96 protein-coding genes and 2 pseudogenes (1 of these 98 cut by a window edge) are annotated in these 98,071 nt (G+C 65.9%); 38 read left to right on the top strand and 60 right to left on the bottom strand.

Features of this window, described 5'->3' with window-relative positions:
* Positions 1-190: 190 nt before the first annotated feature.
* Positions 191-871, top strand: a complete 681-nt coding sequence (locus tag LAQ73_RS15775) for a carbonic anhydrase (RefSeq protein WP_224269210.1) — start codon at positions 191-193, stop codon at positions 869-871.
* Positions 872-1,058: 187 nt separating this feature from the next.
* The gene (locus tag LAQ73_RS15770) at positions 1,059-1,220 is read left to right on the top strand and encodes a hypothetical protein (RefSeq protein ID WP_224269209.1); all 162 of its coding nucleotides are present in this window, start codon (positions 1,059-1,061) and stop codon (positions 1,218-1,220) included.
* Between the two features lie 100 nt (positions 1,221-1,320).
* Here the strand turns inward: LAQ73_RS15770 and LAQ73_RS15765 are convergent, their stop codons facing one another.
* Positions 1,321-2,361 carry an SDR family oxidoreductase gene (locus tag LAQ73_RS15765; protein WP_224269208.1) on the bottom strand — a complete coding sequence of 347 codons (1,041 nt, stop codon included), beginning with the start codon at positions 2,359-2,361 and terminating at the stop codon, positions 1,321-1,323.
* 217 nt (positions 2,362-2,578) lie between these two features.
* Here LAQ73_RS15765 and LAQ73_RS15760 point away from each other — a divergent pair.
* From LAQ73_RS15760 to LAQ73_RS17665, 4 genes and pseudogenes are all read left to right on the top strand, one after another.
* A pseudogene (locus tag LAQ73_RS15760) lies at positions 2,579-2,772 on the top strand (CopG family ribbon-helix-helix protein); the annotation flags it as partial.
* Positions 2,773-2,864: 92 nt separating this feature from the next.
* Positions 2,865-3,866 (top strand): arsenic resistance protein, encoded by a 1,002-nt coding sequence (locus tag LAQ73_RS15755; protein WP_224269207.1) that lies wholly within the window; start codon positions 2,865-2,867, stop codon positions 3,864-3,866.
* Between the two features lie 183 nt (positions 3,867-4,049).
* Complete coding sequence (locus LAQ73_RS15750; RefSeq protein ID WP_224269206.1) at positions 4,050-5,087, top strand: AI-2E family transporter; 1,038 nt, start codon at positions 4,050-4,052, stop codon at positions 5,085-5,087.
* Between the two features lie 48 nt (positions 5,088-5,135).
* Entirely contained in the window at positions 5,136-5,264 is a 129-nt protein-coding gene (locus LAQ73_RS17665) for a hypothetical protein (RefSeq protein ID WP_255634906.1), read from the top strand.
* Between the two features lie 175 nt (positions 5,265-5,439).
* Here LAQ73_RS17665 and LAQ73_RS15745 read toward each other — a convergent pair whose 3' ends face one another.
* Both LAQ73_RS15745 and LAQ73_RS15740 read right to left on the bottom strand, forming a co-directional pair.
* On the bottom strand, positions 5,440-5,979 hold the full coding sequence (locus LAQ73_RS15745; protein WP_224269205.1) for a GNAT family N-acetyltransferase: 540 nt from the start codon (positions 5,977-5,979) through the stop codon (positions 5,440-5,442).
* Positions 5,980-6,136: 157 nt separating this feature from the next.
* A complete protein-coding gene (locus tag LAQ73_RS15740; protein WP_224269204.1) occupies positions 6,137-6,412 on the bottom strand; it encodes a HalOD1 output domain-containing protein in 276 nt (91 codons plus the stop codon).
* A 399-nt stretch (positions 6,413-6,811) separates the two neighbouring features.
* On the opposite strand from LAQ73_RS15740, the gene LAQ73_RS15735 reads away from it, so the two are divergent.
* Positions 6,812-8,770 (top strand): ATP-binding protein, encoded by a 1,959-nt coding sequence (locus tag LAQ73_RS15735; RefSeq protein WP_224269203.1) that lies wholly within the window; start codon positions 6,812-6,814, stop codon positions 8,768-8,770.
* Positions 8,771-8,999: 229 nt separating this feature from the next.
* Here the strand turns inward: LAQ73_RS15735 and LAQ73_RS15730 are convergent, their stop codons facing one another.
* From LAQ73_RS15730 to LAQ73_RS15715, 4 genes are all read right to left on the bottom strand, one after another.
* Positions 9,000-10,331: a hemolysin family protein gene (locus LAQ73_RS15730; protein WP_224269202.1), complete on the bottom strand. Its 1,332-nt coding sequence runs from the start codon at positions 10,329-10,331 to the stop codon at positions 9,000-9,002.
* 525 nt (positions 10,332-10,856) lie between these two features.
* A complete protein-coding gene (locus LAQ73_RS15725; protein WP_224269201.1) occupies positions 10,857-11,399 on the bottom strand; it encodes a hypothetical protein in 543 nt (180 codons plus the stop codon).
* 86 nt (positions 11,400-11,485) lie between these two features.
* Entirely contained in the window at positions 11,486-11,803 is a 318-nt protein-coding gene (locus tag LAQ73_RS15720; protein WP_224269200.1) for a chorismate mutase, read from the bottom strand.
* A complete protein-coding gene (locus LAQ73_RS15715; protein ID WP_224269199.1) occupies positions 11,796-12,704 on the bottom strand; it encodes a shikimate kinase in 909 nt (302 codons plus the stop codon). Before LAQ73_RS15715 ends, LAQ73_RS15720 begins: the two co-directional genes overlap by 8 nt.
* A 123-nt stretch (positions 12,705-12,827) precedes the next feature.
* On the opposite strand from LAQ73_RS15715, the gene LAQ73_RS15710 reads away from it, so the two are divergent.
* On the top strand, positions 12,828-13,259 hold the full coding sequence (locus LAQ73_RS15710) for a DUF5796 family protein (RefSeq protein ID WP_224269198.1): 432 nt from the start codon (positions 12,828-12,830) through the stop codon (positions 13,257-13,259).
* Between the two features lie 57 nt (positions 13,260-13,316).
* On the opposite strand, the gene LAQ73_RS17660 is transcribed toward LAQ73_RS15710, so the two are convergent.
* A complete protein-coding gene (locus tag LAQ73_RS17660; protein WP_255634905.1) occupies positions 13,317-13,451 on the bottom strand; it encodes a DUF7128 family protein in 135 nt (44 codons plus the stop codon).
* A 141-nt stretch (positions 13,452-13,592) separates the two neighbouring features.
* On the opposite strand from LAQ73_RS17660, the gene LAQ73_RS15705 reads away from it, so the two are divergent.
* Positions 13,593-15,821, top strand: coding sequence for an AAA family ATPase (locus LAQ73_RS15705; RefSeq protein ID WP_224269197.1), 2,229 nt, complete (start codon positions 13,593-13,595; stop codon positions 15,819-15,821).
* Positions 15,822-15,861: 40 nt separating this feature from the next.
* Here LAQ73_RS15705 and LAQ73_RS15700 read toward each other — a convergent pair whose 3' ends face one another.
* Complete coding sequence (locus LAQ73_RS15700; protein ID WP_224269196.1) at positions 15,862-16,995, bottom strand: acyltransferase; 1,134 nt, start codon at positions 16,993-16,995, stop codon at positions 15,862-15,864.
* Positions 16,996-17,061: 66 nt separating this feature from the next.
* Complete coding sequence (locus LAQ73_RS15695) at positions 17,062-17,868, bottom strand: class I SAM-dependent methyltransferase (RefSeq protein WP_224269195.1); 807 nt, start codon at positions 17,866-17,868, stop codon at positions 17,062-17,064.
* 122 nt (positions 17,869-17,990) lie between these two features.
* Between LAQ73_RS15695 and LAQ73_RS15690 the strand changes: the two genes are divergently transcribed.
* Entirely contained in the window at positions 17,991-18,374 is a 384-nt protein-coding gene (locus LAQ73_RS15690; protein WP_224269194.1) for a DUF7522 family protein, read from the top strand.
* Positions 18,375-18,432: 58 nt separating this feature from the next.
* Here the strand turns inward: LAQ73_RS15690 and LAQ73_RS15685 are convergent, their stop codons facing one another.
* The 4 genes from LAQ73_RS15685 to LAQ73_RS15670 all read right to left on the bottom strand — a co-directional run bounded on the left by LAQ73_RS15685 (position 18,433) and on the right by LAQ73_RS15670 (position 25,337).
* Positions 18,433-21,300: a DEAD/DEAH box helicase gene (locus tag LAQ73_RS15685; RefSeq protein WP_224269193.1), complete on the bottom strand. Its 2,868-nt coding sequence runs from the start codon at positions 21,298-21,300 to the stop codon at positions 18,433-18,435.
* A 106-nt stretch (positions 21,301-21,406) separates the two neighbouring features.
* Positions 21,407-22,189 (bottom strand): metallophosphoesterase, encoded by a 783-nt coding sequence (locus tag LAQ73_RS15680; protein ID WP_224269192.1) that lies wholly within the window; start codon positions 22,187-22,189, stop codon positions 21,407-21,409.
* Complete coding sequence (locus LAQ73_RS15675; RefSeq protein ID WP_224269191.1) at positions 22,189-24,033, bottom strand: hypothetical protein; 1,845 nt, start codon at positions 24,031-24,033, stop codon at positions 22,189-22,191. The genes LAQ73_RS15680 and LAQ73_RS15675 overlap by 1 nt, the downstream gene beginning before the upstream one ends.
* Complete coding sequence (locus tag LAQ73_RS15670) at positions 24,030-25,337, bottom strand: Single-stranded DNA binding protein (RefSeq protein ID WP_224269190.1); 1,308 nt, start codon at positions 25,335-25,337, stop codon at positions 24,030-24,032. The genes LAQ73_RS15675 and LAQ73_RS15670 overlap by 4 nt, the downstream gene beginning before the upstream one ends.
* A gap of 153 nt (positions 25,338-25,490) precedes the next feature.
* Between LAQ73_RS15670 and LAQ73_RS15665 the strand changes: the two genes are divergently transcribed.
* A complete protein-coding gene (locus LAQ73_RS15665; RefSeq protein ID WP_224269189.1) occupies positions 25,491-25,865 on the top strand; it encodes a DUF7510 family protein in 375 nt (124 codons plus the stop codon).
* A 26-nt stretch (positions 25,866-25,891) separates the two neighbouring features.
* Here LAQ73_RS15665 and LAQ73_RS15660 read toward each other — a convergent pair whose 3' ends face one another.
* A complete protein-coding gene (locus LAQ73_RS15660; protein ID WP_224270779.1) occupies positions 25,892-26,917 on the bottom strand; it encodes a glycosyltransferase family 4 protein in 1,026 nt (341 codons plus the stop codon).
* Positions 26,918-27,064: 147 nt separating this feature from the next.
* Between LAQ73_RS15660 and LAQ73_RS15655 the strand changes: the two genes are divergently transcribed.
* Positions 27,065-27,727 (top strand): 2,5-diamino-6-(ribosylamino)-4(3H)-pyrimidinone 5'-phosphate reductase, encoded by a 663-nt coding sequence (locus LAQ73_RS15655; RefSeq protein WP_224270778.1) that lies wholly within the window; start codon positions 27,065-27,067, stop codon positions 27,725-27,727.
* 66 nt (positions 27,728-27,793) lie between these two features.
* Positions 27,794-28,132 (top strand): thioredoxin, encoded by a 339-nt coding sequence (gene trxA / locus LAQ73_RS15650; protein WP_224269188.1) that lies wholly within the window; start codon positions 27,794-27,796, stop codon positions 28,130-28,132.
* Between the two features lie 19 nt (positions 28,133-28,151).
* Here the strand turns inward: trxA and LAQ73_RS15645 are convergent, their stop codons facing one another.
* A complete protein-coding gene (locus tag LAQ73_RS15645) occupies positions 28,152-28,949 on the bottom strand; it encodes an inositol monophosphatase family protein (RefSeq protein WP_224269187.1) in 798 nt (265 codons plus the stop codon).
* A 267-nt stretch (positions 28,950-29,216) separates the two neighbouring features.
* Entirely contained in the window at positions 29,217-29,522 is a 306-nt protein-coding gene (locus tag LAQ73_RS15640) for a NifU family protein (RefSeq protein WP_224269186.1), read from the bottom strand.
* Between the two features lie 277 nt (positions 29,523-29,799).
* Here LAQ73_RS15640 and LAQ73_RS15635 point away from each other — a divergent pair, with 277 nt between their 5' ends.
* A complete protein-coding gene (locus tag LAQ73_RS15635; RefSeq protein WP_224269185.1) occupies positions 29,800-30,039 on the top strand; it encodes a hypothetical protein in 240 nt (79 codons plus the stop codon).
* A 255-nt stretch (positions 30,040-30,294) separates the two neighbouring features.
* Complete coding sequence (locus LAQ73_RS15630) at positions 30,295-31,020, top strand: ribosome assembly factor SBDS (RefSeq protein ID WP_224269184.1); 726 nt, start codon at positions 30,295-30,297, stop codon at positions 31,018-31,020.
* A gap of 331 nt (positions 31,021-31,351) precedes the next feature.
* Here the strand turns inward: LAQ73_RS15630 and LAQ73_RS15625 are convergent, their stop codons facing one another.
* On the bottom strand, positions 31,352-31,666 hold the full coding sequence (locus tag LAQ73_RS15625; RefSeq protein WP_224269183.1) for an FUN14 domain-containing protein: 315 nt from the start codon (positions 31,664-31,666) through the stop codon (positions 31,352-31,354).
* Positions 31,667-31,843: 177 nt separating this feature from the next.
* On the opposite strand from LAQ73_RS15625, the gene hflX reads away from it, so the two are divergent.
* Both hflX and LAQ73_RS15615 read left to right on the top strand, forming a co-directional pair.
* The gene (gene hflX, locus LAQ73_RS15620; protein WP_317988514.1) at positions 31,844-33,130 is read left to right on the top strand and encodes a GTPase HflX; all 1,287 of its coding nucleotides are present in this window, start codon (positions 31,844-31,846) and stop codon (positions 33,128-33,130) included.
* A 91-nt stretch (positions 33,131-33,221) separates the two neighbouring features.
* Positions 33,222-34,547: a 5'-deoxyadenosine deaminase gene (locus tag LAQ73_RS15615; protein ID WP_224269182.1), complete on the top strand. Its 1,326-nt coding sequence runs from the start codon at positions 33,222-33,224 to the stop codon at positions 34,545-34,547.
* A 179-nt stretch (positions 34,548-34,726) separates the two neighbouring features.
* On the opposite strand, the gene moaC is transcribed toward LAQ73_RS15615, so the two are convergent.
* Together moaC and LAQ73_RS15605 are read right to left on the bottom strand one after the other, a co-directional pair.
* Complete coding sequence (gene moaC, locus LAQ73_RS15610) at positions 34,727-35,362, bottom strand: cyclic pyranopterin monophosphate synthase MoaC (RefSeq protein WP_317988513.1); 636 nt, start codon at positions 35,360-35,362, stop codon at positions 34,727-34,729.
* Complete coding sequence (locus LAQ73_RS15605) at positions 35,359-36,807, bottom strand: NAD(P)H-hydrate dehydratase (RefSeq protein ID WP_224269181.1); 1,449 nt, start codon at positions 36,805-36,807, stop codon at positions 35,359-35,361. The genes moaC and LAQ73_RS15605 overlap by 4 nt, the downstream gene beginning before the upstream one ends.
* Positions 36,808-37,109: 302 nt before the next feature.
* Here LAQ73_RS15605 and LAQ73_RS15600 point away from each other — a divergent pair, with 302 nt between their 5' ends.
* From LAQ73_RS15600 to LAQ73_RS15590, 3 genes are all read left to right on the top strand, one after another.
* The gene (locus tag LAQ73_RS15600) at positions 37,110-37,715 is read left to right on the top strand and encodes an ArsR/SmtB family transcription factor (protein ID WP_224269180.1); all 606 of its coding nucleotides are present in this window, start codon (positions 37,110-37,112) and stop codon (positions 37,713-37,715) included.
* A gap of 47 nt (positions 37,716-37,762) precedes the next feature.
* Complete coding sequence (locus tag LAQ73_RS15595; protein WP_224269179.1) at positions 37,763-39,169, top strand: S8 family serine peptidase; 1,407 nt, start codon at positions 37,763-37,765, stop codon at positions 39,167-39,169.
* Positions 39,170-39,323: 154 nt separating this feature from the next.
* Positions 39,324-41,705: an ATP-dependent DNA helicase gene (locus LAQ73_RS15590; protein ID WP_224269178.1), complete on the top strand. Its 2,382-nt coding sequence runs from the start codon at positions 39,324-39,326 to the stop codon at positions 41,703-41,705.
* Between the two features lie 29 nt (positions 41,706-41,734).
* Here LAQ73_RS15590 and LAQ73_RS15585 read toward each other — a convergent pair whose 3' ends face one another.
* From LAQ73_RS15585 to LAQ73_RS15575, 3 genes are all read right to left on the bottom strand, one after another.
* Entirely contained in the window at positions 41,735-41,920 is a 186-nt protein-coding gene (locus LAQ73_RS15585; protein WP_224269177.1) for a DUF7576 family protein, read from the bottom strand.
* Between the two features lie 93 nt (positions 41,921-42,013).
* Entirely contained in the window at positions 42,014-43,381 is a 1,368-nt protein-coding gene (locus LAQ73_RS15580) for a CRTAC1 family protein (RefSeq protein WP_224269176.1), read from the bottom strand.
* 126 nt (positions 43,382-43,507) lie between these two features.
* Complete coding sequence (locus tag LAQ73_RS15575; RefSeq protein ID WP_224269175.1) at positions 43,508-43,954, bottom strand: luciferase domain-containing protein; 447 nt, start codon at positions 43,952-43,954, stop codon at positions 43,508-43,510.
* A gap of 276 nt (positions 43,955-44,230) precedes the next feature.
* Between LAQ73_RS15575 and LAQ73_RS15570 the strand changes: the two genes are divergently transcribed.
* Positions 44,231-44,449, top strand: coding sequence for a DUF7511 domain-containing protein (locus LAQ73_RS15570; protein ID WP_224269174.1), 219 nt, complete (start codon positions 44,231-44,233; stop codon positions 44,447-44,449).
* Here the strand turns inward: LAQ73_RS15570 and LAQ73_RS15565 are convergent.
* The 3 genes from LAQ73_RS15565 to LAQ73_RS15555 form a co-directional block, all read right to left on the bottom strand.
* Positions 44,446-46,251, bottom strand: a complete 1,806-nt coding sequence (locus LAQ73_RS15565; protein ID WP_224269173.1) for a DNA mismatch repair protein — start codon at positions 46,249-46,251, stop codon at positions 44,446-44,448. The genes LAQ73_RS15570 and LAQ73_RS15565 overlap by 4 nt on opposite strands.
* Before the next feature lie 58 nt (positions 46,252-46,309).
* Positions 46,310-46,549: a UPF0058 family protein gene (locus tag LAQ73_RS15560; protein WP_224269172.1), complete on the bottom strand. Its 240-nt coding sequence runs from the start codon at positions 46,547-46,549 to the stop codon at positions 46,310-46,312.
* Between the two features lie 159 nt (positions 46,550-46,708).
* Positions 46,709-47,512: an N-acyl homoserine lactonase family protein gene (locus tag LAQ73_RS15555; RefSeq protein ID WP_224269171.1), complete on the bottom strand. Its 804-nt coding sequence runs from the start codon at positions 47,510-47,512 to the stop codon at positions 46,709-46,711.
* Between the two features lie 85 nt (positions 47,513-47,597).
* Between LAQ73_RS15555 and LAQ73_RS15550 the strand changes: the two genes are divergently transcribed.
* Together LAQ73_RS15550 and LAQ73_RS15545 are read left to right on the top strand one after the other, a co-directional pair.
* Complete coding sequence (locus LAQ73_RS15550; protein ID WP_224269170.1) at positions 47,598-47,936, top strand: hypothetical protein; 339 nt, start codon at positions 47,598-47,600, stop codon at positions 47,934-47,936.
* A 63-nt stretch (positions 47,937-47,999) separates the two neighbouring features.
* Entirely contained in the window at positions 48,000-49,298 is a 1,299-nt protein-coding gene (locus LAQ73_RS15545; protein WP_224269169.1) for an MFS transporter, read from the top strand.
* Positions 49,299-49,305: 7 nt separating this feature from the next.
* Here the strand turns inward: LAQ73_RS15545 and LAQ73_RS15540 are convergent, their stop codons facing one another.
* The 4 genes from LAQ73_RS15540 to mce form a co-directional block, all read right to left on the bottom strand.
* Positions 49,306-50,499 carry a winged helix DNA-binding domain-containing protein gene (locus tag LAQ73_RS15540; protein ID WP_224269168.1) on the bottom strand — a complete coding sequence of 398 codons (1,194 nt, stop codon included), beginning with the start codon at positions 50,497-50,499 and terminating at the stop codon, positions 49,306-49,308.
* A 266-nt stretch (positions 50,500-50,765) separates the two neighbouring features.
* On the bottom strand, positions 50,766-51,914 hold the full coding sequence (locus tag LAQ73_RS15535; protein WP_224269167.1) for an acyl-CoA dehydrogenase family protein: 1,149 nt from the start codon (positions 51,912-51,914) through the stop codon (positions 50,766-50,768).
* Between the two features lie 191 nt (positions 51,915-52,105).
* On the bottom strand, positions 52,106-54,061 hold the full coding sequence (gene menE / locus LAQ73_RS15530) for an o-succinylbenzoate--CoA ligase (protein WP_224269166.1): 1,956 nt from the start codon (positions 54,059-54,061) through the stop codon (positions 52,106-52,108).
* A gap of 126 nt (positions 54,062-54,187) precedes the next feature.
* Complete coding sequence (mce, locus tag LAQ73_RS15525; RefSeq protein WP_224269165.1) at positions 54,188-54,571, bottom strand: methylmalonyl-CoA epimerase; 384 nt, start codon at positions 54,569-54,571, stop codon at positions 54,188-54,190.
* 53 nt (positions 54,572-54,624) lie between these two features.
* Between mce and LAQ73_RS15520 the strand changes: the two genes are divergently transcribed.
* Positions 54,625-54,939 (top strand): YbjQ family protein, encoded by a 315-nt coding sequence (locus LAQ73_RS15520; RefSeq protein ID WP_224269164.1) that lies wholly within the window; start codon positions 54,625-54,627, stop codon positions 54,937-54,939.
* 32 nt (positions 54,940-54,971) lie between these two features.
* Here LAQ73_RS15520 and LAQ73_RS15515 read toward each other — a convergent pair whose 3' ends face one another.
* Positions 54,972-55,802, bottom strand: a complete 831-nt coding sequence (locus tag LAQ73_RS15515) for an SDR family oxidoreductase (RefSeq protein WP_224269163.1) — start codon at positions 55,800-55,802, stop codon at positions 54,972-54,974.
* A gap of 173 nt (positions 55,803-55,975) precedes the next feature.
* Between LAQ73_RS15515 and LAQ73_RS15510 the strand changes: the two genes are divergently transcribed.
* A complete protein-coding gene (locus LAQ73_RS15510; RefSeq protein WP_224269162.1) occupies positions 55,976-56,482 on the top strand; it encodes an MOSC domain-containing protein in 507 nt (168 codons plus the stop codon).
* Positions 56,483-56,781: 299 nt separating this feature from the next.
* On the opposite strand, the gene LAQ73_RS15505 is transcribed toward LAQ73_RS15510, so the two are convergent.
* The 4 genes from LAQ73_RS15505 to LAQ73_RS15490 form a co-directional block, all read right to left on the bottom strand.
* On the bottom strand, positions 56,782-58,020 hold the full coding sequence (locus tag LAQ73_RS15505; protein WP_224269161.1) for a mandelate racemase/muconate lactonizing enzyme family protein: 1,239 nt from the start codon (positions 58,018-58,020) through the stop codon (positions 56,782-56,784).
* A 310-nt stretch (positions 58,021-58,330) separates the two neighbouring features.
* Positions 58,331-58,909: a DUF7344 domain-containing protein gene (locus LAQ73_RS15500; protein ID WP_224269160.1), complete on the bottom strand. Its 579-nt coding sequence runs from the start codon at positions 58,907-58,909 to the stop codon at positions 58,331-58,333.
* 234 nt (positions 58,910-59,143) lie between these two features.
* Positions 59,144-59,476, bottom strand: coding sequence for a DUF5658 family protein (locus LAQ73_RS15495; RefSeq protein WP_224269159.1), 333 nt, complete (start codon positions 59,474-59,476; stop codon positions 59,144-59,146).
* Positions 59,477-59,691: 215 nt separating this feature from the next.
* Positions 59,692-60,954 carry an HAD family hydrolase gene (locus tag LAQ73_RS15490; RefSeq protein WP_224269158.1) on the bottom strand — a complete coding sequence of 421 codons (1,263 nt, stop codon included), beginning with the start codon at positions 60,952-60,954 and terminating at the stop codon, positions 59,692-59,694.
* Positions 60,955-61,176: 222 nt separating this feature from the next.
* Between LAQ73_RS15490 and LAQ73_RS15485 the strand changes: the two genes are divergently transcribed.
* The gene (locus LAQ73_RS15485) at positions 61,177-63,018 is read left to right on the top strand and encodes an MSCRAMM family adhesin SdrC (RefSeq protein WP_224269157.1); all 1,842 of its coding nucleotides are present in this window, start codon (positions 61,177-61,179) and stop codon (positions 63,016-63,018) included.
* A gap of 70 nt (positions 63,019-63,088) precedes the next feature.
* Positions 63,089-63,535, top strand: a complete 447-nt coding sequence (locus LAQ73_RS15480; protein WP_224269156.1) for a DUF5799 family protein — start codon at positions 63,089-63,091, stop codon at positions 63,533-63,535.
* Positions 63,536-63,574: 39 nt separating this feature from the next.
* Here the strand turns inward: LAQ73_RS15480 and LAQ73_RS15475 are convergent, their stop codons facing one another.
* From LAQ73_RS15475 to LAQ73_RS15400, 16 genes are all read right to left on the bottom strand, one after another.
* On the bottom strand, positions 63,575-63,724 hold the full coding sequence (locus LAQ73_RS15475) for a DUF7557 family protein (RefSeq protein WP_224269155.1): 150 nt from the start codon (positions 63,722-63,724) through the stop codon (positions 63,575-63,577).
* Between the two features lie 112 nt (positions 63,725-63,836).
* Entirely contained in the window at positions 63,837-64,376 is a 540-nt protein-coding gene (locus LAQ73_RS15470; RefSeq protein ID WP_224269154.1) for a PTS fructose transporter subunit IIB, read from the bottom strand.
* Complete coding sequence (gene ptsP, locus LAQ73_RS15465) at positions 64,373-66,094, bottom strand: phosphoenolpyruvate--protein phosphotransferase (protein ID WP_224269153.1); 1,722 nt, start codon at positions 66,092-66,094, stop codon at positions 64,373-64,375. Before ptsP ends, LAQ73_RS15470 begins: the two co-directional genes overlap by 4 nt.
* On the bottom strand, positions 66,091-66,405 hold the full coding sequence (ptsH1, locus tag LAQ73_RS15460) for a phosphocarrier protein HPr (protein ID WP_224269152.1): 315 nt from the start codon (positions 66,403-66,405) through the stop codon (positions 66,091-66,093). The genes ptsP and ptsH1 overlap by 4 nt, the downstream gene beginning before the upstream one ends.
* Positions 66,405-66,869: a PTS sugar transporter subunit IIA gene (locus tag LAQ73_RS15455; protein ID WP_224269151.1), complete on the bottom strand. Its 465-nt coding sequence runs from the start codon at positions 66,867-66,869 to the stop codon at positions 66,405-66,407. Before LAQ73_RS15455 ends, ptsH1 begins: the two co-directional genes overlap by 1 nt.
* 38 nt (positions 66,870-66,907) lie before the next feature.
* A complete protein-coding gene (locus LAQ73_RS15450; RefSeq protein WP_224269150.1) occupies positions 66,908-68,080 on the bottom strand; it encodes a PTS fructose transporter subunit IIC in 1,173 nt (390 codons plus the stop codon).
* 117 nt (positions 68,081-68,197) lie between these two features.
* Entirely contained in the window at positions 68,198-69,115 is a 918-nt protein-coding gene (gene pfkB / locus LAQ73_RS15445; protein ID WP_224269149.1) for a 1-phosphofructokinase, read from the bottom strand.
* A complete protein-coding gene (gene glpR / locus LAQ73_RS15440; RefSeq protein WP_224269148.1) occupies positions 69,112-69,876 on the bottom strand; it encodes an HTH-type transcriptional regulator GlpR in 765 nt (254 codons plus the stop codon). The genes pfkB and glpR overlap by 4 nt, the downstream gene beginning before the upstream one ends.
* A gap of 164 nt (positions 69,877-70,040) precedes the next feature.
* Positions 70,041-71,021: a 3-isopropylmalate dehydrogenase gene (leuB, locus tag LAQ73_RS15435; RefSeq protein WP_224269147.1), complete on the bottom strand. Its 981-nt coding sequence runs from the start codon at positions 71,019-71,021 to the stop codon at positions 70,041-70,043.
* Between the two features lie 30 nt (positions 71,022-71,051).
* A complete protein-coding gene (gene leuD, locus LAQ73_RS15430) occupies positions 71,052-71,684 on the bottom strand; it encodes a 3-isopropylmalate dehydratase small subunit (RefSeq protein ID WP_224269146.1) in 633 nt (210 codons plus the stop codon).
* A complete protein-coding gene (leuC, locus tag LAQ73_RS15425; protein ID WP_224269145.1) occupies positions 71,681-73,102 on the bottom strand; it encodes a 3-isopropylmalate dehydratase large subunit in 1,422 nt (473 codons plus the stop codon). Before leuC ends, leuD begins: the two co-directional genes overlap by 4 nt.
* Positions 73,095-73,382: a DUF7989 family protein gene (locus tag LAQ73_RS15420; protein WP_224269144.1), complete on the bottom strand. Its 288-nt coding sequence runs from the start codon at positions 73,380-73,382 to the stop codon at positions 73,095-73,097. The genes leuC and LAQ73_RS15420 overlap by 8 nt, the downstream gene beginning before the upstream one ends.
* Complete coding sequence (gene ilvC, locus LAQ73_RS15415; RefSeq protein ID WP_224269143.1) at positions 73,375-74,439, bottom strand: ketol-acid reductoisomerase; 1,065 nt, start codon at positions 74,437-74,439, stop codon at positions 73,375-73,377. The genes LAQ73_RS15420 and ilvC overlap by 8 nt, the downstream gene beginning before the upstream one ends.
* Before the next feature lie 10 nt (positions 74,440-74,449).
* Entirely contained in the window at positions 74,450-75,157 is a 708-nt protein-coding gene (ilvN, locus tag LAQ73_RS15410) for an acetolactate synthase small subunit (RefSeq protein ID WP_224269142.1), read from the bottom strand.
* Entirely contained in the window at positions 75,154-76,914 is a 1,761-nt protein-coding gene (ilvB, locus tag LAQ73_RS15405) for a biosynthetic-type acetolactate synthase large subunit (protein WP_224269141.1), read from the bottom strand. Before ilvB ends, ilvN begins: the two co-directional genes overlap by 4 nt.
* Positions 76,915-77,380: 466 nt before the next feature.
* Positions 77,381-78,634, bottom strand: a complete 1,254-nt coding sequence (locus LAQ73_RS15400) for a LeuA family protein (protein ID WP_224269140.1) — start codon at positions 78,632-78,634, stop codon at positions 77,381-77,383.
* A 400-nt stretch (positions 78,635-79,034) separates the two neighbouring features.
* Here LAQ73_RS15400 and LAQ73_RS15395 point away from each other — a divergent pair, with 400 nt between their 5' ends.
* Positions 79,035-79,325 carry a DUF5779 family protein gene (locus LAQ73_RS15395; protein ID WP_224269139.1) on the top strand — a complete coding sequence of 97 codons (291 nt, stop codon included), beginning with the start codon at positions 79,035-79,037 and terminating at the stop codon, positions 79,323-79,325.
* A gap of 30 nt (positions 79,326-79,355) precedes the next feature.
* Here the strand turns inward: LAQ73_RS15395 and LAQ73_RS15390 are convergent, their stop codons facing one another.
* The 4 genes from LAQ73_RS15390 to LAQ73_RS15375 form a co-directional block, all read right to left on the bottom strand.
* Positions 79,356-79,838: a cupin domain-containing protein gene (locus LAQ73_RS15390; RefSeq protein ID WP_224269138.1), complete on the bottom strand. Its 483-nt coding sequence runs from the start codon at positions 79,836-79,838 to the stop codon at positions 79,356-79,358.
* A 53-nt stretch (positions 79,839-79,891) separates the two neighbouring features.
* Complete coding sequence (locus LAQ73_RS15385) at positions 79,892-80,686, bottom strand: VOC family protein (RefSeq protein ID WP_224269137.1); 795 nt, start codon at positions 80,684-80,686, stop codon at positions 79,892-79,894.
* A 124-nt stretch (positions 80,687-80,810) separates the two neighbouring features.
* On the bottom strand, positions 80,811-81,425 hold the full coding sequence (locus tag LAQ73_RS15380; protein WP_224269136.1) for a TetR/AcrR family transcriptional regulator: 615 nt from the start codon (positions 81,423-81,425) through the stop codon (positions 80,811-80,813).
* A gap of 65 nt (positions 81,426-81,490) precedes the next feature.
* Positions 81,491-81,955, bottom strand: coding sequence for a zinc ribbon domain-containing protein (locus LAQ73_RS15375; protein WP_224269135.1), 465 nt, complete (start codon positions 81,953-81,955; stop codon positions 81,491-81,493).
* A gap of 168 nt (positions 81,956-82,123) precedes the next feature.
* Between LAQ73_RS15375 and LAQ73_RS15370 the strand changes: the two genes are divergently transcribed.
* Complete coding sequence (locus LAQ73_RS15370) at positions 82,124-82,807, top strand: hypothetical protein (protein WP_224269134.1); 684 nt, start codon at positions 82,124-82,126, stop codon at positions 82,805-82,807.
* Between the two features lie 58 nt (positions 82,808-82,865).
* A pseudogene (locus LAQ73_RS15365) lies at positions 82,866-83,291 on the top strand (JAB/MPN domain protein-containing protein); the annotation flags it as partial.
* Between the two features lie 54 nt (positions 83,292-83,345).
* On the opposite strand, the gene LAQ73_RS15360 reads toward LAQ73_RS15365, so the two are convergent.
* Positions 83,346-83,555 (bottom strand): ribbon-helix-helix domain-containing protein, encoded by a 210-nt coding sequence (locus LAQ73_RS15360; protein WP_224269133.1) that lies wholly within the window; start codon positions 83,553-83,555, stop codon positions 83,346-83,348.
* An 80-nt stretch (positions 83,556-83,635) separates the two neighbouring features.
* Between LAQ73_RS15360 and LAQ73_RS15355 the strand changes: the two genes are divergently transcribed.
* Positions 83,636-83,962, top strand: a complete 327-nt coding sequence (locus LAQ73_RS15355) for a hypothetical protein (protein WP_224269132.1) — start codon at positions 83,636-83,638, stop codon at positions 83,960-83,962.
* A gap of 40 nt (positions 83,963-84,002) precedes the next feature.
* On the opposite strand, the gene aglJ is transcribed toward LAQ73_RS15355, so the two are convergent.
* Positions 84,003-84,959, bottom strand: a complete 957-nt coding sequence (gene aglJ, locus LAQ73_RS15350) for an S-layer glycoprotein N-glycosyltransferase AglJ (protein ID WP_224269131.1) — start codon at positions 84,957-84,959, stop codon at positions 84,003-84,005.
* Between the two features lie 108 nt (positions 84,960-85,067).
* Between aglJ and LAQ73_RS15345 the strand changes: the two genes are divergently transcribed.
* Genes LAQ73_RS15345 through LAQ73_RS15330 form a run of 4 tightly spaced genes read left to right on the top strand, consistent with a single transcriptional unit; the run spans position 85,068 to position 89,607 of the window.
* The gene (locus LAQ73_RS15345) at positions 85,068-86,210 is read left to right on the top strand and encodes a glycosyltransferase (RefSeq protein WP_224269130.1); all 1,143 of its coding nucleotides are present in this window, start codon (positions 85,068-85,070) and stop codon (positions 86,208-86,210) included.
* A gap of 15 nt (positions 86,211-86,225) precedes the next feature.
* Complete coding sequence (locus tag LAQ73_RS15340; RefSeq protein ID WP_224269129.1) at positions 86,226-87,302, top strand: glycosyltransferase family 4 protein; 1,077 nt, start codon at positions 86,226-86,228, stop codon at positions 87,300-87,302.
* Positions 87,299-88,693 carry a sulfatase gene (locus tag LAQ73_RS15335; protein WP_224269128.1) on the top strand — a complete coding sequence of 465 codons (1,395 nt, stop codon included), beginning with the start codon at positions 87,299-87,301 and terminating at the stop codon, positions 88,691-88,693. Before LAQ73_RS15340 ends, LAQ73_RS15335 begins: the two co-directional genes overlap by 4 nt.
* A complete protein-coding gene (locus LAQ73_RS15330) occupies positions 88,690-89,607 on the top strand; it encodes a hypothetical protein (protein ID WP_224269127.1) in 918 nt (305 codons plus the stop codon). Before LAQ73_RS15335 ends, LAQ73_RS15330 begins: the two co-directional genes overlap by 4 nt.
* Before the next feature lie 36 nt (positions 89,608-89,643).
* Here the strand turns inward: LAQ73_RS15330 and LAQ73_RS15325 are convergent, their stop codons facing one another.
* The 3 genes from LAQ73_RS15325 to LAQ73_RS15315 all read right to left on the bottom strand — a co-directional run bounded on the left by LAQ73_RS15325 (position 89,644) and on the right by LAQ73_RS15315 (position 93,715).
* Entirely contained in the window at positions 89,644-91,002 is a 1,359-nt protein-coding gene (locus LAQ73_RS15325; protein WP_224269126.1) for a sulfatase, read from the bottom strand.
* A 109-nt stretch (positions 91,003-91,111) separates the two neighbouring features.
* Positions 91,112-92,656, bottom strand: a complete 1,545-nt coding sequence (locus tag LAQ73_RS15320) for an alkaline phosphatase family protein (RefSeq protein ID WP_224269125.1) — start codon at positions 92,654-92,656, stop codon at positions 91,112-91,114.
* Between the two features lie 24 nt (positions 92,657-92,680).
* Complete coding sequence (locus LAQ73_RS15315) at positions 92,681-93,715, bottom strand: glycosyltransferase family 4 protein (protein WP_224269124.1); 1,035 nt, start codon at positions 93,713-93,715, stop codon at positions 92,681-92,683.
* Between the two features lie 173 nt (positions 93,716-93,888).
* On the opposite strand from LAQ73_RS15315, the gene LAQ73_RS15310 reads away from it, so the two are divergent.
* The 3 genes from LAQ73_RS15310 to LAQ73_RS15300 all read left to right on the top strand — a co-directional run.
* Positions 93,889-95,370, top strand: a complete 1,482-nt coding sequence (locus LAQ73_RS15310) for a sulfatase (RefSeq protein WP_224269123.1) — start codon at positions 93,889-93,891, stop codon at positions 95,368-95,370.
* A gap of 79 nt (positions 95,371-95,449) precedes the next feature.
* Positions 95,450-97,069, top strand: a complete 1,620-nt coding sequence (locus tag LAQ73_RS15305) for an alkaline phosphatase family protein (protein WP_224269122.1) — start codon at positions 95,450-95,452, stop codon at positions 97,067-97,069.
* Between the two features lie 95 nt (positions 97,070-97,164).
* Positions 97,165-98,071, top strand: partial view of an alkaline phosphatase family protein gene (locus LAQ73_RS15300; protein WP_224269121.1) — the 5' portion only. It continues 641 nt past the right edge of the window; 907 of the gene's 1,548 nt are visible here — the first part of the coding sequence; the start codon lies at positions 97,165-97,167; its stop codon lies off the right edge, out of view.

Genomic DNA, 98,071 nt, shown 5'->3' with positions numbered 1-98,071 from the left:
TCCCGCTGCCGGCGCTGGCGCGGTCATACCCTCTGTACGCTGTACGAGGGCCTGAGGGTACCGTACGACGAAACCGAGTATCCGAACCCGCCCACACTCTCAGGGTGGTCTCTGCCGCCCGCCGAATCGCGTTACACCGCGTCTTGCCAGAACGGGGGATTATATCAGATCGGACCGCGTTACCACGGCCATGAATCGGATGTTCGTCGAGTTGCTGGAGAACAACTCGAAGCACGCCGAAGAGTTCGAGAGCCGATTCGACGACGTGCAGGACGCCCAGCACCCGGGTGCGGTCACCGTCTGCTGTTCGGACTCGCGCGTCCTGCAGGACCACGCCTGGGGCAACGACGAACCGGGGCACATCTTCACCTGTAGCAACATCGGCAACCGCGTCGCACAGCGAACCGACGCCGGTGAAGTCGTGTCCGGGGACGTGCTGTACCCGGTCGAACACACCGGAACGGAGACCGTCGTCGTGATGGGCCACACGGGTTGTGGGGCGGTCACGGCGACGTACGACGAACTAACGGAGGGTCTCTCGGAGCCCGCCGGTATCGAGCACTGTCTCGAACTGTTGAAACCGCACCTCGAATCGGGCGTCGAGCGCCTCCCCTCGGACGTCGGCCGCGCGGCGGCGATAAACCGACTCGTCGAGTACAACGTCGACAGACAGGTCGAACTCCTCGTCGAGAGCGACGACGTTCCCGAGCGCGTCGGCGTCGTCGGCGTCGTCTACGACTTCCAGGACGTGTACTCGGGTCGCCGCGGGGAGGTCCACGTCGTCAACGTCGACGGCGAGACGAACGTCGAGAGACTGCGCGAGGAGTACCCGGAAATCGCTCCGCGAATCGACCGGCTCTGGGAGTACTGACGAGCGGCGGGACCGTTATCTCCCGGACCGTGGACTCCCCCGACGTGGACGCACTGGCACACGTCGCGCTGCGCGTAGAGCGACTGCGAGAAGCCGAGGCCTACTACCGAACGCTGTTCGACCTCTCGGTGGTCTTTTGCGAAACCGAGGTGGACGGCGAGTGGCGAGCGTTACCCCCTGACGCGAATTGGGAGGACGCCTCGGAGGCAGATCCCTCTCGTACGTCGGCGCGAACGCGTCGAAAGCCGAGTTAGAAGCGCTGCGGAGCCGCCTCGACGAGTTCGACTGCGCGCTCCGCAGGTCGTCCGAGCGGTCGGTCGTCTTCGACGACGCGTACGGCGTGACGTGAAAGGTGAGCGGGGGACGACGCGACGAGCACCGGCGAACGAACCGAGCGCTGGATTACGCTCTGAGTGGGTCGGCGCTCCCCCGGGAACGACCGTCTCTCGTCAGGCGTCGGGTCCGTCTCGGATCCGATTCGCCTTCGAGCGCGCGTAGAACACGATCGCTACAGCCCCGATACCGGCGAGCAGCGATGCCGCCACTCCCCGGCGCTGGGACAACCGGGTGTAGAGGCTCGTCTCGGAGACGTGCCTCTCTTGTTCGCCCCGTTCGTCGAGACTTCCCGCCGGTCCGTCGAGTATGCTCTCGTCTCGCGGTCGCGGCGGTCGGTCCTTCCGCTGGAGTTTGTAGAACACCGTCTCCATGAGCGTGTCCATAAAACTCGGCGCGTAGTAGCCGAGCATCGACATGCCCTTGCCCCCGAAGCCGACGAACACGTCGCGTTGGGGCCGTTCCGCGGCGCTCAGAATCGCGCGGGCGACCGTCTCCGGCGCGTAGAGCGGCGGCGGCAACGCCGCCTCGTCGTCCATGTAGTTCTTCGCGTGTTCGGGGTAGGGCGTGTCTATCGCGCTCGGTTTGACGAGCGTCACGGAGACGGGCGCACCTTCCTCCTCTAACTCCATTCTGAGCGCGTCGGTGAAGCCTTTGACGGCGTGCTTCGACGCCGAGTAGCTCCCCTGAAGCACGAGCGCGCGGTCAGAGACGACGCTGCCGATGTTGATTATCCCGCCTTCGCGGTCGTGCTCCTTCAGGTGCTTTGCGGCTTCGAGCGAACCGTACAGCAACCCCCAGACGTTGGTCTCGAACAGTCGACGCATATCCTCGACGGGAACCTCCTGGAGTTTGCCGAAGATGAAGGCACCCGCGACGTTGACCCACGTGTCGAACCCGCCGTACGTCTCCTCGGCCACGTCGACGGCTTTGCGGACCTCGTCTCGGTCGGTCACGTCGGCGACGACGTACACCGCGTCGCCGCCGTCCCGCTCTATCTCCTCGGTCAGTTCCCGCAGCGCGTCCTCGCTTCGCGCGACGAGAACGAGCCGAGCCCCGCGCTCGGCGGCCATCCGCGCTGTCGACAGACCGATGCCCGACGTCGCCCCGGTAATGACGATAACCTGATCCTCGACCCGTTTGCGTTCTCGACTCATTGAATCGCCCCTCCCGTTGCGACAGGTGAGTTCGTCTCGACTGCGAAAATCGAACGACGCTGGACTACTGGAGCGGCCGTAAACGGAATGTTCGTCTCGCTCATGGTATGACTCTCTCCGACGCGCGTCGGGGGTTCGTTTACGGGTACGAAGCGCAAAGAACCGGGCCTGTTCTATCAGGGGGGTGTACCCTCCCAACCGGAACACCGGAGCGCCGGAACTCCACACCGTCCAGCACGAGTACTAGGGCGCCACCCTCAACACGAGTCACACGCGTCAGGGGGAGTGGTGTCCGAATCGCTGTTCTGTCGGGGCGTCGCCGAACGAGTTCGGGAACTGACCGACCGACTCCGCGACTTCGACGGCGCGCGTCGGGTGAAGCTGACGGTCGTGCGCGACGGTGTCAAGTGACGACGTCGCGCGCGCGCCTTCGACGACCGAACGGGCGGGGTCTCGCCAGACGCCGGCAGTAGTTTATCTCCGAACTTCGAAACGGCCGACAGATGAACGCGAAGAGGTGGCTCCAACGACACCAAGTTGCCGTGTATGCGGGTGCCGTTCTCCTCTCGGTGACGCTCGGCGTCTTACGTCCGAACTCGGCGTCGGCGTTCGAGCGACTTATCGACCCCGTGCTCGCCGTCCTCCTCTACGTCACGTTTCTGGAGATCCCGTTCGTCCGACTCCGACGTGCGTTCCGGAACGGGCGGTTCTTCGCGGCGGCGCTGGGGATGAACTTTCTCGTCGTCCCCGTCGTCGTCTGGGGACTCACCCGATTTCTCCCCCAACGACCGGTCGTCCTCGTCGGCGCGTTCATGGTACTTCTGACGCCGTGTATCGACTACGTCATCACCTTCACCGAACTCGCGGGCGGCGACTCCGAGCAGATCACCGCGACGACACCTGCGCTGATGCTCGTTCAGCTCCTGTTGCTGCCGGTGTACCTCTGGCTGTTCATGGGGGCGGGAGTCGCCGAGGCTATCGAGCCAGAACCGTTCCTCGAAGCGTTCCTGATACTCATCGCGCTTCCGCTGACACTCGCGTGGCTCACCGAAGCCTGGGTAGAGCGGTCGCCGAAGGGAGCGGCGTGGCAGGAGACGATGGGGTGGTTGCCCGTACCGATGATGGCCGCGACGCTGTTCGTCGTCATCGTCTCCCAGCTCCCTCGCGTGCGAGGTTCGATCGACCAAATCGCAGTCGTCGTTCCGGTGTACGTCGCGTTCCTCGTCGTCATGCCGGTGCTCGGACGACTCGCGGCGGGAGCGCTTCGGATGGACACCGGCGAGAGTCGAGCGCTCGTGTTCACGTCGGTCACCCGTAACTCACTGGTCGTTCTTCCGCTCGCGCTCGCGCTCCCGGCGGGGTATCGGTTGGCTCCCGCCGTCGTCGTGACGCAGACGCTCGTCGAACTGACTGGGATGGTTGCGCTCACGCGGATCGTTCCGACGTGGCTCGTGCCCGGGGGTTCGACTCATCACTCGCCGTTCACGCGGACAGACGGTGACTGAAGGGAAACCGAGAGGGTACTTCGGCGATGGGTTCTCGGCGTATTCTACGGAGAACGCGAATCGGCCAGTTCACTATGCGTCCCCGGCCTGACTGTAGGCTCGAAGTGTCACCGTATTTGATTGACGTTGGTTCACAATCTGACCGTACAACAAGACAATAACCTCGGAATCAGTCTAGGAAATATGACCGAAGAGGGAGACCGTCCGCGTTGGTTTTCAGACCGTGCTGGGTTATCGATCCTGGCGGCGGTGAGTGGCATTCTCGCCGCGCTTCTCGTTCTCACACAGCTACAATACATTCTACTCGCGATCGTCCTCGCATACGTTCTCACACCCGCACAACGGAGACTCGAGCGTCATCTGCGCTCAGTGACGGCTGCCCTCTCCCTCATCTTGCTTTCGGTGTTCGCGATTTTCATTCCGGTCGCATATATCCTCTTGGTCGCAATTCAGCAGGGACTAGGGCTCCTTACCGCCATCCAAGACGGGGAACTCAGTCTCGACACCATTCAGGACCGTATCGGAACCAGTGGTTACGTGATTGACTTCGATCTGTTGTATACGACGTATCAAGAGCCAATCGCTACCGGGTTGGAGCGTCTCGCTACCGGCGCGATAACCGTCATCGGCGGCCTCCCTGGTGTGCTGATCGGACTCACCGTGACGGTCTTTGTGCTCTTTGCGTTGTTGCGAAACGGCGAACAGTTGGTTGCATGGCTCCGATCAGTCGTCCCCGTCTCCGATCGTGTGCAGCGGGAACTGCTCGACGAACTCGACACCCTCATGTGGGCGTCCGTTATCGGTAACGTCGCTGTCGCGGTGGTCCAGGCGGTACTGCTTGGAATCGGGTTAGTGCTCGTCGGCATGCCCGGCGTCGTCTTCTTGACCGTGGCGACGTTCATACTGACGTTGCTCCCGCTCGTTGGGGCGTTCGGTGTCTGGCTTCCGGTTTCGATTTACCTACTCACGATCGGTCGCCCCATCTCAGCGGTACTGTTGTTCGTATACGGTTCGTTAGTCAGCGCTTCGGACCTCTACGTTCGCCCGGCGATCATTAACCGGAGCGGAGCGCTCAACGTAGCGACCATCGTCGTGGGTATCTTCGGGGGAATCATCCTGTTCGGGGCGATGGGCCTGTTCGTCGGCCCCGTCGTACTCGGCGGAACGAAGGTCGTCCTCGACCTGTTTGCCCAGGAGCGAGTGGAACCGACCACCGGCTGATTGCGGTCGTCTTACTCACTGAATCGATGCCAACTTGGTTTAGCGAGAGTGCCACAACAACGGCTCACAGTTCTCCCCGGCGTCGGTGCGTTCGGCGAGTGCGTTCGCAACTCCGAATCAGTCCACGACGTCCTCGTCGAGGCTGCCGAAGATACGCCGATTCTGCACTCCGCGTAGACCTGGCCGTTCGCCATCCCGAGTGCTGGCTCATCGAGCTCTCCTCCGAAATCGAGGTCGCAATCCTCGGACACGGTGTGGTACACACCGCCGACGTGCGAACAGCCACGTAACTCGCTGCGGGGACAAGACCGCCGAACTCGGCGAGGCGGTACGAAAACCAGCGCGCTGAATGTTATCGACGCTGTTGCTGCCACTCGGTTACGAGTAATCCGTACAGGATACAATCGTGGTATTCACCGTCGACGAAATCATGGTCTCGTTGCCTCCCCTCTTCGATGAAACCGATCTTGTCCAAGAGATGTTGGGCCGGCTCGTTGAATTCGATCACCTCTGCGACGAACTTGTGAAGCCGACAGTGGTCGAATCCATACTCGAGGAGCAGCTCGACCGCTTCGGTTCCATAGCCTTCGCCGGAGTAGTCTGGGTGTATCCAACAACTTGGTTCTGCGACACCCGCCGTCTCGTTTATCTCTGAGAACCCCACTAATCCAATGGGTTCCGTCTCAGCGGTGACGAGAAAGCGAACTGAAGATGATGGCTCCGAGTCCGAAGAGAAGATGGCGCGAATTTCGTTTAGCGTATACGGTTTGGAGGGCTCCATCGTTTTCCAGATTTCAGGCGAATTAATCGACTCATGGATAAACGCTATATCCTCCTCTTCGACCGTACAGAGTGATACAGCACTACCTCCGAGAAAGGCTGGGCCAGACATGAGCAGACTTGCCCAAAGCCCCGCTTAACGGTTGTGAATGGGTTTCACGGTGGTTCGATACTGAGTATCTCCGTAGAATGGTGATAGACGTGATTGATGACTACATCCTATCGCCATCTAAAACGTGTAACAACACACTCCAGTCTGTACATGACCGTCATACCCCTGAAAACAGGGTCTTCTTTTTCTCCGTAACCTGTACCATCCCCTCTTCAGTGACGGTCACATCATATCCAAAATACGTGAATGTGATTTCGCCACGGGAACCGTTCCTATCAGGGCTTTCAAGCAGCGAGGGGACGATATTGGGGTCAATCGCGTAGTGCAACGGGGGCAGGTCCAGCGGTCCCACACCTTCACGGGTAGCGATTTGTGTGACTATTTCATGGAGGGGTGGGAGCCCCTGATTACGTGATGGCGAACCCACAGACATTGACTAATTAGAGGTAATCTTTCGAGAAAAACCTCGTGCATATACACGTTTAGAAGCTGTCGAAAAAAACTCGAATTCGATAGATTCTGGTTCGGTAATCGAGTTCGACCGATAGAGAACCAGCTATGGGGCGATAAAACTGGCAGTCACGAACAAGGGTCACACGAAGAGATACCCGCAATGGAAGGCGTTCTCTCGTTCGGGGAACCCTTCGTTTTGTTGATAAAGGAGATGCCGTCGAAATCTCTCGTCCGACCCCCCGCTCTTTTCGGTCAACTATCTTTGAAATGACCCGTAAGTAGGGCTGTGTGCTGATTATTCTCCTTGGCAAGACAAACCCGCGCTCAAGCGTATGAGACAAAGGTGACTTGACCCTCGCGGGTCCATTCCCAAGCGAGAATGGATTCGGCTACCGACGTGGAGACAAAACTTCGCCAGCGAGTTCGTCAGCAGGAGGCCGTCGCCGAACTCGGGCAGCAAGCACTCGTCACCGATGACCTCGATCAACTAATGCACGATGCGTCGGTAGCCGTCGCTGAAACGCTGGAGAGCGACTATTGCAAGGTTCTTGAGCTGCTTCCAGGAGACGAGGTGTTTCTTCGGCAAGGGGTCGGCTGGCAGGACGGCCTTGTTGGGAATGCGACGGTCCCGACGGACCGTGACTCCCAGGCTGGCTATACGCTGCTCTCTGAAGAGCCAGTTATCGTTGACGATCTCCGAACCGAGGAGCGTTTTTCAGGTCCCGATTTACTCGTCGATCACGACGTTGTCAGCGGAATCAGCGTTATCATCGGTTCGTTCGGAGATCCGTGGGGAATACTGGGGACGCATACGACGGCCAAACGGACGTTCACCGAACACGATGTCAACTTCGTCCAGAACGTCGCCAATATTCTCGCCTCCACCATCGAAAGTGAACAAACGAAACGCCGTCTAAAAGAGGAAACCCAAGTTAGAGATCAGATCGTCGACACCAGCCCCGTCGGAATCGTCATTATCAACGCGGATGAGACAATACAGTTCGCCAACGAGCGTGCTGAGGAGATCTACGCCCGGAGTCAAGAAGAACTTGCCACGATCTCTGCCGATGATTCCCGCTGGGATTTAATTGATACTCAAGGAAATCCACTCCCCGACGAGAAGCGACCGTTCAAGCGGGTGATGGCGACGGGTAAATCCGTTTTCGACGTAGAGTTTGGCTTGCGCCAGCCGGACGGACAGCGCGTCTGGGTCTCTGTGAACGGATCACCGTTACCGATCGATGGCGGTGAGGAACACCGCGCTATCTTTGCGCTGAACGATATCACCGAGAGAAAGCGCCTCGAAGCCGAATTCGAGGAGATGGTTGGACGGGTTTCCGATGCGTTCTACGCGCTCGACGACGAGTTTCGATTTACCCACGTCAACGAACGTGCCGCAGAACTCCTCCAACATTCCCGTGAAGAGTTACTCGGCAAGAACCTCTGGGAGGTGTTCCCCTCTGCCGCCGAAATCGATGAGGTCTGGGAGGCCTTCCATACAGCACGTGAGACGCAGGAAGCGACCAGCTACGAACTGTACTACGACACGCTCGACTTCTGGGTCGAAGCGAACATTTACCCGTCCGAAACGGGCGTCTCGGTCTACTTCCGTGATATTACTGAACAAGTCGAGCGCGAGCAGGCACTCGAGAAGTCGAATGAACGCCTCGAACAGTTCGCCTACGCCGCTTCCCACGATCTCCAAGAACCCCTCCGGATGGTCTCAAGTTACCTTCAGCTGATTGAGCGTCGGTACGCCGATGCATTGGACGAAGATGGCGAGGAGTTTCTTGAGTTTGCTGTTGACGGAGCTAACAGAATGCGCGAGATGATCGACGGCCTACTCGAGTACTCGAGAGTTGACTCCCGGGGGAGACCGCTCGAGCCGGTTAATCTCGGGTCCGCCTTCGAGGATGTCCGCGATGATCTCCAGATGCAGATCGAGGACCAAGACGCCGAGATTGCTGTCGAAAACCTGCCTCGCGTCGAGGGTGATGCCGGGCAGTTACGACAAGTCCTCCAGAACCTCCTGTCGAATGCGATTCAGTATAGTGGAGATGAGCCCCCAGAGATATCCGTGTCTGCGGAGCGATCCGGTTCAATGTGGACAATTTCCGTCGCTGACAAGGGGATTGGTATCGACCCTGACAACAGAGATCGCATTTTCAACGTGTTCGAGCAACTGCATGGGCCGGAGAAGCACGACGGAATGGGTATCGGGCTCGCGCTCTGCCAACGCATCATTGAGCGCCACGACGGTGAGATCTGGGTCGACTCGGCACCTAACGAAGGAGCGACATTCTCGTTTACGATTCCCGCGGCGCAGAATTCTGCGTAGAACGATCGGATCGATTGAGTCTACAACAGAGTAGAACACTGCCTGGAATGATCGATATGCGTTCTGTACGTAACGATAATTGGTCAGTGTGTGACGAATCGGGCATATTGCACGAAGCGGTCGTCGTGGCCGCGTCTGCAACAGCCTGTTCGTCTCGGTCGTAGTCTGCAAGAACGTTTCCGAGTATCTCCTCGGATTCGCCATGCGAATATACGTTTACCGCTCCCACTCAGTCCACCGCTGAATCATCGATATCCTTTTGATAGACTCGCACCGTCGAAATTCGGGTTCCCTCGACGCTCGTTACCTCAACGACGTTCCCGTCGACCTCGACGCGGTCGCCAAGTTCTGGCGCCCGGTTGAGTTGGCCGAGCACCAATCCACCGATCGTTTCGACCTCCTCGCTTTCGAAGTCCCCATCGAGGGTGTCGTTAACTTTCGACAGTGGTACACCTCCGTCGATGTCGTACATCCCATCGTCGCGCCGGCGTATCGAGGGCTCGCGCTCATCGAGATCAAACTCATCTCGAAGGTCTCCGACGAGGGCCTCGACGATATCTTCAACCGTTGCAATCCCCTCGAACGCTCCCCACTCGTCGATGACGCCGGCTATCTGCTGGCGATCCTCTCTGAACTGTATTAGGAGATCGCTGATGGTCATCGTCTCCGGAACGATGAGAATCTCGCGGGCGATGTCACCGACTCTCTCGGCATCCCCGTCGTCCACCTCTGCTCGTAGCACGTCCTTGACGTCCACGAATCCGACCACTTGGTCGCCGTCGTCGGCATCAAGGACCGGATAGCGCGTGTGACCGGCCTCAAAGACGACTGAATGAAGTTCGGAGAGCATGGCATCCGCCGGAACGCTCATCACGTCCGGCCGCGGGACCATGACCTCTCGCACCACGGTGTCGTCAAGATCGAAGACGCGCTCGATCATCGTCACTTCTGCCACGTCGATATCCCCTTCCTCGCCGGATTGAGTAAGTACCCGAAGGAGTTCCCGTTCGCCGAGCGTCTCATCCGTTTCGGAGGCGGGCGGTACGCCGAGCGACCGCGTGAACGCGTTGGCTGTCCCGTTGAAGACGACGATTCCCGGATAGAGGATGTAATAGAAGACCTTCATTGGCGGGGCGAGGAACAGCGAGAGTCGCTCGGTCTTCGCGATTGCAAGCGTCTTCGGCGCGAGCTCACCGAAGACGACGTGGAGGAACGTGATGAGACCAAAGCCGACCGCGAAGGCGACGAGATGAATGAGATTCGCCGGGAGAATCGGTTCCAACACGGGCTCGATGAGCGATGCCACGGCGGGTTCGCCGACCCATCCCAGTCCCAGGGAAGCGATGGTGATGCCGAGTTGCGTCGTCGCGAGATAGTCGTCGAGGCCCACCATCACTTCTTGGAGCGTCCCCGCGCCGGGCCGTCCCTCCTCGACGAGCTGTTCGACCGACGTTCCCCGAATCCGAACGAAAGCGAACTCTGCAGCGACGAAAAAACCGTTCAGAAGCACGAGGATTAGTGCGACGACGAGTTGTGCCGCCGAGAGCACGATGTCTACCATCGGTGCTTCCAGAAAGTACTGCCGTTCGATTGTAGTGCGTCCATATCTCTACATCTCGTTCCATTTACTAAAATCATCTAAAGAGCCGCGAGTGGCCGAGCGCCGTCAGTAGCGAATCGAGCCAGTAGATATCGTGACCGAAGACTGTTTCCCTCGTTCCGCTGGCTGCCTGCGAACAAGGTGCCTGGGCATTTATTGGGTAGATCAGCGTCAGGCCCCGCTGAAAATATCCTCTGCTTTCAGCACGTGACTTCCGAGGGGGAGTGGATAGGTTTCGGTGGTCGTGCTGAATAGTACTCGTTTTCGTTCTCACTGGCGAGCGACGATCGAGAGAGCGACTGTCGGGAGAAGAATTGGCTAACCGATCGGCAATAGAAGCCCTGAAACGTCAGATTTCGGCTACCTACTCTCCGCTGTTCGACCTTGTGCAGGTCTCAGACTGACGTTACAGATTTTGTCTACTTTGCCGCATTCCCTAAGTCTGTCCCGACGAGGGTGACGTGTTCATCGAGTAGTCCACAACCTTTAGGACTCGTTCTCTTCCCACTGAATCAACTGTTCGTGCCAGTCAACGAACTCCTGAATCGTTCCTGCCGTCGTCTGTCTAACGTCTGCATCTTCCATCGTTACAACGACGGTCTCGGCTAACTCTGCGACTGCCTTGTATAGTGTCTTCGGCTGAACGCGATACTGATGGGCTCCGATTGGATTTCCGACTAAGTCTTCCATAATCAGTCTCGTCTCCGAATCTACCGTTTCGAGTCGCCAATCGAGGTACGCACATCCTCTATCCCCACAAACACAACAAAACGGATTCGCGCTCGCGGAGCCAATTCTCTCGAACTCACTACTCATTTCGAACATCGCTTTCACGGTATCCGACACGTCGAAATCGTCCGGGATTCTCCGCTCTTCACGTAGCTCATCCCCGTTCAGATAGAGGTGGATTCGGCCAACTATTGCGGACTCATACAGTCGTGTGCCCTCTCGAAAATCCACTCCTGCTTCAACGCAGTCTAGTTTCTCTGTCTCGAATCGAATTCCTCTGAGAATGGGTATGTTGTTCATTTCAGGAGCAGTTACTAGAATGGGAGAAAAGCCTTGTTAGCTAGTTAGACAGTGGTGTTCAGTATCCTCCCGTGGAATGACAGATGCTACCGATTCTCACGCTGATGTACTTTGTTCAACTCGATGAGCAACCGGAAGATGGCCTTCACCAAGTTCGCGTCCACCTCGAATTTTTCGGCGTTCACGCCCGCTCGCTCCATCACCTTGTCTTCCTGGGCCTCGTCGGTCGTCGGGAGGTCTCGCTCGTCTTTGACCTGCGCGATGGTGTCGGCGACGTACGTTCGCCGGGCGATGAGTTCGACGAGTTCGCGGTCGATATCCTCGATCTCCTCGCGGAGTTCGTCGAGGCTCATCTCGTCGGGTCGCGGTCGATTCGGCTCGGTCTCTGTGAGGTCGTCAGTCATATATGCGTGCTCCGTCAGCTCGTGTTTCGGTCAAAAGCGTCGTCCCGGGTCGGTCGTCCCACCGCTCTCGGACGGTGTCGAGCGCCGCGGCGCCGCCGACGGCGACGACGCTCGGTCCGGTGCCCGACACCGAGACGCCCGCGGCGTCGGGGAGCGCCTCTATCGCCGGGTCCGCGGAGAACCCGAGCGCCGCCGAGAAGGCGAACCCGTTGACGGTCATCGCCTCGGCGTAGCGCCCCGCGAGCGCGAGATCCGCCACCGTGTCGGCGACGGATGCGATTCGAGTACATCGCTCCGCGTCGGCGTCGGCGCTGTAGGCGCGCTCCGGCGGCGTCCAGACGAGAACGTTCCAGTCCACACCGTCGCGGGCGAGCAGTTCGTCCTCGCGGTTGTCGGTGACGGTGACACCGCCGAGCATGCTCGCGGAGGCGTCGTCGAACGCCCCGGTGACGGTGACGCCCGCGTCGCGGGCCGCCTCGACGCCCATCAGACAGGCGTCGACTCGCGTGACGGCGTCGTCGGTGTCGACCCGGCCGTCGCGTGCGCTCCGTTCCTCGCGTTCGTCGACGACGTCGACGCCGAGCGCAGACAGCGTTGCCAGCACCGTCGCGTTGGCGGCGGCGCTGGAACTCTTGAGTCCGGCGGCCATCGGCACGTCGCTCTCGGTGCGGACCGCGCCGCCCTCGCCGTCGCCGAATCGCTCGACGCAGCGTTCGACGCAGCGTTCGACGAGTCGCGTGTCGGCGTCGGGGTCCTCGGCGACGTCGCCGCGGACGGTTCCCGAGCCGTCGAGTTCGACGGACGCGCGCGTCTCCACGTCGATGGCGAACGCCGAACCCACGCCGGTCGCGAGCGCGTTCAGGACGGTCCCCGCCCCGGGGGCGGATGCGCGGCCGTGCATAGCCAGAGGCGGCGACGAGTCACATTAGGTGTGGCGGTCGGTGCCGATTTCGCTGCTACCGCCCGCGGCGCGTCACGTCGACGAGACGCGACGCTTTTGGCCGACCCCTCGTTACTCACGGTCATGAGCGCGCGCAACGACGTCCCCCCGAGTACGCTCGGCGTCGAACTCCTCGACATCGGCGTCGAAGTAGAGTACCTCGACGGTCGCAAGACGCTGTACCGCGGCGTCCCCCAGAAGCACAGCGGTCCGCTCCGAACCGGGCCGGGTAAGGAGACGCACGTCCTCGTCACCGACCCCACCGAAACCGAGGGCGTGATGATGTACGTCAACGACCTGAAGACCCACGACGACATCCTCGACGACAGCGGCGTCGGCCGCATCCTCCTCGGCGACGGCGACGAGGAGGAACTGTTCCCGGGCGTCGTCGTCCGCCGCGTCGGCGGGATGCGCACCGAAGTCGAGGCCGACCCGGAGGTCGCCCGTGGCCGCGTCTTCGTCTTCGTCGAGGACGACTGGGGTGAGGAGAGCTTCGAACTCGTCTCCGAGGAGTAGTCGACGAGTAGTCAACGAGTAGTCAACGAGTCCCCGCCGAGTAGCGCTATCGGCGGGTCACTGCAAGTAAGAGGGGTCCTCTGCGTCGCAGCTCGACTCGTGTTGCTTCGCGTCCGTCTCGTTCTCGAAGAGGAGTCCGCACTCCTCGCACTCGTACCACGTCATATCGTCCCGCTCTGTCGTGGCGACCATACTTCGACAGAGGCTAGCGACCATCAAATGCGTTACCCGGCGGTGGGTCGCCGCGGACCGCCGACGCGGCGCGGAGCCGACCGCTCTCGCAGGGACCGACCGTGAGGAAGGGTAAAGAACCGTCACTACAAAGGCGGTGACATGAGCGACGATTCGGGCATCGAACTCACGGTCCGCGCCGCCGAAAAACGCGACGCCGGCCGTGGCATCGCCCGCCTCCCCGACTCCGCTCGACGGACGCTCGGTGTTCTCAGCGGCGACACCGTCGTCATCGAAAGCGAACGCGAGACGGTCGCCAAAGTGTGGCCCGCCGGTCCGACCGCCCCCGCCGGCACCGTCCAGGTCGACGCCGACACCCGTACCAACGCCGGTGCGAAAGTCGGCGAGACCGTCCGCGTTCGGAAGGTCGCCGTCGAGACGGCCCGGTCTGTGACCATCACCGCCGCCGCGAGCGTCGGCACCGACGACGAAGACCTCCTCCGCCGCATTCTCAAGCGCGCACTGCTCGACCGTCCCCTCCTCCAAGGCGAGCAGGTCCACGTCGAACAACTCGGCGACGCGCCGTTCGTCGTGAGCGAGACGAACCCCGACGGCACCGTCCGTATCGCCGATTCGACGACCGTCCGCGTCGACATCGCAACCGACCGGAGCGGAAGCAGCGTATACCCTTCTACCGACCGAGACGCCGGGCGCACAGCCGGCTCGGGAGCCGGAACCGGCTCCGAGACGGGTTCCGACGCTAGCGGGAACGCCGCACCTGCACCTGCGAAACCGGCGACGGGAATCAACTACGAGGACATCGGCGGCCTCGACGAGGAGCTCGAACTCGTCCGCGAGATGATAGAGCTCCCGCTCTCCGAACCGGAGGTGTTCACCCGCCTCGGCGTCGAACCGCCGAAGGGCGTCCTCCTCTACGGCCCGCCCGGAACGGGGAAGACGCTCATCGCCAAAGCCGTCGCCAACGAGGTGGACGCGCACTTCGTCACCATCTCGGGTCCGGAGATCATGTCCAAGTACAAGGGCGAGTCCGAGGAGCGCCTCCGCGAGACGTTCGAGGAGGCCCGCGACAGCTCTCCCGCCATCGTCTTCTTCGACGAGATAGACTCCATCGCCCCGAAGCGCGACGAGGGCGGCGACGTGGAGGACCGCATCGTCGGCCAGTTGCTCTCGCTGATGGACGGCCTCGAAGCCCGCGGCGAGGTCATCGTCATCGGCGCGACCAACCGCGTCGACGACCTGGATCCCGCCCTCCGCCGCGGCGGGCGCTTCGACCGCGAGATCGAGATCGGCGTCCCCGGCGAGACCGGTCGGCGCGAGATTCTCGACGTCCACACGCGGAACATGCCGCTGGCCGACGACGTGGACCTCGACCGCATCGCGTCGCGGACCCACGGATTCGTCGGCGCGGACCTCGAATCGCTCGCCAAGGAGGCGGCGATGATCGCACTCCGTCGTTCGCGCGACGGGACCGACCCGGTTCCGCTCGACGAACTCGAAATCACCCGCGCGGACTTCGAGGGGGCGATGGCCGCCGTCGACCCGAGCGCGATGCGCGAGTACGTCGCCGAGACGCCGACGACGACGTTCGAGAACGTCGGCGGTCTCGACGAGGCGAAAGCGGTGCTCGAACGCGCGGTGACGTGGCCGCTGACGTACGCTCCGCTGTTCGAGGCGGCCAACACCGCACCGCCGTCGGGCGTGCTGCTGTACGGCCCGCCGGGGACCGGTAAAACGCTGCTCGCGCGGGCCATCGCCGGCGAGAGCGGCGTCAACTTCATCCACGTCGCCGGGCCGGAGCTGCTGGACAGGTACGTCGGGGAGAGCGAGAAATCGGTCCGAGAGGTGTTCGAGCGGGCCAGACAGGCCGCCCCGGCGATCGTCTTCTTCGACGAGATAGACGCCATCGCCGGCGACCGCGACATGTCGGGCGGCGACTCCGGCGTCGGCGAACGCGTCGTCTCGCAACTGCTGACCGAACTCGACCGCCTCAGCGACAACCCCAACCTGGTCGTGCTGTCGGCGACGAACCGCCGCGACTCGCTTGATCCGGCGCTGCTTCGGCCGGGGCGACTGGAGTCGCACGTCGAGGTGCCCGCGCCCGACGAGGCGGGTCGTCGCGCGATTCTCGACGTGCACGTCCGCGACAAACCGCTCGCCGACGACGTAGACCTCGACGACGTCGTCTCGCGGATGGACGGATTCACCGGCGCGGACATCGCGGCGGTCTGTCGCGAGGCGACGCTGTTGGCGATTCGAGACGTCGCCGACAGGTACGAGGGCGCGGAGGCCAACGAACACGCCGACGAGGTGCTCGTCACCGACGGCCACTTCGACACGGCGCTAGAGACGGTCGACCCGACGATGCGATAGCGTCACCGTCGCAGTTACGGTGTGTCCTGACTCGGCCTACTCAGTTCGTCTCCGAATCTCGGGTCGAGACGGCCGACGCGACCTGCGTGCGGAGACGGGCGAACCACGGGAAGTGACTCCCGCCGAGTTCGATGACGCCCGCCTTCGCCATGAGGAGATAGACGGCCAGCGAGACCACGTACACGAGCGGGGTGATGGTCACCTGCCAGAGGACCGTCGTCGAGAAGTCGACGCCGACCGCCGGTCCCCAGAGTTCGTTCGCCGTCACGATGATTCGGTACACCGGGATGTGGACCAGGTAGATGCCGACGGCGTGGCGGCCCACGCTCGGCAGCACCGTGTTCTTCCCCCAGTCGGGGTTCGAGAGGGCGTACGCGAAGAGGGCGACGACGAAGAAAACCGTCGAGAGCGTGTACTCCGTCGTGACGATTCCCTGTGCGAGCGTAGTGTCACGGAGGAGATAGCCGACGGCGTACTGTTCGGCGAGTTGAAGCGCCACCACGAGACATATCGCGCCGAGATACAGGCGGCTCCGGTCCTCGCTCGGCGACCAGTTGCTCGTTCTGAGTCGGTAGCCGAGCGCGACGTAGAAGAAGCCGAAGAAGAGGGCGTCGCGCGTCTCGAACGGAACCTCGACGAGCGGCTGCAAGTTCGTTCCCACCAGTCCGACGACGTGCAAGAGTGCGGCGACAGGGAGCAAGTAGCGGGTCTTCTCGAACTTGACGAAGAGGGTGACGAAGCAGATCGAGAAAAACAGCGCCGTCAGGAACCACAGCGGGACGCCGATGGTGTCTCCGTAGTAGAGAAAGCCCAGTAGCGAGGGGTCGTCGAGTCGGCGCGTGAGCAAGGCGTTGATGACGTCGGCACCCTGCAGTAGGGCGACGACGGTCGTCGCCGCGAGGTAGAGCAGTATTCCGAACAGGTACAGCGAACCCACCTTTCGAAACGCGCCGCTCACGTACGCCCTCGCGTCGTCGGGAGTCAGCGACCGAGCGAGAAAGTAGCCGGAGGCCGCAAAGAAGAACGGAACGTCGAACTGGCCGAGCGTATCCAGTGCGAAGTAGACGTAGTTGCCGTGCGCCCCGAAGCCGCGAAACGGGTCGACGTGCGCGACGACGATGAAGAACATGGCGACAGCGCGCAACGTGTCTATACTGTGAAGTCGGTCCCCCATTGACCGAAGGATTCACCGTCAAGATGTTTTAGATTTCTGGCCGTGAATCGACATACTGCGGGTCGGTCACATCGCTTCGAGAACCGCTCTGTAGTAGGCTTTATCGTCGTCTCGGAGGACGTCGTCGACGCGCCACCGTGTACCGACGACGGCGTCGGCGAGTCGGTCGGGTGAGAACAACAGAAACACCACCGTTCGACCGACTTCGCGTGCAGTTGCGCCATCGTCGCCTCTGCAGTACTCGACGTGGAACGCCCGGCGGGCGACGCCGCTTCGAGGGTCCGGTCGGTGGCCGAAGAACGACTCGGCGTCGAGACAGGTCGGGTCGTAGCTGTCGACGACGGCGACGCCCGACTCGTCGGTGACGGCTGCGAGGTCCGACAGAAACTCGCGGACGCCCGCGAACGACCCCGCGATGCCGAGCTGCGTACCGTTGACCAGCGCCGACCGGAACCGGTTCCGAGAGAAGTCGAGCGCGAACATGTCCATCAGGCGAGCGTCGTCGACGCCGCCTTCGCGGACGGCCTCGACCGCACCGGGACTGACGTCGACGGCGACGACCTCGCGGTCGTCCTGGAGGAACAGCGCGTGCTGTCCGGCACCGCACCCGACGTCGAGAACCGGCCCGTCGAGCGAGTCGAGTAGCGACTTCCACTCCGAAGACCACGCCGCCGGTGGCGTGAAGTAGTGTTCGGCGATGCGAGCGTCCGTCCGCTCTGCGCCGTCGACGTACTCGCAGACGCCGCGCAGTCCGCCCCGTCGGTAGTCGAGCATCGCGCGGCCGAGCGGGTCGGCGTCGACCGATTCGGCGGCCAGTGATCCGTCGTCTACTCCGCCGGCGTCCGACGCGCGCGTCGAATTGTGGTCCGTCACAGCTCGTCACACACCCACATTTGTAATAAATCCGTGACGAGACTCGGTACCGACTCCCGCGGGCGGTTCGGCCGGTTTCGTCCGTCGTCGCTTATTTGTGAGTGGCTCTCACAGAGGGGGGTATGAGTGACGGCTTGCTCACCGAGAAAGCGCGAGAGAGACTCACGACCACCTGTCGAACGGCGGTGGGCGACAGTTTGCGGTCGGTGACGTACTTCAGTCGGTTCGACTACGAGCAAGTGTATCTCCGAAGCGACCTGGAGCAGGACGCCGACCTGAGCTCCTTCATCGGCAACGAGTGGCACGACTTCAAGACGACGCAGGACGCCTACCACAACTCCGAGTTGGGCGAGTACCGCTACACGATTCGCGTCTTCGACAACGGCTTCCTCGTCCGCATCACCACCGAAGACACCGGTGTGTTCATCACCACCGACGGCATCACGATGAAGGACTTCCAGTCGCTGTCGGCGGCGGTCGAACCGGTGCTCGAAGACTGGACGTAGTGGCGCGACCCCTCGCCGGAGAACGAAAGCGCCGGAGCGGCGCACGTCTCTCCCGCCGTCAGTCCCAGAACGACTGCGTTCGGGCGTACTGGCGTTCTTGGGCGAGAATGTCGCGGTAGAAGTCGTCCTCGTCCTCGCGGAGTTTGGCGATAATGCGCGCGGCGTTGTGCGGGCCGACGCCGCGGGCGGCCATGGCGACGACGGCGCGTTTCCCGTGACTCTGGACGAGATTCGCCGACTTGTACGCCCGTCGCGTCATCTTCTCCTGTTCGTCGTCCTTGTCCGTCGCCCGCACCGCCTTCACCACCTCGTCGGCCCACGGGTTCAGCGAGGCGATGCGCGTCGACCCGCAGTTCGGACACTCGGGTTGCTCGGCGACGCGTCGCACCTTCGTCTTGCGCGTCCAGTCGGTGCAGTGCAGACAGAACAGGATGACGCGGTCGTTCCGGATGCGCTCTCGAATCGCCTCGATGACGCTCGCGTCGGCGTTCTCGGGGACGAGGAACTCGCGGCCGCTCGACCGCCCGGCGACGCCGATGGGCGTGCGTTCGCGGGCGACGGCGAGTTCGATATCGCCCGACTCGATGCGGCGCAGCACTGCAACGGTGTTCGGCACGTCCAAATCGCGGTGGAACACTTCTCTGACCGCCTCGTCGTAGACGGGGGTGTCCTCTAGCGCCGCGAGCAGGCGGTCGGCGCCGAAGCGGTTGTTGCCCTGGTAGCGCTTGAGCGCGCCGAACTTCGAGGCGACCTGCGCGAGTGTGAACTTGAGCCCGTCGGAGTTCTTCAACGCGAGTTCGAGGAGCCCCTCGACGTGGTCGGGGTCGGTCGATTCCAGCACCTCGACGAAGTCCGGGGCGCGGACTTTCGGCGGGACCTCGAACTCGATGCGATACGGGTTGACCTCCATACCGACCGACGACCCGGTTCGCTGGCCGACGAGCGCCGACAGCAGTCGCCCGAGCGTCTCGTTGACCTGGTGGCCGAAGCAGGCGTTGACGACGACGGTCCGACCCTGTCCCTCGACGACGATTCGGTCGGCCGTCGGCATCGGTTCGCCCGTCTCCGCGTGGCGGTCGAGCAGCGTCATCGCCTCGGTCACGGTGTAGTCGTCGGTCGGGTACCGCGCGAGGAAGTCGCGGGCGACCGACTCGACGGACGCGCCGGACTCGAACTGCGGGCCGGCGACGTTTCGCATCTCGCCGACCTCCTGGGCGACGGCCATCGGCACCGGAATCTCGCGGCCGGTCCACGACGGCACCTCGCCCGCCGGGTTCTCGATGGGGGCGACGTTCACCCGCGCCTCCTCGTCGTCGATGTCGTTGATGCGCCACATCTCGCCGCGCTGGATGAACACCTCACCGGGTTGCGCGAAGTTGACGACGAACCGCTCGTCGAGCGTCCCGATCTGCTTGCGGGAGCTCATGTCGTGGACCTCGTACGTCTCCTGGTCGGGAATCATCGAGAGGTTCGCGTAGAAGTACTGCCACGTCCCGCCGGACTTCTCCAGGAGGTCCTTCTCCTCGTCGACCCACAGGAGGTGGTTGCCCGAGAGCTCGCGGACGACCTGGCGGAACTGCTCTTCTTCCACGTCGCGAAAGGGGTACGCCCGCCGGACGAGTTCGTACGCGCCGCGGGCGCTTACCTCGCCGGTGTCCATCACGACTCCCACTATCTGGTTCGCCAGCACGTCGAGACTGCCGTGGTGAATCTCGGCGGGTTCGACCTCGCCGGCGACGGCGCGGCGGGCGATGGCCAGCGCCTCGAACGTGTCGTCGGGGTCGCTGGTGACGATGGTGCCGCGGGAGACGGCGTCGCGGCGGTGGCCCGCCCGGCCGACGCGCTGGAGCAGGCGGGCGACTTCTCGGGGGCTCCCGTACTGGACGACGTGGTCGACGCGACCCACGTCGATGCCGAGTTCCATCGACGAGGTGCAGATAAGCCCATCAATTTCGCCGGCTTTGAACCGGTCTTCGATGTCGATTCGCGCCTCCTTCGAGAGCGATCCGTGGTGGACGCCGATGTTCGCGCCGAGCGTCTTGAACCGCGAACCGAGCGCTTCCGCGGTCTGGCGGGTGTTGACGAAGACGAGCGTCGACTCGTGCTCGCGGACAAGCTCTAGAATCGTCCGAACGTGGCTCGCGATTTCGGTGTCAGTGGCGAGTTTTCCCGCCAGACGCTCGTCGTCAGACGTCACCTCCGGATGCGTCACCGCGAACTCGACGTTGCTCCCCACGTCGACTTCGACGATCTCGAAGTCGCGGTCGCCGGGTTCCGTCGCCGGCCCGACGCCGACGAGGAACTTGGCGACCTCCTCGGGCGAACCGACGGTCGCCGACAGGCCGATTCGCTGAAACGGTCCCGCGACCTCGCGGAGGCGTTCGAGGCCGACAGTCAACTGCGCACCGCGTTTCGACGAAGCGAGTTCGTGCACCTCGTCGACGACGACGTGTTCGACGTCCGAAAGCGCCTTTCGGAGCTTCTTGCCCGTCAGCATCGCCTGCAGCGTCTCCGGCGTCGTCACCAGTACGTCCGGCGGGTCGTCGGCTTGCTTGCCGCGTTGGTACTGCGTCGTGTCGCCGTGGCGGACTTGGATGTCGAGGTCCAGCGTCTCGCCCCACCAGTCGAGTCGCTCGCGCATGTCGCGGTTGAGCGCCCGCAACGGCGTGATGTACAGCGCGGAGATACCGAACGGTTTCTCGTCGCGCTCGACGATCGAATCGAAGACGGGGAGCATCGCCGTCTCGGTCTTACCAGTCCCGGTGGGCGCGATGACGAGCGCGTTCTTCCCGGCGGCGAGCGGCGGAATCGCCCGGCGCTGCGGCTCCGTCGGCGTGGTGAAGCCGCGTTCGGAGAGGGCCTCGCGCACGGCGTCGCCGAGCGCGGTGAAGGCCCGAATCCCCGTCGCGGCCTCCGACTCAGACATTGGCCAAATTAGCGGCGCGAGGGGGTTAAGGCCTACGCTTGTGAGGAATACGGGTTCGAAAAATCGGCGTCAGCTCGGGGCGAATCGTTCGAGTTCGCCTCCCGACTCACACCGACCGGTAGTCGCCCAACCGCGTCCCGTCCAGCAGGTACAACTCCCCCGACTCCAGCGCCTGGGGCAGAAACGGCGAGAGGAACTCCTGTCCCTCGACGTTCACCCACGTTCCGCCGGAGCGCTCGTTGAACACTGGGAAGACGACGAGTTCCGGGTCGGCCCACTCGAACCTCTCGGAGTCGTCGTCTTCGACGCCGAGATGCTCGGCGAACACCTCGCGGCGGAGTGGTCCGCGGAGCCACGCGGGTTCGACGCGCCCGCCGCCCACGGAGTCCTGCAGTTTCACGGTGACGTGCTCGTGGCCCATGCAGATGGTCCCTGCGCCGAGTACCTCTCGATTCGGCCACGTGTGCCCGTGGAGGAAGCCGACGTTCCCCATCCGCACCCCGTCGCCGGGCGTCGCCTCGATTCGGTCTTCGAAGGCGTCGGCGACGCCGCCGTCGTGGTTGCCGGTGACGAGCGTCAGCGGCGCGTCGCGGGCGGCGAGCGCGTCGAACAGCGCCTCCAGTTCCTCGCGCTCCTCGCCCTTCGGGTCGCCGATGCGGTGGCCGATGTCGCCGAGGACGACGACGCTGTCTGCCTCGGTGCGGTCGAGAAGCGACAGCAGTCGCTCGCGGCGAGCGTCGGCGTTGCTCGCGAGTTCGACGCCGCGCTCGTAGCGCAACCCGGCCTCGATGCCGGCGTGGTAGTCGGCGACGACGAGCGCGCGTTCGTCGCCGAGGTCGGCGGTCGCCGCCGGTTCGCCCGGCACGGGTTCGACCGCGGGTCGCGCCATCAGATGGCTTTCAGCTTCCCGTCGGCGGGCTCGTAACACTGGCCGCTCATCAGCGCGTCCTGAATCGCGTCCTCGACGTTGCCGGGGTCCGCGCCGTGCTCGTCGACGACGGCGGCAACGACTCGCTCGCGGTCCGCCCCGTCGCCGTCGTCTAACTCGGACATAGCGTCGACGGCCGCGGCTTTGAGGTCCGCTTCGTCCAGCGGCTCGCTCGTCTCGTCGGCTTCGTCGCCCGTGTCGTCGGCGTCGGTGGACACGTCGTCCGTCTCCGGAGCGGCGGCTTCCGCGGGTTCGGCGGCGATGTCGTCCGCCTCCTCGGCCGTCTCGTCGACGACCGACTCGGTCGAACCGGCGGCGCTCGTCTCCGCGGCGACGGGTTCTGCCGCACTTTCCTCGCCGGTCGGCACGTCGATGTCGGCGTCGCCTGGTTCGTCGACCTCCGCGCCGCTCGTGAACTCGGTGCCGAACTCCTCTTCGACCTCTTGACGCTCCTCCTCGTCGAGTTCGTACATCCCGTCGTCGAAGTCGCCGGGGCCGTCTTCGGCGGATTCGTCGGTCGGTTCAGTCGATTCGGTCTCGTCGGTCGGTCGGTCGAAGTCGCTCGACGTGTCGTCGAAGTCACCGAGCCCGCCCGAGCTGTCGGCCTCGGACGTCTCGGATTCGGTATCGGCGGGTTCCGCCGGCTCGGAGTCGGTCGCGGCCGATTCGGCCTCCGTCGACGCGGCGGTCGTCTCCTGTCTGTCGGGAGCGACCGCCTCGGCGGGCTCGGCGGCGGTGTCAGTCGCCGATTCGCTGGATTCGACCATCGTCTCCGTGGACGCTGCGGCGGTCGACTCCTCGGCGGCGGGTTCGGACGTTTCGGACGTTTCGGTCGTCTCGGTCGTCTCGGTCGGTTGGGTCGCCTCGGTCGAGGCGGGCTCGGGCTCGGTACCGGTGGTGGTTTCGGTACCAGTGGTGGTTTCGGTACCCGACTCGGTTCCGGCGGTTGCCTCGACGGTCTCCGATGGTTCCGTAGACCCGGCGCTCTCGGATTCGGTAGCTTCGGTGGCTTCGGTGACTTCGCCGGCTTCGGACGTTTCGACGGCCTCCCCGACGGCGACGCCCGAGAGATCGGGACGCTCCACGCCCGCCGGGAGCGGGCCGAGTTCCGTCGGGTCGCCCTCCGCGGGACCGACGGTCAGCGGACGGACCTCGTCTCGGTCGCCGGCGACGACTGCCAGCGCGTCGACGGCCAGCCGTCGAATCGCTTCGAGGTACGCCGTCGTCGTGCCGTAGTGGTCGATGGCACGCGGGATGCCCGCGGCGAGCGTCTCGTCGACGCCGGCGGTGAGTAGCGCTCGTTCGAGGTCTTCGCCGCGTCGGTCGTCGGCGAGCGCCGCGTCGAAGGCGGCGACGCGGCGAAGCGTCGCCTCGGCCGTCGAGACGACCCACCGGTCGCGGGTGTCGGCGTCGACGGCGTTGACGCTCTCGGGGCGGACCGAGGTGTAGACGCGGTCGGAGTCCTCCGGCTCGAAGGTACGTGCCTTGCCGGTCAGCGCGACGAACGCCGGCGGCGTCGTCCGGTCGATGAAAGCCATCGCCTCCGGTTGGTACTGACCGGCGTAGGTGACGAACGCGCCCGTGGGATCGGCGACGCGCCCGCGGAGCACGTCCTCGTTGACCTGCTCGACTTCGGTCAGCACGCCGACGGCGAACAGGCGGTTGACCCGCGCACCCGTCGGGGTGACGACGTAGTTCGGCGCGCGCTCCTCGTCGCTCTCGGAGTACGACAGCGACGCGTCGTCGTACTCGGCGGCGAACAGGCGGTAGGCGACCTCGCGCTGCCCCGGCGCGTCGGCGCTCATCGCGCCACCTCCCCGTCCGCCGCAGACGAGTCCGCGGCCGAGATGTCCGACAGCAGCGTCCGGGCGCGTTCGGCCGGGTCGTCGTCGGTCGCCTCGAACTCGCTGGCGTCGAGGTTCGCGCCGTACTCGTCGACCGAGAGGTTACCGCGGACGCGGTGTTCGAGGCCGACGAGTTTCTCGCGGATATCGTCGGCGACGACCTCCTTGTCCATCGCGTCGCGGGCCGCTTGTTTGGCGTCCTCGATGCCGCCGCCGTACACTTCGCTCGTCTCCTCGGCGTCGAGGACAACGGTGACGGTGGCGGTGCCGTCGTCGAGAATTGCCTTCACGCGCAGGTCGTCCTCGCCGTCGACGTTCCCGTGGCTGCGGCACTGGCCGTTCTGGACGACGCGTCCGCACTCGGGGCAGCGTTCGATGAGGCCGGAGCCGTCGCGGACGGCGATGACGTTGCCGACGAGTTCGACGTCGAACATCCCGCCGGCGTCGACGGCTTCGCCGATGGGAAGGCGCGGGGCGGCGTCTCTGACCTCGACGGGGTCGGCGAGTTCGGTGGCGGAGGTGAACTCCGAGAGATTGACCGAGGGTACGCCGCGGAACTCGCGGATGTACACGTCTTCGATGCGGAGGTTCGCCCCTTCGACAACCTCCTCGCGCGGGTTCCAGTCGGTGAACGGCAGTCGGGCCGTCTCGTCGGCGAGAACGCCCGAGAGAATCTCTGTCTCGCCGTCGCGGCCGTCGATAGTCCGGTTTTCGACTTCGAGCACCTGGACTTCGACGTTGCGGCCGCGATCGCCGGGTTCGAGCGCCAAGAGGGTGGCGTCGCCGCCGACCTCGTAGTCGGTCGAGATCGACTCGGAGGCCACGGCGACGCTGCTGCTCTCGCCGAGGTTCAGTTCGGGTCGCCCGTCCCACTCGCGGACGTTCGCGTTGCCGATGGTGACGGTGTCGCCCGCCTCGAACCCGAAGTCGGTCCACGCCGTGTACGATATCTTGCCGGACTCGTCGGCGAGTTCGCCCTCTCGAATCGTCTGGTCCTGTCCCTGGTAGCGAATCGAGCGCGTACCGACGGTGAGCACTTTCGCCGTGACGGTGACGCTCCCGTCCTCGGGGGTGACGTCGGCGACGCTTTTCGAGGTGGGGGTCGTGCCGCCGCCGCTGCCGCCGCCGTGCTTTCGGCGCACGCTCTGCTTGGCTTCCTCGATGGGGACGCTGTACTGCAGCAGATTCTCCAAGTCGCGTGTGACCTCCTCTTTGTCGACGCCGAGAGCGGAGGCGAGCTCCTCGGCATGGTCGTCTACTTGCATCGAAGGGGGTTTCGACCCGCTGTGTTAAAAACCGTTGCACGCGCGGGCGCGGGGTGGGTCGTCGTCAGCCGTCGCTTGGGGGGTCGTGGTCGTCGACAGCCGTCGCTCGAAGCGCGGACAAACGCCTAAGTGACGTCGCCGAGAGTGTGCGCTATGGACGAGTTCACGTTCGAGACGCGGGTCGACGAGGACGGTGACACGACCATCGACGTGGTCGGCGACCGGGCCATCGCCGTCGTCGTTCGCTCGGAGTCGGGAGAGCGTATCTACCTCCCACCCGAAGGTTTCAACCGATCGCGGCAGAACGACAGCCCCTACCAGTCGCGCGACAGCCCCTACCAGAGTTCCGCCGACAGTCCGTCTCAGAGCGGCGCGGACGGCGACAGCCCCTATCAGAGCAGCGCCGACAGTCCCTACCAACGAAGCAGTGCGCCGAAGAAGAAGGGCGTCTCGCTGACCGCCGACGGACTGCGAATTCTGCATCCCGAACCCGTCACGCACGTCGAACTCTACCGCGGCACGGACTGAAGCGCCTCGGCTCCGGTCCGGAACGGTCAGACGATGCTCCGGTAATACTCTGCCGTCTCCTCGACGACTTCGTCCCAGCCGCGGCGCTCGTACTGCGGCGGTTCGTCGCGCGAGAGCGCCTCCTCGATGCCGTCGGCGATGGAGTCCGAGTCGGGTTCGACTTCGACGAGACAGTCGTCGGGCAGTATCTCGGCGACGCCGCACTCGGTGGCGACGACGTGAGTTCCCACCTCCAGCGCCTCGGTGATGGTGATGCCGAACGGTTCGGCGAGCGACGGCGAGACGAACACGTCCGCGGAGGCGTAGTAGTCGCCGAGCGCCTCCTCGGGGACGTAGCCGACGAAGTTCACCTGTTCTTCGATGCCGAGCAACTGGGCGAACCGCTTCAGTTGGTCGCTCAGGTGGCCCTTCCCGCCGACGACGAGCGTCACCTCGGGGTCGCGGAGCTTCTTGATAGCGTACAACAGGTGGGCGATACCTTTCTGGTCGGTGTGGCGGCCGACGTACAAGAGCATCGGCCCCTCGATTCCCAACTCCTCCTTGTAGTCGCGGCCGGTCGTCTTCGGCGTCGAGAAGCCGTTGTGTATGACCGCAGACTCGCCGCCGTACTCCTCCTTCAGGTTACGAGCGAGGAGATGACTCACCGACAGCAGGTGGTCCGAGCGGTCGGTGACACGGCGCTCGGTTTCCAGTTCCCGCTGCGGCGGGTCGATGTTGCGGTCCGACGAGAGCGAGTGGAACGTCGTCACCCACGTCACGTCGGCCTGCTGTTTCGCACGCGAGGCCGGACCGTAGCCGAACCAGTCGTGGGTGTGGACGATGTCGAACTCGGGTGCGCGCTCGGCGAAGCGCTTGCTGATGCGGCCGATTCTGGTGACGATATCGCCGTCGCCCGTCGGCACGCCGACGATGTTCTCGCGACCCTCCGGGGCGTACTCCGCCGGAAGCATCAGTTCGATTTCGATGTCGGTCTCGTCGAGACCGTCGAACAACGCGCCGACGTGTGTGTCCAACCCGCCGGCGACGTTCGGTGGAAAACCCCAACCCAACATGAGGACGCGTGGTGGCATTGTAAACGGTTCTCGGAGACGATACTTAGTGTTTTGCTGAGATTCGAGCGTCCGAACTCTGACGGCCCCGGCGTGAGCGACGAGGCGGGCATCGAAAGGCGCATCCCGTGGGCCGTCGACTCCCGAGACATGCACGTGGTGGTCAACGCGGCGACGAGCGCCGACGGCAAACTCTCCTCGCGGCGGCGCGAACAGGTCGTCATCAGCGGCGAAGACGATTTCGACCGCGTCGACCGCCTCCGCGCCGAGAGCGACGCCGTCATGGTCGGCGTCGGAACGGTGCTCGCCGACGACCCGCACCTCGTCCTCGACGCCGGACGCCGCCGAACCGAGCGCCGCGAGAGCGGTCGGTCCGAGAATCCCGCTCGCGTCGTCGCCGACTCGCGCGGGCGGACGCCCCTAGACGCCCGGATTCTCGACGACGACGCGCTGACTTACCTGCTCGTCACCGAGGCCGCGCCGAAAGAGCGTCTTGACGACCTGCGTGCCCACGGTGCGACTATCGTCGTCGCCGGCGACGACAGAGTCGACCTCTCGGCCGCGTTCGACAGACTCGAAGCCGAGGGCGTCGACCGACTGATGGTCGAAGGCGGCGGCGAACTCATCTTCTCGCTGTTCGAGGCCGCACTCGTCGACGAACTCTCCGTCTACGTCGGGTCGAAGATAATCGGCGGCCGCGACGCGCCGACGCTCGCCGACGGCGACGGGTTCGTCGACGAGTTCCCGGCGCTCTCGCTCGAATCCGTCGAACGCATCGACGACGGCGTGCTGCTCCGATACTCGGTGACGTGACCGGTATTGCGAACTCGGAGACAAACTGCTCAACGCTTATCAGCGATGGCCGACTAACCAGAGGTGATGAGTACACCAGAGAGTGCAGAGAAGCCGGTCTACGTCGAGGATCAGAGCCACCTCGAATCGCTCGTCGTCGAAAACGACGTCGTCATCGTCGACTACTACGCCGACTGGTGCGGCCCGTGCAAGATGCTCGAACCGACGCTCGAAGAGTTGGCCGCCGAAACGGACGCCGTCGTCGCCAAACTCGATATCGACGAGCACCAGCAACTCGCTCAGTCCGCGGGCGTTCGGAGCGTTCCGACGCTGGAGTTCTACGCGAACGGCGAGGCTGCCGAACGAGTCGTCGGCGTCCAGGAGAAGTCCTCGCTCGAATCGCTGATTTCGCAGCTCTCCTCGTAACGACCCGCTGAGTTCGGTTCTATTCCATTTCGAGCGTTCCGAACGCCCCGACGAGTTCGTCGTGAGCGGCTCCGTTGGAGGCTATCAGCCCCTGTGAATCGTGTCTCCACCGGTCGCCCGAGGGGTCGGTGACGGTTCCTCCCGCTTGTCGGACGAGAAACACGCCCGCGATCGTGTCCCACGGCGAGAGTTCGACCGTCGACACCGCGGCGTCTAGCTCGCCGTTGGCGACCATCGATAGCGTCGTTTGACCGCTCCCGACGCGTCGCAAGTCGCCGAACTCCGTGACGATTCTCTCCGCGACGCGGGCGAGCGCTCGACGCTCGGGACGACTCAACCCGAAGATAGGGTCGATGACGAACGTCTCCGATGCGGACGTTTCACTAACGCGTACCGGGTCGCCGTCTCGCGTCGTCTCGTCGCCCGTTGAGACATAGCTTTCTCCAATCGCCGGGAGATAGTTCGCGGCAGTACGCGGTTCGCCGTCTTCGACGAGGGCGACGCTCGTTGCCCATCGCCTGTCTCCGGCGACGTAGTTGTTCGTTCCGTCGATCGGGTCGATGACCCACGCGAGACCGTTTTCGGGGACGTCTTTTGCCGCGTCGTCTTCCTCGCCGACGATGTCGTCGTCGGGGAACCGCTCGGTGATCCGTTCGACGATGTGGCGTTGCACGTTTCGGTCGGCTGCCGTGACAGCGTCCAGCGGTCCTGCCTTCGTTTCGACGGTGAGGTCCTGTCGGAACGAATCGAGCGCAAGTTCGCCACCTTCGTGCGCGACGTCGACGACGAGGTGTTCGCGTGCTTCGGGGTCGTTCATATCGTTCCGTCGAAGGGGAGACCGAAAGGATTACGCAATTTGTCGAAAGGTGACTCGATGACCGAGGCGAGCGTTATGTTCGGCCGACAGTTCCGACGCTGCGAACTCACTCGCGGTGAGATGTTCGGTTCGGCAGTCACGACAGACGACGTGGTACGTCCGCGCCTTCATCTACCATGTTCTCGGCGAGTCCAACGCAGAGTTATCCGTACCATTCCGAACTTCCGGTGGAAGGCTGCGGTGCCGGTAGAGAGCCGTTACCGGGGCTCAGAACGGGACGTCGGAGAAGTCGTCGTCCGAAGCTGGGCCGAGTCCATCCATCCCCGCGGAGGCGTGGACGGCGTTGATTTCATCGAACTCAGAGACCATCCGGCTCTTCAGCGCTTGGACGGTCATCGGCGAGATACCGCACCCGGAACACGCGCCGCCGAGTGCGATCCACACTTCACCGCTCTCCTCGTCGATGGCTTCGATGGCGGCGCTGCCGCCGTGCATCTGAATCTGCGGGAAGTTGCGCATCATGAACAGCTCGATGCGGTCTTCGAGGCTCTTTTCGGTGTCTATCGTGCTCATGCGCGGGGAGAGGGGGTGAGCCGATATAGCGCTTTGTACCTCGGTGTTTAGATGGAGCGTCGGATGAGGAGGGCCACGACGAGGGGAGTAAATATTTATCGAGAGACTCGTCGTCTTCGTACTCGTATGGGTTTTCCTGCTACGGTCCGCAAACGGTCTAGTATGTGCACCTTATAAATATTATGTCGTTTCTTATTACATCTTAATTTTAGACGTATATGAAAAACCAATGTCAACAAAACAATTATAAGTAAATGAGTTGTACATTCACGTAGAAATGACTAACCACTGGCAACTGATAGCGGTTCTCGGTTCAGTGATGACTTTTTTAGCAGTCGCTCCATTTATATTCGGAATGATAGGACTGGCAGCTAACATGAGCATAGAAACTGCAACTCCTACTATGCTTGAGCAAGTGGTTCGTCTATTTGTTGGTGCTTTAGTCGCAATGGTGCCGATGTCTGTTGGTGGTATGGCTCTCTATGCCTTTTTCCAGTTTGCGGAGTCAATGGCATAGATGAGAGTACTATTTCTAATTTTCCTCGCTATTCTTGCAGTATTAGCCGTATTTACTATTTCAGAGTCCGTTATGTGCCCTATTGATAACTCTCTTTGGGAGATGATATTTTGGTGGATTTGCACATGACTCCTCATTTTTAAAGGGAAAAAGAGGCATTCGACGGACGGGTTGAACTTCGTTTTGGTAAGTAGCCGAAATGAACTTGCCCAAAAGCAAGCAGTGCTTTTAACCCCAGAGGCAGTATCCCGTGGTATGATTTCGCTTGACGACGCCGTGACGGCACGACTCGAATCTCACGGTGCGCGCTTCGAGGTGCTCATCGACCCTGACGCTGCACTCGCCATAAAACGGGGCGAGTTCGACGGCGACTTGGAGGAAGTCATCGCGGCCGAAGACGTCTTCGAGGACGCCTCTCGCGGCGACAGACCCGCGGAGGAGGATTTGGAGAAGGTGTTCGAGACGACCGATCCGATGAGAATCATCCCGGAAGTCGTCGAACGCGGTGAGATACAGATCACGGCCGAACAGCGCCGCGAGATGCAGGAGCAGAAGCGCCGACAGCTCATCAACCGCATCGCGCGCAACGCGGTCAACCCGCAGATGGACGACGCGCCGCACCCGCCCGAACGAATCGAGCGCGCGCTGGAGGAGGCCGGCTTCCGCGTCGACCCGATGGAACCCGTCCAGACGCAGGTCGACGACGCGCTCGACGCGCTTCGTCCCGTGATTCCGATTCGATTCGCCGAGGTCACCATCGCGGTCAACCTCCCCGCGCAGTACGCCGGAAGCGCGCAGGCGCGGGTCCGACAGTTCGGCGACCTGGAGCGCGAAGAGTGGCAGAACGACGGGTCGTGGGTCGGCGTGATGACGTTCCCCGCAGGGATGCAGAACGACTTCTACGACCTCGTCAATGAGCACACCAGCGGTGAAGCGGAGACGCAGATAATCAAGGACAAAGACGACCTGAAGACGCGGTAACTCCGACAACCGAGCGGTTCGGTATTTTCTGTTGGACGCGAACGAGACGCTCGACGACCTCGTCGAACCGCTCAAGAGCATCAGCGTCCTGCGGCAGTACCTGAAGGCGATGTATCTCTAACAGGAACTCTCTCGCGTCTCGCGGCAGGTGCTCTATCTCGGCTTCCCTGCGCTGGTCGTTCTCGGCATCGCTCGCGCCGCAGGCTGTCTTGCTGTAGTACGTGACGCGATGTGCGACCATCGCTCGGTTGAGTCCCTCAGTGGAACCGTTCGTGCCGAGAGAAGAGACTACAGAGCGAGTGAAATGAGTCGGCGAAACGAAGACGACCGATTACCCCTTCTTGAAGCCGACGAGGAAGCCGCCGGTAAACCCGGCGGAGATAGAGAGCGTCGACAGAACCGTCATCATCCAGTCCGGCGGCGTACCCGTCGCCGCGGCTTCGCCGGTCTTCAGGAAGCCTGCACTCAGTTTGTCCCAGTCGACCGAGAGGATGCCGCGCGATTCGAGGAACTTGAACAGCGCGAGTTCGAGACCGACGAGGACGGCGATAACCTTCGCTACTTTCTTCGCCGCGAAGCCGACGATGGCGCCGATAATGGTGCCGGTACCGGCCTCCATGGCGAGTTGTTGTACGTCTATTTCCATCACGACCGACAGTCCTCACAACTAACTTATTACCTTTGTGGATATGTGTCGGCACAACGAGACGAATTCGGAGACGAGTCAACTTCCCTGACCCAGGAAAGTACAAAAGTGCGCACGACGTACACCCGACCATGCGAACCGAGGTGGAGAGCACCCATCCCTGAAGACGGGACCGCCGTGGTCGCAAAGCGCGTCGACTCCGGAAGCGCTGACCTCAGCGAGATAACGGAGCTGGCGCGCGCGGCCGGGTACACAGTGGTCGGTGAACTCACACAGGGCCGCGAGGAGGACCCCGCCTACGAGTTCGGCGAGGGGAAGGTCGACGAACTCGCGGCGCTAGTCCGCCGTAGCGGCGCCGATACGGTCATCGTCGACAACCGGTTGGGCCCGTATCAGACGTACAACATCGGTCAGAAACTTCCGGAGGGTGTCGAGGTCGTCGACCGGTTCACGCTCATCCTCGACATCTTCGGCCAGCGCGCGCAGACGCGTAAGGCTCAACTCCAGGTAGAACTCGCCGAACTCAGATACGAACTCCCGCGCGCTGAGGCGAAGGCGAGTCTCGCCAAGCGCGACGAGCGCCCCGGGTTCATGGGGCTCGGCGAGTACGACGAGAGCCGCGAGCAGGACATCAAAGCCCAGATAGCCAACATCAAGCGCGAACTGGACTCCATCGCCGACAAGGAGGAGACCCGGCGCGAACAGCGCCGCGAGTCCGGCTTCGATCTCGTCGCGCTCGCGGGCTATACCAACGCCGGAAAATCGACGCTGCTTCGACGACTGGCCGCCGAACTCGACGTCGAGGAGAACGAGGGCCTGCATCCCGACTTGGACGCGACCGCAGAGTCCGAAGACCGTCTGTTTACGACGCTCGGGACGACGACGCGCCGCGCCGAAACCGGAAAACGGAACGTCCTCCTCACTGACACCGTCGGATTCATCTCGAATCTCCCGCACTGGCTGGTCGAGTCGTTCAAGTCGACGCTCGACTCGGTGTACCGCGCCGACCTCGTGCTGTTGGTCGTCGACGCTTCCGAGTCCGTCGAGGAGATGCGCGAGAAACTCGTCACGAGCCACGATACGCTGTACGAACGCAACGAAGCGCCCATCGTAACGGTGCTAAACAAGACCGACCGCATCGACGACGACGAACTCGAAGAGAAGAAAGCGGCGCTGACCGCACTCGCGCCGAACCCCGTCGCCGTCTCCGGGAAGACCGGCGAGAACGTCGAAGAGCTGCAGGCGCGAATCGAAGCCGAACTCCCGCCGTGGGAGCGCGAACGGTTGATGATGCCGCTGGTCGAGGAGACGATGAGCGTCGTCTCGTGGATTCACGACCACGGCCACGTCGAGACCGAGGAGTACGACGACGACCACGTGCTCGTCGAGTTCGAGGCGCGACCCGCAATCGTCGAGCAGGCGCGGGCGAAAGCCGCGGACCTGACGGCCGTCGAGTCCGCCTGAACCACCCGTCGTTCGCGTTCGTCGCTCCGTCACGACTCGGCCGCCGAAGCGGAGCTTTATTGTCGCGGCTTCCCCTCGATTGTCGGGGACAATGCTACTCTCTGGAACCGTCGTCGCCGACGCGGAGACCGTCATCAAAGACGGAGCCGTCGTCATCGACGGCGACCGCATCACGGCCGTGGGCGAGCGGACGGAGCTCCTCGACCGCTACCCGGACCACGAGCGACGGTCGTACGACGTGCTGCTGCCGGGTCTCGTCGGCGGGCACGTCCACTCGGTGCAGTCGCTCGGTCGCGGTATCGCCGACGACACTTCGCTTCTGAACTGGCTGTTCGACCACGTCCTCCCGATGGAGGCGAACCTCGACGCCGGGGGGATGCGCACCGCCGCCGAACTCGGCTACCTCGAACTCATAGAGTCGGGAACGACGACGGCTATCGACCACCTCTCGGTCCGCCACGCCGAGGAAGCGTTCGAGGCCGCCGGCGAGATGGGTATCCGCGGCCGAATCGGCAAAGTACTCATGGACAAGGATTCGCCGTCGAGACTCGTCGAGGACACGCAGGCGGCCCTCGACGAGACGGAGCAACTCATCCGGAGATACCACGGTTCGTTCGGCGACCGCATCCGCTACGCGGTGACGCCGCGCTTCGCCGTCAGTTGCACCGAGGAGTGTCTCCGCGGCGCGCGCGAACTCGCCGACCGCTACGACGGCGTCCGCATCCACACTCACGCCAGCGAGAACCGGGACGAAATCGCCACCGTCGAGCGCGAGACGGGAGTGCGCAACATCGAGTGGCTCGACGAAGTCGGACTCACCGGAGAGGACGTCATCCTCGCGCACTGTGTCCACACCGACGAGTCCGAGCGCGAGATTCTCGAAGAGACGGGGACGCACGTCACCTACTGCCCCTCGTCGAACATGAAACTCGCCTCGGGCATCGCGCCCATCGTCGACTACCTCGACCGAGGAATCAACGTCGCACTCGGCAACGACGGCCCGCCGTGTAACAACACGCTCGACGCGTTCACCGAGATGCGGCAGGCGAGTCTACTCCAGAAGGTGCAGACGCTCAATCCGACGACCACGCCGGCGAAAGTCATCTTCGAGATGGCGACGCGAAACGGCGCGAGGGCCGCCGGCTTCGAGAGGGTTGGGAAACTAAAGTCGGGGTGGAAAGCGGACATCGTCGGACTCACGACGGACCTCACGCGCGCGACGCCGCTGCACGACGTGCTCTCGCACCTCGTCTTCTCGGCGCATGGCGACGACGTGCAGTTCACGATGGTCGACGGCGAAGTGCTTTACGAGGACGGCGAACACGTCCGCGTCGACGCCGACGAAATCAGAGCGAGAGCGAACGAGTACGACGTCACGACGGAGCGCCGCGAACACGAACACGAGCGTCCGGCGTAACCCTCGTTCTCTGACTGGTCGTCTCCAACCGCATCCCGTCCGAGCGTTTATCAACGAAAACGGGGCCATCCCTCGGCATGCGCTGACCAGTGCCGCGACTCGGGCGAGGCGGGTGTACGGCGACCCGGTCGCGGAGCGGTCGAGAGTACAGTGCGCCGTCTGTTCACCCTTCGACCTGGTTACTCCAGCGTCCGCTTCTCCTTCGAGACGACTTCGACGTCCCGAATCGACGTCCCGGGATACTGGCCGTCGTCGTCCTTCTCGGCGGCTTTCACCATGTCCCAGACGACGTTCAGGCCGGTCGTGACGCCTTCGAGCGCCTCCATCTCGCATCCGGTCTTCCCAGTGGTCTCGACGGCGACGGTCAACGCCACCCGGTCGTCGCGCACGTCGAACTCGGTGTCGACGTTCGTGATGGGAATTTGGTGGCACATCGGAATCGTCTCCCAGGTGTGTTTGACCGCCTGCACCGCGCCGACGCGGGCCGTCGCCAGCACGTCGCCCTTTTCGATCTCGTCACCGCGAATCGCTTCGATAGTCGACTCGCGCAGCCGAATCTCACCGCGTGCCTCCGCGCGGCGCGCGGTGTTCGGTTTCGCGCCGACGTCGACCATCTGGACGTTCCCAGCCTCGTCGGTGTGGGTCAGTTCGGAGCGACCGCGCTCGACGTCAGTACCGACAGTCACCTCAGCCTCGGTGTCGGTCTCGGTCTCGTCGTCGGTCTCGGTGTGGTCTGCGGGGTCGGCGTCCGCGTCGCCGGTCGCTGTTGACCCGGCGTGGTCGGCTGGACCGGCCGGTCGTCCTTCCTCGGTCATACTCCTTCAACCTCGCCGCCGCGATTCATCGCTTTCGGTAGTCGGTCGGAGAGGTCCGTCGCGACGAGGCCGTAGCCGCGCACCTCGGCAGCGATATCGCCGGCGCGCCCGTTGGCCCACGCGGCGACGCAGGCGGCGTCGAATGGGTCTTGGGTCGCCGCGAGCGCGCCCGTGATGCCGGCGAGCACGTCGCCGGTGCCGCCGACGGTCATCCCGGCGTTGCCGGTTCGACTCACTCGCGTCCGCTCGCCGTCGGATATCACGTCGTGCGCGCCCTTTACCAGAAGCGTCTGCCCGAGGTCGCCCGCGAACGCCTCGACCAACTCGGCGCGCTCCTCCCAGTCGTCGGCCGTCTCGCCGCCCATCTTCTGCAGCTCGCCCTGGTGCGGCGTACAGACGAGCGTCGCGTCGGTGTCGACCTCGGGAACGACCTGCAGGGCGTCGGCGTCGACGACGGCGGTTCCCTCGAACTCGGAGATGAACTGTCGAACGGCGTCGAGCGTCTCGTCAGCGCCGCCGAGCCCCGGACCGAGGACGACGGCGTCTTTGCTCTCGACGCGGGCGAGCAGTTCGTCGACGTGGTCGGGACGGATGTGGTCGCCGTCGAGACCGTGGACGATGAAGTTCTCGCTGTAGCCGCGGACCGAGTCGGCGACGTTCCGCGGGCACGCGACGTTGACGAGGTCTGCACCCGCCCGGAGCGCTGCGTGCGCCGACAGCGCGGGTGCACCGGAGAACGGTCCGCCACCGACGACGAGCACGTCGCCGTTGTCGCCCTTGTGGCTCTCGGGGTCGCGGACGATGACGTTCAGGTCACCGGGGCCGACGAACCGCTCTGCGGCCGCCGGAATCCCGATGTCGGCGACGGTGACGGTCGAGTCGAGGTCGTTGAGTCCGGGTTTGTCGTCGTGAAACGTCACCACGCGGTCGGCGTCGACGGCGACGCCCTCGGCCTCGCCGGTGTCGGCGTCGACGCCGGAGGGTACGTCGACGGCGAGTACCGTCGCGTCGGCGTCGTTTATCGCCCTCGCCGCGGACGCCTCCGGTTCTCGGAGTTCGCCCGTGACACCCGTCCCGAGCATCGCGTCGACGACGAGGTCCGGATCGCCGAGCCCCAGCGCCGTCGAGTCGGAGACGACGTTCGTGTCGTACTCGGCGTTCCGCAGTGCCTCCCAGTTCTCGCGGGCGATATCGGTCGAGATTGTCTCTGGGCGGCCGAGGAGGTGGACCGCCACGTCGTACGCCTTCAGAAATCGGGCGGCGACGAACGCGTCGCCGCCGTTGTTGCCGCGGCCGGCGACGATGGCCACTGCCGACTCCTCGCCGACGAGGGCGCGCACTTCGCGGGCGACGGCGTTACCGCTGGACTCCATCAACTGCTTCCGCGGGACGCCGAGCGCCTCCGCGTTCTCGTCGACGGCCGCCATCCGACGGGACGTTATCATACGGCGGTATTCGAAGTCGCGGGCGAAAAACGATAGGGTCGAACCGCCGTCGAGCGCTTCGGTGTCCGCTTTGGCAACGTTTGACCCGACGGCCGACAAAGCCGAGGCAGTGACACGCCGCCTCTTCGGAACCCTCTGCGGACTCGACCTCCTCGTTAGATTCGGACAGACGGCGTTCGCCCCGCTCGCCGACCCCCTGCAGGCGGCGTTCGGTTCGTGTTACTGACAATCGAGTGATTTGACCGGAACACGTAACCGAATCTGTCGAAGGGTTTACTAACCCGTCCATGGAATGAGAATCCATGTCAGGACTGCTCCCGTCGGACAGAGACGCAGAGCGGGAGACGCGAACTCCCCGCGTCCTGTGGCTCAACGACGACGACGCGGAGCAGCTACTCTCGTCGCTCTCCTCGGAGACCGCTCGGTTGATTCTCACAGAGCTGTACGAGCGCGATGCGACGGCTTCGGAGCTGTCCAACGCCGTCGACACGTCTCTGCAGAACGTCCGGCACCACCTCGGAAACTTACAGGACGCCGGGCTCGTCGAGATCGTCGACACCGAGTACTCCGTGAAGGGGCGCGAGATGAACGTCTACGCGCCCGTCGACAGCCCGCTTGTCGTCTGCGCCGGCCAAGAGGACGACCGTGCGTCGGTGCTCGACTCGCTGCGGAAGTTCGTCGGCGTCGCCGCGCTGTTGGCCGTCGGCGCGATGCTCGTCCAGTGGCTGTTCGGTGCAGCCGTCGCTGTCACCGACGTCGGCGGACCGGGAACGGCCCCGCGAGTCGGCGACAGCGTCGCCGACGGAGTCGCCCCGACTCTCGGTACACTGCCCCCCGGAGCCGCGTTTCTGGCCGGCGGTGCGCTCGTTCTCGCCGTAATGCTCGCGCTGGAGGTCGTCGACAGATGAGCCGCTCCGACGACCGTCACAGCGAGCGTGCACACGGTCTCTGACCGATGAGCCGACGTCTCGTCGCGTGTGTACTGGCCGTCTGCGTGCTCGTCACCGCGTCGAGCGCGCCACTGGCCGGGTCCATCGCCGCGGCGGTTCCGCTGCTGCCCGGAGAGGGTTCGGCGACGACGGCCCCGTTCGGACAGGTGAGCTGGACCGGCGGCCACATCGTCTCGACGGAGCGCGTCCACGAACGTGGTATCACCGGCGGCGGCGTCGCCGTCGGCGTCGTCGGGTCCTCGTTCGAACCGGAGGGGTCGTCCATTAGCGACCAAGTCGCCGGGCACCGGCGCGCGCCCGACGAGCGCGGGACCGGTGAGATGGCCGTCGGCCCGCAGCGGCGAGTCGACGGTCGACACGACACCGCCGTCGCCGCCGTCGTCGCCGAAACCGCCCCGGACGCCGACCTCTACCTCGCGGCCGTCGGAGACGACCCGACGCCCGAAGAGTACGAGCGGGCCATCGACTGGCTGGTAGCCAACGACGTGACCGTCGTCGTCGACGCCGGGAGCTACTTCGCCTCGAACCCGGAGACCAACGCACGAATCACCGCCGCGGCGGAACGCACCGCCGCCAACGGAACCACCTTCGTCACCTCGGCGGGTAACTACGCGAACAGCCAGTGGGTCGGCGGCGGGTCGGCCGACGGGTGGGTCGACTTCTCGAACGAGACGGAGGGCAACCGGCTGGCCGGCGGAGCGGTCACCGGCGGCGAGGTGTCGCTGCGCCTCTCGTGGAACACGTCCGACGACTACGACCTCTATCTGTACCGCGAACGCGCGAACGGCCCGGACCCCGTCGTCGCCAAATCCGTCCGCCGGCAGAACGACTCTGCGGAGGCGTGGGAAGCCATCGACGCCTCGGTGCCGCGCGGCCGGTACTACGTCGCCGTCGACGCGTACGACACGAATCGGACGACCACCGCCACCGGCGACGCGAACGAGAGTGCAAACCGGAGTACGAACGCAAGTGAGAGCCGCCTCCGCCTGCTGTCGAGTCGCCACTCGCTCGAACACGCTGTCTCGAACGAGAGCGTCGTCGCCCCGGCAACGGGTGAGGGGGTCGTCGCCGTCGGTGCCGTCGACACCGACAGCGGTCGAATCGCGCAGTACAGTTCGCAGAGCGACTCGCTCGTCGACGTCTGGGGGCCGGCGACCGTCCGAACCGAATCGGGAACGCTCGAAGGGACGTCCGCCGCCGCGCCGTACGTCGCCGGGACGGTGGCGCTCGTCGCCGCGACGTGCCCGGGTGACCATCGGTCCGACCAACTCGTCGAGCTGCTCCGAAGCTCCGCGACCGACGGCCGATACACGCCCGACTCGGTCGCCGTCGTCGAAGCGACAAGAGCGGTCGAAGCCGCGGAGCGACCCGGCCCCGACGGGAGTTCTTTCGAGTGTCACCCCGCCGAGTGACTCCGCGTCGGCGTCGGCACCGTCGCCTCCGTCGCCGCCGACGTCCACCTCGACTTTTTGTGCGAAGACGGGACCAGCCCGGCTCACCGTGTCGACACCGAACCCACAACCGTCCTCCGACACCGATAAGCGTCCGCCCCGGCGAGAGTCGGGCGTGACTTGGCGCGAGGTGTTCGGACACGACGAGCCGTATCCCGAGCAGGCCGACGGCATCGACACCGCCGTCGAGACGGCCGACGACGGCGGCTTCACCGTCATCGAGGGTGCCTGCGGGACTGGCAAGACGATGCTCGCGTTGACCGCCGGCATCGACCGGGTGCGCGACCCCGACTCGCCGTACGAGCGCGTCGTCGTCCTGACCAGCGTCAAACAGCAGCTCCGGCAGTTCGAAGACGACCTCTGGACCATCAACGCGAACCTCCCCGACGAGTGGCGACCGGTCTCGGGACTGACGCTCGTCGGCAAGTCCGACGTCTGCCCCTATAGCAGAGAACGCGTCGCGGGCGTCGACGACTCGAACGTCTACGAGCGCTGCGAAGGGCTCCGCGAACGGACCAGAAACCTCGCCAGCGAGAGCGGGCCGACCACCGCGTCGGCGTTGGCGGGCGAGGCGCGCCGCGCCCAGACCGGCCTCGCCGACACCGGCGCGAGTGGTCCCTCCTACCTCCAAACGGCGAGCGAGCCGACGCCGTATCTCCCCGAGATGCCGGAACACGGCGACACCGAGTTCTGTCCCTTCTACGCGCAGTTTCTCGACGACCTGCCCGAGGACGGCGACCCGGTCGAGGCGGTACCGTTCGACTTCGAGGACGCAGGAGTACTGGAACCGGCCGACCTCGTCTCGCTCTCGGCCGGCTTCGGCACCTGCCCGCACTCGACGATGGGCGCGGTGCTTCCCCACGTGGAGGTCGTCCTCGGCAACTACTACCACGCGTTCGACCCGACGACGGTGGCGACGTTTACGGGCACTCTAGTCGACGAGACGACGTTTCTCGTCTGCGACGAGGCGCACATGCTCGAACCGCGCGTCCGCGACCTCGTCAGTTCGGGCGTCGGCGACCGGAGCCTCCGCGACGCCGAGAACGAACTGACGCGCGTCATCCAACCCGTCGAGTTCGACGACGCGGGCAGGGAGACACGCGGGTCGACGGCCGACGCCGACCTCGTCCGCGGCGAACTGAAGAAGAGCGACGTGACCCTCCGCGAACTGAAGGAGACGCGTGAGTTCCTCCGCGACCTTCGCGAGGAACTCGACCGCCGCGTCGTCGCCCACCTCGACAGCGAGCTCCCGGATTGGAGAGCGGATCTCACGAGGCTCGACGACGCCGAAATCCCGCTCAGAGACCCCGAAGCGCCCGCGGTCGACGAGATAAGCGAGTGGGCCGAGGAGGCCAGCTACGACGGCGGGACGTGGGTCCGCGCCGAGACCGTCGGTGCCGTCGTCGGCCGCATCCTCAACTCGGCCGAGGAGGACGACAAGCGCCGGGCCGCGCCGGGCGTCGGTCGCGTGCTCGGCGAGTGGTATCGCTGCGACCACGAGCGCTACTTCCGCGAACTCGAACTGGAGCGGACGTGGGACGAGATGGAACCGCCGGACTCGTGGCGTCGCGCGTACAACGCGCGCCTCGCACTGTACAACTGCGTCCCCTCAGACGCCATCGGTGACCGGCTCGCGGAGTTCGGCGGCGGTGTCCTGATGAGCGCCACGCTCGCACCGATGGATATCTTCCGGACCGTCTCCGGCCTCGACGCGCTCGCCGAATCGGGTCGCCCGGTCGAAGAGCGGACCTACGGGCTGACGTTCCCCGAGGAGAACCGCGCGAGTTTCGCCGTCGACGCGCCGAAGTTCACCTACGCGAACCGCGGCGCGCCCGACGAGGAGAACCCGACGCGGCAGGCGTACGAGGACGCCGTCTCGGAAGTTGCGCAATCGCCGGGCAACGTCCTCGTCGGGATGCCGAGTTACGGCGAGGCCGAGTGGATGGCCGGGGTGCTCGAACGCCGCGTCGACAAACCCGTTCTCCTCGACGAATCGAGCGACGACGGAACGACCGAGTCGTTGAAGGCGGAGTTCTTCGGCGGCGAGGGGAAGGTGCTCGTCACGAGCCTCCGCGGAACCTTGACCGAGGGCGTCGACTACCGCGGAGATCGCCTCTCGGCGGCGGTCGTCTGCGGCGTCCCGCTCGTCAACACGTCGAGTCCGCGGACGAAGGCGGTGAAGACGGCGTACGACCGCGAGTTCGGAGACGTTCCCGCGGACGAAGCGAGTGGTGGCACGCGAGGCGCGTCGACGTCCCGCTCTGGGTTCGAGACGGCGCTGACGGTGCCGGCGGTCAGAAAGGCGCGGCAGGCGATCGGCCGCGTCATCCGCGGCGACGACGAGGTCGGGGTACGCGTCTTCGTCGACGCCCGCTACGCTCGCGAGTCGTGGAACGGCGTACGCGAATACTTCCCCGAGTACGAACGCGAGGAGTTCCAGCCGGTGAGTCCGGACATGCTCGGGTTCGGATTGGAGCGGTTCTGGTCGGGTCGGTGAGCCGTCTGCGGTGAGTCGCTGCGCCCTCCTCAGTCCGCGTCGTATCCTTCGCGGCAGTCGTCGTCGCAGAAGTGTCGATGCTGGACGGCCCCGTCCTCGACCCACGTGACGACGCGATGCGTCGGCGACTGGACGATCTTCTCGCCACAGGTGGCACACTCGGGGGCGTTCTCCTCGTCTACGTCGTCGCCGAGCGACGAAGTGGGGTCGACCATGTCGTCGGTGTTGGTATCGGGGGCACTTTACTGCTGTCTCAGTTGCTCGTTTTGCCGAGGTGGAGGGCGACCCCGCGAATCCGACCCTCCGGCTCACCCGCCGGAGGGATGTACGACCGTCTGCTCGGTTCGCGGCACGGGGTCGTCGTCGACGCGGACTCGGCCGTCCGGCCACCGCGTGACGAGACGTGTCGGCGTCGCGTCGCCGAGACCGAAGTGCGCGACGGGTTCGGACTGGCTGTGTCCGCCGCTGCCGGCGTCGACGAGTCGTGACTGGACGCCGTCGGTCGTCTCCAGCGTGACGCTCGCGCCGCGGGCGGGCGCGCCCGCCTCGGTGAGCGGTCGGATTCTGAGCCAGCCGTTGTCGTTCGGCGCGCGGAAAATCGACAGCGGTTGCGCTCCCGCTTCGCCGTGGACGACGAGCAGTTCGAGCGTCCCGTCGCCGTCGAAGTCCGCGACGGTGACGCTCGTGCCCAGTCCGCGCGGTTCGAGCGCCTCGCCCGCGCTCACCCGTCGCCACGTGCCGTCCGACCGCGTGAACACGCGGTTCGGCGCGCCGAGGGCGTTGACGAACAGTTCGAGCGCCCCGTCGTTGTCGAAGTCGGCGGTGACGACCGAACGCGTACGCGTCGGCTGGGCGAGTTCGGGCGGCGCGACGTCGCGGAACCGGGAACCGGTCCGCGCGAACAGCCGCGTCGGACCCTCCCAGTTGCCGCAGACGAACTCCCCGGTTGGTTCCGCGCCGGTCCCGACGAACGAGACAGAGCGGGCGTCGCAGGCGGTGTCGACGACGCCGCTTCCGGCGGCGACGTCGGTGAACTGACCGCCGTCGTTTCGCAGGAGTCGGTTCGGACCGCGCTCGGTCGCCGCGAACACGTCCATCCGCTCGGTGACGAGCGGGCCGCTCGCGAGCGCGCGAACGTCCGCTTCGACGTCCAGGCCGACCGACTCCGCCATGTCGGTCACTTCCCCGTCGTCGCCGAGTTCGTAACAGCGCATCGGCGACCCGTCGCCCGCGACGAGTATCCCGTAGCGGCCGGTGCCGTGGCGGTCGACGGCCGCGACCGACCAGCCGTCGCGTCGGTTGCTCCGCCCGGCGTTGACCTCCAGCGAGAACGCATCTATCCACTCGGTGCCGTCGCAGTCGTAGAGGCGGTCGACCGCGCCACTCATCCGGCCGTAGCCGCCGGCGTTCTGGACGTACACCTCCTCTCGGCCGTCGCCGTCCACGTCGGCGGCGGCGACGGCGATTCCGCGCCGCCGTTTGTCGGCGATGATGCCGGTGGCGATGTCGACGAGCGCGCCGTCGGCTCCCTCGCGCTCGTTCCACCTGAGCAGTCTGTTCGCGCCGCTGCTGGAGGTGACGTAGGTGAGCGGCCCCCGCGGTCCGACCGTGACCGCAGCGCCGTACCCCTTGAACGAGGGGTTGGTAGCGATCAGGTCGGAGCGCTCCTGAAACACATCCGTTTCAGTGGGTCCGGCTATAAGAGTGACCGGTCTCGGGGCGTCGTCGTCAGGTTGAAACTCGTCGCCGTGTCCGGTCCTCGGACCGCCGCCGACGGCGAGGAGAGCGGCGCAGGGGTCGAGTCACCGAAGCACGCCGCCGAAGATGTCTCGCACGCGTGAGCTCAGTTCCATCGCGTCGAGTTCCGCCGCGACGTCGACGTCGCCGAACGTTTCGGCGAACTCAGGCCGCTGCCGCAGCGTTGCCACGTGGTAGAGATACGAGAGTCGCAGGAGCCAGCGCGCGGCGTCGACGTCCGCGTCGGTCCGAATCCGAAACGTCGTCCACCCGGAGTCGGGGACGACGTGGTGGTCGCCCGTCCGACCGTCCTCGACGAGGGCGTCGCGGAGGCGTTTGGGGTAGTTGATGTCGAGAATGCCGAAGCGGTGGACGTGACCGACTTCGCGCGGGCCGAGGCTGAACTCGCTGCCGTCGAAGCGGTGCGGGGCGACTTCGATGCCGGGCCACGTCGCGGCGTCGGCGGTGAGACGGTCGACGAGCCGTTCGCGGGTGGGTGTGGTCGAACTCATAGCGTCGGTACGTCGGCTACCGAGATAACGGATGCCCGGCGTGATACCATCCGGCAGGGGACGCGAGTCGAGTATCGACTTCCGGGCGGAGATATAGAGTCAGCATCAGAAGATGAGGGTGCTGCACTCCGTCGACGGCTGAATCGTCGGATTTTCACCCTGTGAGAACCGCTCCGGGAATCTCACCACCGATATTGCTCGCTATAGAGTGGTCTTAGCAGCGGTTATGTACTCGACTGTGGGATTTCTTCTCACCCGGTAACGGGGCAACTCTCCATGAGCCTGAACAAGAGCGACAACCGGTCCGACGTTCCCGCCGCGCACGACTACCAGATAGACGGTCGCGCGTTCGACCTCCACAGCGTCACCGTCCGGTACGAGCGCGACCCCGACCGCTGTACCATCTACCCCCGTGACACGCCCGCCGAAGAACGGATGACCGTCTGGCTCACCGCAGACCTCGACGCGTTCGTCGGTCTCGAAGAGATGCGCTAGTCCGTCGTTTCGCCGCGCCAGCGGGCGTCCGACAGCGTCTGTTGCACCGCCTCCTCGCCGACGGCCGCCGCGAGCGTCTGAAAGCCCTGTCGTTCGACGTGGTTTCTCGCGTTCGCCACGAGTCGTGAGACGATGAACTCCGGCGTCGACTTGCCAATGGTGCCGAACCGCGGTTGGTAGTCGACGCGGAGCGCCAACTCGGGAGTCAGTCCCTCCGCGAAGATGCCGTCGATGCGCGCCGCCGCCGGCAGCGGACTCAGGTCCTCGGCGAGGTGAGTGACGTAGACGCCGACGGCGTTTCGGTCGACGGTCAGGCCGACGAGACCGCCGAGCAAATCGGCCGCCCGCCCGGGTTCGGTGATGGCCTCGAACTCGTCGACGAGCATCAGCGTCCGACCCTCGCCCGACAGCGGCGGGACGATAGATTTCAGCGTCGATTCCAGCACCCCGGCGTTGAAACTCGCGTGCCGACGGTGGAACACGACGGTGTCGAAGTCGCCGACCTGCGCGCGGCCCGCCGGAACGGGCAGGCCCATCGCGGCCAGAAGCGCGACCTGACACAGCGTTTCTAAGAGCGTCGTCTTCCCGCCGGAGTTCGCGCCCGTCAGGACGGTCACGCGCTCGTCGGCGGGCGGTTGCGGGTCCGCAGAGAGCGTGTGGTGACCGACGGCGTAGGTGACAGGTTGGACGTCGCCGTCCAAGAAGAGATGTCGCGCGTCGACGGCGGCGACACCGAAGGGGCCGTCGCCGCCGCCCAACTCGGGTCGAACGAGGTCGTAGGCGTCCGCAAACTGGGCCAACGAGAGCGCGAAGGCGCTGTCCTCGACCGCTTCGACGGCCGCGTCGATGTCGTCGCGGGCGGCTTCGATGGTCTCGCGGAGGTCTGCGGCGACGACTTCCTCGCGTTCGGCGACCCGCTCGCCGAGGTCTGCGGCGAGCGTCCGGAGCGTGGTGCTGACGAAGTCCGCGGCGTCGACGGGGTCGTCGGCCGCCGCGCCGAGCACGTCCTCGCGCGAGAGCTCCGTCTCGGCGGCGACGTAGTCGGCCACCGCGTGTTCGAAGTCGTCGAGGTTGCGCGCGCCCGCCTCCCGCACCGTCTCCAGGAGGTCGAACGCGCCGGATTCGAGGCGCTCGGCGGCTTCCAGTCGGTCGCGGAGACGGTCAAGTTTCTCGTCTGCGCCCGACAGTACCTCGTCGCCGTCGACGGACTTCGTTCGTCGGCCAGACGAACCTCGTTCGTCGCTGTCGACGTAGCCGAGCGCGCCGACGGCCTCCGAGAGCGCCCCCTCGTCGGTGTCGGCCAGCGGCGCGAACGGTCCCGCGTCGAGGCCGATGTCGCGCAAGGTGAGCGCGGTTTCGACGGCGGCGCGCTCGGTTCCGCCAGCCTCGTCGTAGGCGGTGAAGGCGTCGAGCACACGCTCGCGGGCGTCATCGTCCAACCCGGCCCACATCTCCCGGGCGGCTTCGATCTCGTCGAGTCGCGCTTCGCGCTCGGCTCTCGCCGGGAGCGGCGTGAGCACGCGGATTCGGTCGCCGGCGTGGCGCGTCACAGCGTGTTCGCCCGCCAGCGAGAGCAGTTCGTCGTAGACCGAGCGCGCGTCTCTCGTCCCGAGCGTCGCCATCCCGGCGTCGCCGTTGGCGCGGCGGAGGATGCGCGTCGCGCGGCCGGCGGGGATGCCCGCCTCGGTCAGCGCCCGCACGTCGGCGGATTCGATGGCTTCGACAGCGGCGGCGACGCCCAGTGTCTCTTGGAGTCGCTCGCTCGTCTTCGGCCCAACTCCCCAGTACTCCTGCAGTCGCATGGTCGTCGCTGACACGGACGCGTCTTAGTGGTTACTCGTTCGGCGCCGCAGGAGGAGCTCAGTCGAATGTGGCGGTCGACCGCGTCGCGGTGTCCGGCCTCGACTGCGAGGCGAGGATGTGAGCCAGCGTCATCACTGCCTCTTCGTGGTCGGCCCGCGAGGCCTGCAGCGACATCGGCGTCACGCCGAGTTTTCGGTACGGTTCGAAGTCCGCCCGCGCCGCGACACCGCGGCGGATGTACTCTTGACCGAGGAGGACGAGCAGGGAGTGATACTGGACGAGTTCCTGCTTTTTCATTGCGAGCCTCCTTAGGGCCGAAGCCGGGTAAGCGACACGGTGAGGCGAGTCCGCGGACTATTCAGCTCGCTGCTGTTGGACATCTACAAAGCTTTCTGGATAGATATCTAGACATCGGATTGGAGAGCCGATTTCGTCGAGTCGGTTGCCGAATCGAGTTCACCGGTTCCACCCGCCGTCGAACGACTCGAACCGTTCGAGGTCGTGGCCGTACAGCACGTCCGCATCGTGGCGTCGCTGGAGCTCCTTGAGGAGCTGGAGGCTGTCGAACCAGTCGCGGTCGCTCCACAGCAGGCCGGGCCCGAGCGGCACCTCGTCGGTGTAGTTGGCGTCGACGTAGCACTCGTCGCCCGCGACGAGCACGGTTTCGTCCGGGAGTTCGATTTTCGCGCCCATCACGCCGGGGGTGTGACCCGGCAGATGGAGAAGCTCGAACCCCTCGGACAAGGTGGTACGGTGGCGGTGAACTATCTCCCAGTTCAGGTCGTGGTCGAAGTCCGAGGCGAGGTACGCGATGGAGCCTTCCATCGTCTTCGCGCTGTAGTAGGCGAACTTGAGCTCCTCCTCGTGGACGTAGACGGGGACGTCCGCGTCGGCGAAGTGGTAGAGGCCGCCCGCGTGGTCGAGGTGGAGATGACTCATCACGACGGCGTCGATGTCCGAGAGCTCGTAGCCGGCGGCATCGAGGTCGGATTCGAGGTCGTGGTCGGCGGCGTCGTAGTGCTCGAACGCGCCGTACAGCGATGCGGGCCAGTAGCCGTCGGCCGCCTCCGGGTGCGACCCGGTGTCCCACAGCACCGTCGCCTCGGGGTGGTCGACGACGGCGCTCCAGACGACGAACTCCGCGATCTCGTGGTCGGGGTCGGGGTCGTCGGCGCTGGCCATCGCGTAGCCGTCGACGACGTAGTTCAGGTCCGCGCGGACGCGTCCCCGGTCGAGCAGGTGGATGCTGCAATCAACCATACTCCGTCTATGGCCGGCCCGGCGATAACTGTTCAGCACGCCGAGAGATGCGACGAGCAAAGCCCTCACGCGTCGAAGAATCGGTATGGACGAACCGACCATCGCGGAGGGGTGGCCCGACCGACCGCTGACCGGCGAGGAAACCCGTGACCTGCTGGACGAGGAAGTGACCGCCGTCCACGTGATGGACCACGACCCGGCGACGCGCGGCGTGATTCTCAGCGACGACGACCCCGGTCCGGACGAGGCCATCATCGAACTCGTCCTCGAAACCGACGACGAGTACCGGATGTACAGCTACACCCGCGACAACGACGGCGCGCGCTGGATGGAGTACGGAACGGAACAGAAGGGAACCGAGGGAGACGAGCAGATGCGGACGACGCTCGATAGCTACCGCGTGTTCGCGTCGAAAGACACGTAGCGAATCGCGGAAACGCGGGCCGCCACCGAACCGTTCAGGAGGGCTGCCGGAGAACCGCTCCCCGTGCGAACTCCCTCGCTGGACGCCCTGCGCGGCTTTCGTCGGCCCGTCTACCTCGTCGCGCTCGGCCAACTCGTCAACCTGTTCGGCTCCGGCCTCGTCTACCCGTTTGCGACGGTTCACTTCCACCTCGAAGTCGGTATCTCGCTCGGCGTCGTCGGCTTCGGTCTACTTCTCAACAACGTCGCCACCGCCGTCGGGACGGCCGTCGGCGGGTTCGCCGCCGACCGAGTCGGCCGAAAGCCGGTGATGGTGACGAGCATGGCGCTGTCGACGGCGACGCTCGCCGCCTACGCCGCGGTGACCGATGCAACTGGGTTCGTCGCCGTCGCGTCCGCCGCCGGTCTGACGCTGGGGCTGTTCCCGCCCGCGAGTCAGGCGATGATCGCCGACCTGACCGACGGCAGCGAGCGCGACCGGGCGTTTGCGCTACTCAAAGTCGCCAACAACGCCGGGTTCGGTCTCGGATTCGTCGCCGGCGGCGTCCTCTACAGCATCGCGCAGTTGGCCGTCTTCGTCGCCGACGGCCTCACCTGCGGCGTCGTCGCCGTGTTACTCTGGGCGACGCTCCCACGGATGCGGCGCGGCGACGCCGGCTCAGAAGCCGCGGCGGACGCCAAATCCTCACTCGTCACGGCGCTCTCCGACTGGCGGCGCGCCGTCACCAGACCGCGAATCGTCTCTCTCGCCCTGCTCAACGTCGGCTTCGCGGTGATGTACGCGCAGATGCAGGCGACGGTCCCGGTCGTCGCCACCGAGACGCTCGGCCTCTCGTCGGCCGAACTGGGCACGCTCTACGTCCTCAACCCGGTCGTCATCGTCACGCTCCAGCTGCCGTTGGTCGCCGCAATCGGGGAGTGGCGGCGCACGCGTGGCCTCGTCGTCTCGGCGGGCTTCTGGGCGGCGGCGATGCTCGCCATCTGGGTCGTTGCGCTCGGTCCCGTCGTCGGCGTGTCGGTTCCCGTCGCCGTCGGCGTCGCGTTCGTCGGCGCGTTTCTCGTGCTCCGGACGCTCGGCGAGATTTTACACTCGCCGCTCGTCTCCTCGCTCGCCAGCGACATCTCTCCCGAGGCCGAGCGCGGGTCCGGACTGTCGCTCGTCGAGATCGCCAAGCGTCTGGGCTTCGGTATCGGCGCGGCGCTCGGCGGCGCGTTCTTCGATTTCGGTATCGGATTTTGGCTCTGGCCGACGCTCGCGTTCGGTTGTGTGGGTCTCGCGGCGGGCGTGCTGGCGCTGGAGCGCCGCGTGACGCCCGCCGAGAACGGAGCGAGCGCGTCGAGAACGACAGCGACGGCAGAGTAGCGTCCGGTCAGTCGGCGAATCGGAGTTCGACGTCGGTGTCGAAGAACTCCCCGATAGCCTCGACTTCGTCTCGGAGCGGCGCTTCGAGTTCGGGGGCGAGCCGCTCGAAGGGGTCGACGACGACTGCCGTCGTCGCTCGGGCGCGGTCGAGACGCCACGTCCCAGTCACTTCGCCGTCGGCGACGAGCGTCGGGCGGATGATTCCGGAACCCGGCCAGACCTGCGACTCGTACCCCCGCGGGATTGGCCGGGCCTCCTTCTCGTAGCCGAGCAAGAGAGAGTCGTAGCCGGGAAGCAACCGAACGCGGTCGGCCGCTTCGACCGTCGATTCCGCCCTCGATTCCATCGCCGACTCGTACGCTTCGAGGTCTTCGGTGAGCATCGCCGCGTCGCGGCCGTCGACGACGACTTCGGTCGTCTCGTCGGCGACGAGTCCCCACGCGAGCTTCACGTCGCGCACGTACAACCCCGACCACGCCGCGAAGTCGTCCACGGAGGCGGGTTGAAACGCCCGTAAGTAGCGACGAGCGAGGTCGACGAGTGCGGTCTGTCTGTCCGGCGATTCGTCGACCGACACCCACTCGTCGAGCAGATCGTAGGCCATCTGTCCCTCCTTGGGCGCGACTTCGCAGGCGATACCGAGCAACGCGGCGCGGCGAACGAGAAAGTACGGTGCCTGACTCGATGGGTCCACGTCGACGCCGCCCCGCTGGAGTCGCGTCGCGAGTTCCTCGCGGGTCAGCGGTCCGTCCTCGCCGAGCGCTGTGCGAATCTGTTCCATCGCCCGGTCGATGTCGGTGTCGCCGAGACCCATCGCTTCGAGGCGCTTCGGCTCCGGCCCGCGCGACGCGAACGTCTCACCGAACAGCGAGAGCAACAGGGGGAGGTCGGCAGTGGCGACGAGGTGGAGCGTCCCGCGCATACACCAGGTTCTGACGACCGACCGGTCCTCGTACAGTGCTCGTTCGAGGTCCGCCTCGGTCAGCGTCCGACTTCGGGCGCGGACGCCGAGCGCGGCCGCTCGTTTCTCTTGGGCTTGGACGCCGCAGACCGACGAGAGCAGCTCCGAAGGGGAACTTTCGTCGTCGGTACGCGGTGTCAGTCGTTGCGAGCGGAGGCGGTAACGGGCGGCGTCAGTGGGGGTGAGTTCGAGCGGCACTGTAAGTTCCTTCGCCGAATCCTCCCGTGGCTTCAGCGTCACGAGATGTCCGACGGGGGCGGGGACAACGCGGACGCGACTAAGCGTTTTGTCGTGTTCGTTGGTAGGTAATTTACGACCTCACCCGCGTCTCGACGAGTCGATTGCGAATGCGCAGTCGGAGGTGAATGTAGCGTTGGTGTCCGGTAGCTCGGGTATTCAGACACGCGTTTCGTCGGTGACGATGAGCGAAAATCCCCCACTCGAATCGGCCGTCAGGCTGTTCGTTGGCGTCGGCAGAGTCGGGCCGCCTCGAACGACATTTTCGTCTACCGCGACTGCCGGTAGATGAGGTTGCGCTGAATCTCGTTCGCGCCCTCGTAGATGACCGGGATACGCACGTCGCGGTAGACGCGGGCGATGCGGCGGTCGGTGAGGATGGAGCGGCCGCCGTGCAGCTGCATCCCGCGCTCGGCGCAGAAGTTGGCGACTTCCGTCGACTTCGTCTTCGTCGCGGCGGCCCAGAAGCCGGCGTCCTCGTTGTCGGCGACTTTCTGCGCGGCGCGCCAGTTGAGCGCGCGGGCGGCCTCGAACTCCATGCGCATGTCCGCGAGGATGTGCTGGACGGCCTGAAACTCCGAGACGTTGCGGCCGAACGCCTCGCGGTCGTGGACGAACGACCACGCTTCCTCGATAGCCGCGGCGGCGAGGCCGAGGCCGTGGCCGCCGACGGCGACGCGGCCGTGGTTGAAGAAGTCCGCGAGCATGTAGAAGCCGCCGCCCTCGGTGCCGACGAGGTTCTCCTCGGGAATCACGCAGTCGTCGAAGACGATGTGGCCCTGTTTGGAGGCGCGCATCCCCATCTTCTCGGGGATGTGCTCGGCCTCGTAGCCGTCGGTGTCGGTCTCGACGATGAACATCGAGTAGTTCGAGTAGCGGTCCTCGGAGTCGCCGGTCTTCGCGTAGACGGTGAGCCAGTCGGCCTCGACGGCGTTGCCGATCCAGTACTTCTCGCCGTTGAGGACGTAGCCCTCGTCGGTCTTCTCGGCGCTCGTCGTCATGCCGGCCATGTCCGACCCGGTGTCGGGTTCGGAGACCGCGAGCCCCGAAATCTGCTCGCACTCGGCGACGGGGCGGAGATACTCCTCCCTCTGCTCTTCACTACCGTAGTGCTCGACGATTTCGCAGCCGAAACTGGCGAGCATGAGCGTCAGACCGATGCCGGCGTCGGCGCGGTAGAACTCCTCGGCCAGCGCGAGCACCTGATACATGTCGAAGCCCTTGCCGCCGTACTCCTCGCCGATGTCCTGGGCGATGAGGCCGGCTTCCTGCCCCGCTTCCAGCACCTCCCACGGGTAGTCGCCCGTCCGGAAGTACTCCTCGGCGTTCGGTTCGATCTGTTCCTCGGCGAACTCCCGGGCCGCCCGCTTGACCTCGCGGGCGTGCTCCGGGACGATGGTGTCGTCTAGAAGGTCCATGGAGACACGTCAGTGGCACGTGGTAAAATAGCTCGTGGAACGGTAACTAACGTGCGTGAGGTTTACTCGGAGAGCGACGACGAGGCGGTTTATTCGCCGACGCTCCAGATTTCGGCGGGTCTCGCGCCGGAGACTAAAGAGAGGACCGAAGTAAACGCAACTCGGGTGGTTTCTCGATGCCCGCGCCGGCGTCACTGGCCGGCGTCCGACGCCTCCCGAGACTCGTCCGCGCTGCCGCCGATTTCTTCGGAGGCTACCTCGTCATCAGCGTCGTTGCTGTCATCACCGGCGTTGCCGTTGTCACCGGTGCTTCCGGCGTCACCGGCACTTCCGGCGTCATGGGTACTTCCGGCGTCATCGGCGTTGCCGTCGCCACCGGCGCTTCCCGCGGCCCTATCGTCACCATCGTCGCTATCGATGCCGGCGGCCTTGTCGTCTGCTTCCGGCGTCTCGTTTCCGTGGGTGACGTCGACCGATTCTGCCTCTTCGACTACTGCATCGTCACCCTCGCGCGCCTCTGTCTCGTCGGCCACCGTCCGGTCGGGTCCACTCGACGCGTCGGTCGCTCTGTCGAGTTCGCGCGCTGGCTCCGCCGACTCGGCGTCCTCGATGCGGACGCCGTCGTCCAATCGGTCCCGGAGCGCCGCCCGGTCGACGGTGCCCGACACCGTCCGCGGCAGTTCGTGGGCGAACTCGACAGTCCGCGGAAGTTTGAACCCCGCGAGTCGCTCACGGCAGAACGATTCGACCTCCTCGGCGGTGAGGCCGGGGTTCTTCGGCACCAGAAGCGCCGCGACCCGTTCGCCCCACTCGTCGTCGGGAACGCCGACGACGGCGGCGTCGGCAACGTCGGGGTGCGAGCGGAGCGTCTCGACGATTTCGCCGGGATCGACGTTCTCGCCGCCGGTGATGATTCGGTCATCGAGGCGGTTGAGCACGTAGACACGACCCTCTGCGTCGCGGTAGCCGACGTCGCCGGTGTGGAGCCCGTTCGGGCCGAACGCCTCGTCGGTCGTCGCCTCGTCGCCGTAGTAGCCCGGCGAGACGGTCGGGCCGTCGACGACCAACTCGCCGACGTCGTTCGGCGGGAGCTCGGTATCGTCTCCGTCGACGACGGTCAGTTGCGTCCAGTACAGCGGTCGGCCGACCGTCCCGGGGTTGTCGAACGCTTCCTGCGGGCGAGCGGTCGCGATCTGAGAGGCCGTCTCGGTCATCCCGTACGTCGGGTGCACCGGAATGGAGTAGTCGCGGCAGCGTTCGACGAGCGACCGCGGGGCCGGCGCACCGCCGAGGAGGACGACCCGCAGCGAGTCGGCCAGCGTCCCGCGCGTGTCGAGCATCTGCGTGAGCATCGTCGGAACGAGCGAGACGCACGTGATGTCGTACTGACCGATGTCGTCGGCGGTCGAACCCGGTTCGTACTCCTCGCGGAGGACGACGGTGATGCCGTACAGCGGCCCGCGCAGGATGGGTCCGATACCGCCCATGTGGTACAGCGAGAGGGGAACTAGCCAGCGGTCGTCCGGGGAGATGCCGAGGTGAAACGCCGAGGCGACGGCGCTCGACAGCACGTTGCCCATCTGGAGAACTACCGCCTTCGGGTCGCCGGTCGTCCCGGAGGTAAAGAGGAGCACCAGCGGGTCCGAACGCTCCCACTCGGCGGGGACGAACCCCTCGGCGGTCACGTCTTTGAACGACGCGACCGAGTCGAACTGCGGTTCGTCGACCGAGACGAGCGGCACCGTTTCGTTCGCGTCGCGTTCTTCGGTCGCATCACCATCACCGTTCGCGGCCCGCTCGACCGCCTCGACGGCCGTCTCCTCCGTCGTCTCGCCGCAGACGAGCGTCGTCAGGTCCGCGTGGTCGATCTGCGGGCCGAGTTCGGCGGCGGTGAGGCGGTCGTTCAGCGGCACGAGCGTCGCACCGAGTCGCATCGAGGCGTGGACGAACAGCACGTACGCCACGCGACTGTCCATGAGAACGCCGAGGTGGTCGCCCGCTTCGACGCCGAGGGCCGCGAGGCGGCCCGCCGTCTCCTCGACGGCGGCGTCGAGTTCGGTGACGGTCCACTCCGCGCCCGAGTCGGCGACGACGACCGCCGTCGCCGTCGGAGACGTCTGTGCCCGGTGCGAGAGCCAATCGCGCATACCTCGGGATGGCAGGCGGAGCACTACTGTCTTTGCATCGGTATCTCTCGGCGGTATCAGCTGTCGTAATCGACTACAGCTCTTAGACGAACACCGTGATGCCGAAAAAGAAAACTCGTCTCTCGCTCAGTGTTCGACGAACTCGACGAGCACGCCGCCGGTCGATTTCGGATGCAGGAAGGCAACCTGATGTCCCCACGCCCCGGGTCGCGGTTCCTCGTCGATGAGTTCGACGCCCGCGTCTCCGGCCGTTTCGAGCGCCGCCTCGATGTCGTCGGTGGCGAGCGCGAAGTGGTGTAAGCCGGGTCCGTTGCTGTCGAGGTACTGCTCAATCGCGCCGCCGGTGTGCGGTTCGAGGAGTTCGAAGTAGCCGTCGTCGAGTTCGAGGAAGACGATAGTCATCCCGTCGAACTCCTCGCGGTGGACCTCCGGGGCGTCGAACAACTGGTCGAACAACTCCGCGAGCGCGTCGGCATCGCGGGTGGCGACGCCTGCATGGTCGAACTGCATACCCGCGCTTCGTCGGGCGAAGAGATAAATCCCCGAACGACAGTTCGGTGCGTATGGAGCTCTCCAACACCGACGAGATCGCGGGCCGCGAGAGTACCGAGTCGCTCGGCGTCGTCCGCGGAAACACCGTTCGCGCCCGGAACATCGGCCGCGACATCACGCAGGGTCTCCGCAACGTGGTCGGCGGCGAACTGAAGGGTTACACCGACCTGATGTCCGACGCCCGCGAGGAGGCGCTCTCCCGGATGGAAGCGGAAGCCGAGGAACTGGGCGCGGACGCCGTCGTCAACGTCCGATTCGTCACCTCGAACATCGCCCAGAACGGCGCGGAGTTGCTGGCGTACGGGACGGCGGTCAAACTCGACTGAACACCGAACGCCGCCCCCGAAGTCGCCCGTCGTTACTTCCCGAACACGCGCGAGACGTCCCGAGCGACGCGCCATCCGGCGTCGCGGGCCCACGGCGGCAGATGTCCCCCGAGGACGAGCGCGCGACCCTGCATTCCAACGGGGTATCGCTCGCGCGGTTTCGGCGCGCTCGCGGCGCGGACGATAGTCTCCGCCGTCTCGTCGGCGTCACCGCCGAGGTCGGCGAGATCAGGCAGCCAGTAGTTGAGCATCCGGTAGAGGTCGGCGTAGCGGCCGCCTTCATCGGCGCGGTCCTCCAACTCCGAGAAGAGGTCGTCGACGAAGCCGGTACCGACGACGCCGGGTTCGACGAGTATCGCGTCGACGCCGAACGGTTCGAGTTCGCCGCGGAGCGCCTCCGTCCACCCCTCGACGGCGAACTTCGAGGCGGTGTAGGCGGCCATCCCCGGCAGCGGGTAGCGCCCGACGACGCTCGACAGGTTCACGACGCGGCCGATTTCGGAGTCGCGGAGGTGCGGGAGCGCGGCCTTCGTCAGGCGGTGCATCCCGACGACGTTCACCTCGAACAGTTCGGCGACGTCCTCGGCCTCGGTCTCCTCGACGGCCCCGACGTGGCCGACGCCGGCGTTGTTGACGAGACAGTCGAGTCGGCCCGCCTCCTTGACGACGTCGTCGACGACCGACCCCGCGTCGACGTCGGTCACGTCGAGGACGGCCGTCTCACAGCCGTCGTCTTCGAGCGGGTTGAGCGCCCCCTCGTCGAGACCCGTCGCGTAGACGGTCCAGTCGGCGTCCGCGAACGCCCGCGCCGCCCGTCGTCCGATACCCTCGTCGCAACCGGTGATGAGTACGACCCGTGTCACGTCTCCCGATACTCTCGTAGAGCACATAAAACGGGGCGGGCGGTGGCACCGCGTGCAACTCGCGTCGGTCGCCTGGGACTGCCGTCGTCGACGTAGGCTGTCCACCGCTCGCCGAGAGTCACCGGCTCGTTCCCGCGACGAATCGCTTTGTCGCTGGAGACGGTACCGAGGGTATGGCCCACGTCAAAACGATTTTCGTCGCCCCCGAGGACAGCGCGCCGATGGAGGAACTCGACAGCGTCGACGCCGTCGAGGGCGGACTCAGCGGTGACCGCTACCAGACCGGCCGCGGCTACTACTCGCCGTACGACGTCTGCGAGGTGACGCTCATCGAAGCAGAGGCCATCGACGAGATACGCGAGGAGTTCGGCCTCGACCTCACCGACGGTCGCCACCGTCGAAACGTCGTCACTCGCGGCGCCGAGGTCCACGACCTGCTGCACACCACGTTCCGCGTCGGTGACGCGCTGCTGCGCGGCACGCGCCCGCGCCCGCCCTGCGCGCACGTCGAACAGGTCGCCGGCGAGGAGGGCGTCGCGCGGGCGCTGAAGAACCGACGCGGCGGTATCTGCGCCGACGTCGTCGAACCGGGGACGATTCGCGCCGGCGACGAACTCGAAGTCGTCGAAGCGGACCCCAGAACGATGGGCCGAAAGATCGTCGAGCGGTTGGGACTCTGAGAGACGCCCGTCCGTAGGCGAACCACAGTCGACCGAAGCGCGGAGGGTCAAGTGTGTCAGAGCTACGCAGACCCCGTATTGACGTCTGCGCAGGATATAGACCTCGAACTGCCCGAAATTAGGCGGCTCGGACGTATCCAAAACGCGGTTTCCCGTCCTACGAGCGCACGGGATGTGGTCAGTACAGTGCGGCCGGCGAAACTCGCGCTTCGTCGAGCACGTGACGGCTCGCGTCACGTGTCCGATGACGCTACTCCTCGTTGAACAGCGCAAATCGAAGATTTGCTGACCCGACGAAGCTACTCCTCGTCGAACAGCTCTTCACCCTCGACCTTGCGCTCTTCGACGACGTCCATGTCGAGCGTCAGGCCGAGGCCGGGCTTTTCGGGTACTTCGATGTAACCGTTCTCGATGACGTCTTCTTCGACCAGGTCCTCCCACCAACCGAGTTCGTAGGAGTGGTACTCCACCGCGAGGGAGTTCGAGATGGCCGCGCCGACGTGCGCGGACGCCATCGTCGCGACGGGCGAGGAGACGTTGTGCATCGCCACCGGGACGTAGTAGGTGTCGGCCATGTCGGCGATTTTCCGCGTCTCGCGCATGCCACCGACCTTCGGCATGTCGGGGGCGATGATATCGACGGCCTGCTCTTCGAGGAGGCGGCGATGGCCGTGCTTGCGGTAGACGTTCTCGCCGGCGGTGATTGGCGTCGAGGTGTACTGGGTCACCTCGCGCTGGACGTCGTGGTTCTCCGGCGGCACGGGGTCTTCGAGCCACCAGACGTCGTAGTCCTCGATGGCTCGCGCGAGGCGCTTGGCGCTACCCGCCGAGAACGTCCAGTGGCAGTCGAAGGCGACGTCGGCGCGGTCCTTCACGCGCTCGGTGACCTTCTCGACGATTTCGGCTTTGTGGCGGATCTCGCCCGGGCGGAGGTGGCGGTTCGCGCGGTCCTTCTCCAGCCCCGAGGGGACGTCGAGGTCGAACTTCAGCGCGTCGTAGCCGAGGTCCTCGACGACGCGTTCGGCCTCGTCGGCGCAGGCCTCGGGGTCGGCCTCCTCCTCGGTGTGGCAGTCGCAGTAGACGCGAACTCTGTCGCGGTACTTCCCGCCGAGCAACTGGTAGGCGGGCACGTCGAGAAGCTTCCCTACGAGGTCGTGCAGCGCGATTTCGATGCCCGAAATCGCCGTGACGGTGACGCCGCCGATGGAGCCCTCGCCGGACATCTTCTGGATGAGATGCTCGGAGATTCGGTCGATGTCGAGCGGATTCTCGCCGACGACGAACTGGGTCATCCGCTGGATGAGTTCGGGGACGCCCGCGCCCCAGTACGCCTCGCCGGTGCCGACGACGCCCGCGTCGGTGTAGACGCGGACGAGCGTCCACGGGAAGTTCCCGTCGATCATCGTCGTCTGAACGTCGGTGATTTCGACGTCACGAGCGCCGCCACGTTCGCCCGTGACACCCATCGTCTCGGCGGAGAGGTCCCGCATCGTGTACTCCGCGTTCGGGTCGTGGAGTTCTGCGTAGTTGCGTGTCATGGTCGGATGTTTACTCGATGTGAAGTAAATGTTTTGAGACCGTCTCAAAGCGTACGGCTGTCGAGAGGCCCATCATCACCTGATTTTGGCTCCGGGAGTAAGAGCGTTCTGCCCGTTCACCTGGTTGCCGATTCTCCGTACGGCGTCGTCGCCGACCCGGACGACGAGATGTACTACGTCGCCACCGATACGCGCGTGTACGCCTACGAACCACCGACGGCCGCCGAGGCGCTCCACTCTCTGACATCGAATTCAAAGGTCGGTGAATCGGATGTCGCTTAGCGCCCGGTGTGGCGGGTCGATGGTGACGTTACTCCGACTGCTGGTGGCGAAGTTCCGGCGGCAACCCGTCGCGGCCGAGCCGCTGCCCCCTGCTGTGGAACGTGTGGACGGCCGCCGACGTGACGATCAGCAGACCCGGAACGAGCGCGCCGACCAGCGCCGGAATTGCGCCGAACGGCGGGAGACCGCCGACGACGGCGCCGGCGAACGAGAGCGAGAACGCACCCAAGAGGAGGTAGTAGACGCTCCACGGGATGTCGTTTCCGGGGACGATCTCCAGGTAGACGTGGAGATTCGATGCTTCCGTCGTCGTCGAGATAATTCCTCGGTCGCGGTCGTACTCGACGACGCCGACATCGTGCATCTTCGGGAGGTGAGACTGCTGTAAGGCGTTGTAGACTCGCCGACGCTCCTCGGAGGTGACCGCGGACGGCGACTGACCCGTCTCCCACGCCGCGACCTGCCGTGAGAGCTCACCGAGTTCGACCGGCGCGTCTTCCTGCAAGAGCGCGTGTATCGCGTATCGCCGCCGCCGATTACTCAGTGTCTCGAACGCGTCCTCGCGTGAGAGTGAGTACTCCCCCTCGTCTACTTTGGAGACACGCATCGCAGAGTAGTCAATTGTGATGATATTTAAAATCTCCTACTGAAATAATCTGAGATAGACCCGACGTACACAGCCGGACATCCAGGCACCGTATTCCGCATCAGCCGATGCCTCTGGCGGGAGAGAGCGTTGCGTTTCGGTCCGAACGATATGGACGGTGTTCGTCCCTCAGTGGTCCAGTGCGAATCCGCCGATTCGGTGCGCCTCAAGAGCGGTCGGTTGACGCTTCGACCGTTATCCAATCATCAAGCGGACGTTGTAGACGGTCGTGAACACGCCGACGGCGGTCAACACCAGCGGCGGCGCGTAGTACCAGAGTCTGTCACCGTCCCGTGCGGCGTCGATACTGAGCGCGAGACACGCGAAGAACGCGACCAGTTTCAGCCCGACGAGGCCGCTCTGGCCGAACTGGGCGACGGCCCACCGGAGGACCGGATTCCCCTCGATGACGGTCGGACTGTAGCCCATGAGCGCGATGGTGGTGACGGTGTCGCCGACGCCGTAGCCGAGCGCGGCGAGAAACCAGAGGTTCGTGAACTCCCCTTCGTCGAACGGCGTCTCCGCCAACGAGAGTCGGTCGCTAAGGGCGGATATCGACCTCGAGGGGAGTAACCGCATCGTTCCGATAGAATACGTATTAAATATATAGTATTTACGTTAAACGAGAGTGTTCAACGCTCGGTACCGACGGTTCGGCTCAACTCGGCGCAAAGTCGTTCGAGGTCGTTCGAGGTCGTTCGAGGCGCGCAAAACGTTCGAGAGAGGGCTGCTGTCGACACGCCTCATCCGAGCTTCGCCAGCAGGTTGAGAACGTAAATCGTCTCCAACATCGCTGCCGACTTCCCGCGGTCGAACACGAGTTCGTCGGTGTCCATCACGTGCGCGAGCACGTCGCGCGAGGAGTGGTCCGGAGCGGCGGCGAGTCCGGCGTCGTTGTCGGCTGTCCACTGCATCACTCTGAGGTCGGACTTGCTGTCGCCCATCACGACGACGAACGGCTCGTCGACGCCGAGCACGTCCAGTGCGGACTCGACGCCCGCGGCCTTGTTGAGTTCGAGCGACCCGACCTCGGCGGCGTCGGCGTGGTAGTACGCCACGTCGATGCGGTCGAAGCGCTCGGAGGCGGCCGACGGAACGTCTCCGAGCGACACCTCGGGGGCGGCGTGCTCCGATTCGAGCACCTCGCGGATTTCGTTGTCCGCGTCCGCGTAGTACGCCCGCGCCCACGACGGGCCGCGTTCTGGCCTCTCGAACTCGTTATCGTCTTCGTCCAGCGAGTTGACGACCGCTTCGCCGACCAGGTCGAGCAGGTAGACGAGTCCCTCGTCGATGACCGCGGCGGCTCTCTGACTCCCCGTCTCGAAGTTCGGCTTGAGCGTGACGTTGAACTCGTTGCCCTGGAGGTGGACCGACCGCCGGAGGTCGTCGGGGGCGTCGGGCAACACCCGCGAGCGAATCTCGCCGAACACCGACTGAATCTCGGGGTCGAGGCTCTCGTACAGCAGTCGTTTGGTGTCGGAGCCGTGACCGGGCGTGAACACGCCGGTTCCGGCCTCGTAGACGATGCTCACGTCGCCGGAGTGGACGAGTTCGTTGCCGAGCCCCTGAATCGCGAACCCCTTGACGTTCTCCAAGGTCTGACCGGTACAGATGACGATGGGGACGTCAGCCTCGTGGAACTCGGTGAGCATGTGCAGCGCGTCGCGCGGGATCTCGTTGTCGGTGCGCCCCGCCGAGCGGAGCGTCTCGTCGACGTCCAACACGAGCGCGTTCACCGCTCGGTCGTACTTCGAGTGCAGGTCCAACGCGGTGAACGCCTGCTCTCGGGTCGCGCGCGCGGCGACTTCGGCGTACGTCGCGCCCATCGCGAACGCCGAACGAATCTCGTCTTTTCGCTCCTCCAGTTCGTCGTTGGCCTCTTGCCAGTGGTCGAGTGCGACGCGCGAGTCGACCGGCGGGAAGACGTCGACGAAGTCCTGATACTCCCGCAGCGTCTTCGTGTCGAACTCGTCGTATAGCCGATACAGCAGGTCGTACCGCTCCATGGTTCGAGAGGGTGCGCCGGCGTGATAAACGCGGCGACGAAACGCCGCCGTTGGCGGGGTAGGCGGTGCATTCCTCCGCTCAGGCTGTCCCAGAATTCCAGAATAACTGTCATTACAAACCCGCCTCTTCGTGTTGGTCGAGTCGACCATGCAATACCCGGCAACTGGAGAGGGTGCGCACGGCGGCGACGCGAGCGCACCGATTCGTTTGCGGAGGCGTCGATGAGTTCACGACTACGTGCGGGCTTTACGGTGTTCGTGACGGTACTGGTGGTTCTCGGTGCGTTCGCGCCGATGGCCGTCAGTGCGCACGGGACGGACTCGGAGTCAGACGTACCGACGATTTCCGGACGGCTCGTCTCGGCGGACGGCGGGTCGCTATCCGGTGACGATATCGAAGTCATGCTCTCGGACGAAGAGGGTCCGGTTGGCTCTACGAACGTCACGACCGGAGACGACGGACAGTTCACGTTCGAATCGAACTCGACGGCATCGCACCAGCTCGCGTACTACCAGCGGGCCGAAGACGGGTCGTACGGGCCGCGTGACGGTGTCGTCGACCTCTATACCCTCGGTGAGGTCGGTCCCAACGAGGAGACCGACTTCGGTGACATCGAGCTTCCGGAGGGCCACGTTTTGGACATCCAGGTCGTCGACGAGGACGGAGAGCCCGTCGAAGACGCGTCCGTCCGAGTGTACCACGACCGACCGGAGGTACAAGAGGGATGGTCGCTCTTCGAGAAGACGAACGCCGAGGGCATGTTCGACTCGCCGGAGGAACCGAGCGGCGTCGAAGTCGCTGGCGACGTCTTGGTGTACGTCGAAGGACCGGACGGTCTGGCCACGAGCGAACAGTCGCTCACCGTGACCGAGGACCGAACGCTCACAGTCACACTCGACACTCCGACGACCATCAGCGGTCGCCTCGTGACCGAGGACGGTGAGCCGATTACGAATCGGGTCGTACACCACGACTACTGGGACGAATCAGCGAGAGACTACTCGTCGGTTCGGACCGACGAAGACGGCCACTTCACCGTCGCCGGTGTGGCCGACGCCCGAAACCAGCTCACGTTCTTCCAGTCGGACGGGAACAGCGAAATCATCTCGGGGGGTCACGAGGCGGTCGACATCTACACGTTCGATAATCGAGATCTCACGGAACGCTCCGAGGACGTTGACTTGGGCGACGTGGTGATTCCCGAGGGTCACGCGCTGGAGGTGAAGGTGGTCAACGAGGACGGTAATCCGGTCGAAAACGCCATCGTCGACTGGTATCACAACGTGGACTGTATCGACTGCTCGGCGTGGATTCAGCAACTGACCGATAGCGATGGTCGGGTCAGCGGTGAACTCACCGGCGACATCAAAATCGGGGTCTTCGCGAGAGAGAGCGTAACTGGGTTCGACTCCGAACTCGTCTGGAAGAACGTCACGGTCACCGAAGACCGCAGCGTCACGGTCGTGCTCGAATCGCCGGGCGGCGAGACCGACGACGACCGAACTGACGAGTCCGCCGGCGACGAACAGAGTGGCGACAATCAGTCTGCAGACTCGGGAGGAGACAACCAATCCGACGAAAGTGATACCGAGACTGACGACCAGTCTGTAGACGACTCCGACGACACCGCAAACGCACCGTCGGGCGACAGCAGCACTCCGCCGCAGACGGACGACGCTGACGACGAAACGAACGGCGCTGGACCGGGTTCGAGCGACGCCCAGAGCGAGAACGTAGACGAGACGACGACCACGCCGCCGCCAACGACGACGCCTCCGACCGACGGGAACGAGACGACCGAGACGGAGAACACGACCACGACCACCGTCGCAACCGAGACGGCGACGCCCCAGACGGAGACGACGACTTCGGAACCCGACTCGCTGGTGCAGACCACTGCGGCAACGCCGGATAAGGCGCTCACGGAGACAGCTACCCCGACGGCAGACGCGGAGACCGACGCCAACAGTCCGACGACCGAGACGACGTTCCCCGGGTTCGGACCGCACGCTGCGCTTCTCGCGGCACTGACTGCCGGCCTGCTACTCGCGCGGCGGCGCTGACCGGGCGCACGGATTTTCCCTCGTCCGTCGGGACACAACGCTGATACTCGCGGTGTGCTAATCGTTCGATATGCAGAACTGGACCGACAGCATCGTCGGCGAGCGGATGACCGTCGACAGAGAGTTCAACCAGCGGATTCGGGACTCGGCGCTCACGAGCCAGGAGTGGGGGCTCATCATGACTGCCACCGAGTTCGAGATCGAGAACGCCGACGACTCCGAGAACGCCCGCATCGTCGCTAACACCGAGAAAGTACCGCAGATACTGCCCGAACTGGAGAACGTCCGTTCGCAGATGCAGTCGATGGGCGGCGCGCCCGAGCGGAGCAACCGCGGCGGTGGCGGCGGCATCTTCGACTCGATAAAGGGGGCGCTCGGCCTCGGCGGGAGCGGCGGCGTCAATCAGGACGAACTCGAACGCGCCGAGCGACTCACCCAGGAGTACGCCGACGAGCTGCAGTCGCATCTCGAACGGAAGGGAAAGTGGCAGCAGGTTCGCGTCGCCTATCAGGAGTGAGCGACGCGAGAGCGCGCGACCGAAGACGAGGGACCGTCGTCAGACCTCGTCGCCGCCGTGAAACAGCGTCAGTTCGCCCGCTTCGTAGATGTTGATAAGTTCGGTGATGATCTCGTCGTACTCCTCGTCCTCCTCGCGGAGGCTGTCGAGTCGGCTGACGGTTTCGTCGTCGAGGTGTATCTCCGGCATGGTCGAATCTTCACGGGCCACGCTCTTAAGCACCGACCACGCATCCGACGCGCTCGGCAAGAGCGCGAGCGCTCCTCGCGGTCCGCGGCTACGACGGCGAAAACGTCGCGCCTCAGGAGAACAGTCGCTTCAGACGGGCGAACAGACCCTTGTTCGGGTCGCCGCCGATCTGGTCCGGGTTCGGCGCGTCCGCCTGCACCGTCCCGTCCGGACGGTCGGTCGTCGCTGCGGTGCTCTCCTCTCTCGCGCCGGCGCTCGTCGCCGCACTCGCGTCGGTACCGGCGGTGTCGGTGTCGACGCTCGATTCGCCGGCTTCGGCCGCCCCTCCCTCGGGCGCTTCCTCCTCGACGCCCGCGGTCGCCCGCGCCTCCTCAATGAGTCCCTCGGGGTCGTTGACGGCGTCTTTGATGGTCCCCTTCACCAGCGGTTTCTCCGCGAATCGGTCGCGGTTGACCGAGGTGTCGGCGGCGATGATGACGGCGTCGGCCTCCCGAATCTCGGCCGCGGTGAGTTCGTTCTCCGCGCCCATCGCCCCCTGAATCTCGACTTTGATCTCGTGGCCGAGTCGTTCTGCGGTCTGTTCTAAGTTCTCCGCGCCCATCTGACTGTGCGCGATTCCGGTCGGACAGGACGTGACTGCGACGAGTTTCATGGTTCTGGGTTCTCCGTAGTGTCGGTTATCAGTCGTTCTACTTCACGTTTCGTGCTAGCACGGAGCGTTCGCTCCGCGAGCGCCGACGCCGATTCGCGTTCGGTCGCCGCGACGTTCGCCTTCACGTCGGGGATGGTGACGGCGCTCATGCTCAGTTCGTCGAGCCCGAGGCCGACGAGTAGTTCGGTGAGGGTGGGGTCGCCCGCCATCTCTCCGCACATGCCGACCCAGGCGTCGGTCCCCTCCGCTCCTTCGACGGTCCGCGCGATGGCGCGGAGCACCGGCGGGTACCGCGGGTCGTGCAGTTCCGAGACGCGTTCGTTCCCCCGAGAGGCGGCCATGACGTACTGTGTGAGGTCGTTCGTCCCGATAGAGAGAAAGTCCGCGCGGGCGGCGAACTCGTCGGCCATGAACGCCGCCGACGGCGTCTCTATCATCAGTCCGAACTCCGGAGTCTCGTTGTCGATTCCCTCGGCGTCGAGGTCGGCGGCGACCGATTCGACCGTCTCGCGTGCGGACTCGAACTCCTCGACGGTGGCGACCATCGGCACCATCACCGCCAGGTCGCCCGCGCCGTCTGCGGCCGCCCGAAGGAGCGCGCGCAGTTGCGTCTCGAAGAGGGCGGCGTCGACGCCGAGCGAGCGCCGGATGCCACGTTCGCCGAGGAACGGGTTCTCCTCCTCTGGCAGTTCGAGGTAGGGGATAGGTTTGTCGCCGCCGACGTCGAGCGTCCGGACGACGACCCGACCGTCGGGGAAGGCGTCCAGCGCCTCGACGTACGTCTCGTACTGCTCCTCCTCGTCCGGCGGCGACTCGCGTTCGAGAAAGAGGAACTCGGTCCGGTAGAGGCCGATACCGTCGGCACCCTGTTCGACCGTGCCTTCCAGTTCGGCGGGTTGGCCGACGTTCGCCGCCACCTCGACGGGTTCGCCGTCGGCCGTCGCCACCGGTTCGTGGCGAACCTCCGCGCGGTCGGACTCGGCGGCCGCCGCGCGCGTCACCTCGCTCGGGTCGAGAATCACGTCGCCGGTGTCGCCGTCGACGACGACATCGGTGCCTTCCTCGACGGCGAACAGGTCATCGCCGACGCCGACGACCGCGGGGAGCGCGAGCGACCGCGCGAAGATGGCGGCGTGCGACGTTCTTCCTCCTGTGGCGGTGACGAACCCCGAGACGACCTCGGGGTCGAGCTGCGCCGTGTCGCTCGGGGTGAGCCGCTCGGCGAAGACGACGCTCCCCTCGGGCAGCGCCGAGAGGTCGGTCCGCTCGCCGCCGACGAGCAGGCGGACGAGCCGGTCGCGGATGTCGCGGAGGTCGTCGGCGCGCTCGGCCATCCGGCCCTCCATCCCCTCGAACTGCTCGATGGGGCCGGCGAAGCCCTCGCGGACGGCGTGCTCGGCCGGAAGCCCGGTCGCGAGCGCGTCGTCGACTGCGCTGTCTATCTGCGGGTCGTCGAGGAACTGGAGGTGCGCGTCGAACACGGCAGCCTCCTCGTCGCCGACGCGTTCGCGGGCGCGTTCGCGTTCGGTCTCCAACTCCTCGCGGGCGGCGTCTCTGGCGTCCTCGAAGCGTTCGCGCTCGGCGCCGGCGTCGACCTCGTTCGGTTCCGGCGGGTCGTCGAGTTCGAGCGCCTCGCCGGGGCGGTACCAGACGACGGTTCCGACACCCGACAACGGCGTCGCACCGACGCCGGACAGCGTTCGTTCGCTCGCGGTCACTCCTCGTCGCCCCCGCCGTTCTCGCCGTCTCCTTCGCCGCTCTCGCCGGATTCGGGCGTCGTGAGCACTTCTTCGAGCGCGTCGAGCGCCGCCTCGGCGTCGTCGCCCTCCGCGACGAGTCGCACCTCGTCGCCGTGGGCTGCGCCGAGGCTCGTCACCGAGAGCATGCTGGCGGCGTTCACCGGGCCGCCGTCGCCGTCTACCTTCTCGATGGTCACTTCGGCGTCGTGTTCGTTCGCCGTCTGCACGAACTGCGAGGCGGGGCGGGCGTGTAGCCCCGCCTCCGGAACGATAGTGACGATTCGCTCCATCACGCCATCGCCTCCTTCATCACCGACTGGATGTCTCCGGGCGTCTCGGCGTCGTAGAGACCCTTGCGCACCTCGTCGTGCATGAGCGAACGCGAGAGGGTACTCAGGATAGTGAGATGCTCGTCTTCGCCGCTCTCGGGGACGAGAATCATGAACACGAGATGCGCCGGTTCGTCGTCCATCGACGCGAAGTCGACGCCCGCCTCCGAGCGCGTGAACGCCACCGACGGTCGACTGACGGCGTCGGTCTTCGCGTGCGGGATGCCGATTCCCTTTCCGACTCCCGTGGTCGTCTCCTCCTCGCGTTGGAATAGCGCCGAGAGCGCGGCGTCTCGGTCCTCGACGCGTCCGGCGTCGGCGACGACGTCGAGGAGGTACTCGATGCACGCCTCCTTCTCCGCCGGCGGGTCGTCGAGCGAAATCAGTTCGGTCGGCATCAGTCGGTCGATGTCGTTTGGGTCCATTGTAGTGTGTACGGGGCGCAGCGAAAGTTTAGTTTCGGTTAGTCGGAGGTCTGTGCGGTGCCGTCCAGTTGCTCCGTCGACTGCTGGAGGTCGGCGACGGTCGTCTCGAAGTCCGGTTTGATAACCGTCGCGATGACGGCGGTGACGAGCGCGCCGAGTCCGATACAGCCGAGGAACAGCAGCGGGCTGTTCGACAGCGGGACGACGAAGATACCGCCGTGAGGCGCGCGGACGGTGATGCCCAGCGCCATCGACGCTGCGCCGGCGACGGCGCTGCCGGCGATGGCGCTCGGGATGACGCGGAGCGGGTCGGCCGCGGCGTACGGAATCGCGCCCTCGGTGATGAACGAGAGTCCGAGCGGGACGGCGCTCTTGGCGTTCTCGTACATCTCGGCGGTGTACTTCTGCGGGGCGACGAAGTTCGACAGCGCGAGTCCCAGCGGCGGAGTCATCCCCGCGATCATCACGGCGGCCATCGGCGCGTAGATACCCTCGCTGATGAGGCCGACCGAGAACACGTAGGCGACCTTGTTCACCGGACCGCCCATGTCGACCGCCATCATCCCGCCGAGAATCGCCCCCACGAAGAGCGCCTGCCCGCCCTGCATCCCTTCGAGCGTCGCCGTCAACGCCGCGTTGGCGATGGCGACCGGGACGCCGAGGACGAAGATGATGACCGGCGCGAGCACGGCCATCGTCGCCACCGGGATGATGAGCACCGGCATCATCGGGTCGAGGACGCTCGGCACGTTACGTCGCTTGAACCACCGCGCGACGTAGCCGGCGAGAAAGCCCGCGACGAGCGCACCGAGGTAGCCCGCGCCCGCCTCGCCGCCGCCGAGTCCCGTCACCTGCCCCGCCGCCTGCAACACCTCCCCCTGTTGGATGAGATACGACAACAGAAAGCCGGGCGCTAACCCGGGTCTGTCGGCGATGGCGTAGGCGATGTACGCGCCGAGGATGGGCACCATGATGGTGAGCCCGGCGGTGCCCACTTGGGCGAGGAACCACCCCGCGGACCCGGTGGCGTCGAAGACGTTCTCGACCGTCGCGCCGGTGCCGGGCAGCGACGCGACGGCGTACCCCAGCGCCAGAAAGATGCCACCGATGGTGACGAACGGAATCATGAACGATACGCCGGTCATCAGGTCCTCTTTGACCGAGGTGATGTGCGAACGAAGCGCGCGTTCTGTGGAGTCTCGTGCTGACATGGCTCTTACCCTCACGATTGTTACTGTAACTGTTCAAAAATAGTTTCGGATAGGTTCGTTTGCTTTTGTTATAGTTCGAGATAATCACTCGGCGACAGCGTCGCCGCGGATCGGCGTTCACAGTCGGCTGAGAGAGACGCGTTCCGTTCGCTCCGAAACATCCGCGAACGGCGGGACTCGGGTTCCCGAGACGGCGACGACCGCCGCCGCGACGGCGATTCCGGTTTTGAGCGCTTCCGGTTCAGAAGCGCCGACAGCGAACGCCGACAGCACGCCCGACAGCAACGCGTCGCCCGCCCCGACGGTATCGACGACCGATGTCTCCAGCGCCGACGCGTGGTACGCCCCGTCGTCGGAGACGAGGATCGCCCCGTCGTCGCCGAGCGAGGCGACGACGCGCTCGTAGCGTCCGTTTCGCCCGTCCCGAAGCCGTTCGGCCGCGTCGAGACACTGTTCGACGGTGTCGACCGGCGCGTCAGCGGCGACGGCGAGTTCTTCGCGGTTCGGCTTGCAGAGCGCGTAGTCGGCGTCCAGCCGACGGAGCAGCGGACCGTCGACGTCGACGACGGTGTCCCAAGCGCCGGCGTCGGCGATGCGGTCGACCGTCTCCGGACCCGTCCCCGGCGGGAGGCTCCCGGCGACGACCACCGTCTCGGGGTCGTGTCGGACGACGGCGTCGACGGCGGCGTCGACGGCCGACGCGGACACCTCGGGACCGTTCTGGTTCACTTTGAACTCGCCGTTCGGCGCGAGAACCGTCGTGTTGAGCCGGGTCACGCCGTCGATTTCGACGAAATCGGTTGCGAGGTCGGCGTCGCGGAGTCTCCGTTCGAGAAACGCGCCGAACGACTCGCCGAGAAACCCCGTCGCGAGCGTCTCCGTCCCCAGCGCGTCGAGGTACTTCGAGACGTTGATGCCCTTCCCGCCGGGGTCGTACCGCGCGGCGTCGGTGCGGGTCACCCGCTCGGGTTCCAGCGGTTCGTCGACGGTGAGCGTGTGGTCCAGCGCGGGGTTCGGCGTCACCGTGAGAATCACGCCGACACCACCTCCAGCGCGAGGCCGGCGGCGTCGAACGCGTCGCGGGCCTCAGTGGGGACGTCGCCCGCGGTGACGAACAGGTCCACGTCCGGGAGGTCGGCGAACTGCACGAAACTTCGCTTGCCGACTTTCGTCGCGTCGGCGACGAGGACGACCCGCTCGGCCCGTTCGACCATCAGTTCCTTCATCCGGGCTTCGTCCTCGTTCGGCGTCGTCAGCCCCGACTCCGGCGAGACGCCGTTCGTCCCCAGAAAGAGTACGTCGAAGTTCGTTCGGTTCATGAACGACTCCGCCGTCGGCCCGACGAGCGCGCGAGTCCGCTCGCGGAGCGTGCCGCCGGTGAGTTTCACCTCGGTCTCGGACTCGCCGAGTTCGACGGCCAACCGCGGCGCGTTCGTCACCGCTAGAAACGACCGGTCGGGCGACGTCCGGCGCGCCACCTCCATCGTCGTCGTCCCCGCGTCGAAGAACGCGACCTGCCCGTCGACGAGTTCCTCGGCGGCACGCTTCCCGATGGCGACCTTCTGTTCGAGGTTCTGCACCTCCCGCTGGTCGTACGTCTGCTCGCGGCCGACCGTCGTCGCCGGGACCGCGCCGCCGTGCGAGCGCTCGACCATTCCCTTCTCCTCGAGCTGGCGCAGGTCCCGGCGTATCGTCGCCTTCGAGAACTCCAGCGTCGACGCCAGCGCTTCGACCGACCGTCCGTCCGATTCGGTCACCAGTTCGACGATTCTCCGTTTTCGCTCCGCGGGTAGCATCTCGGGGTCCCTCCCGTTTGTGACTGTTTTTCTTCGAGCATAATTGTTTATGTGTATTCTCGCTCGGCTACGCGGGGTGGCGGCTTCGGGTCGACGATGAGAGATGCCAAAAACCGCGGCGCGCGTCGCTGCGTTCCACGTCGTCGCGTTCTCCGTTGCGACGTTCAGAGTCGCTCGACGACGGCGCTCGTCACGTCCTCCGTGGACGCGTCGCCGCCGAGGTCCGGCGTCCGGGGGCCGTCTTCGAGGACGGACTCGACCGCCGAGCGGACGTTTCGCCCGGCCTCGTCGTGGCCGAGGTGTTCGAGCAACATCGCCGCCGAGAACAGCGTCGCCGCCGGGTTGGCGACCTCCTCGCCCGCGATGTCGGGGGCGGTGCCGTGGACCGGTTCGAAGAGCGCCCGCTCGGGGCCGACGTTCGCCGACGGGAGAAGTCCGAGGCCGCCGACGAGCCCGGCGGCGAGGTCCGAGAGCACGTCGCCCGCCAGGTTGGGGCAGACGACGACGCCGAACTGCGTCGGGTCGAGACAGACCCGCGTGGCGAACGCGTCCATCAGCACCTCGTCGGTGTCGACGCCGCGCTCGTCGGCGACCGAGAGCACGGCCTCGCGGAAGCGACCGTCGGTCTCGCGCATCACGTTCGCTTTGTGTGCGACCGTGAATCCGCCGGCGTCCTCTCCCGCGGAAACGAACTCGCAGGCGTACTCCGCGAGTCGTCGCGACGCGGAGTCGGTGACGACTCTGGTGAGCGTCGAGAGGTCGTCGCTGAGGCGGTTCTCGTGGCCCGAGTAGACGCCCTCGGTGTTCTCGCGGAGGAAGACGAGGTCCGTCTCGGGACGGAGCGCGTCGACGCCGGGGTACGCTTTCGCCGGGCGGACGTTGACGAACGAGTCCACCGCGCGGCGAAGCGGGAGAATGACGTCCGCCGCCGTCTCGCCGGCCGCACCGAACAGCGTCGCGTCCGCGGAGGCGACGAGGTCGTACGTTCCCTCGGGCAGCGCTTCGCCCGTATCCGCCTTCACCCGGTCGCCGGCCTCGGCCTCGACGAACTCGAACTCGCCGACTTCGTCGAGCACGCGGACGGCCGCCGGAACGACCTCCTGACCGATGCCGTCGCCGGGGATGACGGCGATTTCGTCGGTCATCGTCGGGCCTCCTCGTCTGACTTCGCCGTCTCAGTCATCGCTCTCCACGTACGGCAGCGACTCGGCCGTCTCCCGTACGGCGTTTCTGTTCGATTTCATCAGCGCCGTCGTGTCCCAGACGCCCTCGACGAGCGCCTTCCGTTGGGCGTCGTCGACCTCGACGTCGACGGTGGTGTCGCCGTAGGTGACGGTCTCGGCTTCGACGTCGACGTCGAGGTCGCCGTCGGGGTGCTCGTCGACCCACGCCTGTAGTTCCTCTACGGTCTCCGAATCGGCGGTGACCGTCGGGATGCCGAGCGCGAGGCAGTTGCCCGCGAAGATTTCGGCGAACGACTCGCCGACGAGGGCGTCGATGCCCCAGCGCATCAGCGCCTGCGGGGCGTGCTCGCGGGAAGAGCCGCAGCCGAAGTTGGCGTTGACGACCAGCACCGAGGAGTCGCGGAAGCGGTCCTCGTTGAACGGGTGCTCCTTCGGGTCGTCGTCGTCGCCGAACCGCTGGTCGAAAAAGGAGAACTGACCGAGGCCGTCGAACGTGACGACCTTCATGAAGCGCGCCGGGATTATCTGGTCGGTGTCGATGTCGTTGCCCCGGACGGGGACGCCCGTGCCGGAGACGTGCCGGACGGTGTCGGCGGGGCCGCCGTTCTCCTCGCCGGCGCTCATACCGTCGTCACCTCCGAGAGGTTCCGCACGTCGGTTACTCTCCCTTCGAGCGCCGCCGCCGCGACCATCTGCGGGTTCATCAGCACGGTGCGACCGTCCTTCGACCCCTGTCGTCCGATGAAGTTCCGGTTCGACGAGGAGGCACAGGCCTCGTCGCCCTCCAGTTGGTCCTCGTTCATGCCGAGACACATCGAACAGCCGGCGTTGCGCCAGTCGAAGCCGGCCTCGCGGAACACGTCCGCCAGCCCTTCCTTCTCCGCTTGCTCCTGCACGCGCTGGCTGCCGGGGACGACCATCGCGCGGACGTCCGGATGGACCTGTCGCCCCTCAACGATCTTCGCCGCACGGCGCAGGTCGGGCAGGCGGGCGTTCGTACACGAGCCGAGGAAGGCGACGTCGATCTCGTAGCCCTCCATCGTGTCGCCGGGTTCGACGCCCATGTGTTCCTGCGACATTCTCGCGGTGTCCTGCTTCTCCTCGGGGAGTTCTTCGGGTGCGGGAATCGGCTGGGTGACGCCGACGCCCTGGCCGGGCGTGGTGCCCCACGTGACGACCGGTTCGAGTTCGTCGCCGTCGATGACGACCACGTCGTCGTACTCGGCGTCGTCGTCGGAGCGAATCGACTCCCAGTACGGCTTCAGTTGCTCGAACTTCTCGGGATCGTCCGCGAACTCGTCGGTTTCGGCGAGCCACTCGTAGGTGGTCTCGTCGGGGTTGACGTAGCCCGCGCGCGCGCCGCCCTCGATGGACATGTTGCAGATGCTCATCCGCCCCTCCATGTCGAGGTTCTCGACGGCCTCGCCGGCGTACTCGTACACGTAGCCGACGCCGCCGTCGGTGCCGAGGCGGCGGATGACTTCGAGGATGACGTCCTTGGCCTCGACGCCCTCCGACAGCTCGCCGGTGACCTCTATCTTCCGTACCTTCTGTTTCTCCATCGCCACGCAGCCGGTGGCGAGCACGTCTCGAATCTGGCTCGTGCCGATGCCGAAGGCGAGCGCACCGAACGCGCCGTGCGTCGAGGTGTGGCTGTCGCCGCAGACGATGGTCTTGCCGGGCTGGGTGATACCCTGCTCCGGCCCGATGACGTGGACGATACCCTGGTCGCCGGTGGTCGGGTCCGAAAAGTCGATCCCGGCTTCGCGGACGTTCTCCTCCAGTTCGGCCATCATCTCCTCGGCGGCGTCGTCGCCGTAGGGCCGCGACTGGTCCGCCGTGGGGACGATGTGGTCCACCGTTGCGTGGGTGAGTTCGGGGTAGGCGACCTCCATGTCGCGCTCGCGCAGCATGCCGAACGCCTGCGGACTCGTCACCTCGTGGATGAGGTGGAGGCCGACGAACAGCTGCGTCTGTCCGGTCGGCAGTTCGGCGACGGCGTGGCGGTCCCACACTCTGTCGTACAGCGTGCCCTCACTCATCTACCGGCTCACCCTCGCTCCGTCGCGCGTCGCGTACGGTCTGCCGTTCGTTGCCGCCGCGCGCCCACACCTCCGAGACGTCCTCGCCGTGTCGGGGCGTGTGGTCTACGTCGCGCATGGCGTTGCCTCGATGGCCCGCTCCACCATCCGCCATCGCCGGGCCCCGCTGGAACACCGCGCCGAACGTCTCGTGGGTGGTCGGGTGCGTGTGGCTCACGTCGGCCATCGTCTGTCTCTCGTCTCCGCGCTCTCGTCCGCCTCGTTGATTTCGCTCAGTCATCTGCTGTCACCCGCGATTTCTCGTCCTCGTCCTCGTCGGTCGTCTCGCCCTGTTCCTCGTCGGCCCACGCGAACAGCCCGCGCAGTTCCTCGCCGACCGCCTCGATGTCGTGGTTCTTCTCGGCCTCGCGGAGCTGCTGGTAGCTCGGGCGTCCGGCCTGGTTCTCGACGATCCACTCACGGGCGAACGTCCCGTTCTGGACCTGTTCGAGCACTGCTTCCATCTGCTCGCGGGCGTGGTCGTCGACGACCACGTCGCCGCGAGTCAAGCCGCCGAACTCGGCGGTGTCGGAGACCGAGTCCCACATCCCGCCGAGTCCGTCCTCGTACATCAGGTCGACGATGAGTTTGAGCTCGTTCAGACACTCGAAGTACGCCATCTCGGGGCTATAGCCCGCGTCGACGAGCGTCTCGTAGCCCGTCTTCACGAGCGAGGTGACACCGCCGCAGAGGACGGCCTGCTCGCCGAAGAGGTCGGTCTCGGTCTCCTCGCGGAACGTCGTCTCGACGACGCCCGCGCGGGTGCAGCCGATGGCCCTCGCGTACGCCAGCGCCTCGCCTTTCGCGTCGCCGGTCGTGTCCTGGTAGACGGCGACGAGACCCGGCGTCCCCTGGTCGGCCTGATAGTTGCGGCGGACGAGGTGGCCCGGGGACTTCGGCGCGACCATCGTCACGTCGATGTCCTCGGAGGGCTGAATCTGGTTGTAGTGGATGTTGAATCCGTGGGCGAACTGCAGCGTGTCGCCGGGTTCGAGTTCGTCCTCGATGGCCTCGTACACCGACGGCTGGACGGTGTCGGGTACGAGTACGGAGACGATGTCGGCGGCGGCGGCCGCCTCCACGGGCGTCGCCACCTCCAGGCCGTCGTCCTCGGCGGCGGCGCGGGAGGCGGAACCCTCGCGCAGGCCGACGACCACGTCGACCCCGCTGTCGGCGAGGTTCTGCGCGTGGGCGTGACCCTGACTGCCGTAGCCCAGTACGGCGACCGTCTTGTCGTCGAGGTACGTTGCGTCTGCGTCGTCGTCGTAGTAGATCGTCGCGTTGAGTTCGTCTGTCATGGTTGGTGTGTCAATTTTCGTCCGCGTCGGTTCCGTCACGATACGTCGAGTCCTTCGGTTCGGTGGAGTGACCGGGTTCTTCGCCGGGCGTCGTCGGCGTGTCGCCGCGGGCCAGCGCCGTCTGCCCGGTTCGAGCGATTTCGATGATGCCGAACTGGCGGAACGCGTCGACGGCGTCGTCGATCTTCTGCTGGTCGCCCGTGATCTGGACCGTGATGGTCCGCGGGCCGGCGTCGAGCGTCTGGCCCTCGTACATCTGGGTGATGGCGTGGACCTTGTCGGGCTCGTCGCCCCGCACTTTCAGCAGGACGAGCTCGGCGCGCACGGCGTCGTCGTCGAGTTCGCCGACCTGGATGACGGGTTTGAGCTTCGACAGCTGCTTTTTCACCTGATCGATGCCGGCGTCGGTCTCCTCGACGACGAGCGTGATTCGCGCGTGGCCGTCGACCGTCGTCGGCCCGACGGTCAGGCTCTCGATGTTGAACTGCCGCCGGGAGAACAGCCCCGAGACGCGAGAGAGCACGCCCGGTTCGTGTTCGACGAGCGCCGAGACGACGGCCGTCCGCTGGCGCGGGTTGGCCTCCGCCTCGGGGTCGATACGGACGCCGTGGGCGCTGCGCCGACCCTTGGGGTGGGGGCGCTCGTCGGGGGCGGGTCCGGGCATGCCGGGCCCCTCGAACTCGTACTCGGGGGCGTCCGTCGACTCCTCGCCGCTCATAGCTGATCCTCCGAGAGGGCGAATCTCCCGTTCGCGCCGCCGCTTGCGACCATCGGGTAGACGTTCTCGGCGGGGTCGATGCGGAAGTCGATGACCGAGGGACCGTCGTAGGCGAGCGCGCTCTCGATGACTTCGGGCACTTCGTCGTACGTCTCGGCGCTGAAGCCGCGCGCGCCGAACGCCTCCGCGAGTTTGGCGAAGTCCGGACACCAGTCGTACTCGGCGGCCATCCGCCGGCCCTCGAAGAACGCGTCCTGCCACTGCCGGACCATCCCGATGTACTCGTTGTTGAGCACGGCGACGGTGATGTCGAGCTCCTCGCGGACGGCGACCGACAGCTCCTGGAGCGTCATCAGGAAGGAGCCGTCGCCGTCAACGCAGACCACGTCCGTGTCGGGTGCCGCGAGTTTCGCGCCGATAGCAGCCGGGAGACCGTATCCCATCGTCCCGAGGCCGTGCGAGGAGACCCACGTGCGCGGGTTCGTAAACGTCCAGAACTGGGCGGCCCACATCTGGTGCTGGCCGACGCCCGTGGTGACGATGGCGTCGTCGGGCGTCGCCTCGTCTAAGGCTTCGACGACGAACTGCGGCTTCAGCGGCTCGTCCTCGGGCGTTTTGTACGCCAGCGGGTACTCCTCTTTCCACGTCCGACACTGCTGCCGCCACTCGCGGGCGTCCGGCGACTGCTCGACTTCCTCGGCCAGTTGGTCGAGGACGGCTTTCGCGTCGCCGACGACGGGGTAGTCCGCGTGGACGTTCTTCGAGATTTCGGCCTCGTCGACGTCGACGTGGACGACCTCGGCTTCGGGTGCGAAGGTGTCGACGCCGCCGGTGAGTCGGTCGTCGAACCGACAGCCGACGGCGACGAGCAGGTCGCAGTGGGTGACCGCCATGTTCGCGTAGCCGGTGCCGTGCATCCCCGCCCACGACAGGCAGAGTTCGTGGTCCTCGGGCATCGACCCGATGGCGGGCATCGTCGTGACGACCGGAATCCCCTTTTCGATGGCGAAGGCGCGAGCTTCCTCGGTGGCGTTGGCCTTGACGACGCCGCCGCCGAACAGAAGCAGCGGTTTCTCCGCGCGCTCGATGGCGCGGGCGGCCGCTTCCACCGATTCGGAATCGGCTTCGGTCGGCGGAGTCGTCGTCTCCGGCGCTTTCGCCGGACCGGGTTCGCGGTCGGTCTCCCCGAGGGAGATGTCCTTCGGCAGGTCGACCAGCGTCGGTCCCGGTCGGCCTTCGGCGGCGAGCGCGAACGCCTCACTCACCGTGTCGCCGACGGTGTCGACGTCGTTCGCGAAGTAGTTGTGCTTCGTGATGGGGGCGGTGACGCCGGTGGTGTCGGCCTCCTGGAACGCGTCCGACCCAACCATCGTCGACGGAACCTGTCCCGTCAGCGCGAGGATGGCGTCCGAGTCCATGTCGGCGTCGGCGATGCCGGTGACGAGGTTCGTCGCGCCCGGCCCCGAGGTGGCGAGGCAGACGCCCGGTTCGCCGGTGACGACGCCGTAGGCGTCGGCGGCGTGCGCCGCGCCCTGTTCGTGCGCCATCGTCACGTGGCGGACGTCGGAGTCGTACAGCGCGTCGTAGATGGGCATGATCGCCCCGCCCTGCACGCCGAAGGCGGTTTCGACGCCCGCGTTTTCGAGCGCGCGGACGACCGACGACGCGCCGGTCGTGACCGGTATCCGCGTCGTCTCGGTCGTCTGCTCGGCCTCGGCGGTCTCTTCGGCTGTCGGCGCTGGCTGTTGTTCACTCATGCTGTGCTCCCTCTCTGCTGTCGGTGTGTGGCTGGTCGGTTCGGTCGCATCGGTGGTGTGCGCGTGGCTTGGTGTCGCGGAGCGCGCGAACCGGTCGCGCGGCTCGCTCTCGGAAACGGTGCGAAACGGTGTCGGAAGAGGGGGTGGTAAGGGGCTAGGCGGCCCCTACAATAATGAGCGAACCGAGGACAGCCTCGCCGCGAAGCGACGGCTCGGGGGCCGTCGCGGACGTGCGGCGTGTGCCTGACTGTCGCATCTCGTTCGCCCCGTATCACCGGTCGGTAAAAACCCTTTCGCGCCGTGCAAACGTTGCCCGAACGGGTCGCGCTCGCACGGGACGGTGCTCTCTCCTCGGTGGCTCGCCCGCGAGGCGGTGCTCTGGCCTCGCGGAGCGAATCGGAAACGCGACTGCTCGCCGGGTGGTTCACCCGTGGCTCTGCGGAGCCTGCGACGCCGCGCCGGGACATCAGGCCCGAACCTCCTCCGGTTCCTCGACATCCGCGTCACGGGCGAACTGTTCCAGGACGCTCATCGTGACGCGACCGCCGTCCGCGCCGTAGTCTTTGACGCGACGGGTGACCTGTTTGACCTCGACGTCCGTCGGCGAGTAGCCCGCATCCTCCAGTCGTTTCCGGACCGAGTGCGCGCCGGTGTGTTTGCCCAGCACGAACTCGCGTTTCGCGCCGACCATCTCCGGCGTCATCACGCCGGGCTCGAAGGTGTCGGCGTTCTCGATGACGCCCGCTGCGTGGATGCCGCTCTCGTGCGAGAAGGCGTTCCGGCCGACGACCGGTTTGTTCGCGGGAACCGGGATGTCCGACTTCTCCTCGACGATGCGGGAGAGTTCGGTGATGCGCGTCGTGTCGACGCCGGTGTCGACGCCGTAGACGCTCTCTGCGGCCATGACAACCTCCTCGAAGGCGGCGTTGCCGGCGCGCTCGCCGATGCCGTTGACCGACACCTGCGCCTGCGCCGCGCCCGCCTCGAACCCCGCCATCGCGTTGGCGGCGGCGAGGCCGAAGTCGTCGTGGGTGTGAACGTCGATGCGCGCGTCGGTGTGCGCTTTGATGGAGCCGATGAGGTCGCCGAAGCGCGTCGGCGTCGCTACCCCACACGTGTCGGGGACGTTTATCCAGTCGACGTCCGCCCCAGTGACGGCCTCGATGATCTCGTAGAGGAACGCCTCGTCGGTCCGCGTGGCGTCCATCGGCGAGAACATCACGTCGACGCCCGCCTCCTTCACTCGTTCGACCGATGCGACCGCCCGTTCGACCGCCTCCTCGCGGGAGGCGTGCATCGAGTCCTGTAGCTGTACGTCACTGGTGCTGACGAACACGTGGACCATGTCGACACCGGCGTCCAGCGCGGCTTCAACGTCGCCGTCGACGACGCGGGCTAACCCGCAGGTGGTCGTCTCCGTCGCGGCCGCGATGTCGCGGACCGCCTCGAACTCCGCGTCGGAGTTGACGGGGAAGCCAGCCTCGACGACGTGGGTGCCCATCGCGTCGAGAATCGACGCGATCTCTCGCTTGTCGTCGTAGCTGAACGAGGTGCGCGGCGACTGTTCGCCGTCGCGCAGGGTGGTGTCGAAGAGCCGTACCGTCTCGATTTCAGATTCGCAGTTCAGTGTGCCGTCGAAGAACTCGACCCGCCGGGGCATCCGACGTGTCCTCCGTGTCGTTGTGAGACATCGTGTCCCGTGCTCGGGGGAACCACACATATAAATCTGTCTCTCCAACAGATTCGGATCCGCTCGCGGGCGAAACGAACGTTCGTGAACGACCGGCGAATCGCGTGAGGGCGACGCCCTATCATTCAACCCTACTCCTTATATTCGATAATATTACCGAAGGTCGGCAGTCGACGGCGTCCGGACGAAACTGCCGTAAAACGGCCGCGGTTCACTGTGCCACCGAGTCGCGCGCGAATTGTCACGAGGAGTGATGAAAAACTGGACAGCCGTTCGAGAGGGGACTACGCAGCGCGTTCCAGGTGCCCGTTCGGTCACAACGAGCGGCTGTCGAACGCGCTCAGAGGTGCGTGCGAAACGAGAGGCCGGTGCGGGGCCGAGACGCGCCGAGAAGGCGAGGATTTTTGATACCCTCGCGCAAGTGCCGCGTATGAGCGAGTTCGACCTCGACCTCCGAACTGCGGAATCCCACATCGAGAACGGCGAAATTCGCGGCGACGTCGTTCTCGGCGTGCTCGACGGGTCGGCGGAGCCGTCCGAGTGGGTCCGAAACGTCAAGGAAGGAAACGTACTGGTGCTGTCTGTACAGGGCGATCTGAACAAACTCGCCGCCGGGTTCGCCCGCGAGGTCAAGGACATGGGCGGGCAACTGATGCACTTCCGGACGTTCCTCGTCGTCAGTCCGCCGGGCGTCGATATCGACACCGACCGACTCCGATAGAGACACCCGAGCCGCGACGCTCGCCGACACTCACTCGAAGCGCCGCGTCTCCGCGTCGCACGCCGCACACGAGAGCACGTACACCGTTCGGCCGTCGTCTTCGACCGCGTCGTACGTTCGGTCGGTCTGCTCGCCGCACGCCGGACACTGCTCCTCGATAACCGCACCGGCTGCGTCTTTCGGCGCGCCGACTGCGACGAATCGACACGGTTCCTCGCCCGCGGCGACGGCGCGGTTCGGCGCGTCCCGAGGGACGAAAAAGACCTCGTCGGCCTCGACCAGAAAGTCGCCGTCGGGAGTCTCGACGCGCAGTTCACCCGAGAGCACGTAAAACAGCTCCTCGTGGTCGGGATGGCGGTGGTAGCCCCACGGCACCTGCTCGCCGGGGTCGGCGGTGAACACGTTGAACCCGAACTCGCTCGCGCCGACCGCCTCGTCGATCTCCTTCTTCTCGCGCGTCGGGTTCGGCGTGTTCGGCACCGACTCGACAGACACCTTGCGGTACTCGGGCATAGACCGGCGTTCGAACCTCTCACCTTTAGGTCCGCGGGCCGCGGCAGAACTGGTTACTCGTCCGCCGCGTCGACGAACGTCAGCACGTGGCCGTCCGAGTCGCGGAGCCGTCGGTCACCGTCGCTCTCGGTCGGCAACGACTCGCAGGCGAACTCTGAGAACGCCTCGGCGGCCGCGTCGGGGTCGTCGACGACCAGGCCTAACTCGACGTGCACGCCGCCGCGGGCGTCCGCGAGTCCCAACTGCGGCTCCCACAGTTCGAGGTCGAAGGGACGGAACGGCGAGCGCTGCCGGCGCTCGCCGGGCCCGCGGAGACGGACGCGCCGTCGCTTCTCGCCGCGGTCGACCACCTCGAAGCCGAGTTCGGCGTAGCGTCGCTCCGCGGCGTCGAGGTCGGTCACCTCGAGAACGACCTCGAAGACGCCCGTGAGGGAGGGCGTGGGACCACCGGAGGCGTCTCGGCGCTCGCCCGCCTCGTCGTCACCGCCGTCGGCTTCGTCACCGTCGTCGCCGTCGGTGCCCCCGATTTCGACGCAGTGGTCGTCGGGGTCGTCGACGTACAGCGAGCGGTACGACCCGAACTGCACCTCCTCGGGGTCCAGATTCGAGAGGTGGTCGAGCCACCGGTCGTACTCGTCGCCGGGCGCGGAGAACGCGAAGTGGGTGTGGAGGCCGCCGCGCGGGACGCCCGTCGGCCGTCGAATCCGGAGGTCGACGGGACCGACGGGGTAGACGACCGTTCGCCCGTCGTCGCTCGCGGCGTCGAGACCGAGTCGGTCGCCGTAGAACGCCCGCGCGCGGTCGAGGTACTTCACTTCGAGGCCGAGATGTGCGAGGCTGACCAGCATGTGGAGTCGTACGCCCGTGACTGGCAAGAGCGCGTCGGCGAGAAGGCGGAGGCGAGACGCGAGCGCGACAGGTGAGAAGACGACGAGAGGAGGTGAGAAGCGAGAAGACGACGAGAAACGGCCCTTACGCGTCGGCTTCGGGCTGAAGTTCGTCGATGAGGTAGGTGAACAGCGCGTCGCGGAGTTCGTCCGGCGCGTCGTCTTCGTCGAGCGTCACCCAGCGGACCCGAGCGCCCTGTAGCGCCGAGAGAACGAGTTTCGCGACGGCGTCGGGGTCGACCTCGCGGAACGTCCCCTGTTCGACGCCGTCGGCGATGATGTCGGCGAACAGGTCGTGAACGGCGGCGTCGTTGGTCGCCAACTGGTCGCGGAACGCGTCGTTGTAGGGTGCCTGTGCGCGGAGTTCGAGAAGCGTCGTCTGAAACGCCTTGTGCGCCTCGCGGTCCGGGCCGAACAGCAGCATGTCGACGAGCGTCGTCAGGCGCTCTAACGGGTCCGACTCCTCGTCGAGCGCGAGCCGCTCGTCGAGTTGCGCCAGCATGTAGTCGAGTAGCGCGACGAGCAGCTCGTCTTTGGTGTCGTAGTGGTAGTGTAGCAGCGATTTGCTCTTGTCGAACTCGTCGGCGATCTTCTGCATCGTCAGCCCGGCGTACCCGTGTTTGGTCAGCGCGCGGAACGTCGCCTCCATGATGGCGTCGCGCGTCGGCCGGTCCGTCGTCGTCTCCTCGGTGTCACCCATCGGTCGATTTGACTCGTCGAACGCGTCGCTTATAGCTTCTGTCTCTGCGCCCCGCGCCCGTCGGGTCAGCCGTCGGTGTCGGAGTCGATTCGCTCCGCGCACCAGGGGCAGAACTCCATCTCGGCTTCGACCTCTTTCCCGCAGTTCGGACAGTTCCACGTGGCTTCGGCGTCCATCGTGCTGCTGTCGCCCTCGCTTGCGGCGGCCGCATCCTCGGCGCGGAGCGTGCGGACGCCGACGAGAACGGCGTCGAGCGCGCTCGCCACGATGACGAACGAGACGAGCAGCAGCTCTTCGAGGACGGCCGGCGAGCTGGGAGCCTGGCCGGCGACGAACGGCGACCCCTGCGAGATCGTGGAGTCGAGAAACTCGACCGTCGCCGGAGAGAAGAACAGTTCTCCGACGAGGATGACGAGCGCCATCCACGCGATAGCGCGCCGCCACCGGCGCAGATACAGGTGGCCGAGTCCGGCGATGAGCATCCCGAGCGCACCGGCGATGAACGGCTTCAGCCGTCGGAGACTGACCATAGTCGGGAGAAATCAGCAGTCGAACTTGAACGTTCTGTTCGACGGAACTGAGAGTCCGAGTCGACTGGAGGGAACCGGCCGCGCGGAACCGGACGAGGACGCGCTGTTGAGGCTCGGCGGGGTGCGATCGGAGCGTCATTTATCCGTCTTCCGGCCGACTCTGTGCGTATGCCGATGAAAGGTGGCCGCGAGGAGCTCCGCGAGATAGACCGGTGGGAACACGGAGTCGGGTGGATGGCTCACCCCGACGAGGAGATGCAGCGCGCGAGTCACGCACTGGAACTCGACGGCGAAGTGTGGGTCGTCGACCCCGTAGACACCGACGGCGTCGACGAACTGCTCGCCGAGTTCGGCGACGTCGCCGGCGTCGTCGTCGGCCTCGACCGACACAAACGCGACGCCGCGGTGCTGGCCCGTCGACACGGCGTTACCGTGTACGTCCCCGACTGGATGAGCGGGGTCGCAAAGAAACTGAACGCCGACGTCGAGCGGTTCGGCCGCGAACTCGGCGACACGGGCGTTCGCGCGCTCACCGTCCGCAACTCGACGATACCGCCGTGGCAGGAGGTCGGCCTCTACGACGAGTCGACCGGGACGCTCGTCGTCCCCGAGGCGCTCGGGACGGTGGCGTACTTCCTCGCCGAGGGCGAACGCCTGGGCGTCCACCCGATGATTCGGCTGTTCCCGCCGACTCGTGCGCTCTCGGGACTCGACCCCGAGCGGATTCTCGTCAGCCACGGCCCCGGCGTCCACGAGAACGCGAGCGAGGCGCTCACCGACGCGCTCGAGAACTCGCGGAGACGGACGCCGTCGCTGTACGGGAAGACGCTGAAGATGATGGTCTCGGGGTAGCGGAGCAGCGTCGACTCGGTCCTCACGGCGAGTCAACGAGGTTATATCACCGCACCCGGAACGCTCGCGCGTGGTCTACGTAACCCGCGGACTGGTCGACGTGCTCTTGGATCTCGCCGAGGACGCCGAACCCGAACGGACGAACGTCGTGCTGGCGACGACGCCCGCCGGCGAGTTCGAGGCGGACCTCGGGGTGGACCCCGAGACCCCCATTCTGACGCACTTTTACCTGCCGGATGCCGGGCAAGCGGTCAACGCGATCTTCGGCGTCGACCTAGCGACGCCCGCGGGCCGGGGGCGAGCACGGTTCGTCAGCCACCCGCAGGGAAAGCTCGAAGTGACGAAGAGCGACGACCTCGCGGGCGTCGTCCTCGTCGCGGTCCCCCCGTGGGAGGACCGCTCGCTCGCGGCGTTCGACCGGTCGGGGACGCGGCTGGAACTGTCGATTCTCGACGCCGAACCGCCGCAAGAGTCGTTTACGTGAGTCGGGCGACCGGTGCTACGCCGGTCCAACGGCGGTCGTTCTCCGACCGCGACGCTACTTCAGATAGCCGAGGTCGGTCAGCTGGTCGGCGATCTCCTCGAACTCCGCTTCGGTGAGATGGCCCTGTCGCTGGTGTTGGATGACGATACTCCGGAGCAGGAAGCGGACGAGGTCGCTCGTGCTAGAGAAACTCGTCCCTTCGATGGTGTCGTCGACGCGTTCGGCGAGCTCCTTCGGGATGGAGACGGTCGTGTACTCCGTCATACGCCATCTCAGGGACGGCGTCCGGATAAAGACGCTGACTGCCGTTGGGGTTTTTGTCCTTCGAGTCCCAACACCGGGTCATGGCAGCGCGGCCCCCACAGCGCGATAGCTCCGAGCCCGACCAGATCGAGTTCGGCATCGCCGCTCTCGACGCGCGACTATCGGACGCCGGGGTACAGTTCCCCGCGACGAGCGGCGAACTCGTCGCCGAGATAGACGCCACCGAGATTCCCTGCGACGCTTCGGGAAACACGTTGAGCCTCTCGGAGGCGTTAGACCGGATTCACCAGGACCGGTTCGAGAACAAGACGGAGTTGCTCGACAAACTCCACCCGGTGTTCGAGGAGGAACGAGCGGCCGTCAGCAAGAGCGTCTTCGGCCGCCTCCGCGCACTGATACCGTTCTGAGTCGTCCGTCGCGCTGTTCGACCCGTATGACACGGAGTGATTACTGCTTCTGTCTCGGCTTCCGTCTCGGAGTCGAGGCGTCCGTCTTCTCGTCGAGTTCCTCGATTTTCCGGAGTTGCTCGCGGTGGAACGTGAGAATCATGTCCGCCAGGACGCCGAAGATGAGCAGTTGGACGCCGAAGAGGATTCCCGCGGCCGCGCCGACGGCGATGACCTCGTGCGAGACGCGCGGCGGGACGAACCACTCGTAGGCGACGTAGAACGTCAACAGCAGTCCCGTCAGCGTCGAGAGCGCACCGACGCTCCCGAAGTAGAACAGCGGGTTGTTCGTCTTCGCGCGACGGTAGAGTTCGAGGAAGATGATGCTGCCGTCGCGGAACGGGCGGAGGTTCGTGTCCGAGCCGTCCGGCCGGGGGTGGTAGGTGACGGGAACGACGGCCGTCCGCACGTCCCGTTTGGCGCACTCGACGGACATCTCGGTCTCGATGCCGAAGCCGTCGGAGGTGAGGTCGAGTCGCTCGAAGGAGTCGCGGGTAAAGGCGCGGTAGCCGCTGAGGATGTCGGCGAACTCCTCGCCGTGGATGTAGGCGAACGCCCGGTTGACGATGCGGTTGCCGAGTTTGTTCAACCCGGTCATCGCCCCGGGGCGCATGTCGGCGAAGCGGTTGCCGACGACGTGTTCGTAGCCGCGGTCCAACGGTTCGAGCATCGCCTCGGCGTCGCTGGGCGGGTTCGTCCCGTCGCCGTCGGCCATCAGCACGTACGGCGCGTCGATATACTCCATCGCCTCGCGGATGGCTTGGCCCTTTCCGGTCCCGGACTGGGTCTCGACACGTGCGCCGTGCTGACGGGCAATGTCGCGCGTGCCGTCCGTGGAGTGACCGTCGATGACGAGGATGTCCGAGAAGCCTTGCGCGCGGTAACCGTCGACGACCTCGCCGATAGTCTCGGCCTCGTCGTACGTGGGGAGGAGCACACAGACGTCGGCGCGGTCCATTGGCGTGACCTGTGTGAGGGGCGCATAAAAACGCTTCCTCCTGCTCTCGAATCGGGCTGCAAACCCACATCGCGGGGATTTTTGTCGCCCCGCCGGATACCGGCAGCTATGAAGCGTCTCGCCCGGCTTGCCGGCCTGCTGTTCTTCCTGGTCGGTCTGCCGTACGCGCTGTTCCTGCTGCTGATGGGCCTCCTCCGACCGGAGGGGTCGCCCGCCGACAAACGCCCGAACGAGCCGACCGTGAGCGTCGTCCTCCCCACGTACAACGAGGAGCGCATCGTCGAGAACAAACTCGAAGATATCCTCGCGCTCGACTACCCGATGGAGAAGGTCGAGGTCGTCGTCGTCGACTCCAGCGACGACGCGACACCCGACCTCGTCGAGGCGTTCTTCGCCGAGCGCGACGCCCCGACGCTGACGCTCCTGCGCGAGGACGAACGTCGCGGACTGGCCATCGCGCTCAACGAGGCGTACGCGGCGGCCTCGAACGAGGTCGTCGTCAAGACCGACTGCGACTCCAAAATCGCTCCCGACGCGCTCCGCGAGGCGGTGGCGAACCTCGCCGACCCCGACGTACAGGGCGTCACCGGTCGGAACGTCGACGTGCTCGGCGGTAGCGAGGTCGAGGAAGGCTACCGCGACATCCAGGCGCGGATCCAAACGGTAGAGTCGCACATCGACTCGACGCTCATCTTCCACGGGCCGTTCTCGGCGTTCGAGCGCGACGCCATCGTCCCCATCGACGAGGACTCCATCGCCGACGACACCGAACTGGCGATGAAGATTCGGAAAAACGGCGGGCGCGTCGTCTTCGACCCGGCGATTCGCTACATGGAGGCGTCGCACTCGGCGTTCCGGAAACGACGAAAGCAGAAGGACCGCCGCGCGATGGGCCTCATCCGCCTGCTCTCGCGCAACCGCGACGCGCTGTTCCGCCACGGGCTGTACGGCTGGGTCGTCCTCCCGTTCAACTGGTGTTTCATGGTGCTGTCGCCGTGGGCCATCGCCGCCGGAATCGTCCTTTTCACGCTCGCGCTGGCGGCGTTCGGCGGCCCGCTCGCGCTCGCGGTGCCGGTGCTCCTTCTGACGGTCGTCGCGCTGGGTTCGACGGAGCGACTCGGCCCGGTACAGCCGGCGTACGCCCTGTTCGACACGCAGATATCGCTGTGGTGGGCGAGCGTCCGACTCCTTCAGGGTGAGGGCGGCCCCATCTGGGAGGTCGACGCCGAACTCCGCGAGGCGTACGAGTGAGCGTCCGATAAGCCGATGCACGTTCTGCAGGTCACCCACCGCTATCCGCCCCGCACAGGCGGCGTCGAGACGCACGTCCAGCGGGTCAGCGAGGAACTCGTCGCCCGCGGCCACGACGTCACCGTCGTCACGGCCGACGCCGGGTCCGGCGTGTCACGGCGCGAACGACGAAACGGTGTGCGAATCCGCCGCTGCCGAGGCGTCGCCCCCGGCGGGGCGTTCCACTTCGCGCCGGGCGTCGCGCAGGTCGTCGCCGACGCCGACGCGGATGTCGACGTCGTCCACGCGCACAACTACCACTCGTTCCCGCTCGCGCTGGCCGCCCTCCGCGTCGGATCGCGGGCGTTCGTCGCCACGCCCCACTACCACGGCTCCAGCGCCGACAGCCTCCGCGACCGACTGCTCGGACTCTACCGCCCCATCGGGGGATGGGCGCTCCGTCGCGCCGACGCCATCGTAGCGGTCAGCGAGTGGGAGCGAGCACAGTTGAAGCGGGATTTCGGCGTCGACGCGACGGTGGTTCCGAACGGCCTCGACGTCGGCCGATTCGAGCACGCGACGCCGCTCGAGCGCTCGCGGCCGTACCTGCTCACGGTCGGTCGGCTCGTCGAGTACAAGGGCGTCCAGCACGCGATTCGCGCGCTCGCCTCGCTGCCGGGGTACGACCTCCTCGTCGCCGGAAGCGGCCCGTACCGCGCCGAGTTGGAGGCGCTCGCGCGCGACATCGGCGGCGACGACCGCGTCCAGTTTCTGGGTTACGTTGCCGACGAAGAGTTGCCCGCTCTGTACGCGGGCGCGGCGGCGCACCTCGCGCTGTCGACGCACGAGGCGTACGGGATGACCGTCGCCGAGTCGCTCGCCGCCGGGACGCCGGCGCTCGTCAGGGAGGCGGGCGCGCTCGTCGACTGGGCCGACAGAGCGGACTGCGAGGGTATCTCGCGCGTCGACCCCGAGACGGTGGCCGACGCCGTCCGGCGGGTGGTCGAGCGCGACGCGCCCGCGACGCCGCTGCCGACGTGGACCGAGGTGGTCGACGCGCTCGAATCGAAGTACCGTGCGCTTTTATCCTCCGACACGGAGGGTCGGCCATGAACGTCCTCCTCGTCACCGTCGACTCGCTGCGGGCCGACCGGGTGGACGACCGGGTGATGCCCTTCGCCCGGTCGTTCGCCGACGCCGCGTTAGAGTTCACGGACTGCGTCGCCAACGGACCGTCGACGCCCGCGTCGTTCCCGGCGATTCACGCTAGCCGCCACTTTGCGAGCATCGAAGGCCTCGGCATCCCCGAAGCGGGACGGGGAGAGCGAGGTGACGGCGTCGTCACGCTCGCCGAACGACTCCGCGAGGCCGGCTACGCGACGGCGGGCTTCACGGACAACCACTTCGCCAGCGGCAGTTACCACTACGACCGCGGCTTCGACCTGATGCACGACGCCAGCGGCTCCGCCGAAGCGGGCAAACTCAAGCAGTTCGTCCAGTCGAACCTCGACAAAGACGGTCCCCTCTTTCGGACCATCGAACGCGTCTACAACCGCGTCGACGCCGCGATGGCGACGGCCTCCGGCGGCGACGCCAGCGAGTACGAGCGCGCCGAGTCGCTGAATCGGCGCTTTCTCGACTGGGTCGACACCGTGTCTGACGACCAACCGTGGTTCGCGTGGCTCCACTACATGGACGTCCACCACCCCTACGAAGCGCCCGACGAGTACCAACGGCAGTTCATCGACGCGCCGCTGAGCGTCGCCGACTGCCGCCGACTCTCGCGGAAGGGAACCCACCACCCCGAGGAGATGACCGACGCCGAGTGGGAGACGATTCGCCGCCTCTACGACGCCGAGTGCGCCTACACCGACGACCAGTTCGAGGCGCTCGTCGAGGCACTTGAGGAGCGAGGGACGCGCGAGGAGACCGTCGTCTGCCTCACCGCCGACCACGGCGAACTCGTCGGCGAGCACGACCACGCGGGCCACCCGCCGGAGTTCTGGGAGGGCGTCGTCCGCGTGCCGTTCGTCCTCGACGGCGTCGGTGGCGACGAAACGGGCCGAGAAACCGTCGACGGTCAGATACGCCTGCTCGACACCGCGCCGACGCTCGCGGACGCGGTCGGCGTCGACGCGCCGTCGACGTGGCAGGGCGAGTCGGCGCTCGAACTCGCCCGCGGCGAAATCGGCGCCCGCGAGTACGCCTTCGGCGACGTCGGCCGGCAGGTCGACTACGGGCGCTGTTACGCCCGACGCGCCGACGGCTGGAAACTGCTCCGTCACGCCGACGACGGCGAGTTCTTCTTCAACGTCCGCGAGACGCCCGACGAACAACCCGAGGACGACCGCAGAGAGTCGAATCCCGGGGAGTACGAGGCGCTGAGCGCGGCGTTAGACGAGCATCGAGAGAAGATGAGCCGGTTCCGCGCGGGCGACGTCGCCGTCGACGAGGACGACGAGATGGTCGAGAAACACCTGCGGGACTTGGGGTACGTGGAATGACGTTCGCTGACTGGCTCTCCGACACGGAGAATCGAATCCGGGACGACGGCGTCGCGGGCCTCCGCGAGAGCGGCTACGAACTGTATCTCGGGGGCTTGCGCCGCGTCAACGAGTTCTACCCGACGGGCACGAACGTCTACGACCGCGAGTGGGACGCGCTGATTCTCCTCGACGCCTGTCGTGTCGATCTGATGCGCGAAGTCGCCGGCGAGTATCCGTTCTTGAACCATCCTGACGAACTGGTCTCCGTCGGCAGTTCCTCTATCGACTGGATGGAGCGGACGTTCACCGACGACCATCGCGACGAGATGCGCCGGACGGCGTACGTCACCGGTAACCCGTTCAGCCACCGAATACTGTCCGAAAATGACCTCGTTCGACTCGACGACGTGTGGCGCTACGCGTGGGACGACGACGAAGGGACGATTCCCGCCCGACCCATCACCGACCGCGCCATCGCGGCGGGTCGCGAGACCGACGCCGACCGCCTCGTCGTCCACTACATGCAGCCGCACTTCCCCTCGGTTCCCGACCCCCTCGGCGGCGGGATGAACAGCGAGACGCTCGGCGAAGGTGCCGGGTGGGACTCGCCGTGGGACCGACTGCGACGCGGCGAACTCACCGAAGCGCGAGTCTGGGAGAGCTACCGGTCGAACCTCCGCTACGTGCTGGACGAGGTCGCCCTTCTCCTCGAAAATCTCGACGCCGAGCGGGTCGTTATCAGCGCCGACCACGGCAACGCGAAGGGCGAGTGGGGCGTCTACGGCCACCCGAAGGTGCCGCTGCCGTCGGTTCGGCGGGTGCCGTGGTACGAGACGACCGCCGAGGACGAGGGGACGCACGAACCGACGACCGAGCGAAACGTCGAGCGCGGCGATATCGAAGAGAAACTGGGCGCGCTCGGCTATCTCTGAGCGTCGCGGCGATTCTATTCTCCGGATCAGCGGTCGTCAGTCGATGTAGCCGAGGTTCGTGAGTCGTTCCTGCACGTCGCTCATCCCGTCGCCGCCTTTCTCGACGGAGACGGTGACGCCCTCTCGGTCGCGGAGGTGCGCTCTCAGCACCGCTTCGAGTTCCTCGGGGTGGTCGCCCCAGCGGTCGTTTCGCTCTAAGGGGTCGTCGGGCCGGAAGTAGGCGTGCCAGCCGGTGTCAGGATGATAGAGCACCTTCCACTCGTCGCCGACGGCCGCCGCGCGGGCGTCGCCTTCGCCGGCTAAGTTCTCGACGACGACCGATTCTCGCGTCTCTCGCTCGTCGCCGAGCAGCGAGGGTCGATCACTCAGACGTTCGTCGCTCCCGGCGATTTTCAGAATCGTACTCCCGAGGTCCAACAGCGTGTGCGGCCCCTTGACGCGACCCGTCTCGCCGACGTTCCGCATCACCAGCGGGACGCGGGTGAGTGTGTCGTACATCCGCTGGGAAGAGTGACCGTACTCGCCGTGTTCGCCGAGTTCGTCGCCGTGGTCGCTGTGGACGACGAGCGCCGCGTCGTCGTTGCCCGTCTCCTCGAGGAGACCGTCCAACTTCCGGAGGAACGCGTCGGCGTGGCGTATCTCGTTGTCGTAGGCGTTGACGATAGCGGGGCGGCGGTCGCCGGTGCGCTCGGGGTACCGCCGCATGACGTAGTTCCACGCGTGCGCGCCGCGGAAGCCCGGTTGCTCCCACTCGCAGTACTCGGGCGGCGCGCACCAGGGGTGGTGCGTGTCGACGAGCAGGACCCACAGGAACCACGGTTCGGGTGCGTTGCGGACGAACTGCTCGACGTCGTCCCACATCCGCTCCCACTCGACGTACGACGGCGTCTTCAGCGCGATGTTACGACCGTGGATGACCGCACCGGCGACGCCGAGGCGGCGCAGTGTCGGCAGCAGTCGTTCCTTTTTCACCCGGTTCCACCATCTCGCTGAATCGGAGTCTCCGTCGGATTCGGTGACGACGTTGTCCTTGTACACGTCCCACCCGCGGTCCCAACCGTAGAATCGACTCATGAGCGCGTTCGAGTGGACCGCGCCGGTGTAGTAGCCGGCGTCCGAGAGCGCCTCAGAGAGCAGGCGGCGGTCGGCGTTGGCCGCTTTCCAGTCTGCGGGTTCTATGGACTGCTGGGTCGCGTCGGCGTGCGCGCCGGTGAACGCGCCGGTGAAACTCGTGATGGTGCCGACGCCCGGCACCTGGGCATCTTCGAAGACGAGACCGTCCTCGGCGACGCTCGTCAGAAACGGGGCGGTCTCACGCTCGTACCCGTGGGCTGAGAGGTGGTCGGCGCGAACGCTGTCCCACGAGACGAGGAGGGTGTTCGGGCGGTCGGACATACGCCACCGTCGTCGGCGTCTCGTTTGTATTTTGTGAGTTTTTCCGAATCTGGTGAGTCGTCGCGGGTCTACGCGGCCCAACGCAGTCTGTGCGCTCGACTGCCGACACTCATTCCATGTATCCCAGATCCCGCAGCGTCTCCTGGACTTCGTCGCCCGCCGTCTCGCCGCCGCCTGACGTCGCCGTCTCCGGCCCCTGCTCGACGCTTCGCTGCTGGGGTTCGCCGATGAGGATGGCCCGCTGGACGTCGCCGTCGATATCTTGGGGGACGGGCGCGCCGAACCAGTGGAGGATAGTCGGTGCGAGGTCGTAGAGCGTGCAGTCGAACCGGCCGGAACTGAACCCCTCGCCCCACGCGCCGAAGATACCCTGACGGCGGTGCGTCGCCAGCCACTCGGTCCGCTCGCCGAACACACGGCCGCCGATGGCTTCGGGCGCGTCGACGCCCGTCGCGTACTCGACGACGAGGTCGGGGGCGCGGTGCAGGTCGCCCGTGTAGATCTCCTCCGGTCGGTGAACCGCCGCCGCGACGGGGTCGCCGTCGGGCGTCTCCAGCGACGAGAGCGCCTCGGTGAGTGACTTGCGATACGACCGACGCTCGGCCTCGCTCTCGAAGGCGTCGCCGTTGAGGTAGATGGGACCGCGACCGAGCGAGATGGCCTTCGTCTCCGACCAGTTTATCGGCGCGTCTTGGATGGCGACGCGGCCGCTCTCGCTGGGGAAAAAGCGCTGCAGCGACTCCGGAATCAGCCCCTGCGCGAGGTTGACGAGGCCGAGTCGGTCGACGACGCGCTTGAGACGTTCGCGCGTGATGCCGACGGAGGCGAGCGTGTCGCGCCCGCCCGCGTCACCGACGGCGAGGTCGCCGCGGTCGGCGAGCCACTGGTTGACGAGGAACGTCTCCTCGATCTCGGTGAAGCCGTGGTCGCTCATCAGAAACACCGCCTCAGTGTCCTCGCGGTCGAGCAACGCCGCGATTCGGCGGTCGATTCGTTCGTACAGCTCTCGAATCTTCTCTGGTTGGTCCCAGAGCCGGTGCTGGACCGTGTCGGTGACGAAGACGGTGAGGTGGACGAGGTCACAGCCCTTCTCGTCGGCGAACCACTCGGCGGCGTCGAAGCGCTGGTCGGCGAGCGTCTTCGCCTCCGAGGTGAGTTCGTCGGGCGACGCCTCGTCGAGAACGAGGTCCGGTTTCGTCCGGTAGTTCGGTACTGCGTCGAGGAGTTCGGCCTTGAGCGAGTTCGGTTTCGTGAACTCGCCGCGTTCGGAGGCGGGGCTCCCGGCGACGGTCAGCACGCCGTCGTCGGTGTTCGGCGGGTGCGTCGTCGGCATGTTGACGACCGCGGGAGTAAACCCTCGGTCGGCCAGCACGTCCCAGTACTCCCGCGAGCGGAAGTTCGAGGAGTCGTTGATCGTTATCGACTGCGACTCGCGGTCGAAGCCGAACCACTCGTATACCCCGAGCTTCCCGGGCGTCTTCCCGGTCGAGTAGCATTTCCAAGCGGGGAAGGTGATGGGCGGGAGCGTGCTCTCCAAATTCCCGGTGACGCCCTCGTCGGCGATACGGGCCAGTCCCGGAAAGTCGCCCGCGTCGATGCCGTCGCGGAGCAACGACCAGTCGGCCCCGTCGAGTCCGACGACGTAGACGGTCATGTCCGGGCTATCGGCGCACCCGCGTTAAAGTGCTTCGAGTACGGCGTCGAACGCCTCAGCGAACGCGTTCTTGCGAGTGTCAGCGTCGAACGTCGCGCCGCGCTCGCGGGCGCGCGCGGACAGTTCACGACGTTCGGCTTCACCCTGCTCGAAGTAGGCGACGACGCCCGCCGCGAGCGCATCGGGCGACGCGTCGACGACGAGGTCCGGCGAGAGCGTGCGGGCCTCCGAACGCGTCCCCGTGGTCTCGGTGACCAGCGGCGGCAGTCCGGCGCGCATCGCTTCGAGCACGCTGACGGGGAACGTGTCCATCCGCGAGGGCTGGACGTAGAGCGAGGCGGGCGCGAACGCGTCGGCCAGGTTCTCGACGTAGCCGCGGACCTCGACGCCGGGCGTCTCGGCGTACGACTCGGGGTGGCCGCCGCCGACGACGTGCAGTTCCGCGTCGGGAATCGACTCGCGGACCGTCGGCCACGCTTCGACCAGCATCTCGACGCCCTTGTAGCGCCACGGCCGGCCGACGGTGACGGCGACGTTCGCGTCGATGTCGGGGGAGACGCCGCCGAGAGCGTCGTACACCTCGGGTTGGACGTAGGGATGGGCGACTTCGATGGGCGTGTCCGGGCCGACGAGAGGCCGCGTGAAGTCGGCGGCGAACTCGGAGACGGCGACGACGCCGTCGACGAATCGAGAGCCGACCGCGCCGATAGCCGGTTTGCCGAAGCGGCCGACGAGCGACTTGAAGCCGGAACTGCCCTCGAAGTCGGCGCGGCCGAGGCTGTAGAGGCCGTGGTCCGCACAGAGGTAGACGAGTTTCGAGCGTCGGACCGCCCGATGCGTGAGTGCCGCGTACAGCGGCCGGGAGCCCTCGACGAGGTAGACGTCGTACGAGGGGTAGCGAAGGCCGTTGTACACGTCGCCGACGACGCTGTCGGAGAGCGGCCCCAGCGGATGTCGCTGGAAGTCGACGAGGTCGGCGTCGACGGCCTCGGCGAAGCCTCGGTGGGCGGGGTGAGGATCCTGGTACAGCATCGCAACCCGCGCAGTCCGTCGGTTCACGGCAGAAGCGGCGGGCGAGAGGTGTATAAATCCGCTGGAGTCGACGCGACGCCGACGCCGAACGGCTCAGACACCGACGCCGAACGGCGTGGTCCGAACTAAGGGGAACGCGAGCGGCTCGGAAACGAACCGGACACAAAAAGCGATATTACAGTTCCTTCGAAACGGCCGCTATGACCTCTCCGCCCAACGTGCTCCTCGTCATCTGCGATACCCTCCGGGTGGACGCGCTCTCCTGTTACGCCGAGGACGCGCCGCCGACGCCGAATCTCGACCGTCTCGCCGCCGAGGGGACGACGTTCGAGAACGCCTTCGCCGTCGGATCGTGGACGCCGCCCTCACACGGTGCGCTGTTCACGGGACGCTACCCCTCCGAGACAGGGTTCGCCGGCGCATGGCCGACGCTGCCGGCCGATGAGAGAGTGATGGCCGAACATTTCGGCGAGGCGGGGTACGCGACCATCGGGATACCGGGGCCGTCGAAGATGGGGTCGCCGGTGGGACTCGACCGCGGGTTCGACGAGTACTACGAGGTGTACGAGGAGATGGCCGAGCGGCCATCGCTGCCGTACCTCCGACAACTGCTCACCGACGGGTTCGTCCGCCGCGACTTCGTGCGCCTCGCCGCCCGCGGCAACGACTACTACACTCGAATCAAGATCGAGAAGCTCCAGCGGTTCGTCTCCGAGGCCGACGCGCCGTGGTTCGCCATGGCGAATCTCACCACGGTCCACGCGCCGTACTGGGTGCCGAAGCCGTACATGCGCGAGGAGACGCCCGAACTCCACCGTCCGTTCTGCCCCCTGCTGGAGGAGTTTCTCCCGTCTACGGTGCGGTTCGACCGCGACGACGTGCGACCCGAACAGCTGTTCGCGGCGGCCGACGGCGCGTCGGCGACGAGCGTTGCGATGCGGCAGTACGAGACCGGCGACTATCTCACGGACGCGGAGCTCTCGGTACTCCGGGCGTGGTACCGCGCCTGCGTCCGGTATCTCGACGCTCAACTCGGCGACCTGCTCGACTGGCTCGACGAGACGGGACGTCGCGAGGAGACGCACGTCGTCCTCACCTCCGACCACGGCGAGTGTTTCGGCGAACACGGGACGATGTACCACGGTTACTTCCTGCACGACGAACTGCTGCACGTCCCGCTTCTCGTCAGCGGTCCCGAAGTCCCCGACGGAGAACGCCGCTCGGACCTCGTCTCGCTCGTCGACCTGTTCGACACGGTTTGCGACCTCTCGGGCATCGCAGCGCCGGATGCGACGAGCGGACGGGCGCTGTTCGCCGGTGGCGCGGACGACGGAGACGAGTCGACCGACGAGCGCAACGCGGTGTTCGCCGAGACCGCGGTCGTGGACGAACGCGACCGAGAGGCGGTCTCGGAGGTGTCGACGGAGACGCTCGCGGCGTTCGAGCGGGGCAAGAAGTCGATTCGGACGGTGACGCATCGCCTCGAACTGCGGTCGGACGGCAGTGAGCAACTGCACGACGTGCGGACGGGCGCGGAGGTGGACGACTCCGAGGTCGCAGACGCACTGCGCGAGCAGTTGGTCGAAACGCTCGGCGAGGAGTTCGTCGTCGACGGCGAGAGAGAACGGGAGTACAGCGCGGGCGTCGAGCGGAATCTTCGAGAGCTCGGTTACCTCGAATAGCCCGCTCTGAGTCGGTCGAGGGCAACCCTCGAACGAACAGATAGGGAACGTTTTACCGACCAAGCCTGTGCGGGAAACCATGCGAACCCTGTTGGTCGGGCTCGACGCCGCCTGTCTTCCCGTGCTTCGACCGCTGTTCGACGACGGGGACCTGCCGACGCTTCGCTCCGTGTTCGACGAGGGCGCGACCGCCCCGCTGGAGTCGCAGATCCCGCCGTGGACCGCGAGCGCGTGGCCCTCGCTGTACACCGGGAGGAACCCCGGAAAACACGGCGTCTTCGACTTTCTCTCCTTCGACGGCTACGAGTGGGACATCGTCAACTCGACGGACGTGAAGGCGCGGACGATGTGGGAGTACGCCGACGAAGCCGGCATGACGAGCGTCGTCGTCAACGCGCCGGTCACCGACCCGCCGCGCGAGTTCGACGGCGCGCTCGTCCCGGGGTATCTGGCCGCGGAGAACCCGCGCTGTCACCCGGACGGGATTCTCGAAGCAATCGAGGACGAGGTCGGTCCCTACCGCGTCTACGCGGAGCGGGAGACCGACGAGCGGCGGAGCGACGAGGCGAAGTTCCGCGACTACGTCGAACTGACGCACCTGCGCGGGCGGACGTTCTGCTACCTCGCCGACCGGTTCGACCCCGAGTTCGGCTTCGTGCAGTTCCAGAAGACCGACGCCGTCTTCCACGATTTCCCGGGCGACGCGGCGAAAGTCAGAGACGTCTACCACGCCGTCGACGAGGAACTCGCCGAGATTCTCGACGCCTGCGACCCCGACATCGTCGTCGTCGCCAGCGACCACGGAATGGGCGAGTACAGCGGTCACGAGTTCCGCGTCAACCAGTTCCTGAAGGAACGGGGCCGAGTCGTCACTGCCCGCGGCGGCCAGGACGTCCCCTCGTGGTTCCAGATTAAGGACAGCGAACTGACCGACGAGTCGGGTTCGGACGAAGACAGTGGCGACAGCGGCACGCAGATTCTCTCGACCGTCGCGGCCGCGGCGGCGCGCGCAGGGCTGACGTACCAGCGCGGCAAGGCGATTCTCGACCGAGTCGGCCTCGCGGAGTTCGTCGGCCGCCACGTTCCCGTCTCCGTCGTCTTCGCCGCCAGCGAGTCCGTCGACTTCGCGGCCTCGGAGGCGTACCTCCGCTCGCCCTCGGAACTGGGCGTTCGGCTGAACGTCGAGGGGAGAGAACCCGACGGGACGATTCCGGAGGACGAGTACGACGCCGTCCGCGAGGCGCTGATAGAGGAGTTGCGCGCGGCGGAGACGCCCGAGGGCGCGCCGGTGTTCGAGCGCGTCGCCCCCCGCGAGGAACTGTTCGAGGGACCGTACGTCGACGAGGCCGTCGACATTGTCACCGTTCCCACGGACTTCGAACACTCGCTGTCGGCGCTCGTCGGCGAGCAGTTCGGCGACCCCGAACCGTGGAACCACAAACTCGACGGCGTCGTCTCGGTCTCCGGCGCGGGCGTCGACGCCGATGCCGACCTCTCGGAGGCGCACCTGTTCGACGTCGCGCCGACGGTGTTGGCGACGTTGGGTATCGCGCCGGACGTGGAGATGGACGGCGAGGCGCTCTCGTGCGTTTCGGGACCGGAGCCCAAGACGTATCCCGAGTTCGACGTGGGCGGGCGGACGCGGACCGACGACGACGAGGTGGCCGGTCGACTCGCTGATTTGGGGTATCTGGAGTAGTTTCGGGAAACGCACGGAACCGCGAGAACCGGCGCGAACCTCCGTCACTTCCGGAGACCGAACGCCTTTTGGTCGAAACCGACATCGCTTCCGGCATGATTGTCCTCGGTCTGGACGGCGCGACCCACTCGCTGCTTCGCCCGTGGGTCGACGCGGGCCATCTGCCGACGTTCGCCCGCCTCTACGAGGAGAGCGTCCACGGCGACCTCGAAAGCACCATCCCGGAGATCACGGTGCCGGCGTGGCCCGCCTTCGCCACCGGCCGGAACCCCGAGCGACTCGACGTCTACGGCTTCACCCACTTCAACCGCGAGACGCGCGAACTGGACCTCAGCCACGACGAGTTCATCCCCGGAAAGATGTGGGACGTCGTCGACGACCAGGGCGGGCGCTGCGTCGTGTTCAACATCCCCGGGTCGTACCCGTGGCAGGCCATCGACGGCACCATCGTCGCCGCCGCCCCCGAGTACAAGGAGAGCTACAGCCACCCCGAGGACCGCTGGGACGAACTGGAGTCCGTCGTCGGCGAGTACAAACTCCGAAACGACGCGACGCCCGGGAGCCGACGCTACGTCGACCAGAGCCTCTCGCTCGTCGACAAGCGCTTCGACGGCTTCGAGCATTTCATCCGGAAGGAAGACCCCGAACTGGCGGTGGGACTGATTCGCGCGACCGACCGCGTGGCCCACCACTACTGGTCGACCGACCCCGACGAGTCGAACGCGCTGTTCGAGGTGTACCGCCGCGTCGACGAGCGTCTGGGGGAGTTCCTCGACGCCCACGACGACGAGGACGTCGTCGTGATGAGCGACCACGGCTTCGAGGCCGTCTCGAAGAAGTTCGCGCCGAACTACGTGCTGTCGCAGGCCGGACTCGTCGGCCTCCGCGAGAGCGGCGACGGGAAGAAACAGGCGCTCGGGAAACTCCGCGACGCCGCCAGCGACGTGCTGGGTCGCGTCGGCCTGCTGACGCTCGCGCGCAACGTCGTCCCCGAGAGCTACG

Origin of the sequence: Haloprofundus salinisoli (assembly GCF_020097815.1) — an archaeon.
GTDB lineage: Archaea > Halobacteriota > Halobacteria > Halobacteriales > Haloferacaceae > Haloprofundus > Haloprofundus salinisoli.
The sequence above is the reverse complement of the archived record's forward strand: the minus strand, read 5'-3'. Positions and strand labels throughout refer to the sequence as shown.

Bases quoted from the DNA above. Each gene is read 5' to 3' on its own strand.
- aglJ (WP_224269131.1), bottom strand. From the start codon at position 84,959: ATGGACCGCGCCGACGTCTGTGTGCTCCTCCCCACGTACGACGAGGCC.
- leuB (WP_224269147.1), bottom strand. From the start codon at position 71,021: ATGACCGACGAAATCGCCGTCATCCCCGGCGACGGCATCGGTCAGGAG.
- LAQ73_RS15485 (WP_224269157.1), top strand. From the start codon at position 61,177: ATGAGTTCACGACTACGTGCGGGCTTTACGGTGTTCGTGACGGTACTG.
- LAQ73_RS15555 (WP_224269171.1), bottom strand. From the start codon at position 47,512: ATGGTTGATTGCAGCATCCACCTGCTCGACCGGGGACGCGTCCGCGCG.
- LAQ73_RS15355 (WP_224269132.1), top strand. From the start codon at position 83,636: ATGGCAGCGCGGCCCCCACAGCGCGATAGCTCCGAGCCCGACCAGATC.
- LAQ73_RS15335 (WP_224269128.1), top strand. From the start codon at position 87,299: ATGAACGTCCTCCTCGTCACCGTCGACTCGCTGCGGGCCGACCGGGTG.
- LAQ73_RS15305 (WP_224269122.1), top strand. From the start codon at position 95,450: ATGCGAACCCTGTTGGTCGGGCTCGACGCCGCCTGTCTTCCCGTGCTT.
- LAQ73_RS15595 (WP_224269179.1), top strand. From the start codon at position 37,763: ATGAGCCGACGTCTCGTCGCGTGTGTACTGGCCGTCTGCGTGCTCGTC.
- LAQ73_RS15700 (WP_224269196.1), bottom strand. From the start codon at position 16,995: ATGGGGGACCGACTTCACAGTATAGACACGTTGCGCGCTGTCGCCATG.
- LAQ73_RS15745 (WP_224269205.1), bottom strand. From the start codon at position 5,979: ATGTCTGGCCCAGCCTTTCTCGGAGGTAGTGCTGTATCACTCTGTACG.
- ilvN (WP_224269142.1), bottom strand. From the start codon at position 75,157: ATGAGCGGCGAGGAGTCGACGGACGCCCCCGAGTACGAGTTCGAGGGG.
- LAQ73_RS15715 (WP_224269199.1), bottom strand. From the start codon at position 12,704: ATGCACGGCCGCGCATCCGCCCCCGGGGCGGGGACCGTCCTGAACGCG.
- LAQ73_RS15535 (WP_224269167.1), bottom strand. From the start codon at position 51,914: ATGGACCTTCTAGACGACACCATCGTCCCGGAGCACGCCCGCGAGGTC.
- LAQ73_RS15645 (WP_224269187.1), bottom strand. From the start codon at position 28,949: ATGAACGACCCCGAAGCACGCGAACACCTCGTCGTCGACGTCGCGCAC.
- LAQ73_RS15615 (WP_224269182.1), top strand. From the start codon at position 33,222: ATGCTACTCTCTGGAACCGTCGTCGCCGACGCGGAGACCGTCATCAAA.
- ilvC (WP_224269143.1), bottom strand. From the start codon at position 74,439: ATGACAGACGAACTCAACGCGACGATCTACTACGACGACGACGCAGAC.
- ptsH1 (WP_224269152.1), bottom strand. From the start codon at position 66,405: ATGGAGCGAATCGTCACTATCGTTCCGGAGGCGGGGCTACACGCCCGC.
- leuC (WP_224269145.1), bottom strand. From the start codon at position 73,102: ATGAGTGAGGGCACGCTGTACGACAGAGTGTGGGACCGCCACGCCGTC.
- LAQ73_RS15640 (WP_224269186.1), bottom strand. From the start codon at position 29,522: ATGAGCACGATAGACACCGAAAAGAGCCTCGAAGACCGCATCGAGCTG.
- LAQ73_RS15340 (WP_224269129.1), top strand. From the start codon at position 86,226: ATGCACGTTCTGCAGGTCACCCACCGCTATCCGCCCCGCACAGGCGGC.
- LAQ73_RS15420 (WP_224269144.1), bottom strand. From the start codon at position 73,382: ATGACTGAGCGAAATCAACGAGGCGGACGAGAGCGCGGAGACGAGAGA.
- menE (WP_224269166.1), bottom strand. From the start codon at position 54,061: ATGCGCGATTGGCTCTCGCACCGGGCACAGACGTCTCCGACGGCGACG.
- LAQ73_RS15450 (WP_224269150.1), bottom strand. From the start codon at position 68,080: ATGTCAGCACGAGACTCCACAGAACGCGCGCTTCGTTCGCACATCACC.
- LAQ73_RS15375 (WP_224269135.1), bottom strand. From the start codon at position 81,955: ATGGTCAGTCTCCGACGGCTGAAGCCGTTCATCGCCGGTGCGCTCGGG.
- LAQ73_RS15585 (WP_224269177.1), bottom strand. From the start codon at position 41,920: ATGGTCGACCCCACTTCGTCGCTCGGCGACGACGTAGACGAGGAGAAC.
- mce (WP_224269165.1), bottom strand. From the start codon at position 54,571: ATGCAGTTCGACCATGCAGGCGTCGCCACCCGCGATGCCGACGCGCTC.
- LAQ73_RS15665 (WP_224269189.1), top strand. From the start codon at position 25,491: ATGGACGAGTTCACGTTCGAGACGCGGGTCGACGAGGACGGTGACACG.
- LAQ73_RS15730 (WP_224269202.1), bottom strand. From the start codon at position 10,331: ATGGTAGACATCGTGCTCTCGGCGGCACAACTCGTCGTCGCACTAATC.
- leuD (WP_224269146.1), bottom strand. From the start codon at position 71,684: ATGAGCGCCGGCGAGGAGAACGGCGGCCCCGCCGACACCGTCCGGCAC.
- LAQ73_RS15360 (WP_224269133.1), bottom strand. From the start codon at position 83,555: ATGACGGAGTACACGACCGTCTCCATCCCGAAGGAGCTCGCCGAACGC.
- LAQ73_RS15310 (WP_224269123.1), top strand. From the start codon at position 93,889: ATGACCTCTCCGCCCAACGTGCTCCTCGTCATCTGCGATACCCTCCGG.
- LAQ73_RS15600 (WP_224269180.1), top strand. From the start codon at position 37,110: ATGTCAGGACTGCTCCCGTCGGACAGAGACGCAGAGCGGGAGACGCGA.
- LAQ73_RS15720 (WP_224269200.1), bottom strand. From the start codon at position 11,803: ATGACTGACGACCTCACAGAGACCGAGCCGAATCGACCGCGACCCGAC.
- LAQ73_RS17660 (WP_255634905.1), bottom strand. From the start codon at position 13,451: ATGGTCGCCACGACAGAGCGGGACGATATGACGTGGTACGAGTGCGAG.
- LAQ73_RS15400 (WP_224269140.1), bottom strand. From the start codon at position 78,634: ATGTGTGGTTCCCCCGAGCACGGGACACGATGTCTCACAACGACACGG.
- LAQ73_RS15475 (WP_224269155.1), bottom strand. From the start codon at position 63,724: ATGCCGGAGATACACCTCGACGACGAAACCGTCAGCCGACTCGACAGC.
- LAQ73_RS15490 (WP_224269158.1), bottom strand. From the start codon at position 60,954: ATGGAGCGGTACGACCTGCTGTATCGGCTATACGACGAGTTCGACACG.
- LAQ73_RS15320 (WP_224269125.1), bottom strand. From the start codon at position 92,656: ATGACCGTCTACGTCGTCGGACTCGACGGGGCCGACTGGTCGTTGCTC.
- LAQ73_RS15655 (WP_224270778.1), top strand. From the start codon at position 27,065: ATGCACGTGGTGGTCAACGCGGCGACGAGCGCCGACGGCAAACTCTCC.
- LAQ73_RS15325 (WP_224269126.1), bottom strand. From the start codon at position 91,002: ATGTCCGACCGCCCGAACACCCTCCTCGTCTCGTGGGACAGCGTTCGC.
- LAQ73_RS15660 (WP_224270779.1), bottom strand. From the start codon at position 26,917: ATGTTGGGTTGGGGTTTTCCACCGAACGTCGCCGGCGGGTTGGACACA.
- LAQ73_RS15370 (WP_224269134.1), top strand. From the start codon at position 82,124: ATGCCGATGAAAGGTGGCCGCGAGGAGCTCCGCGAGATAGACCGGTGG.
- LAQ73_RS15705 (WP_224269197.1), top strand. From the start codon at position 13,593: ATGAGCGACGATTCGGGCATCGAACTCACGGTCCGCGCCGCCGAAAAA.
- LAQ73_RS15755 (WP_224269207.1), top strand. From the start codon at position 2,865: ATGAACGCGAAGAGGTGGCTCCAACGACACCAAGTTGCCGTGTATGCG.
- LAQ73_RS15390 (WP_224269138.1), bottom strand. From the start codon at position 79,838: ATGCCCGAGTACCGCAAGGTGTCTGTCGAGTCGGTGCCGAACACGCCG.
- LAQ73_RS15740 (WP_224269204.1), bottom strand. From the start codon at position 6,412: ATGTCTGTGGGTTCGCCATCACGTAATCAGGGGCTCCCACCCCTCCAT.
- LAQ73_RS15675 (WP_224269191.1), bottom strand. From the start codon at position 24,033: ATGAGCGCCGACGCGCCGGGGCAGCGCGAGGTCGCCTACCGCCTGTTC.
- LAQ73_RS15725 (WP_224269201.1), bottom strand. From the start codon at position 11,399: ATGAACAACATACCCATTCTCAGAGGAATTCGATTCGAGACAGAGAAA.
- LAQ73_RS15385 (WP_224269137.1), bottom strand. From the start codon at position 80,686: ATGCTGGTCAGCCTCGCACATCTCGGCCTCGAAGTGAAGTACCTCGAC.
- LAQ73_RS15570 (WP_224269174.1), top strand. From the start codon at position 44,231: ATGAGCCTGAACAAGAGCGACAACCGGTCCGACGTTCCCGCCGCGCAC.
- LAQ73_RS15470 (WP_224269154.1), bottom strand. From the start codon at position 64,376: ATGAAACTCGTCGCAGTCACGTCCTGTCCGACCGGAATCGCGCACAGT.
- glpR (WP_224269148.1), bottom strand. From the start codon at position 69,876: ATGCTACCCGCGGAGCGAAAACGGAGAATCGTCGAACTGGTGACCGAA.
- LAQ73_RS15480 (WP_224269156.1), top strand. From the start codon at position 63,089: ATGCAGAACTGGACCGACAGCATCGTCGGCGAGCGGATGACCGTCGAC.
- LAQ73_RS15735 (WP_224269203.1), top strand. From the start codon at position 6,812: ATGGATTCGGCTACCGACGTGGAGACAAAACTTCGCCAGCGAGTTCGT.
- LAQ73_RS15635 (WP_224269185.1), top strand. From the start codon at position 29,800: ATGACTAACCACTGGCAACTGATAGCGGTTCTCGGTTCAGTGATGACT.
- moaC (WP_317988513.1), bottom strand. From the start codon at position 35,362: ATGACCGAGGAAGGACGACCGGCCGGTCCAGCCGACCACGCCGGGTCA.
- LAQ73_RS15500 (WP_224269160.1), bottom strand. From the start codon at position 58,909: ATGCGTGTCTCCAAAGTAGACGAGGGGGAGTACTCACTCTCACGCGAG.
- LAQ73_RS15345 (WP_224269130.1), top strand. From the start codon at position 85,068: ATGAAGCGTCTCGCCCGGCTTGCCGGCCTGCTGTTCTTCCTGGTCGGT.
- LAQ73_RS15395 (WP_224269139.1), top strand. From the start codon at position 79,035: ATGAGCGAGTTCGACCTCGACCTCCGAACTGCGGAATCCCACATCGAG.
- LAQ73_RS15560 (WP_224269172.1), bottom strand. From the start codon at position 46,549: ATGAAAAAGCAGGAACTCGTCCAGTATCACTCCCTGCTCGTCCTCCTC.
- LAQ73_RS15710 (WP_224269198.1), top strand. From the start codon at position 12,828: ATGAGCGCGCGCAACGACGTCCCCCCGAGTACGCTCGGCGTCGAACTC.
- LAQ73_RS15505 (WP_224269161.1), bottom strand. From the start codon at position 58,020: ATGACACGCAACTACGCAGAACTCCACGACCCGAACGCGGAGTACACG.
- LAQ73_RS15690 (WP_224269194.1), top strand. From the start codon at position 17,991: ATGAGTGACGGCTTGCTCACCGAGAAAGCGCGAGAGAGACTCACGACC.
- LAQ73_RS15685 (WP_224269193.1), bottom strand. From the start codon at position 21,300: ATGTCTGAGTCGGAGGCCGCGACGGGGATTCGGGCCTTCACCGCGCTC.
- LAQ73_RS15565 (WP_224269173.1), bottom strand. From the start codon at position 46,251: ATGCGACTGCAGGAGTACTGGGGAGTTGGGCCGAAGACGAGCGAGCGA.
- LAQ73_RS15380 (WP_224269136.1), bottom strand. From the start codon at position 81,425: ATGGGTGACACCGAGGAGACGACGACGGACCGGCCGACGCGCGACGCC.
- LAQ73_RS15510 (WP_224269162.1), top strand. From the start codon at position 55,976: ATGGCCCACGTCAAAACGATTTTCGTCGCCCCCGAGGACAGCGCGCCG.
- LAQ73_RS15630 (WP_224269184.1), top strand. From the start codon at position 30,295: ATGATTTCGCTTGACGACGCCGTGACGGCACGACTCGAATCTCACGGT.
- LAQ73_RS15775 (WP_224269210.1), top strand. From the start codon at position 191: ATGAATCGGATGTTCGTCGAGTTGCTGGAGAACAACTCGAAGCACGCC.
- LAQ73_RS15550 (WP_224269170.1), top strand. From the start codon at position 47,598: ATGGACGAACCGACCATCGCGGAGGGGTGGCCCGACCGACCGCTGACC.
- LAQ73_RS15575 (WP_224269175.1), bottom strand. From the start codon at position 43,954: ATGAGTTCGACCACACCCACCCGCGAACGGCTCGTCGACCGTCTCACC.
- LAQ73_RS15520 (WP_224269164.1), top strand. From the start codon at position 54,625: ATGGAGCTCTCCAACACCGACGAGATCGCGGGCCGCGAGAGTACCGAG.
- LAQ73_RS15750 (WP_224269206.1), top strand. From the start codon at position 4,050: ATGACCGAAGAGGGAGACCGTCCGCGTTGGTTTTCAGACCGTGCTGGG.
- LAQ73_RS15330 (WP_224269127.1), top strand. From the start codon at position 88,690: ATGACGTTCGCTGACTGGCTCTCCGACACGGAGAATCGAATCCGGGAC.
- LAQ73_RS15455 (WP_224269151.1), bottom strand. From the start codon at position 66,869: ATGGACCCAAACGACATCGACCGACTGATGCCGACCGAACTGATTTCG.
- ilvB (WP_224269141.1), bottom strand. From the start codon at position 76,914: ATGAGTGAACAACAGCCAGCGCCGACAGCCGAAGAGACCGCCGAGGCC.
- LAQ73_RS15765 (WP_224269208.1), bottom strand. From the start codon at position 2,361: ATGAGTCGAGAACGCAAACGGGTCGAGGATCAGGTTATCGTCATTACC.
- LAQ73_RS15670 (WP_224269190.1), bottom strand. From the start codon at position 25,337: ATGCAAGTAGACGACCATGCCGAGGAGCTCGCCTCCGCTCTCGGCGTC.
- LAQ73_RS15680 (WP_224269192.1), bottom strand. From the start codon at position 22,189: ATGGCGCGACCCGCGGTCGAACCCGTGCCGGGCGAACCGGCGGCGACC.
- LAQ73_RS15625 (WP_224269183.1), bottom strand. From the start codon at position 31,666: ATGGAAATAGACGTACAACAACTCGCCATGGAGGCCGGTACCGGCACC.
- trxA (WP_224269188.1), top strand. From the start codon at position 27,794: ATGAGTACACCAGAGAGTGCAGAGAAGCCGGTCTACGTCGAGGATCAG.
- LAQ73_RS15605 (WP_224269181.1), bottom strand. From the start codon at position 36,807: ATGATAACGTCCCGTCGGATGGCGGCCGTCGACGAGAACGCGGAGGCG.